The following is a 115343-nucleotide window of genomic DNA, read 5'->3' on the forward strand; positions in this document are numbered from 1 at the left end:
TAAATCTGCTACATAAGTATGTGTAAGGTTAATGCTTACATTAACATCATCTATCAATACATCATCGTTTACAGTAATCACAGATGTAGTTACATCACCTGCATCAGGTCCTACATTTTGAGTTTCGTTATTTACATATTCTGCACATGAAAGATTACTAATTGTTACAGATATTCCATCATTTGAATTATCTCTATCTCCTACTAAAGAAGTATTAGCTGCTACTTCATATTCACCTAGACTAGATAAATTTACTGGCGCCGAAAAAGTAAATGTTGTTGTTGTTGCTGAAGCTAAAGTTCCTGTAAAAGTTTCAGTTACTGCTGCTCCACCATTAATTGTGTAAGACACATCAAAATTACTTTGCTCTGTTCCTCCAAAATTTTCTAAAACTACTGTTACAGTTTCATCACCTAATCCTTCACCTGAAACAGGGGCTGTAATTTCTATTACTCCTATATCGTTTCCAAATAAATTAGTAATTACTTCTGTTGTAGAGTTGTTTGAAGAAACTGCATCGTCTGTTAAGTTTACTGTAGCTACTACAGTGTAAGATCTACCCTCTTCAGACAAATCTGCTTTTTGAGCAAATGTATATTGACTACTCTGTTCTCCTTCTATCGTTCCTGTAAAAGTTTCTGTTACTGTAGCACCTCCATCAATTGTATAAGACACTTCAAAATTAGAAACCGCTTCAGACCCAAAGTTAAATATTGTAATAGTAACATCCTCTTGGTCAGAGTGTACAGGTACATCTGCTATATCAATACTTACTGCTCCTATATCTTTAGTATCAACTGGCGCAATCTGGAATACCCCTACAACATTAGCTCTTCCTCCTGTTGCCATATATTCATTGATAAACCACATTTTTCTATCGTTATTAGGATCTACATCCATTTTTCCATAATCTCCATAACGAAGACCTGGGATATTACCATTACCAGCTGCTACAAGAGTTTCATTAACTGTCATTGTTCCTAATGGATCGTTAGCAAATCTTCCTGTATAGTATGAACTTACTACAGTATTAGTTGATCCTCCCATACCTGTATATCCCATAACTAAGTTTCCGCTAGAATCCATCATCATTCCACCCATCCAAGCATGTTTTCCTTCTGGTGCAGTATAAGTACCTTCTTGATGAATTGTCCAAGGGTCACCTGCAGCGTTTTGTCTTAATTCGTACCATCTTATTCCTGCACGTTCTCCACCACTTCCAGCATCTACATTTACTACAAAATTAAATATAGCTGAGTTGTATCCATCAAATTGTCTAAACTGAGCTTGATTCATTACTGTTGCTTGTAAAGCATCAATAGCAATACCACCATTAGGCTGATCTAAGTTTGAAAAATCTCCTCCATCAAACACACCTACAAATGGTGTAGTTGTAATTTCTTGTGGTGCAGAAATTGTAGAATTATTTGGTGTTTCAAAATCTACATTTACCGTCCATATTTTTATATGATCCTCAGAAATTCCTGAATAAGCATCATCTTGTAAGTATACAATAGAAGCATTTCCTTCTGGAGGAAAATCATAGTTACTTATGTTAAATGCCTGTGGACTGTAAAATCCACTAGTTGAAATTCCTGGTAAAGGAAAAGCTATAATTGTAGCTGAAGCTTCTCCAGCTAACATTGCTGCTCTATCCATTACAAAAATAGCACTAGAAGTTGATGCTGTTGAAGAATTTACATTTGCAGTCATGTAATATCCATCACTCCATACAGACACTTTTTGATAATCATCTATATTAGCATATGTATACACATTCCAACTAGTGTTTACTGGATCTTCTTCTGTAGAAACAGCTACTTCTACGTTTCCATTTCTATATAAATATGACATTACCCATCTTCTGGCTTGATTATCATACGATATAGTCAAATCACAACATCCTCCTGGTGTAAAAATATTATTTGGAGAAAGTTGATCTGTTAATGCATTACCCGATTTATCAAATATTCTATATCCAGTATTAAATACTACCACTACATGATCTGGTCCTACTGCCAAAGCTGGATCTGTTGGACTTGAGTTAGAAAATGCAGCATCAAATACTAATTCAGGAGTTCTTCCTGGAATAGCTCCTTGCAGATATGCATCTTTTTTTGCGAGAATATCATCTCCAGTAGATCCTTTACCTATGATCACTTTGTTTTTTGAAGATCTTCCATCTAGAATTTCTCCTTCAAAGTTTTCTGCAGGGATTAAATCTGTTCTTGATGATAATGGAGCTACTACTCGCATTGAAACTGACTCTGAGGTGTAATTTGGTCGAGCCACATCTTGAGCTTTTGCACCTACGCCCATAAGTAGCATAGTGCAAAAAGCAAAAATTGATTTTTTAAGCATGTTTTAAATTTTAAAATGATTGTGTGTGTGTTAATTCATGAACTTTAAAAATGCTACATAAAATGTTTCTTTATATACACTCTTTTAGTTCATTTCATACTCAAAAATAATAATTTTAACGAATTAATAATAAAACAGTATCATTTAACGTTTTTTATTTAACATAAAAAGTAAACAACTTCATTTATATCAAATAAATTAACATAATCACTTCTTTTTTTACAAATAATTAAAACTTATAATAGATAATGACCATATAAGTATAAAAACAAAACATTAACACCTTCTTAAACAAGACATTACTCTTTTGCTTTATTAATTATTTTTTAAGCTATTATTATTTCTTTTTTAAAGATTCTCAGCTACTTAAAAATCAACACTATTTTTTTTAAACTTTTTAAATTTTATTTTTTTTAGTGTTTTATTTAACTTAATATCTAAGTTAGTAGTACTTTTATCCATTATAATACCTTTTAATAACCTCAAAAAATAGAAATTGATGGATTCTATTATTTTTATTGATAGAAAAACTGGGGAGAAAATAAAAGAACAAACTCCAAGTTCTAAAATGTTAAGTTTTTTATACGGAACTATTTTTGGAAAAATTTCTTTACATCTTTTATTTAAACGAAAAATAGTTTCTGTTATTGGGGGGTGGTACATGAATTCAAAAGCTTCTCAAAAAAAGATTGCTCCTTTTATTTCTCAATATAAAATGGATATGAACGAATACATTTGTCCATCAAATGGTTTTCAAACTTTTAATGATTTCTTTTATAGAAAAATTAAGCCTGAGGCTAGACCTATTGCTCAAGGTATTGTTTCTCCAGCTGATGGAAAAATTGTAGCCTTTCAGTCCTTAAAAGATGTAAAATCTTTTTTTATAAAAGGCACAAAATTTACTGTTGATAGTTTTTTAAATAATAATACTCTAGCACAACGTTATAAAGATGGTGCTATGACCATTATAAGATTAGCTCCTGTTGATTATCATAGATTTCATTTTCCTGCTACAGGAACTGTTTCTGCTACTACATTAATCAATGGTCATTATTTTTCTGTTTCTCCTCTGGCACTTCGTAAAAGCTTGGATCTATTTTGTCAAAATATTAGAACATACAGTACCTTAGAAACAGAAGAACATGGTTCAATTCTTATTTCTGAAGTTGGTGCTACTATGGTAGGTAGTATTATTCAAACTTATACTGCTGATGCTAAAATCAAAAAAGGTGATGAAAAAGGATACTTTGCCTTTGGTGGATCTACTTTGGTTTTATTTTTTGAAAAAGATACTATTCAATTCAATCAAGATATTATAGCTAATACTCAAATGGGATTTGAAACTGTTATTAAAATGGGAGAACAAATCGCTATTTAATTTTATTCCTTTAATTCGTTTTTAAAACTATGACATAAATCATATAAAAATATACTAGTTGATCATAGTTTTGTGCTATAATTATATTTTTCAGTATTGTTATTAAATAGCTATTTTTTTAGCTATTTAATTGTAGTTAATATATAAAGAAGTAAGACCATATCTTATATAGTCTTACTTCTTTTATTTCAAATGATATTCATCATACCTCATCTTATTTCTATCGTTCATATTTACATTTTTAAATTCTTCTCTACTATGCATGATGATATTTTTGATGTAAATCACAATCCAATGCAACATTTTCAGCAATGGTTTTATAAAGTAGAACAACATAATTCTATAGTAGAAGTTAATACCATGACATTATCTACTATTGGTATTGACGGTTATCCCAAAAATAGAATTGTATTACTCAAACGTTTTGCTTGGGATGGTTTTACATTTTTTACAAGCTATACTAGCGAAAAAGGAATTGCCATAACTCATCATGATAAAGTAAGTCTTCATTTTGATTGGAGAAAAGCACATAAGCAAGTTATTATTCAAGGTACAACAACCAAAATAGCTTCAAACTTATCTGATGGTTATTTTGATAGTCGCCCAGAAGGAAGTAAACTTGGTGCTTGGGCTTCTAAGCAAAGTGAAACTCTCTCTTCAAAAAAAGTATTAACTTCTCGTCTAGAACACTATAATCGCCAATTTAAAAACAAATCCATTCCTCGACCAGAATATTGGGGCGGTTATTTAGTTACTCCTATGGTTATGGAATTTATAGATACATCTTCAGTTCGATCTCATCTTCATGAAAAATATAGTTTACAAAATGATTATTCATGGAAAAAGGAATCTTTTTATAATTACTAATGTTTTATATACATAAAAAGACCTTTACTTATTAATAAAGCAAAGGTCTTTTCGCTATAGAACTAACCAGTTCATCCCCAAAAATATTTATCTTAAACCATCTTAAAAATCATTAGTGATTTTATTGTGGTTGTACGTCAATACTTACAAAGTTGTATCCTCCTCTTGGATCACCTAACCAAGTAACACCTGGAGCACTATTAATTACTCCTTTACCGAATTGAACATCTTCTATACTACCTACTCTTCTAATAGTGGTATTTGAATCTGCTGGCCCCATATTTGGTCCACTTTGTCTTGGTGCTTGATACATCCCAAATCCTACTGCTTCATCTTCTTCTGTACCGGCATCAAATAAATAGGTTTGACTACTACTTGACATTCCAGAGAACGGTACACCATCTGCATCAAATAATGCTACTCCGTTATTGTTATAACTAATAAACCAATCATTAGTTTGTACTACCATTGTACCAAATCCTAATTTATATTCTTGTCCTTGTGGCACTTGAATTGTAAATGTTAAGCTTTCTCCTGGTCCTACTGGTGCTGTTTGGTCACTACCTACAACAGGTAATCCTAATCCTTCTAAATAATCGATCGCAACTTGGTTATTACCATCTTCTGCAACTTCTTCTACTCCGCTTGCTGGTCTAGCATCTTCTCCTTGAGTAAACCATGGATCCTGATTTGTATTAAAAGCATATACTAATCCTGGTGATAGTACACTAATCGCTGTAGCTAATCTTAATGGAGCTCCTTGTGAACCTGTTTCATTAAACCAGTTGTATAATTCTGTTGGCACTCCTGCTTCTCCAATTCTTTCTAAACCTACACCTCTATCAGGCTCTCCTTCTGTAAATAATGGATTATCTTGTGCGTGTAATACTACTAATCCTGGTGTAATAATTCCCATATCAGTTCTTGTAATCTTCAATATAAATTGGCTATTAGCAGCATCCCATTCTATTTCAAAACTAGCATATGAACTTACATCTAATGTTTGAATTCTCACTGTATTATCATCATCTGGATCACCAGCAGTCATACCGTCTGGTTCTGTTGCTATTGTTGAAGGATCTTCTTCTTCTGTTCCTCCATCCCATAAATAGATTTGGCTAGTAATATCTCCTGTGATAGGTTGGTTGCTACTATCAAATAAAGTAACTCCTTCTCCATTAGGGGCAAAAAACCAATCATTTGTCATTGCACTCATTGTAGCAAAACTAAGCTTAGCTCCTGGTTGTGCTTTAAAAGGTATAGAATAACTTGCTCCTGTAGTTGTTAATGGCCCTGGAGAGCTTGCTCCGTCTGGCGTATTAAATACATGAGTTGCTAAATAATTAATCTCGTTTTTAATTGTTACAACAAAAGTTGTTAAGTTATCCGTTGCTGAGTTTTCACTTCCAAAAGTTGGTGTTTCATCTTGTTCCCAATCTGAAGCACTATCTCCTTCTCCATCATAAGCGATACTATAGCTTCCTAATGCTACATTAGGTACATATTCTCCAGCTGTCCAAATTCCAGCTCCAACAGCTACGTTTTCTCTAGCACTTCCTGATGCTCCCCATTGTACAAAATCTATAATTGCATCTGAGCTACCAAAGCTATTATTAGAATATAATCCTAATCCTTCGCTATCTCCTAATTCATTCCAGTTTAACACTAAAAATTCTCCAGGAGCTAATTGTTTATTTCCGCTTTCTGGTGTAATATTCTCAATCTGAATATACTGTCCTGGACCTAAACATAACCAATATGGATCTAAGTCAACTGTTACGTTTCCTTTATTATATAATTCTATTAATTTATTTTCTCCATAGTTTACTTCATTAAATACGACAGAGCGCACTGGTGCCATTAACATATTAGCCGCTCCAAAAGTAGGAGTTGTTGTCTCTGCCCAATTTGCAGCTCCATTACCATCTCCATCAAAAATAATACTGTGATTATCACTAGTAACTTCTGGTACAAATTCTCCTGCAGTCCATAATCCTGCTGCTACTGCAACGCTTTCTCTAGGGCTTCCTGCTGCTCCGTATTGAACGAAATCTACTATAGCATCTGCATTGGTAAATTCGTTTGTAGCATATAATCCTATTCCACCTTCGGTATCCGGTAAAGACATAGGTAATACTACAAATCCTCCAGCAGGAACTGTTGTATTTCCACTAATCGGTGTTAAATCTCCTATTCTTTGATAGTTTCCTGGTCCTAAGCATAGCCAAAAATCGTTAAGATCAGCAGCTTCTTGTCCTTTGTTTAAGATCTCGATTTGATCAGTTCCTCTATATTGTACCTCATTTAATACAACATTTGCAACTTCTCCTTGATCGTCTGGTTGTACTACTGCTACCGCATCGTCATCATCGCTACAAGAAGCGAGAATTGAAAGTACTGCAAAAGCACTTAACATTGTTTTTTTCATAGTCAATTTTTTATTTTTCTTTTCAACAAATATATATTTATCCATTACTGAATCACGGTGATAAAAGTTACTTAAGACTGTTAAAAAAATGTTAACTATAAAATTAAAAAATGCTTGTAAGTACCATAAAAAAAGGGCATTTGAAAGATTCAAATGCCCTTTTATATTTCTTAAATTTTTCTATATCTGAACTTGTGTTAGTTCTATATGTCCCTTATGTTGTATTAACCAATTTGAAGATTGTAGCTTTTTAGTTATTCTTGAAATGACTTCTCTAGAGGTTCCCAAATCTGAAGCTATTTGTTTATGTGAAATTTGTATTTCTCTGGTCTTTTTTAGCTTTGCTTTTTTCTTTAAATAACCAATTAATCTATCTTCAATTTTATAACAAACAATCTGTTTTGTCGTATTTAAAAGATCTTCGTAATTACGTTGAAAATCTTTGAGCACTATACGAGTAAAAGATGGATATTTAATAAACCATTCTTTGACTTTATTAATGGGTAAACACAATACAGAGGTATCTTCTTCTGTTTTTGCTGAAAAGCGTACTGGTTCTTGATGAAATAAATGGTTGAAACTTAAAATACAGCTTTGATTTGGATAGATGTAATATAATAAAAATTCTACTTCATCTTCTTCGGCATACATTTTAATCAATCCATCTAAAATTATAGGCAAAAAACTTAAATAGCTTCCTTGTCTTACAACGTATTCTCCTTTTGGCACGTTTTTTATTTCGCCATGAGCTATAATTTCTTTTTTTAAATCAGCTTCAATAAAAGGGAAACATTGTGAAATTTGTAATTTATCAATTGTCATCTTTAGGTTAAGTTATTTTTCGTTAATTCAGTCGCTTTTTAACTGATTCCTTACTCTTTTAACCTATTTCTTAATTATTTAAATTTATTAACTCCTTGTTTTAACCATTGATAAAACTCTTTTGCATCTGGTGTATAACCTACAGGAGATGACAAATTATTTTCATTATGATCAATCATTACATAATATGGCTGTGCATTTGCTTTATATTTCTTGATCTGAAAATCACTCCATTTATTTCCTATAGTTTTTACTTTTCTTCCTGTAGTTTCAGAAATATATTGTTCTGATTCTGGTAATTCTTCTTTATAATCCACATATAAAGAAATTAAAACTACATCATTTTTTAATAGTTGTAATACCTTATCTTCTACCCATACATTTTCTTCCATTTTACGACAGTTTACACAAGCAAATCCTGTAAAATCAATTAACGCAGGTTTTCCTACTTTTTTTGCATAGGTTAATCCTTGTTGATAATCTGTAAATGCTACGATATTATGTTCTGCATATTTAGCTCCTTCTGGTAGAGCTTCTTTTGATACTGGATACGAAACACCTATTCCTTGAGGAGATTCACTATAACTTAATGGTGGTGGAAATCCACTTATTAATTTTAATGGGGCACCCCATAATCCTGGAATTAAATAAATTGTAAAAACAAATGTTACTATAGCCATAAATAATCTACCTACACTAATCTTTTCTATTGGTGAATCATGTGGTAAACGTATTTTTCCTAATAAATAAAATCCTAATATACCAAATACTGCAATCCATATTGCCAAAAACATTTCTCGTTCTAGCCAGTGTAATTGTAATACTAAATCTGCATTTGATAAGAATTTAAATGCAAATGCTAACTCTAAGAATCCCAATACTACTTTTACTGTATTTAACCATCCTCCACTTTTAGGCAACGAATTCATCCATCCTGGAAACATTGCAAAAAGCATAAATGGAATAGCTAAGGCTAAAGAAAATCCTAGCATTCCCATAATAGGGGCTATACCTCCTTTTGATGTTGCTTCTACTAGTAAAGTACCTACTATAGGTCCTGTACAACTAAAAGATACTATAGCTAACGCTAGTGCCATAAAAAAGATCCCTATAATACCTCCTCTATCTGCTTGTCTGTCTACTTTATTTGCCCAAGAATTAGGTAACATAATCTCAAATGCTCCTAAAAATGATGCTGCAAAAACAATCAATAGAACAAAGAAAATAAGATTGAATCCTACAGAAGTTGATAATTCATTTAAATATTCTGCTCCAAAAATCCTTGTTACTATTCCTCCTAGTACTACATAGATTAATATAATAAAGAATCCATATAAAAATGCATTGCGAATTCCTACTGCTCTATTTTTGCTCTGTTTTGTAAAGAAACTCACTGTCATTGGTATCATTGGGAATACACATGGTGTCAATAAAGCTGCAAATCCAGAGAAAAATGCTATAATAAATATCGTCCAGATTCCTTTTTGTTGCTCAGGAGTCTCAGTCGAATTACTTTCGGATATAATATTATCTTCCTGTACAGGGAAGTTATCTGTTTCTATTATTTTTATTTGTTCTGTTTCTTCCTTCTTTCCTTCAAAAACAGCAGCATCTACAACGCTTCCCGTCTTCTTTTCTAAATCAAAAATAAAATAAGCTACTTCACTTAAACAAACTTCTTTACAAACTTGATACTCCATTTCAACTTTAATCTGCGTTGTTTGAGCATCTGTTAATTTTACTTTTTGTTTGATTATTGCTTCGTGAACAAAATAGGTCTCATCTAATTCAAAAGTGTCATTATAACTTGTTTTTGTTTTACTTTCTATAGCTTTTCCTACTAATGTATAAAGGCTATCTTTTGCAGTAAACCCAAGAGATAATGGTATCGGAGCTATCGCATCTTCTGGATATTCATGCATAGAATACACATGCCATTCGTCTTCTATTTCTCCCTTAAAAGTTACTATATATGTTTCCTCATCTTCTTGAGTTAATGATGCACTCCATTCAACGGGATTAAATATTTGTGCATTTCCTAAAAACGATACACATAAAATTGTTATTATAGTAACATAATATTTTATTCGATCCATATGATTCGTAATATATGTTTGGTTTGGGTTGTTATTTTATATCTATTATCTGCTCTATGACCTATCACCCATATGATTTGGTCTTTATCACATAACAATTGTACATTTTCTTTGGCTATCAAGGATAATTTTTCGTCTTTAAAAAACTTACTCAATTTCTTTTTTCCTTGCATTCCAAGAGGATAAAAATAGTCACCATTATTCCATTTCCTTACACTTAATGATGATTTTAACTTATCTTTATCAATATAGATCGTATTTTTATTTTTTACATCAATCTCCTCGACCTCTTCTATTTTTAATAGCCCTCTTTCTAAGCTTACTTCTTTTTTATTAAGCTCAATTTCAAGTGCTTTTTCTTTTTTACTTTCATTACTCAGAGGCATTAGTAATAATACCGCTCTATCTTTAAGTAATCTATGGCTTGCAGAAAAAATTTGTTTCCCAGATTGGGCTTTAATCAAATTTTCTATTTCTATCCAAGAAGTAAATCCATAATCTTTAAAAACAAAATACAGGTCTCCTTCACTTATATCATATTCTTTTAAAGCTTTAAGCGAAATTGTATATACATTAGATTTTTCTTCTGCTTTTTTAAATATTTCTGCTTTAATACGAGCTAATTGTTTCTCTGTAAATGCCGCGTATTGCTGTAAATGCTGTATGGTTTTATTGAAGTTTTGAAGTGTATTCTGGTTTATTGTTTTAAACTCAGGAATTACGTTATGTCTAAGTTTATTTCGCACATACTTAGTAACACTATTACTACTATCTTCTCTCCAATGTATCTCTTTTTCTAATGCAAACTGTTCAATATCTACTCTAGAAAAAGGTAATAATGGTCTTATATATTTCTTATTAACTTGAGGTATTCCTGTAAGTCCTTCTATACCTGTTCCTCTAGATAAATTGATCAAAAATGTTTCTAGATTATCATCTGCGTGATGCGCAGTGAATACATACATATAGTTATTTTGTATAGCTAATTGTTCAAACCAATTATATCGTAATGCTCTTGCAGCCATCTGTATTGATAGCTGTTCTTCTTGAGCATATTTTTCTGTATCAAATGTAATGGAATGATACGGTATTTGATATTGTTTTGCATATGCTTTTACAAATGTTTCATCTCCATCACTTTCTTTATTTCTTAATTTAAAATTACAGTGTGCTAGTGCTATGTCTAATTTTATACTCTGGCATAAATGAGTTAACACCATACTATCTATACCTCCACTACATGCTATCAAAAGTTTTTCTTCCTTCAAAAAAGGAAGTTCTTTTGCTATATGTGTTTCAAATGCTGTTTCTAATTTAGCTTGAGGTATCTCCATTGCATCTACACTTAATCTCAAATATAAACTTTTCTAGTTTTCTAATGCTTCTCGCATTGCTTTTGCTTTTAACAAGCATTCTTCGTATTCTTTTTCGGGAATAGATTTTGCTGTTATAGCTCCTCCTACAGAAAAAGATACATATTTTTTATTTTCATTATATAAAATACTCCTTATAACCACATTAAAATCAAAATCATTATTAGGAGTAAAATACCCTATAGCGCCACTGTATATGCTTCGTTTTGTCTCTTCTACATCTTCAATAATTTCCATTGCCGAGATCTTTGGTGCTCCTGTCATACTTCCCATTGGAAATGTTGTTTTAATAATTTCTACAGGCTTCACATTCGAATCCACAGTTGAAGTTACTGTTGAAATCATTTGGTGCACTTGATCAAAAGTATAGATCTTACATAATTCTTCTACAGTTACACTACCTTTTGTTGCTGTTTTTGAAAGGTCATTTCGCACTAAGTCAACAATCATAATATTTTCTGATCTTTCTTTTGGATCTTTTTCTAACTGAAACTTTATAGCATTATCTTCTTCTATATTAGCTGCCCTTTTTGCTGTACCTTTTATAGGTTGAGATACAATCTTATTTCCTTCTTTTTTGATATAGCGTTCTGGTGATGCAGACAAAATATACAGTTCGTCTAATCGCACAAAACTTGCAAACGGTGGTCTCGATATCGCATTTAGATGTTTATATGTTGCTAATGGATTAATAGCGGAACCTTCTGCATAAAATTCCTGACAAAAATTTGCTTCATAAATATCTCCTCTATGGATATGTTCTAATACCTTATTTATTTTTTGATAATACACATCTTTTGTAAGGCTTAACTTTATCTTTATACGCTCTGTAGGTGTAAGCTTTCTAGTACAATCTATAGTTGTGATTTCTTGAAAATCTATTTCAATTTCATCTGCTACCATATTGAGATACTGAACTTCCAACTCATTCTCTTTTAAAAGAAATATTTTTTTAGGTTGAAAAAAATACAGTTCTGGAAACGCTAATCCATCTTTATTTTTTGAAACTAAAGCTTCTACATCATTTTTAAGATCATATGATAAGTATCCAAAAATCCAATCGGCAGTAGTTTCTTGATATTCGGCAAGCTTTTCAAAAGCTTGTTTTTCATCTGTTTTAATAGCTGTAAAAGCTTCAACTGCTAGAATAGCATCATAACTTGAATAATGTTGCTGATAATCATTGGAATCTAACCATACAACTTCTTCAAATTGCTGTGCCCATTGTACTAGTTGCTCTTTAAAAGCTACTGGAGTATTTATATTAAATTTTCTGGTGCTTCGCACTAATCAATCTGAATTTGATGAGAAAATGTTTCTATTACTTCTTTTAATCCCATAGCCAAAACTTCATTTTCTACATTATTATTTTCTGCAGAGAAATTCTCGTAAAATAAAGGAAAACTAAAACTTTGTAGTATTTCTCCACCAAATCTTGGTAAAACCATTTTTCCATAATCCAAAGCCATGATACCTCCTCTCTTTCCTGGAGAAGTACTCATTAATAAAATTTTCTTTCCTTTTAAAAAGTTACGATCCACTCTCGATAACCAATCTAATACATTTTTAAAAAATGCACTAAAACTTCCGTTATGCTCGTTAACAGAGATGATTAAAGCATCTACTTCTGATATTTCATGCTTTAGTCCCAATAACATCCCACTAAATCCTTTTTGTTCCTCATCTTCGCTATACATGGGGATAGGATAGTTAACTAGCTTCATCACTTTTACTTTGAACTCTTCTCTAAATTGTGATGCAACATAATTCACAAACTGGTGATTTATAGAATTGCTACTATTAGAGCCTGCAAAAGCAAGAATCTTTTTCATACAATTACACTTATAAGTTGTTTAATTTTTAATAAATCTAGGGTCTTTTCGGCGTCAAATGTAATTAAAATGGAAACAGTCACAAAATAAGGCTAACTTTGCGACTGATAAAAACTATACAAAAGTGACATTTCAAGATTTAAACTTAAGTACACCTTTATATAACGCCTTAGAAGATTTAGGTTTTAAACAACCTACTCCTATTCAAGAAAAAGCATTTCCTGTAGTCATGTCAGGGAGTGATATTGTAGGTATAGCTCAAACTGGTACAGGTAAAACCTATGCTTATATGCTACCCATATTAAGATCTCTTAAATTTTCTACACAATTAAATCCTAGAGTACTTATTCTAGTTCCTACTAGAGAATTAGTAGTTCAGGTTGTTGATGAAATCGAAAAACTAGCTACTTATATTAATGTTAGAGTCACTGGAGTATATGGTGGTACTAATATCAATACTCAAAAAAAGGCTGTTGCTCAAGGATTAGATATTATAGTGGCAACTCCTGGTCGTTTATACGATCTAGCTGTAAGTAGAGCTTTACAGCTAAAATCAATTCAGAAATTGGTAATTGACGAAGTTGATGTAATGTTGGATTTAGGTTTTAGACATCAATTGATAAATATTTTTGATATTCTTCCTCAACAACGACAAAACATTATGTTTTCGGCTACTATGACTGCTGATGTTGAGGCTATGATTACTGATACATTTAAAAATCCAAAACGTATTTCTGTTGCGGCAAGCGGAACTCCTTTAGACAATATTAAACAAGCGGGATATAAGGTTCCTAATTTTTATACTAAAGTAAATCTATTAATACATTTATTACAAGACGCCGAAGTTTATCATAAAACGTTAATATTTGTTAGTAATAAACGAATGGCAGATCGTCTTTTTGAAGCTTTAGAGCAACAATTTCCTGACGAATGTTGTGTAATTCACTCTAATAAAACACAAAATTATCGTTTGCGTAGCATTCGTCAATTTGAAGAGGGTGATAATCGTATTCTTATTGCTACCGATGTTATGGCAAGGGGACTTGATATAGATAGTGTTAGTCAAGTAATCAATATGGATACTCCTGCATATCCAGAAAATTATATGCATAGAATAGGTAGAACAGGTCGTGCAGAAAAAGAAGGTAGCACTCTTGTATTTACTACTACTAAAGAAGAAGCATTTTTAGAAAATATTGAACAACTTATGGACATGTCTATTCCTCAAATAGCTTTTCCAGAAGAGGTAGAAGTTTCTCAAGAACTCACTCCAGAAGAACGCCCAAAAATTAAGGAAATCAATAATCCTTTAAAGCGAAACAAAAACGACGAGGATGCACCTGGAGCTGCTTTTCATGAAAAAAGCAAAAAGAACCAGAAGACAAATCAAGGAGGTTCTTATCGAAGAAAAATAGAGCAGAAATATAAAAAACCTAAAACAAGAGGTGACAAACATCAAAACAACAAAAAGAAAAGACGTTAATTTTTTCTAGTCTTATGTCTAATCACTATAATTAATGCATTATAGCTATTTTTATATAGTATTTTATTTTATTTCTTAATTATTTAGTCATAAAATAGCATTCCACATAAATAAGTGTTAGTTTTGAACAATTATTAAAATAACAGATGAAAAACGGAACGGTAAAATTTTTCAACGATTCTAAAGGATTTGGTTTCATAGTCGAAGATGGAACAAGAAATGAGTATTTTGTGCACATCTCTGGTTTAATCGATGAAGTGCAACAAAACGATGCAGTAGAATTTGAATTAAAAGAAGGTAAAAAAGGATTAAATGCAGTAAACGTTAGAGTTATCTAATTTTATTGAATAATATTTTTTTATGAAAAAGCCCTATTCAAGATGAATAGGGCTTTTTACTTTTTCTATTTTCTCATTAACTTTCAGAATTAATCTTCTATTTTTGATGTTCTTTTTCTAAGTTGTTTCAATTCTATTTTACTTATGATCCATACTATTCAAAATGATTTTTTAAAAGTACAGGTAAAATCAATAGGAGCCGAACTATGTAGTATAATTAACCTTGAATCGAATCAAGAATATATATGGCAAGCTCATCCTGACATCTGGGCTAATCATGCTCCTAATTTATTTCCTATTGTAGGTGCTTTAAAAAACAATACATACCTATTTGATAATAAAGAATATTCATTACCAAAACACGGTTTTATACGATACAATTCTGATATCTCTTTATCTTCAAAGACATCTAATTCGCTATGTTTTTCGTTATTGTATTCTAATAAGACCTTAGAACAATATCCTTTTAAATTTGAATATAAAATCACGTATACACTTATAGGTAAAACATTGGCCATTAAACAAGATGTAATCAATCTAGATACACAAACATTATTATACTCTTTGGGTGGACATCCAGCATTTAATTGTCCTCTAACTCCAGAAGAAGTTTATGACGATTATTATCTAGCTTTTGAACATAACGAAACATTAGATACTATTCTATTAAGTGATGCAGGTTTATTATCAAATGATCATAAACGAGTTTTAACACAAAGTAATCAATTACCTCTACATAACGCATTGTTTAATAATGATGCCTTAATATTTGATACGCTATCGTCAAGAAAGATTGATTTGATAAGTAAAAAATCTGGTAAGGTATTATCTATGAACTTTGAAGATTTTTCGTTTTTAGGTTTATGGGCAAAACCTAATGCTCCTTATATATGTATTGAACCATGGTTAGGAATAGCTGATCATGAAGAACACAATCAAAATTTAAATGATAAAAAAGGAATTTTAACTTTACCTCCCAAAACATCATCTGCTGCAACCTATAGTATAACCATTTCTTAACCCCTATTCATGAGATCATTTCAAGATACTACCAACGATACTCCTAAAAAGAAAGTATCTCTTAAACACGCTTTTAAAACCATTATTTGGCCTAGAAAAGGACTCGTAATGATTGGCTTATTATTAATCGTGATTAGTAAAACTGCTGGTTTAGTCCTACCTATATCTTCAAAATACCTTCTGGATGATGTTGTAATCAATAAGGATTATACCATGCTTAAAAATTTATTATTTATTGTTATTGGAGCTATTAGTGTACAAGCTATTACATCCTTTTTACTAACTAAAATTTTAAGTGTACAAGCGCAATACCTTATTTCTGAACTTAGAGTCGAAGTCCAAAAAAAAGTACTCTCTTTACCCATAAGTTTCTTCGATAATAATAAAGCTGGAGGTCTAGTATCTCGTATCATGAGTGATGTTGAAGGTGTTCGCAACTTAATTGGTACTGGATTAGTACAACTTGTAGGAGGTACTGTTACTGCTATTGCATCACTTGTTCTATTATTAAGAATAAGTACATCTATGACTTTATTTGTCTTGGTCCCTGTTAGTATTTTTGCTCTTGTAGCTATGAAGGCTTTTAAATTTATTCGTCCTATTTTTAGAAATCGCGGAAAAATTAATGCTGAAGTAAAAGGTAGACTTACCGAAACTATTAACGGAATACGAGTAATTAAAGGATTTAATGCAGAATCTCAAGAAAATAGTTTATTTGAAGAAGGTGCTGATCGTTTATTTCAAAACGTCAAGAAAAGTCTAACCGCTAATGCTCTAATCATGAGCTCTTCTACCTTCTTATTAGGTTTAGCTACTGTAGGTATTATGGGAATTGGTGGTTATTATATGATAGACGAATCTCTAACTTCTGGTCAATTCCTAGAATTCACTATGCTTCTTGGTTTTATGATTGCTCCTATAGTACAAATGAGTAACATAGGAACACAACTTACAGAAGCTTTGGCAGGATTAGATCGTACTCAAGAACTTATGGCGATGACTCCAGAAAATGAGCTTGGAGATCGTACTATAGCATTAAATAATATTAAAGGTGATATCTCTTTTAACAATATCTCGTTTGCTTATGAGGACGATAAAAACGTACTCCATGGTATAAGTTTTAACGCTCCTTCTGGATCCGTTACAGCTTTAGTAGGTAGCTCTGGTTCTGGTAAATCTACCATCGCTAGTCTGGTAGCTACATTTTTGACCCCTAATCAAGGAGAAATAACTATTGATGGTGTTAATTTGGCCGAAGTAAAATTAAATAGCTACAGACAATTTTTAGGGTTGGTTTTACAAGATGAATTTTTATTTGAAGGAACTATTCGAGAAAATATTATGTTCTCAAAACCTGACGCTACAGTACAAGAGTTAGAAAATGCTATTACAGCAGCATATGTTAACGAATTTACAGATCGCTTTGAAAAAGGTTTAGACACGTTGATAGGTGAACGAGGTGTTAAACTTTCTGGAGGACAACGTCAACGTATAGCTATAGCAAGAGCTATATTAGCAAATCCTAAAGTATTAATACTTGATGAGGCAACTTCTAATCTAGATACAGAAAGTGAAGCTTTAATCCAAAAAAGTCTTAATGAACTTATTAAAGGTAGAACAACATTTGTTATTGCTCATCGCCTAAGCACCATTAAAAAAGCTGATCAAATTCTAGTAATTGAAAATGGTCATATTGTAGAACAGGGAAATCATGATTCACTCATCAAAACACAAGGTAGATATCATGATCTCTATACATATCAAGCACGAATTTAAACTTTTCGTGATCATCATAACAGCGCTATATAAAAAACATTTTTCTCATCTTTTTAACAAACAAACAAAACATTGCTCATTATTTTAGTTTTTTAATTGAATTATTCTTTAAAAAAACAAGATAAAAAGATGGATAATTGAGAATCATTCAATGGTTAAACCGTAAATTATATTTTCGTTAACGTTTTTTAAGTTTTTTTTAACATAAAATATGGTCATACCGTAAAAATCATGAGGTTAAAACAAACCGAAAATCTGTAAAAACATCTTAATATTGGAGTAGCTAAATTTTTAATTACACAATCAATACATTTTAAATTTAGAGGGCATCAATAAAGTTAAAATTAAACAGTATACTTTAATGGGGGTTATAGTTTCTGTTTACTTGATGAATTTATCTAGAAGAAAAACATTGTTTTTCTTTAACAATACTCATCAATTGGGTATTCCCAAAAATTTAACTTTTAAAAAAAAGCCTTGGAAAGCAATTTCCAAGGTTTTTTCTTTGGCGTTATTCTGTCATTAATCCTTTTTCAATACGTATTAAAACGGGTCAAAAACAAAATGGATCAAGAACAATTGTTGTGTTTTTGTATAAGTAACGAGTGATTAGCGATGAGAGATGAGTGGGATTGAATCTAAAATTTAAAAGTTTTTTTGTTGTGGAGTTTGATTAGTTAGGTAGTTTTTGGGTACTGTCACTTCGACTGTGCTAGTGAACAGACAAGCCTTGTGATAAGTATAAATCTAAAATCAAAACTCGTTAATCTACATTCGATATTCATTAAATATCAATCGGCCTATCGAAAGTATAGCGTAAAATTTGCAATGAGAGAAGCGTTAAAAACTTTGGACTGTTTGAGCGCAAACGAGTTTGTCTTAAGTTTAGCTTCCGAATAATAAATTTAGCTATGGTTTCGTAAGCCTAGACTTTTTTGATTCTTTTTTGGGCGATGCAAAAAAGAATAAGCTTAATAAAGCTAAAATGTTTTTTTTAAGTAATAAATAATAATAAATTGGTTAGTTTTGAGTGAAATTCGTTACTTCGACTCCACGATCAAATTAATCTAAAATCAACTATCGTTAATCTTAACTATATATTCGACATTCATTATTATATTTTAATTCACCCACAACTTTTGAGACTGATCCATTATATTTTCTTATTACATCGTTTACTACGAATCAAGAGCAATTGTTGTTTTTTTATAAATGAAAAGTTATTATCAAAAAGGTATAAATTGAATTGAGTCCAAAACATAAAAAAGATTCTCAACATAAACTATATAACTATAGACTACAGAAAGCTATTTTTCTGACTATCTAAAATTTCTATATTCAATGTTGGATATTCGTTATTCGACATTCTTTTATAGGTCTATCGAGAGCATAGTCTAAAATTAATTAGCTTAGGAATGAAATATAAAACCAACAAGCATAGAAAATAAAAAAGGGAATCTAAATTAGATTCCCTCTCATATATATCTTAGTAAAAAGAACTTTTATTCGTTTTCTTTACGTTTTGCTTCTCTTTTTAATTTGAAATTTTCAATCAAAGCTCCTCCAATCCAGTAAGGAATTACAAAAGTTGCTAAGAAAATCAATAACCAAAATCCTATAGTAAGGATAGTTAAGAATGCTAAAAATCCTAAATACTGATCAAATTCAAACATAATATGCGTTAATTAATATTTTTTGCCAAAGATAGCAACTCTTAACAATATCTCATAACATAATTATAATATTTTTCATTCTTTATCTATAGTTAAATTAACTGCTAAAGAATTCATAAAAAAAGTCATCTATAGCTACATAAATTCTTAAATTTGTTCTTCGAAAAAAATAAATTATCCAATTATGGAATTCAGAATAGAAAAGGACACTATGGGTGAAGTGCAAGTTCCAGCTGATAAGCTTTGGGGAGCACAAACCGAACGTTCTAGAAACAATTTTAAAATAGGCGCTCCAGCTTCTATGCCATTAGAGATTGTATATGGTTTTGCTTATTTAAAAAAGGCTGCTGCTTACACTAACTGTGAACTTGGAGCTCTTCCTATTGAAAAAAGAGATTTAATTGCTCGAGTTTGTGATGAAATCTTAGAAGGAAAGCACGATGATCAATTTCCATTAGTGATATGGCAAACAGGATCTGGTACTCAAAGTAATATGAATGTCAATGAGGTTATCGCTAACCGCGCTCATCAATTGGCAGGTAATGTAATTGGTGAAGGTGAAAAAACTTTGTTACCTAATGATGATGTAAATAAATCTCAATCATCAAATGATACTTTTCCTACAGGAATGCATATTGCTGCTTACAAAAAAATTGTAGAAGTGACTATTCCAGGAATTACACAATTGCGTAACACTCTAGATAAAAAAGCAAAAGAATTTAAAAATGTAGTTAAGATTGGTCGTACGCATTTTATGGATGCTACTCCGCTTACTATAGGTCAAGAATTATCTGGATATGTTTCTCAATTAGATCATGGATTAAAAGCTCTTGAAAATACGTTAACTCATTTAAAGGAATTAGCTTTAGGGGGAACAGCCGTAGGAACTGGTCTTAATACTCCTAAAGGATATGCAAAACGCGTATCAGAATTTATCGCTGATTTTACTGGGCTTCCTTTTATCACTGCAGAAAATAAATTTGAAGCACTTGCCGCACACGATGCTTTTGTTGAAACTCATGGTGCATTAAAAACAATCGCTGTTTCTTTAAATAAAATAGGAAACGATATTCGTATGTTAGCATCTGGACCTCGTAGTGGTATTGGTGAACTTATCATTCCTGCTAATGAACCTGGTAGTTCTATTATGCCTGGAAAAGTAAACCCAACACAATGTGAAGCACTAACAATGGTTTGTGCTCAAGTAATGGGTAACGATGTTGCTATTAACGTAGGTGGAATGCAAGGACATTTTGAATTGAACGTATTTAAACCTGTTATGGCTTCTAATCTATTAGAAAGTGCTCAATTAATAGGTGATGCTTGTGTTTCTTTTGATGTTCACTGTGCTTCTGGAATTGTACCTAACCAACAACGTATTACTGAATTATTAAATAACTCTTTAATGCTTGTTACTGCTTTAAATACAAAAATAGGATATTATAAAGCTGCTGAGATTGCAAATACTGCACATCAAAATGGTACTACACTAAAACACGAAGCAATTGCCCTTGGTTATGTTACCGAAGAAGAGTTTGACGAATGGGTTAAACCTGAAGATATGGTAGGTAGTTTAAAATAAACTATCCTCTTACTAAAAAAAACAGCGTGTTTAAAATAAACACGCTGTTTTTTTTATGGTTTCCATTTCATTAAAAACTCTATGTCATCTTCTCCTATTATCTCAAAACCATTACGCTCGTATAAATTTCTTGCTGGATTATTTTTTAATACTTTTAGTACTAACATTTTCTTTTTACTTAATGTTACTTCTTTTAAATAATCAAGCACTTTCTTTCCTATTCCTCTTAGCTGATAATCTGGTAAAATCTGAAATTGCACTAATTCAACCTCATCATCATTTTCTATGTACTTTATCATCCCTATCTTTTGGTTTTCTATTACCAAAACATAGGTATCACTAAAATACTTATCTATGCGTGCGCTATGTTCTTCTTCAGTTAAAAAAATATTTGCTGCTTCTAACAGCGATTCCATTGTTTGTTTTCTTAATTGTACAAGAAAATCTCTATCTTTTTCTTGAGCCTTATTGTAACTTATCATTATAAACTCAACTACCCCATTATTTTAACTAACAACTCTTTCAATACATCTCCTGCTGGAAGATTGGCCGCTCCTACTCCTTTACTTTTTATATCAGCCTCTCTAAGTAATGCTATAATCTGACTCACTTTTTTCATAGGATAATTTCGAGCTGCTTCAGCATAATCACTCACAAAATATGGGTTAATTTTCAAGGCTTTAGCAACACTACCTTTAGACTTATCTGCTAATCCATGGTACTGTAATACTTGAGAGAAATATGAAAATAGTAATGCTATGGTTACGACAAGAGGGTTATCTTTAGGGTTTTGTGCAAAGTAATTGATTATTCGATGTGCTTTAACAATATCTCTTACTCCTACAGCTTTACGTAACTCAAAATTATTAAAGTCTTTACTAATTCCTATATTCTTTTCAATTGCATCTGCTGTGATTTGAGAACCTTGAGGTAGAATCAGTTTTAACTTGTCTAGTTCGTTATTAATTTTCCCTAAGTCAGTTCCCAGAAACTCTACTAGCATTTGTGATGCTTTAGGTTCGATCGAGTATTGAGCACCTTTTAATACTCTTGTTATCCAATCTGCAATTTGATTTTCATATAATCGTTTGCTTTCAAAAATAACTCCGCTCTTAGCTACGGCTTTATATAGCTTTTTACGTTTATCTATTTTCTTATACTTATAACACATTACCAAAACCGTCGTAGGTTGAGGATTTTCTGCATAAGCCGTCAATTTTTCAATAGTTCTAGATAATTCTTGAGCTTCTTTAACAATCACTACTTGACGTTCTGCCATCATAGGATATCGTTTAGCATTTGATACAATATCATCTATACTTACATCACGACCATATAACACCATTTGATTGAATCCTTTTTCATCTTCACGCAAAACATTACTATCAATATAGTCTGTTATTTTATCTATGTAGTACGGTTCTTCACCCATCAAAAAATAAATAGGTTTTATATTTCCGTTTTTAATATCACTTACAATATTCTTTACTTCATCCATTCAAAAAAAATCATCAAATTTGTGGCATGCAAAATCTCAATTTTCCCGCATACAATTTTAGGTTCAAAAATAGCGAAAATAAAACTTCCATTTTTGACCCTATACGTAAAAAATTTATCATTCTTACACCAGAAGAATGGGTGAGACAGCATACTGTTAATTTTTTAATGCATGAAAAAAACTATCCTAAAAGTTTAATTAATGTAGAAAAAAAAGTGGATGTAAACGGTATGCAAAAACGTTATGATATTATCGTTTTTCATCCCGATGGACGTATTCATATCATTATTGAATGTAAAGCGCCTAAAGTTACTATATCACAAGATACTTTTGATCAAATTGCTCGATATAACCTTAGCTTGCATGCCGATTATTTAATGGTTACTAATGGGCTTTCTCATTATTATTGTCAAATGGATTTTGAACAAGAATGTTATCATTTTTTAAGAGAAATCCCTAATTATTCATCACTTTAAGTTTACTCTATTGAAAATAGCTGTTGTTATATTAAATTGGAATGGAAAAGACTTACTTAAAAAGTTTTTACCTGCTGTAGTTTCATATTCAAAAGAAGCAACTGTATATGTTGCAGATAATAATTCTACAGACGATTCTGTTGCTTTTGTAACAGTGAATTATCCAGAAATAAAAATTATTAAAAATACTATTAATGGTGGCTATGCCAAAGGTTATAATGATTCCTTAAAACATGTAGATGCCGATATATTTTGTCTATTAAATAGTGATATAGAAGTTACTCCTAATTGGCTTTCTCCTATACAAGCTACTTTTGAAAAAGATCAAACAATCGGAGCAGTTCAACCCAAAATATTAGATTACAAAAACAAGACATATTTTGAATATGCTGGTGCTGGAGGTGGTTTTATAGATCAATTGGGATATCCCTATTGTAGAGGTCGTGTTTTTGATACGCTCGAAATTGATACAGGGCAATATAATGATACTATTCCTATACAATGGGCTAGTGGCGCTTGCTTATTTGTTAGAAAAGATGTTTTTAATCAAGTAGGTAAATTTGATGAAGATTTTTTTGCTCATCAAGAAGAGATTGATCTATGCTGGCGTATAGAAAATTATGGATATCAATTGCTTTATGTAGGAACGTCTACAGTTTATCATGTAGGTGGAGCCACACTTGATGCTATGCATCCTAAAAAGACATTTTTGAATTTTAGAAATAGTTTATTCGTAATAGTTAAGAATGTTGCTAGTAAAAAATATTTAGGTTTTGTATTTTTGCGACTACTTTTAGATGGATTAGCCGCAGTTCAATTCTTAAGTAAAGGTAAGTTCAATCATATTTGGGCTATTTTAAAAGCTCACTTTAGTTTTTATAGGTATTTCTTACAAATGTTAAATAAACGAAAAAGCATACCTAAACGTAAAAGAGTGCATCAACCCAAATCAATTGTATTACAATACTTTGTATTTCAAAAAAAGAAGTATACTGAATTATTTTAGCTTTTTATGCGATTAAATTAATGTTAACGCAGTCATGATCCGTCATATTTTTAATAATTTTGAGTTATATACTATACAATCTTAGATTAAAATAAATTTTCGAAATGAAAAAAGTAATGATTATTGGGGCTTCTATAGCTATTGTATTATCTTCTTGCGTATCGCAAAAGAAATTTGCAGAGCTTGAAGCAAAACAGAAGGAAACACAAGATTTATTAAACACTGCTACTGTAAAATTAAACAGTTGCTTAGAAGAAAAAGCAGGAAACTCTGCTCGTGTACAGTCTCTAGAAGATCAAATTAAAAACTTGAAAAATACTAATGCTTCGTTACTTAATAACGTAGGAGATTTAGCTACATTATCTAAAAAGGAAGCAGAAAACTTAGAACGTTCTTTAGAGAGCATCAAGGAAAAAGATTTACAAATCAAGACCATGAATGATGCTATCAACAAAAAAGACTCTGTTACATTAGCTCTAGTAACTAGTTTAAAAGGAGCTTTAGGTAATTTAGCCGATGATGACATTCAAGTTAATGTTGAGAAAGGTGTAGTATATGTATCTATTTCTGATAAGCTTTTATTTAAGAGTGGTAGTTTTACTGTATCCAAAAAAGCTAGAGGAGTTTTAGGTAAAGTTGCAAAAGTAGTAAACGATAAACCAGATATCGAATTCTTAGTTGAAGGTCACACTGATAATGTACCAATTAAAAACAAAGTTTTATTGGATAACTGGGATCTTAGTGTAAAAAGAGCTACAGCTGTAGTACGTGTATTACAAAATGATTTTGGAGTAGATCCTAAACGTATGACTGCTGCTGGACGTAGTTATTATATACCAGTTGCAAATAACGATACAAAAGAGAATAGAGCTTCAAACAGACGTACTCGTATTGTTGTTTTACCTAAATTAGATCAATTCTATAATTTGATCGAAGAAGGAATGAAAAAAGCTAAGTAATTAGTTAATTAATAAAGTAAAAAGCCATCAAATATTAATATTTGATGGCTTTTTACTTTATTTGTCTTTTATTAAAATCTTATGAGAATCACTTTACTTTCAATAGCTGCTATTACTGCTTTATTCAGCATTTTTATGTTTAAAACAACTCAATCTTGGTTGATTATTTCTAGTGGTTCAGTTGCTTTTATTACAGGTAGTATCGCTGCTTACTTGGCAAAAAAAGAATTAAAAAGTGAAAAATCAGCACTTTTATTTGCCTTGATAGGTGTTATGATTATCCTTTATAGAGTTCTTAATTAGTTTGTTTATAAAATAGATACATCACCTTTTCCTTCTCTTATCAATACAGGTTCACTCGAAGTAAGGTCTACTATCGTAGATGGTATATTTCCTCCATATCCTCCATCAATTACAAGATCAACTTGTTTTTCCCATTTTTCAAAAATAAGTTCGGGATCAGTTGTATATTCTATTATTTCATCTTCATCATAAATTGATGTAGATACTATAGGGTTTCCTAATTCAGAAACAATACTATTACAAATTTGATTATCTGGTACACGAATCCCTACCGTTTTCTTCTTTTTAAATACTGTAGGTAAATTATTACTTCCTGGTAAAATAAAAGTATATGGTCCTGGTAAAGTCCGTTTCAATAATTTAAACGTACTATTATCTATTTGCTTTACATAGTCTGATAAATTACTAAGGTCTTTACAGATAAACGAAAAGTTAGCTTTAGCTAGTTTTATCCCTTTTATTTTTGCAATACGTTCTAATGCTCTATTATTAGTGATATCACACCCTAATCCATATACAGTATCGGTAGGGTAAATAACTAATCCTCCATTTTTAAGTATATCAACTACTTTTTGGACTTGTTTGGGGTTTGGGTTTTCTTCATAAAGTTTAATCAACTGCGCCATATCATCTAACTTAAATTTTTCTTTGCTCTTATAAAGATACGCTTTCCTTTATAGATTCCCTTTTTTTATTTTACTTTTTACTTGTTAATTTTATTTATTGCTTAGCATTTAATAACTGTGTAATGATCATATCATATCGTTTACATGATTTAATCATTAACTCCTCTACTACCTCTTCATGATATTTTAAAACATCTTTTCCGTTAATTTCATCTTTACGAAAATACGCTCTAACGATTTCATCTGTATAACTTTTATGTTTTTTATACGATTGTAATGCACAGTCCATTAATTGATCATATTGTTCTGTAATTGTAATTGTTGTTGCTATTTCTTCAATACAATTACATTGATCTTTTAATAATTGATTTTCGTTTGATTGAGCAGTTATATAAGAACTAGTACATAGTAATAATACGGTAATAATAAGAGATTTCATTCTAGGGAATTTTTAATACGCTCAATATAAGTTTATTTTTTGAATTCTTTCAGTATTCGGCTGTTTTTAAGGGTTTTTCATCTAATTGAAAAAGGGATGCATCATGATACATCCCTTTATTATCTTCTTACTTTTATTTTACACAGCAGGTGTTTCTGTAGGTTTTCTATTTAATACATCATCTTTGGTAGATAGTGCAATCTCAACAACTTCATCTATCAACTCTTGAGCTACATTTAGTTCTTGTAATGTCGATACCAAATGATTAGCAACGGCATTAAAATGTGCTTCATTTAATTTCATATGTGCATGTGCATCTCTCATGTTTTTTCCAGTATAAGCTAATGGAGCTCCAAAAGCATAAGCTAAAAAAGCTTTTTGCTTTGCTAATTGTTTTTTCATATCTGTATTAGTAAAAAAATGACTAATCGTTTCGTCTTCTAATACCTTTTTATAAAATATCTCTACTGCTGCATTTACAGCTTCCATTCCCCCTATCCTTTCAAATAACGTTTGTTTGTTGTCCATTGTCTTTTTATTAATTCTGATTTTTAATTCTTGTATGTTTTAATCTCTTTTTTAGACTTTACACAACACTCAAACTTACAAGTTATTTTATGTTTTTGTAAAAAAATAAAGCCCAAGAACTAGTTCTTGGGCTTTATCTATATCTTTTTATTAAAATCTTCTTATTCTATGATTTTAAGTTTAGCAAAACGTAATAATAGCTTTTTCAATCCACCTGAATTAAAATTAATTTCAGCTTTTTGATCTTGTCCTACTCCTTCTATTTTCACCACTTTTCCTATACCAAAACGCATATGCTCTACCATAGTTCCCGCTACTAATCCATGTTGAGGTATTGTTGCTGCTTTACTAGAAGTTGGACCAGTAGGTCTAATCTTTCTCAATTTCCTCATTTGTTCTTCTGTAGGTTTATGAGATGGTGGTGGTGTACCACTAGTTGTTGGTTTTTTAAGTCGTAATTTACTTTTGTCTATTTCACCAAAATTCTCAACTGGTCTAAATTTACGCTCCATAGGAGTCATATAATCTAGATACGCATCATCAATCTCATCTATAAAACGACTAGGTTCTGCATCAACAAGCTTTCCCCATCGATATCTTGACAAGGTATATGTAAGATATGCTTTCTTTTCTGCTCTAGTTAATGCCACATAAAATAATCGACGTTCTTCTTCTAATTCACTACGCGTATTCATACTCATTCCAGAAGGAAATAATTCTTCTTCCATTCCTACAATATACACATGAGGAAATTCTAATCCTTTGGATAAATGTATCGTCATTAACGCTACACGATCGTCATCTCCTGTATCTTGGTCTAGATCTGTTGCCAATGCTACATCTTCAAGAAACTCGGTTAACGATCCCGTTTGATCAGCTACTTCTTTTTGACCTTCAACAAAATCTCTAACCCCATTAAGAAGTTCTTCTATATTCTCAATTTTGGCAATACCTTCTGGTGTATTATCTTTTTTAAGTTCTAACACTAATCCTGTTTTTTTAGCAACCATTTCGGCTACTTCAAAGGCATTTTGTGATTCGTTTGCTATTTGAAACGTACGAATCATTGTCATGAAATTTTGTAAACGTGTTTTGGTACCTGTATTGATTTTAAGATCAATACGATCTATGTTTTCGATTACCTCAAAAATAGATCTTCCATAATGATTTGCAGCTACGATAAGTTTATTTACTGTAGTAGCACCTATACCTCTTGCAGGATAATTAATTACACGTTTTAAAGCTTCTTCATCTTTAGGATTGATAATCAATCTTAAATACGCAATGATGTCTTTAATTTCTTTACGCTGGTAAAATGATAGTCCTCCATAAATACGATATTTGATATCTCTTTTACGCAAGGCATCTTCAATCGCACGAGATTGAGAGTTTGTTCTATATAAAACCGCAAACTCTCCAGCTCCCATCTGCTCTCGCATTTGTGTTTCAAAAATAGAACTCGCTACAAACCTTCCTTCATCTGCATCTGTAATCAGTCGATTTACAACAATTTTAGGTCCATAATCATTAGCTGTCCATACAACTTTGTCTAGCTTAGTTTTATTTTTATCTATAATAGAGTTTGCTGCTTCTACTATATTACGAGTGGATCTATAATTTTGTTCCAAACGATACATCTTTACGCCATCATAATCCTTTTGAAAATTCAAGATATTATTGATATTGGCACCACGGAAAGCATAAATACTCTGTGCATCATCTCCTACTACACAAATATTCTGAAACTTATCTGATAATGCTTTTACAATTAAATATTGCGAGTGATTTGTATCCTGGTACTCATCTACTAAGATATATCTAAATCTATTTTGATATTTTGCCAGAACTTCTGGAAAACGATTTAAGAGCTCATTGGTTTTTAATAATAAATCATCAAAATCCATTGCTCCTGCTTTAAAACAACGCTCTACATAATTTTTATAAATATCACCTAATCTAGGCTTTTTTGACATTGCATCAGCCTCTACCAACTCAGGATTATTAAAATAGGCGTTAACTGTGATCAAGTTATTTTTATAAGAAGAGATTCTAGATTGTACTTGCTTGTATTTATATACATCTTTGTCTAATCCCATCTCTTTAATAATCGAAGCAATCAGTCGTTGAGAATCTTGAGTATCATAAATGGTAAAATTTGTAGGATACCCTAATTTGTCTGATTCCATTCTCAAAATCTTAGCAAAAATGGAGTGAAAAGTACCCATCCATAGATTTTTAGCTTCACTTTGACCTACAATTGTAGCAATACGTGCTTTCATTTCACGAGCTGCTTTGTTGGTAAATGTTAATGATAAGATATTAAATGGATCGACACCTTTATGCATTAAATATGCTATACGATAGGTCAATACCCTTGTTTTTCCTGATCCTGCTCCGGCTATAACAATCAAGGGTCCATCTACATGTACTGTTGGCGCATATTGCGCTTCATTTAGCTGACTTAAATACTCTTCCACTTCGCTCCTACTTTAAAGGCGAAATTTACTCAAACTATCTTTTTTTAGGAAACTTCTGCACAGTATTTTTTAAACATTTCATTGATTTCCATATTTATCTCCCTTTATTCTTTTCCCTTTTCACTCTTAAAATCTCTAATCAATTTTTTATCTATTATTTTGTACTTATATCGATAATCTCTTTTATTTTTTTCGACAACATTAACTTTTTAATAAAGTTCGTTTATATTTGAGTATCATAAAACTTTCATCAACTCAATACTTTATATGCTTAAATTATTTAAAAGACAAATTCCTGCCATTCAAAAAATTTCTTTCCCTACTTTCAATTGGGAACGAATTCAAAAAACGAAAAGCAAACAAGAATGGGTAAATCCCAAACATAATATCACCCTATCATTACATTATTTTGATTTACCTCCAGATATTCCTACTATGGATAATATTGAGGAATTAAGAACTTTTTATCGCAACTTAATTACGCCTCATAAAGCTGGAATTATCGAAGTTGATTATGTGGATACGAATCATGTTCGTTCTTTAAAAACACTCTTCAAATTTCCAAAAACGCCATCTGGAATGTCTTATATTTCCTCATTAATTATTCCGTTTAAAAACTCAAGCTATGTCATTAAATTACAAGCCACAGAAACTGGAATTACAGGAATTAGAGATTCGGCTATTGCTGATCTTCTTATGCAAAATGATGAGATTTCGATAGGAGAAGAAGGATTACAAGGATGGTTTGCAGATCCCTATTCATCTCATTATAAAGGAGGAACTTTAATGAATCGCTCTGAAGAAGCCCAATATGACACTCAGTTTCCCGAGCACCCTTTGAGTCAATGTAGAGCACTAATGCGTGAAATTCTTTCTGAATTAACTTTTGATAATGCACTTCAATCATTAACTCCCTTGGCTTTAGTGCCGTAGTATACTAAAAGACTAGTATATTTTTTAACTTTACTTTAGTTAAAATTCTAATTTTTGAGCTCTTTTCTAAAAAAACAAAAACTCTAATCTCAGTTTTTTTAGATATATTTAGAACATTAAAACCCATTTACGTGAAGCATTATTTTTACTTTTTTATAGTATTTTTCCCGTTAATAGGGCTATCTCAGTCCACATCTCAAGCAGGAAATGTTATAACTGATTATGGTAAAACCTATCCTGTTATTTCTCCCGATTTTAAAACAGATACCGCTACTCCTCTAAAAGTAGTATTTGATGTGGGTCGATCTTTTAATAATCCTCAAAAAGTAAATCCGCTTTTTAATACCGCTGCTCGATTTCTCAATATGCATGAGCAAGCTGGGGTTCCGCTAAAAAACCTTAACGTAGCATTAGTAATACATGGCAATGCTGCAAATGATTTATTAAAAGATGAAATTTACAATCAAAGACATTGCATCGATAACCCTAATACACCTCTTCTTAAAGCATTAAAAGATCATGGTGTACAAATCATATTATGTGGGCAAACAGCTGCTCACCGTAAATTAACCAAAGACAAAATTTTACCTCAAGTAGATATTGCCCTATCTGCTATGACCGCATTGATTCAATTACAGAATCAAGATTACAGGTTGATTAATTTTTAGTAGTGCTGCTACTATCGTTAATAATTTAAAAATTTAGAAGTGTGAAAAAGATTTTATTAGTAAGTTTAATTGCTATAGCCAATCTTCATGCACAGCAAATTGATCCTAAAATCAAAGCTGCTGCCGAAGCTGTAGAACAGAAAGTTATTGAATGGCGTAGAGACATTCATCAAAACCCAGAACTTTCAAATCGTGAGTTTAATACCGCAAAAAAAATTGCCAAGCACTTAAAAGGTCTCGGTCTCGAAGTTCAAGAGAATGTTGCAAAAACTGGTATTGTTGCTGTATTAAAAGGTAAAAAAGCAGGTAAAACAGTGGCTCTAAGAGCAGATATAGATGCATTACCTGTTACAGAGCGAGCAGACGTACCGTTTAAATCCACCGTTAAAACTGAGTTTCTTAACGAAAAAGTTGGAGTAAGTCATGCCTGCGGACACGATACTCATACGGCTATCTTAATGGGTGTTGCAGAGGTCTTATCAAAACATAAAGAAAAGATTAGAGGTACTGTAAAATTCATTTTTCAACCAGCAGAAGAAGGACCTCCACCAGGTGAAGAAGGTGGTGCTAAATTAATGATTAAAGAAGGTGCTTTAAAAAACCCTGATGTAGATGCCATTTTTGGTTTACACATTAACTCTGGAACTCCTATAGGAAAAATACGTTATAAACCAGGCGGTACTATGGCTGCTGTAGAACGATTTGTTATTAATGTTAAAGGAAAACAAACTCATGGTTCTGCTCCTTGGTCTGGTGTAGATCCTGTCTTAATTTCGGCCAAAATCATCGATGGTTTACAAACGATTATTAGTAGAGAATCTCAGTTGACCAAAGAAGCTGCTGTTATTACCGTAGGTAAAATCACCAGTGGTGTTCGTTTTAATATTATTCCAGAAAGCGCCGAGATGATAGGTACTGTACGTACGCTAGATCCAGGTATGAAAGCTTTAATCTTGAGACGTATGCGCGAAATGGTTCCCGCTATTGCAAAAGCCTATGGAGGAACAGCTACAATCGAGATTCAAAATAATACAGCTATTACATATAATGATCCAGCACTAGTTGCAAAAATGTTACCTACATTACAAGGCATTGCTGGAAAAGATAATGTACTATTAGCCAAAGCTACTACTGGTGGTGAGGATTTTTCTTATTTTCAAGAAGAAGTTCCTGGTTTTTACTTTTTCTTAGGTGGAAAATCACCTGATACAAAAGTTGCTCCTGCACATCATACACCAGATTTTTATATCGATGAAAGAGGGTTATTATTAGGTGTAAAAACAATGTCTCAATTGGCTATTGATTATTTAAACGCTAAATAAACTAATCATTAATTATGAATGCATTTGTAGAGTTTATAGGAAATATAGCATGGTGGGGATGGATTTTAATCGCCTTGGCTCTGGTTGCAATACGAGATATTTTATTTAATAAGCGACATACCATCAGTCATAATTTCCCAATTATCGGCCATTTGCGTTATGCTTTAGAAAGTATTGGCCCAGAAATGCGACAATATTTTGTTGCCAACAATCGCGAGGAATTGCCTTTTAATAGAATTGAAAGAGGATGGATATATGCTTCTTCAAAACAAGAAAATAATTATGAAGGCTTTGGTACGGATAGAGATATCTATATGCATCAACACATTTTTGTTAAAAACTGTTTGATGCCATTTCAAATGGATAAAAATCATCCTAATAAGATCGATAAGTCTTTTTTACCTTGTGCCAAAGTCATTGGTGCTTATAATAGACGTAAACGACCTTATCGTCCAGCTTCTGTAATTAATATTTCAGCCATGAGTTTTGGTTCACTTTCTGCCAAAGCCGTAGCTTCTCTTAATAAAGGTGCTCAACAAAGTTTTGCTTATCACAATACTGGAGAAGGTGGACTTTCTCCCTATCACAGTAATGGTAGTGATGTGATTTTCCATTTTGGTACAGGGTATTTTGGGGTTCGTGACGAAAAAGGGAATTTTTCTATGGAAAAGTTAAAAGATTTAGTTGCCAAAAATCCTTTTATAAGAGCTATTGAAATTAAGTTATCACAAGGTGCAAAACCTGGTAAAGGAGGTGTGCTACCTGGAGCTAAAATAACACCTCAAATTGCAGAAATACGCGGTGTAGAAGTAGGTAAAGATGTCTTATCACCTTCTGCCCATACAGCCTTTACCAATGTACATGAATTGTTAGAATTTATTGAAGCTATTGCAAACGAAACTGGACTCCCTGTAGGAATCAAAGCTGCTATAGGAAAAACTCAACAATGGGAATTATTAGCCGATTTAATGCTTGAAACTAAAAAAGGTCCTGATTTTATTTCTATCGATGGTGGTGAAGGTGGTACTGGTGCTGCTCCTCCTAGTTTTGCAGATCATGTTTCTTTACCTTGGGTATATGGGTTTACTGCTATATATAAAATCTTTAAACAGCGTAATATTACTGATCGCGTAGTATTTATTGGTAGTGGAAAATTAGGGTTTCCTGCCAAAGCTGCAATGGCTTTTGCTATGGGTGTTGACTGTATTAATGTTGCTAGAGAAGCTATGATGAGTATAGGATGTATTCAAGCTCAAATATGCCATACAAATAGATGTCCTAGTGGTATTGCTACACAAAGTAAATGGTTACAAAGTGGGATAAACATTCCGCTAAAGTCTGATCGTCTAGCACAGTATTTTAATACTTTTAAAAAAGAACTTGTTGAAATCACTCATGCTGCTGGATACGAACATCCTTGCCAATTTACTATGCAAGATCTAGATGTCAATGTAGATGATGGCGAATTAACACGTACTCTCGAAGAATCTTTTAAATACACAAAAGTACCTGTCCCTTTTAAAGGAGTTAAAGATTTAAAAGAGTGTGTACACTTAGGAGGAAACTATCCACAATAAATACAAAAACATTCGTTTTATATAATATCAAGTAAGAGTTTGATAAAAAATTAATTTGTCAAACTCTTATTTTTTGAAAAGATATACTATTTTCGATCCAAACTATACTTAACCTTATTTAGATTTATGGATATTACTTTAGTTCAATTATTACTTGCATTACTCCCTGCTATCTTAGTAGGAGTTATTGCTTTTTATTTCTTTAATCTTCATACCAAAAATGAAGAACAAAGACGTCGTTATTTATTGCATAGAGAAACTCAAAAACAAACCATTCCGCTTCGATTACAAGCTTATGAACGTATGGCTTTATTTTTAGAGCGTATTAATCCTGGTAAGCTTTTACTGCGTATTAGCCCTGTAGGTACAGATAAAAATAGTTATGAGTCATTATTAACAAACACTATAGAACAAGAGTTTGAACATAATTTGACTCAACAAATCTATATTTCTGACGAGTGCTGGAATGCAATTCGTTTAGCTAAAAATACCACTATAGCTATCATACGTAAAGCTGCAAAAGATGATGCTGTAACAGATGCTAATGGATTAAGAGAAGTTGTTTTAAAACAACTAGTCGAAAAATCTGCCCCTACAGATGCTGCCTTGGCTTTTGTAAAGAAAGATGTGGGAGAGCTGTTTTAAACAGTATAAAATATTGAAAAAAATACCGCTTAGTATTATATAATATTAAGCGGTATTTTATTTTTGTATCCCTAACTAACCAGAACAACTTGCATGAAAACTCAGTTTCATATTTCTATAATAGTTTCTTTTTTATTCCTATTGTTAAATAGTCATACAAGTTTTTCTCAGATTACTAAAGATTATGTTTTTATGTATCGGTTACATAAACTTGATTCTACCATTACAGAAAAGGAAATACAAAATAATTTAGATTCTCTTCATTTTTTATCTCCCAAAAAACAATCTTTATTTTATGTTGTTTTAGGAGATTATTATAGTGTAAGAAAAGATTTTTTAAAAGCCTCAAAATATTATTACCAGTTATTTGAACATTTTAACAATCAACCTTCTGATGATTATTATAATTTTACAAAAGCTAGAGCACATAATGGTTTAGCTGTTATCTATTCTAATTCTTATCAAAATAAAATAGCAATCCGTCATTATAAGAAGGCTATTCAACTACTTTCTGCTTACGAATCTAATAACGGTCGCGCTATTATAAGCATCTATAATAATCTAGCTACCATTTATTATAAAGAAAACATTAATGATAGTATTTTTTCTTTTTTAAATAAAGGGATAGCGCTAAGTAAAAAACTTAATATTACCCCTTATCAATCTTATCTTTCTTTATCTTTTTATCATAAAAATATTGATTCTGCCTTATATTATTCAAACAAGGCAAAATTATCTTATGATAAATTCAATATCCAAAGCAAAGTATCTTACTATAGAACACGTGGCGCAATTTTATTAAAAAAAAATAATTTATTTAAAGCGGATGGTTTATTAGAAATAAGCCAGTCTTTATCAGACACCTATAATTATACCGATTATCCTATTAATGTTATTAGAGGTAAAATTTTAATCTTAAAAAATCAAATCGATGAAGGTATTGCTTTGATTTCAGATCAAATTCCCTATTTAGAAAAGGAAAATAACTTTATATCACTAGAAAAAGCGTATTCTTTTTTAGAACAAACATATTTAAAGCAAAATGATTATAAAGAAGCTTTTCATATTGTTAAACAACGACAAAAAAATGATAGCCTTTTTAAACTGCATAAAAAACTAAAGCAAAAAGAAGGGTTATTAATTTACAATAATCATATCAAACATCTTGAGAAAGAAAAAAAATCAATTTCAAAAACGCTACAGTTTTATATTATAGGTCTAATCATACTGCTTTTATTTTTATCTGGTGTTATTTATTATATCTACAGAAAAAAAAGAAAACAACATAATACTTCAAAAAAGCTATTAAACCATAATCAACTATTAAAATCCAAGATAGCATCTCTTACTTCAGAAAATCAACAATCTCATCAAGAACTATTATTTAAAACTTTGTTATTAGACGAAAGGCAATCTTTCTTAAATGAATTAATAAAAACTATTAAACAAGCTATTCATACTGCTACTTCAAAAAGAGAGAAAGATCAACTTCAAAACATCCATAAACAACTTCGTTTAAATTTAAAAAATACTGTAGCTACAGAGTTTGAATTTCATTTTGAAAAAGTGCATCCTAATTTCTTTCAAAAACTACATAAGATATATCCTAATCTCACCAAAAAAGATGTTCGTTTAGCTGCTCTTATTAAATTAAATCTTGACACCAAAGAGATATCTGATATTACTAAACAGTCGATAACAGCTATTAATACTGCCAAAAGTCGCTTAAAATCCAAGCTAGAACTACAAAAAGAAGACTCTTTATATAATTACATACAAAATATTTAAAATCAACATACTACACAAAAATGTAACATTATACTAAACACTCGTTTGTTTTTGTAAGTAGCATTATTCCTATTAAAAACATTTTATATCTAGATTTAGTAATACCTGATTAGAAAATAGTTTCACACAATCTTCAATCTATTTTCTAACAACATTCTTAATTATTAACCTATAAATTGTTTTTACCCTATGACAAAGACATTAACCTTTCCCTTTCCTCTTTCTTTTAATACTGATTTAGTCAATTTTTAGAGCCCTCTAAAAATAAACACTTCTATATATTACTAATCTAAATCAATATTATGAATCCCCCATCATTTTTAAATTTATTGACGCTATTAAAAAAGAAAGGTATTGAGCGAACCTATCCTCCTAATACTGTAATTGTTTCTAAAGGAGATCACAAAAACAAAACTGCATTTATTATAGATGGCTTACTCAAAGCCTGTATCGATGAACCTAATAATACTTTATTATTATACCATCTTGATTCACAAAAACCTTCTGTAATCTCCTTTATAAATATCTATACTAAGACTCCTATAGGTGTATCTATAACTACTTTAACCAATTCTCGCCTTTTATGGATAGAAAATTCAGATCTTTTGGTTTTAGGTAATCAATCTATAGACATTAAAAAACTAATGATAAACTCTTATAATCACGTTTCTAAAAGTCTATTGTTAGTATTAAAAAATATAATTAGTGATTCTTTAGAGGCGCGTGTTCTTGAGTATTTACAAGCTAAAGTACAATTACATCAAAACTCAAATATCACAATTCCTAGGCAAGAAATAGCAGAAGATCTTAACATTTCTAGAGTTACTTTATCAAGAGCCTTAAAAAGGCTGGAAACTGAGGATAAAGTACAACGAAACATCAGGTCAATTAAACTTCTTGCTGTTTAACACTATACCCCTTAGTTTTGTTTCTCATTATAATTAACCTATAAGTTTCAATTTTCTGAATAATCGATACAAAACTATGATAAGAACAAGGTAGTATCTTAATGTTACTACCTTGTTTTTAATTCTTTCCTTATAAATTTTCTTTGTTAATAGCTATTATATTTAAACATTTATATTCCATTATAATAAGCGAATTCTTTTATATCTATAAATTTAAATAGCATTTCTAATGTTATCAGAAATCTTAGGTATCTAGACCTTCTTATTTTTTGAGCAAACAACTATTATTCAAGCCAGATAACATGGGGATTAAAACAACCACACACCTATTACTAAACAATTAAAAAACAACTATATAAACCACATATTATAGTCCTCTAATTCTTATTCTACTCTTAAAACGCTTATTTTATTTCATTAATTTTTAATTTATTGGTTTATTATATTCATATAATACGCTTGTTCTATTCTTATTTCTGTACGACATTTTTTTATATAAAAAGCCCCCTATATTTTAGGGGGCCTAGATTCAACCAAAATTCAGTAGCTTATAAAAACTCACTGATTTTTTCCTTATTCAATTACTAACTTACGTTGTAATTCTTGTCCTTCATAATTTAGTTTATACACATAGATACCACTTGATAATACATTTTCTTCTGCAATACCATTCCAATCAACTGTATGTAATACATTTCCTTTTACTGTATCTGATACAAAAGTGTATACCTTTTGTCCTAATACGTTATATAGGCTTATGTCTACATGTCCATCTTCTGGGATACTATAACTAATCTGTGTAGCATCGGTCATAGGGTTAGGAATATTTTGTTCTAAACTTAATCCTAATACACCGTTTAACACTACTTCTTCAGTTTCGCTATTAGGAGTGTAATTTAACACATAAGGTGATTTCATTACTCCTAATGATACCTCGGTATCAAAATCCTCTATATTATCCAAAGTCACTATCTTCTCTCCATCAAATAACTTGAATGTTATCTCTTCATTTGATGAGCTACCTCCTATACCGATAAAGTAGTGATATTTACCTTTTATCAACTGCGCTTGCGCCACACCTCTAAGCTCTTCTCCAGCAAATGCTGCTATCGTATACTCTTTTGAGGTATCTAATTGTACTGCATTTACTACTGCTGTCATATACATAAACCTTAAATAGTCTCCTCGATCTACTTTCCAGTTTAATTGTGCTGCTTCATCTATAGTTGATAAACTTGCTTCACTTACTTTTGAAGCTTCACTTGCTCTATCTACTAATCCACTGTAGTTTAATGTCATTGCATTTGTTACATCCATTATATATCCATGTCCTGGTAATAAATGTGTCAAAGCTCCTACCCAACCATCTTCTGCTGTATATTCTGCTCTAAGTCCTCTACGTTCTATACGATCACCTATACTTATTCTTGGTGATGATGTTAAGGAACGTAGTGCAAAAGCTGTTCGCTGTAATTCACTTGGTAAAAAGGCTATTGGTGTAAGTTCTTTATCATTTGGATCACCATCACCTTCAGCATCTCCATTTAAGTAAATATTAGTATTAACATCTGCTGGAGCTCCTGATACTATTAAGGTTATTTGATTTCTACTTGAGCGCTGTAATACATAAGATTTACGTATATCTATAGTATTTGGATAACCCTCTTGTGCTACCAATATTCCATTAGCATCTGCTATAGCTATTGGATTTAAATCATCTAGCGTCTCTGCATCTATCAGTTGATCTCCCGCAGATAATCCTTCTATAGCATCTAATGATAACGTTGTTACCATAGGGTTATCACTTACATTAAAACTGATATCAAAGTTTCTACCACTCACTACAATTCTACGGGTTAACGTACTCCCCACAGTAAAGGTTACAGGTACAGTTTGATTACCTATATCTCCTCTAAAATCAAAGTCATAGCGTTCAACAATATTCTCATACTCTGTACATTCTGAAGCATCCCAAACTCTAAAACTTAGTCTCTTTCCATTGTCACTTCTATCACCAAATACAGATAAATCTACTAATCCTCTTGAATTTACATTTGTTGATCCTCTAAACTCTCCATCTATATATGCCGCTACAATATCATTTACATCTGTAGATTGCTCTCCATCGATTATTAATCGACTCGTAAAATCTGTTGTTCCTAAGAAATCACCAGTATCAAATCCATTATCATAATCTGGCACCACACAATTGGTAGTAATCTCCAGCGTAAAGCTTTCTATTCCTATAGGTGTTCCTGTTGTAGTAGGGTTTGATGAATTATCAAATACCTCTGCATTTACCGTAGCTGTATGTATCCCTGGCGTTAAGAATGGGGCTACTACAAATTCTAAATTACGCTCGGTTGCTCTAGCAGCTAACGATAAACGATCATCTTCATCTATATTTCTAATAGTTCCTCCATTATTTTCTCTTACAGATAACCATACTGGTAAGCGTCTAAAACGATATTCTACTGGAATTCCTCCTTGACTATTATCAAAATTAATATCATCAATAATCAATTCTTGTCCCTCTGTCTGTACACGTTCTACATCATTTTGACTCCATTGTATTGTATTTAAATTAACAATAAAACTCCATGATGCTCCTTCTATATTATTATTAGTCACATCTCTTAATCCTCCATCTGCTAAAATCACTGTTAATTGAGCTCCTTCAAGATTTGCTAACGAACTCAATGGCCTAAGGTTAAGCACTGTCCCTCCTAAAGACACACTTGTTTCAAACTCTAAGTTTGTTACCATTCTACTCACATCTATAGGTGCTGCTGCATCTCCATTAACAAAGTTTAATCCTGTTGCTGTAGTTGCTCTTGCATTTCCGGTATAATCTCTAATAGCTTCTTGTATACCATCTACCTCAAGTGCGATATCATCTAATACAAAGTAGGCTATCAAGTTTACTTCATTCCCTAATAATTGTGCATCTAGATTTTGTACAATCTCTATTGGTGTTCTTGCATCATTCCATATACGGATGTCATCTATACCTCCTGTATAAGATTGCCCACTTACTATAGGCGAAATCACTATATCTTTTGTATTCACTATACTAGAGCTATATGTTCCTGATCCTACTGGATCTCCATTAAAATAGATTTGTATCACTCCTGTACCATCATATACAGCTGCTATATGTGTCCAAGCAAATGGTTGAATGGTTCTTGTAGAACGTACATTATCATTAACCTCAATATGTCCAGACGGTGTTAATGCAACTTTATAATTATTTCCTTTATCCAAGATAGGTACTGCTGTGCCTTCTGGAATAAAACTAGGATTTACCCACATCTCTACCGTAAAGGCATCTGGAGCATTAAATACTGGACGGTGTGGTATGGTTATTTCTGCATTTTGTGTTCTTAACTCTGCCGATACCAAATCTCTTGGTAATCCCCCCAATACACCTCTTAAGGCTACAGAATTTAAATTAACCGTTGCTGGATTTATAGCCGAAGAGAATGTTGCTGAGATCGTTCCCGAAGTATAAATCCCATTATTGGCTGGATTTGTACTTACTAAAACAGCCGCTGTTTTATTAATAGTTCCAGAAATAAATTCTGTTGGATTATTTCTTGCATTCGGATTATTACTCAGTGGATCACAGATAGGTACTATACGTACACTATAATCTCCATTGGCCAAATCCATCTCTGCCGTATAGGTAATAAATCCATCTGGTTGTAAATCTTCCCTTAGAGCTGCTGCATCAAGCGTTACTAATTCTATTCCTCTATTATTTCCTGCAATAGCATATTCTATCGCTACCTGAAAATCACTAGTCTCTACAAAGTCTTCTGGATCTGTACCTTCTGGAATTTCTCCTAAAATATCTAATAATCCTGGAATTCTAAATCTAAAATCTAACAGATTTTCACTTCTATTATTAATTACCCAATCTTCAATAGGTGCTGTCACTTCTATATTATCTACACAAGGTGCGCTAAAATCGGCTGTAAAAGTAATCTCTTGTACTGGTCTTATACCACTATCAAAATCATCAGGTGCATTCGCTCCTGCTCCTATTAATCGGTATTCATCTACACGATAAGATTGGTATAAAAACCCGTCTCCTCCTTGTTCGCAATCTGCATAAAAACGTAATCGTATATCTTCGTATCTTACATTTTGACCTTCGTCGGCTGGATTACGTCTCACTACCATACGTACAGGTCCATCTAGAGTTTGACGAACTCTTACTGGGGAATTCTCATCTGGTCCAAAAGAGAATGATGCTCGATTTCCTGCTACACTATTAAGATCTACTCCTCCTACTTCTACTTGAGCTCCATTAAGATTTGAAGAGTTTATCAATTGTACAAAATATATTTTAGGAGTAGCGTCATTGGCTAGCTGTGTATTACGTAAGGTTAACTCATATTCTACAAAATCATTTCCTTCATTAAAACCTACAGCATTATCTATTGCGATTTCTACTGCCTGACGTGGTTGTGTCCCTGCTTCAAACGGACACGAACTACGTCCTGCATAAACTGCAAACATAGGGGTTCCAAATTCTGGATCTGGAACAACCGCTGTAAAGAATTGATCTCCAGCATCATCATCATTAATAGTAAAACTCTCTGTTACAACATTATTAAAACTATCATTTGATGTAGTTGCTCTTGATCCTATTACCCTACCACTAACTCCATAAGATATTGTAGCACCTCCAAAATTGGTTGTATTACTTATATTAAATCCAAGTCCAGCTCCACCATTAAAGTTATCTCCATTATTGTCAGTTATACTTCTGGTAAAAGAATAACTAATGCTAATACCATCACTAAATGCAATTCCACTTTCATCCAATCTTGTAAACTGTTCCAAATCCTCAAATAGCATTCCTTCGTCTTCATCATCTACTACTCTAACATTATCAACTATATCATTAAATGTAGTTCTATTTTCTTCTACAACTCCATCATCAAGGTCAAATACTACCGCATCTCTCTTTCTTTTATTAGTATCTACATAGCTTTTCCATCTATCAATTTGTCTTTGTAGATCAGCTGGATCTATTTCTTCTGTACCGTCTTCAGTTTCATCTACACCTTTTTCTATTAATTCTTCTAAATTTGGAATGATCACATCTAAAATCTGTTGTTGTGTGATTGCAAACGGAGTTTGACTTGTTACAGATGCTACGCGGTTTGGTTCATTTGTAACCGTACAAGTAGTTAGATCTACCTTAATTTCATTTCCCATGCTTACAGCAAGTACATCTGTAGTTCCTATAAAAACATCTGCATCTTGCCCTACATAAGTATCAAAAGAAGGTGTTGTTATACTTCTACCAACAGTGAAAGTTGTTTCGTTTCCTCCTGTATTACGGTATGAAAAATTTCCTATAGCAGAGAGTTGACCTTCTATTCTTTGTGAAGTTCCTGTTGTAGTAATTTCAAAAGTAGTTCCTGCTCCTACACCTGTAAAAGTCCCTTGTGTTGTCATAGATTCAAAATTAACTCCAGCAGAACCTACTATCTCTAAATCTGTATCAACTCCTTCAGAGAATGTTTTTGTCATAGTGAATGAAGCTCCTTCATGTAATGTAGCAAAACTACTATCACCTGGTGGATCGTGTAATACATGTACTACAGTAGGATTGGTTAATGTAAAATCTGCATTACCTGCTCGTGATCCTGTGACTACAGCTTTTGTAGTAAACGTCTCAATTTCTATAGTACTAGAAGCTCCTCTTTCTGCTGTTGCTGTAAAATTACGTGAAAAACTATTTGATTCATCTTGAGTATCTTCAATAAAATTAGGGGTATTTACTTCAAACTGTAATACAGCATTTCCCATCTCGTTTGTTTCAACTGCCACACTACCCTCTAATATCTCACTGGTACCTTCTTCTTCACTAGCACCTTCTTCATCAGTACTTTCTGTCATTAGATTAATTCCTCTTATCAAATCTCCACTATAGTTAACTGTAATCCCTTCTAATGCACAACGTTCTCCATTATATTCTTCAAATACGGTAGTTACTGCTACTATCTGAGTGCTTTGCGCAAATATATAACGATCCATACAATTAGATCTTATTGTAACTTCATCTCCTAATATTCTTTGTCCTTGATCGTTTAGAGTATCACTTAACTCATAAAATTTGGTTTCTAGTTGCATATTATTACGATATGCTATGTCTTCAATAGCATTTCCATAACGTAAATCTATTGTGTTGCTCACTATAAATGGTGTTTCTGGGTTTAGTCTATTTGTTAAAGACAATTCATAAACACCTGGTATCAAACCATTTACTACAAACACTTTAAAATCATTATCAAAATTAGCGGCGCTAATATTACGAACAAACTGAGGTTCTGCTATATCAGTTCTAGTAATTGTTCCTGTCCATTCTCCTACATTATTGTCACAAGGAACTATGATATTTCCTATAAAACTATGTCTAGTTAAATTCTCAAAATTTAGCTCTGTAATCACTTCATCTACATTTAATCTATAAGCATCTCCTTCTGGATTAAAACGCTCATTTGAGGCTATATATTCAAAAAACACTCTACGCTCTAAAGGAGCATTAGCACTATCATCAAAACTTACATCTCCAAAAACTCCGAAATAATTATTATCTCTAGAACCTTCTTCTACTATCATATTTACTGCTCTAAAACTATCTTCATTATGTTCAAAAGTATATCTTAGGCTTAATGCACTCAATGGATCATCATTATTATCTTCTGCTATATTATTTCCATCTGCAATTCTTCTTAATAAAGGTTCTGAATATGCACCTATACGATATTCTAACTCATCAATATGTCCTACATAAAAATCTGTTTTTGAAGCTGATCCTTCTGCTGGATTTTCTATATGAGTTGCTCCCAAATAAGCTTTGGTATTAAAATCTAAAGCTCCTACACCTGATGGTATAGAAATCACTTCATAATCTCCATCAAAAAGTACACGTATACTATTATCGGCTTCATTAATAGCTACAGCAAAAAATTCAAAAGCATTTTCTTCTATCCCTGGTAAAGTCACTTGTCTTAATTCTCGATCATTTAAACGTACCGACAATAGTTCATTATCTATTATTTGTACTTTTAAACTTCCATGATGTAAAATCGTTTGTCTAGGCCTAACTGCTGCATTTGGATCAAGTGCTATCATTCTTCTAAAAAAACCTGTCCAAGTCAATTGATTCGTGGTATTAACAAGTGCATCTTTTAATTCTGCATATCCTTCATTTTGAAAATAGATACTCGTTTCATTTTGTCTAGTATTCTCATCTGCATTTGTATTTGTACTTTGTAATATTGTTGGGTGAATAGAGAATCTTTGCCTTCCTTGTGGGCTATCAAATCGAAACGATCCATTTGATTCTGTACCTATGGCTTCTCCTGTCTCATTATCCCTTAACACACCTCCATTCACCTGAATAGCAGTACCTTCCAAAACAGGATATACAGTCTCTACTCCTCCATTATCTACTACATATTGCACTCTACCTTGAATCTCAAAAGTCGATATATCTACAAATTGATCAATACTACTTTCCACATCTGTAAATGATAATTGCTCTCTAACTTGTTTAAATCTAGTCTCTGGGCTAAATTCATGATTAGGTAGATATGGTGTAAACGTATATCCAAAATCACTATCTGTAGCTAAACCTCCTGGTAACGTAGCAAAACTATAATTCCCGTTTTGATCTGTTACCACTCCATATGCAATTGGTGGAGTATCATTATCTTGTGTTGTAAATGTACTTGATGATCTTCCTACTAATCGTCCTCTAGTACCTATTGCTTGATTATAAATTTCACGATCTCTTGTTAAATCAAAACGATAATATGCTATTAAATTAGTATCCTCTGATCCTAAGATAAGGTCTTTATACGTAAAAACTTCTTCTGGGGTACGTGTTGTTTTCCAGATACGCAGTTCATCTAATAAATAGTTGTTACGTACCTCATGATTAAATGAGAATTGTGATATTCTATTTAATCCCACCACAAAAGGTGTTGTTGTTGTAGCATCTGCTCTTCTTGAATTCTCCAAATCTGGTGCTAATCCTCCATCTACATATAATGCTCCTCCTATAGGGCTTACCGAAAATGCATAATGATGCCAATCTGTAGGATCTCCTTTAATAGGAGTTTCTAGGTATACTGCACCACCTAAATACATTTGAACCTTATCGTTATTGATACGGATCTCTCCTGTATCTAATTTAAATACGGTATTTACAGCAGTACTACTCGTTGGTGTTTTATACCAGAACTCTATTGTAGCTACTCCTCTTGCTTCTTCAAATACCTGTACATTATTGATAAAGATTGGAGCTCCATTGTTTCTTACATCTAGTGCACTATTATTAGACTGTGCAATAGCGCCATCTTTTAATACTGCTTCTACTGTTACACCTCGTACTCCACTTTGTCCTTGGGTTACTACCCTACCGTTTACTTCTCCATTATGGAATACAAATCCTGTATCTACTCCTTCTATAGTTTCTTCAGTATTCATTCTACCTATTACGGTATATTCATAGAGACGACCAGGTACTATTCCTTCATCAAATTCTTCAAAAAACTCTGATACTCCTGTTCTCGCTATCTCTTCTGGAGTGATCTCTATATCGCTTACTACGCTAGATTCAGCACCTCCTCCAAGTTCTCTTCTTCTAATCTCATACGAAGTTACTCCAGCTACATGAGGCCAACGCAAACGTATACTATGCTTGCTATCTGTTCTAAAATCTGCACCATTTCCATTACTTGCTTCTAGTAAAATACGGTCAAGACTAAAAATAGGATGATCTGCCATAGCATTAATATGAGCTATTCGTGTTCCTCCTTGATCTCTTCTTATTTTGGTACGTATACTTGAATAGGCTAATGATGGAACCGTTTCTATAGGATTCTCTATCGTATTTAATGCATTATACCATCTCGCTTCTTTAAGTTGTGGGAAATTTGCAACAACAATATCTTCGTCTGCCTCTACATAAGCAATTACTAACCCTAAACGATTAAAATCTCTAAGTGTAAGATTACTAGCATTAAATAATGTACGGAATCTATTATCTTCTAATTGATCCCTAGTTCTAGCACGGTTCCATGCTCTATATTCTGCTAAGAACAAATGATCTTCACGTCCTGTAGTAACATATAAATCTTCTGCCGATACCGTAAAGTTTTGTAATGAAGCTCTACGAACCCCATTAATATAAATACTAAATCGATTCCCAGTTTCAAATACTAACCCAAAGTGATACCACTGATCATTTTCTAATACGGCATCACCAGATAAATTAATCTCTGGGATTACAGCATTTCCATTGGTTATACTTATGGTTTCAGGTGTTACTTCTATTCTAAACTCGTTACTACCGTCTAATAAGTTTGTAAGTTCAAAATTCCCGAAAGATCTTCCATCTTCTCTATCCAGTCTTACCCAAAATTCTAAGGTTCCTTCTCCTGCTCGACCGGCATTAATAAGATTTGTTCGTAAACGTGTTTGGGTATCATAATACGATTTATACCCTCCATCGGCTAATAACTGTGCCACATAAGGTCGTGTAGCAGTATCTTGTGCTATGGTTAAAAAACTAAAGCATAGCATCCACAACAATACAAATTGTTTTATTCTTTTCATATGCTTTATAGTTTAAAATGTATTTTTAATTCGTTGCATTATGAAATTATTTTGTTCATAATTGTTATCAGACCCTATTACAAGAGAAGCTCCGTCATCATCTTTAACATTAAATATATATCGTCCAAAATCTCCTTCATGGGGAATTTCATCACTAGCATGCTGTATTGATACGATAACTGAATCCTCTGCTATTCCTGGAAGGAATATACTTTCATCTTGTGCAAATAAAATTCTCCATCTAAAATTCCTGTTATCCTGAATATTATTACTTTTTTCAAAATAAACATCTTCTACACTAAAATCATTACCTTCTCTTCTTAAGAAATAATCAGGTTTTTTAGCAGAAGCAATCAATACTTCCCCAAAACTATCTTCTACAGGTATAATAATGAATGCATCACTATATTTACTATTAACATTTTCATCATTACCAATTACTCTACGTAAATCAGCTTTATTATTTTCAAGATTATGATACAATCTATTTGTTAAAAAAATTTCTCCCTCTGCTCTATAATCTCTATTACTTACAAACCTATATAGATAGGTATCGTTTTCTTGTGCTACTACACTAGTACAGCCTAGTAATAATAACACCACAAATTGATATATTTTTTTCATATTTTTTATTTTTATTCTCCTTAATTATTGACAATAATCATCCTGCCCTTTGTTTATTATTTCTTAAACAATGAGAAGGTATACCTATATAATTGTCTTATCTTAAGGAATATTGGCGTTTGATATGTTATTGTTTTCGATACAATTTTATGTCGTTTCGCTTTATAAAATCACTCAAACTGACAACTCAAACATTTTTGTTGCTTCTTTATTTATTGATTGTTGCTTCTAGCGCTTCAATCTTTTTCATTAATTGTTCAATCTTTTCTTCTTGATTGATGGTATGCAATGTCAACTCTTCAACCTTTTCTACCAGGATGGTATTGATTTGTCCTACATTCATTCCTTCAGCTACCACTTGTGCTTCTGTAGGCATATTAGGCAAGTGTTTATTTGCTTTAATATATTGTGCAATTTCTTTAAGTGGCATTAAATCATAATCTTTTGCAAATACATAATCTGGAAAAGATGTTACATTTAATCGTACTTGATCTGTTGTAATCACTCCATCTTGCATACGTATCATTTCATCTCCGCTTTGATTTAAAAATGAAATTCTATCATCTCCAGTATCGTTATTATCTGGTTGAAATCTTAATGCTCCATTAGAACTAATCAATCCTCCATCACTTCCAGAACGACGTAAAAACAATTCTCCATCTTGAACTTTTGCTATTATATCATTTGATGAATTTCTAAACTCTATAGCATCATCTCCTGTATTATCTACATCTGGATGTAAGATTATTTCTCCATGACTTTGAAATTGTCCTCCATCAACTCTAATATTACCCTGATTAACATGGATTTTTTGTACTGGATTATTTATTCCTAAACCTATATTTCTATCAAAATAAGCGTTATCATCAAAATTAGCCGGTCTTTCTACAATTAGTCCATTATCATAAGACATACGAGCAATCGTTCTATCATCTCCATTTCTACCTACTCTAAAACGTATAGGTTCATCACTACTACTATTATCAGAATTTGAATAAATTTCCAAGCCTCTAATACTACGTAACTGTGCATAATCAGTGTTCGCCATTCCTCTTATCTGAAGTCCTTTTCGATTAAACTCTGCCATGTAACGACCGTCTCCTACACTACTTTGTTGACCTACGACAAATCGAATCGCTTCGCCACTTCTATCATTATTATTATCTGCTCTAATAACAACTCCTCTAGTTGAATTTATATTATATCGCCATTCTGCTGTCCCTTGATTCGTTACACTTGCTGATCCAGATTGAGCTTGTAATCCAAACCCACCTAGACCTAACATTAAACACGTTAATACTGTGATTTGTTTCTTTTTCATTGTATTTATTTTTTAAAATTTAATTATTCAAAAGTCCTACAATGTCGTTTTATAAGCAATAAAGCATATCACCTTGTGATAGTTATCACAAAGTGATATGCTTTATTGCTTTTGTATACCTTATTAAATTACAAGAATTTTAAAAAAGTCATATTCTAAACAGAAACTAATGCTATCTTATTTTCTTATGTTTTTTTATCCAGCTAAATCAATATGTTTTATTTTATTTTCCTGTGTTTTACGATCTTTTTCTTGAGCATATTGATAGCCTTGTTGCCACCATGCTGTCATTAATTTTTTATCAAAAATCAAGGAGTTTTCGGTTAATTTTGATGGAGTATAGTATAGGTTTAAAGAAACTTCTTTATTAATAGCAGCAAGTTTACCCTCTATCACATCGTGTTTTTCGACTTGATCGAGCATAAAGCCAAACAGGTTTACCATTAAAGAAAATGGGTTTTTACCTAATACCTTATTATGTTCCATATTTTCTGATTCTAAGATGATCGCATCTACTTCTGTTGCTCCTCTTTTAATCGCCTCTCTGATAGGAACTATACATCCAAAACCGCCATCTGCGTATTCACATTCATTTTTTGTCACCATACTCATAAATGGTACATAATTACAGGAGATCCATATCCAATCGCAAAAATCCTCATAACCAAAATCATTTATGGATTTGTATTCGGTTCTGCTTTTGGTCAAATTTGACACTGTAACGACAACATCTTTTACTCGTTCTTTGGCCAAATTAAATTCGGCTTCGCTAAAGTTTTTACGAATAGCTCTACGCAAATTTTTACTTTCTCCAAAAGTACGTTTGTGTTTAATAAACTGCCATACTGTATTAAAAAAGTTAATGGATACAAATTCTCGATCTCCTTTTTTACGCAATACAAAGGGATTGACACTAAAGATCGTACTTTGTTTTACATTGGTATAGATATCATACACCTTAGGGATATTACCTAATGCCAGATATGGGATCAATAAACTCCCTGTAGAGGTTCCTAAAAAGAGATCGTATTTATGTTTTTTTTCCTCGATGAGGTATTGTGCAACGCCTCCTGCAAAAGCGCCTTTACTTCCTCCTCCTGATATTACTAATGCTCGCATATAGTGTGATTAAATTCGATTTGAGTTATTTTTTTGTTTGGCAAATTGGTATCCACTTTTCCACCAGATTTTCATTTTTTCTTTATCAAAGACTAGTGAATTTGTGGTTAATACTGTTGGGGTATAATATAAATCTAGGCTTATATCTAGGTTTTTGGCTTTGTATTTCCCTATTCGTATATTCTGGGTTTCGATTTGATCCATCATAAAATTTACCATATTGGTAATTAATGAAAATGGATTTTTGGTAGGCATTCTATTGATATATGTAACCTCTGTTTCTAATACGATAACATCTATAGCTGTTGCTCCTCTTTTTATAGCTTCTTCTATAGGTACCATATCTCCTAATCCGCCATCTACATAATCGCAATTATTCTTTTGTACCAAACTCATAAATGGAGGATAGTTACAGGATATCCATACCCAATCGCAAAATTCATCATAATCAAAATCGTGTATCGATTTGTACTCTACCGTATTGGTCGATAGATTTGTTACAGTAACAACGACTTCTTTATGGCTAGCTTTGAGGGTTTCGAGATAATGGGGTGGTATTGATTTACGTATTAACTTTCTTAAGTTTCTACTATCTCCAAAGGTTTTCTTTCCTGTAAAGAGATTTTTTAAAACATTGAAATGATTTATCGTTACATCTTTATGCCCGTGTTTCTCTTTAATATTAAACGGACAGTTTTTAAATATTGAGGATTGATTAACCGAAGTATATATTTCTTTTATTTCGGCTACTTTGCCCAAAGCCAAATGAGATATTAATAAACTCCCTGTAGAAGTTCCTATATAGATATCATATTCTCGTTTTAAATCTTCTATCAAATGTTGAGCAACACCTCCTGCAAAGGCTCCTTTACTTCCTCCTCCAGAAATGACTAATGCTCTCTTCATAGATTTATGTTATCTCAATTTAACTTCTTTTTTAAATAGGCACTTTCTTCTTTATTCAATGTTTTAGAAAGGGCTATAAATTCTTTTTTATAGGTTTGGTTTTGTATTAATCGATCTATCATTGCTCTACAGCTTTTTCTAAATCGCCAATTGTGATGTTGTGTGCCTATTGCTAAGCTTTTAAGCGACACCTCTGTAAAAGCTTCTAAATTCTCTAAATATTCAAAAGCATTACGCCTAGTATTAAATCCATATCGCTCTGTTGTGTACGATGTTAATTCTTGGAACCATTCTTTTTGTTTTTCTTCATCATATCCAGAGGTATTGAGTGCCAATACTAACCATAAGATACGAACATTTTTATCATTAAATCCTATAATGGTCTTAGTTTCTTCTAGATATTGCACTCTTTTTTGAGGAAAATTTGCCCATAAGTGATATAGTGCTGGTTCTATAGCCGCATAGGATTCACTTTTTAATATATTTTCATAATCACTTTGCAATGCCTTCGGAATTTTATTCATTGTTGCTGCTATACTTTGTAAGACAAAAGTATTTCCGCTTTCAAATGCTTTTTGATAAAGTGCCAACGCTTCTTTTGAGGTATCTCCTGCTAATTGATTAATCACTTCTTGTCCCAAATAATCATTGACTGGAAAACGCAATGCATTTGCCAAGGTTTTCCATTTACCTATGAGTGGTTGCGTACGTTCTTGAGCCAGTGTTAGATATTGTTTAATAAATGCTGATTTTTCTAATATTTTTAAAGCTTCTGCCGAAGGGAATGCTACTTGTTTAAGCCACTTCTCTTGATATATACTGAGATCTAGCTTACTATGCTTTGCTACTATTTTTATAAAATCTGCTGTTGTCACATTTTGATAGCGATAAGTAGTAAGATATTCTTGTATGCTCTTTTTAAAGGTTGCGCTCCCTACTTTTTCTTCTAAAGCAACTAATGCCCATGCTCCTCGTTGATAAAAGGTAAGCGAACTTGCTTTTGGGTCTAATAAAGAGGTGGCTTTTCCTTTTTGACTAAGTGCGGTTAACTGCTCTGCGCTTTCGTATAATTTGTAATAAAAATAATCCTCACCAAAAATTTCTCGTTCTGCTACTAATGCATAATAGGTAGCAAAGCCTTCTTGTAACCAATGGTGTGTTCCACTTGTTTCTGTTACTAAATCTCCAAACCATTGATGTGCCAACTCATGTGCATTGACATTGATATAATTACGGTCTTTAAAACCTATTTCGTCAACCATAAATGCATCAGAAAAAATAGTTGTTCCTGTATTTTCCATTCCTGCATATAAAAAGTCTTTTACAGGAACTTGTTTATAGTTTTGCCACGGATAACGTACGCCTATTTCTTGTTCCAAAAAATCAAACATGCTTGTACTATGTCTATAAGTAGGTGCTACTTTATCTTTATCTTCTGGATAATAATACCATGTTAAAGGTGTCCCGTTTTTTGATACAGCTGTTTCCTTAGCATATTTACCTATAGCTACAGCCACTAGATAACTACTCATAGGATGTTGCATATCGTATTGCCAGCTTACCAACTCATTTTCCTTTTCTTCTGTAGTGATCAATTTACCATTTGCGATCACCTCATATCCTTTGGCATAGGTTATTGTAAGATCAAACGTTAACTTTTCATTCATATCATCAAAGCTTGGTAACCAATTTGAAGTATCCTTACCTTGTCCTTGAGTCCATATTTGATCATTTCCTTGCTCATCCTTTACAAAATACATTGCTTTTTTAGGACTTGTACTATAGGTTATTGCAATGGTGTATTCTTCTCCTTTTTTAAATGTTTTTTTGATCCAAATCTTCTGTTTATCATAATCAAAAGTCTGTAGTTGATCATTTACTAAAACTTTTTCAATTTGCATTTGCTTGGCATCAATAAAAATAGCTTCTGTTGACGCTAATATGTTTACACTAAAACTTATAGTCCCTGCTACTTGTTTTGCACTTGCATCTATATGAATATTGGCTTGGGCTGTTTTAAAATCTACTGTAGGTTGTTGTTTTTCTTTAGCTATAGCTATCCATAGCGAATTCAACAATAGTAAAACGAAAAGGAACTTTGTTTTCAAGTGTATTTTATTTTATGTCTATGTTCTGTTTATATAAACGGAATTATTTAGCTTTTGTGACTATATATTCCAAAAATCAATTTGATCTTCTTCTAATTCTTGTAATGCTGTATTATTTACTTCCATACGATACATAACCATCTCGGTAATACGATTAGTAGCAAATTGAGAGTTATTACCATTAGAATATAGTATACCAAATCCATTTGTTGCAGTACATCTTCCATTGGTATAATTACCTGTACGTAATACTGTCCCATTACGTCTAATTGTTTGTACTACATTTGCTCTAATAAAAGAAAATTGTTGCCATTGATTATCTGGGTTACCTATATTTCTCACACCATTATCACAGCACACTCCAGAATCAAAATACACATTACTATTACTCCAGTTAAGATGGGCTGTCCATCTATTACTACTAGCACCTGGTCTTCTGGTACCAAAAGTAAATTGACTTCTTCTAGTTGAATATGCAACCATTATTACTGATCCATTAACTCCTGCATTAGTCAACGTTTGTATACTGGTATTTACATCTAATCGATCATTTGATCCATCACCAAAAAAATAAGGTCTTGTTGCATCTGGAATAAAACGTGGTTGAAAATTACGGGTATTTTGTACGGCATTTCGTCCTAATCCACTTTGGTCATACCAAGTCACCACAAAAACATTTGAACCACCTCTCCAAGCATTTATAGCTGCTATATCTACTATATCATTATCTCCCCAACCAAAATCTCGTTCGGCATTATCACTAGATCTTCTTAAACGAATTAAAGGTCCATTATAATCTGATTCTAAAACTCGCATCGAAAAGGCAAAACTAATATTGGTAAGTTCTTCGTCCAGAATATGTGACGGTCTCCTCGTAGGAAAATTATTCCATTGAGCTATTTGCGCACTTGCCATTACCTCTAGTAGTAGGCACACTAGCAACGTAATTCTTATTTTCATAATTAGTTACGTTTTAAATCTCCTGTAAGATGAAATGTATTATTTCCTGTACACATCAATCCTACACCTGCATTTACACCTGCTGTTCTAAATCTAGATAAACGGTTGCTTACTGTTACTCCTCCTGCTCCAGTGATCGTTACTTTACCAGATCCTACTTGGTAAATACTCACATTATATCCTACTTCTAATCCCGCAGGAACTGTAAGTGTCATATCACTTGAACTATTAAATCGTAACACATTACCATTATCTGCAGCAGTTAAGGTATAATTTCCTGTTTTGGTTTCTACCAAAGGAGCTAATACTAATGGTCTCCATCTGGTTCCATCATATTCATAAATACGTGCTGCATCACTATTAAATACCATTGCTCCGCTGGTTAAAGTAGCTGTACTAATTGCATTAATTTCTGCAGTTGTTCCTATCGGAATGTTCATTAAAGCATTAGCATCAAGTTGTGCCATTACAGGCATAGCACATATAAACATTAAAACATGTAAAACTTTCTTCATATAATTTGGGGATTATATCATTTCTGAATTGTCTGTTACAAATATAAGTTTCTTTATCAAATAATATTAATCTCTAATAATCAACACTTAAAAACTCTTCTATTTTTTATCTTATTAGTATTTTATCAGTTTGTTTTGAAGTTTTCTTTCTCCATTTTATCTTCGCTATTATGAAGCCTAATATTTTACAAACTCCCATAGATTATCTCAAAGGTGTAGGTTCCTCTCGTGCTGACTTATTACGAAAGGAATTAGGCATTCATACCTATCAAGATCTTATCAATTTATTTCCTAATCGGTATATTGATAAAACTCAATATTATAAGATCAATCAATTGCAACGCAATGGTTCTGAGGTTCAAATCTTAGGTAAAATTGTACATCTTAAAACTGTTGAACAAAAAAGAGGTAAGCGTTTAGTAGCTAAATTTATCGATGATACTGGCGAAATGGAGTTAGTATGGTTTCGTGGTCATAAATGGATTAAAGAAAGTATTAAGCTCAATACACCTTATGTTATTTTTGGTAAAACCAAATATTACAACGGTTTTAATATGCCTCATCCAGAAATGGAATTGTATGAGGATCATAAAAAAAAGCTTAGCACTGCTATGCAACCAGTTTATCCTTCTACTGAAAAACTAGCTAATAAAGGGATTACGAATAGGGTTATCAATAAAATAATGCAACAGCTTTTTATTGAAACTCAAGCCCGTTTTTATGATACGCTTTCTGAAGATATTTTAAAAGAATTAAAACTTATCCCTAAAAACGAAGCTTTATTTAATATTCATTTCCCTAAAAGTCAAGAATTACTCTCCAAAGCACAGTTTAGGCTTAAGTTTGAAGAATTATTCTATATACAGTTACAGCTGATTTCGAAAAAGATAGTTAGAAAACATAAGATCAAAGGTTTTCCTTTTCCTGATGTTGGTCATTATTTTACTACTTTTTATAAAAATCATCTGCCATTTGATCTTACCAATGCTCAAAAACGGGTAATTAAAGAAATTCGTAACGATATTGGTGGTAGTGCGCAAATGAATCGCTTACTGCAAGGTGATGTAGGTTCTGGTAAAACTATTGTTGCTTTAATGACTATGCTATTGGCTATAGATAATGGATTTCAGGCCTGTCTTGTAGCTCCTACAGCTATTCTTGCTGCTCAACATTTTACTGGAATCCAAGAATTAGTTACAGATCTTGGGCTTAATGTTAAACTCTTGATGGGTAGTACTACTGCCAAAGAGCGTAAACAATTACATCAAGAATTAGAAGAAGGTACTTTACATATTCTAGTTGGAACGCATGCTTTGTTTGAGGATAAAGTCAAATTCAAAAACTTAGGATTAGCTATTATTGATGAACAACATCGTTTTGGCGTTGAGCAACGTTCTAAACTATGGCATAAAAATACTTATCCTCCTCATATCTTGGTTATGACGGCTACACCTATTCCTCGTACACTCGCTATGAGTTTATATGGGGATTTAGATATTTCTGTTATAGACGAACTTCCGCCAGGTCGTAAACCTATTAAAACTGTTCATCGTTATGATAGTAATCGTCTTAAAGTTTTCAAGTTTATTAAAGACGAAATTTTAAAAGGTCGTCAAGCTTATATCGTTTACCCCTTGATCCAGGAATCTCAAACACTGGATTATAAAGATCTTATGGATGGGTATGAAAGTATTTGTCGCGATTTCCCTAATTATGAGATTTCTATAGTTCATGGACAGATGAAAGCTGCTGATAAGGATTATGAGATGGATCGCTTTGTTAAAGGAGAAACTCAGATTATGGTTGCTACTACAGTTATCGAAGTGGGAGTAAATGTTCCTAATGCGAGTGTAATGATCATAGAAAGTGCAGAGCGTTTTGGTTTATCTCAATTACATCAGTTAAGAGGTCGTGTAGGTCGTGGTGCAGAACAGAGTTACTGTATTTTAATGACAAGTCATAAGTTATCTCACGATAGCATTACTAGATTAGAAACTATGACTCGGACTAACGACGGATTTGAAATTGCCGAAGTTGACTTAAAACTTAGAGGTCCTGGAGATCTTATGGGTACACAACAAAGCGGTGTTTTAAATCTTAAGATTGCGGATATTGTAAAAGATAATGATATCTTAAAAATGGCACGACATTATGCTACTAAAGTTTTAAAAGAAGATCCAGGTTTAAAAATGGATAAACACAAAGTTATCCTATATACTTACCGTCAAATGGCTAAGCATAAAAATATCTGGAATTATATAAGTTAATTATAGGATATAAAAAAAGACACTCATGTAAGCATCAAAGTGTCTTTTTTGTTAGTTTTGAATACCGTTCTTATTCTTATTTTCCGAAAGAAATAGATTGGAAATACTTTACATTAATCGGTTCTTCATTGTGATATCCAGGTCTCCATCTTTCCATAGATTTAATGATTCTCACTGCTTCTTCATCTAATAATGGATGTACCTTTCTAGCAACCACAACATCTTTAACATAACCATCTGCACCTACATAAAACTGCACTATTACTTTACCTGTAATTTTTTTACTCTGTGCTGCTTTAGGGTATTTAAATTTTTTAAGTACGTGTTTTTTTATACCTGCTTTTCCTTTAGGGTATGCTGGGTAAGCATCTGGTGTAAATGAGATCATATTATCATCATAAACATCTCCTGCTACTTCTTCATACTTTTTCTCTTCTGGAAAGTCTTTTATTAAGAAAAAATTCTGGGCATTAAGGCTTGTTGTAATTACTAATGCAAAAATTAATAGTAAAAATTTATTCATTAGGCTAGTATTAATTGGGGATTTAACATAAAAAAAACAATGTTCAATGATACAAATTCTATCAATTATGAACAAACATAAAACATATAAAAATGTACTTTTTCAGTTGTTTAACCATAAAATCCTACAAATGGTCGAATCCTACTACATATTAACAGTCAAACACTTACACTCTTTTTTATTTTTAATCCTAAAAAAAGCGTTATCAAATGATAACGCTTTTTTTACATTTTGTTAATTATTTCTTTACAAATCTTTTTGTGTAGATTTGATTTTCTTGCTGTATTACAAGCATATACATTCCTGTATTAAGTGCAGACAAGTTTATCTCTTTTGACTTTACAATTCCTTTTTTAACGATCTGTCCTAATTGATTTACCACCTGGTATGTTGTATTATCAAAAGCTTTTAAGCTAATGATTATATTATCTTCAACTGGATTAGGATATGCATTAAAAGTAACCGCATTATTAGATGTATCTAAGACTTCGCTTTCGCTAGCGTTTTTATTTGTTGTTGCTATACAAAAGTTCTTTGTTCTTTCTGATGTAAAAGAGCTTCCTGATGTTATAGTTTGTCCTGTAGTTGTATTTCTTAATACATACGATCCGTTACCATAAGTACAGCAGATTCCATCTCCATAGCGATCTTTAATTACAAAAGTATAACATCCTGCTGCTAACGTTTTGCTAACTGTAACTGTACTTCCTTTTTGAGAAGAACTATAATTTCCTCCAGAAAACACTACTTGGTTATTAGCATTTTTAATTTCCCAACTTGTTTCTTCTGGATAATTATCAAAGGTTATACTAAAGCTTATGTCTTCATTAGTTGGTAATGGTGATGTTGTACCTCCATCGATAGTATGACTTCCTAAACCATTAAATGTATTTGATGCAAATGAATCCCACTCTGAAGTAGTATAAGTTGTATTTGGCCCATTAACAGATGATTTACGTCTTAATGTAGTATTTTGTGCAAAACTTGAGCTTCCTCCATTAAAAGTACCTATAACATCCACTAGGACATTGTTTTTAAATAGTCCAACTGGATCATTACCATTAAATGTAAGTGCTCCTGTAGATGTCGTCAAATCTGCCTCTGCTTTTGCAGTACTACTTGCACTACTATTAGCGATTACATATACGTCACCATTGGCTAGAGTTCCGCTTAACGTTAATGTACTATTCCAGCTTCCTGATCCATTAGATTGTTTCTTGATACTATAAGCAGATAAGTTAACACTACTACCTGTAAAGTTAGCTATCTCTAATACTTTGTTATTAGAAGATCCTTCAACATATTCTGAGAAAAATAAACTCGCTACTGATCCATTATCAGAATCATCATCATTAGTAGCAATTGTAGCTGCTTGACTTGCTGCAGATGTATTTCCTGCTGCATCTTTTGCTTTAACTGCAAAAGTGTATGTAGTTCCTGCTGTTAAACCTGTAACTGTATATGACGTAGCAGTTGTAGTATGAATTAAACTACCGTTTCTTAAAATTTCGTATCCTGTTACTCCTACATTATCTGTTGAAGCATTCCAGTTCAATTGTGCTGTAGATGTTGTTGCTCCAGAAGCTATAAGGTTTGCTGGTACAGATGGACTTTGAGTATCTGTAGGAATCGTAGTTCCTCCAAAACGATCTTCGGCTTGTGGTCCACCCCATATTGTTGTAGCAAAAGCAGGATTATCGATAAATGGGTTTCTATTTCCTTGTACTTGAGCTATTGCATTGTTACGTTGATCTTCAAATGGAGAAACAGGATCTTCTGCATTCCACTCTAAGAATAACTGAATCATATTAGCGTCTGATGCTACAGGAGTTCCTACACCTACATTAGTAGGTAAACAACGATTTCCGTATCTTAAATATACATACATCATCATTCTAGCTACATCTCCTTTATATTCATCACCAGGATACCAATGTCCTTGAGATGTTACTTTTGAATCACCACTTCCATCTGCAAATTTTCTACTACTACGAGTAGAGTTCCATTGTGTATCTGCAGCTCTAATATGGTGAGCATCTGCTCCAGGTCCAGTTGTTCCTAAATTAGGATTTCCTAAAGATTTAGGATAAACATGTTCTCTATTCCAATCTGTAGAACCACCTCCATTAGCATCAACGCTACGAGTTCTATCATTTTTTGTTATATTATCTGTATCATTATATCCATAAATTAAGATTACCTTGGAAGCATCATTAGGATCTAAATCTGCTTCTTTTAAAGCATTCCATACTCCAGGAGTGTATGAAATAAGTGATACGTGAGTATTTGTGATTTTTGTTGTTAAAGCAGATTTTAAAGACTGCCCAGACTGATTTAAGTTAACATCATTATAGTACGTAGGGATCTGTGCATATCCTATTACTGATATTAACAATAAAATAAAGGGTAAAAGTTTTTTCATGTGTTTGTTAAGTTTGTGTTTTTCTAAAAAAATACGCGCAAAAGTATATTTTGCTTTTATCTTTCTACTGTTTCTAATATTATCAAATTGTTACCAATCTGAACACAAGTATACAATATTATTTTATTCTCCAACTAATTAACAAACAAAACATTACCTGCTCATTATTTTAAAATTAAATAAAAATTATCTTCTTAAAAATAGCCTAAGACCGTATAAATACTACTGTTCAGCCACTTTTTTGAAATGTTAAAAATTACTTAAACAAACTGTTAATAACTTTATTTTTAAGTAAATTGAAAGTTCGTCTACTTCTATCCAAAAAGAAATATTCTAATATTTTTTTATTCATAAACTCCCGATTTATCCATTTTTTATATTGTAAACAGCAAAGAAGATGTCAATTTTATAATTAAACCATAATTATTATGAGGCTTTAACTCATTGATTTTAAACAACATTACCGTAATTTTATATCTCTAATCTTAAATAAATTATATATCATGAAAAAAATCTTAAACTTAAAGGGGATTAAAACATTAAACAGAGATGAACAACAACAAATTAAAGGAGCTTGGGGACGAGTTTCTTGTTGCCCTACAGGTAGAGGATGCCTTATAGCATTTGGTAATGAAACTTTTTGTGAGCCAGGATATTGTGATAGCAGAAGAGGAACTTGTATCTTTTATTAATATCTAGTTATTCAATAATAAGAAGATCATAAACTTTTACATAGTTATAGAGAGAATCATTTAGGTTCTCTCTTTTTTTATTTTTTCACCTCATATAGTTTACGTTTTATACATAACTTATTTTTAACAAGATATAGTACTTTTAATTTTCATTAAATACACTATAAATCATGAAAAAAATCTTAAACTTAAAGGGAATTAAAACGTTAAACAGAGACGAACAACAACAAATTAAAGGAGCTTGGGGACGAGTTTCTTGTTGTCCTTCTGGAAGAGGTTGTTTATTAGGTTATTATAACGGTGAACCTTTTTGTGAACCAGGTTATTGTGATAGAAGAAGAGGAACTTGTATCATCTACTAATACGAAACTTTCTTTTTAAAAGACATATATACGGAATCAAGTTTGATTCCGTATATTTTACACACTTTTCTTCACCTATATTTTACAGTAAAAATTATATGTTTTTTACGTAATTCATTTTCAATAAGATATGGTAACTTTAATTCTCATTTAAATATTCACATATCATGAAAAAAATCTTAAACTTAAAGGGTATCAAGACATTAAACAAAGTAGAGCAACGAGAAATCAAAGGTGCTTGGACTCAACATACTTATTGTAAAGGAACTAATCAATGTTGTTTCCGTTTACCTAATGGAAATGAATTTTGTGATGCTGGATATTGTATGGCTTATGGTAGATGTGTATGGGCATAAATATGTCTCAACATATTTCTTATAACACTAATCAATATCTAAACTTCATAAAACATATTAATCATGAAAAATATCTTGAATTTTAAAGGTATCAAAACGTTAAGTAAAAGCGAGCAAAAGCAAATTAATGGTGCTGCTGTACAACGTCCGTGGTGCGGTGGTCCTAAACGTTGTTGTATAAATACTGCTTCAGGAGTATTTTGCGACTACGGTTATTGCTATGGTAATCGCTGTGAATGGGCATAGTCTCTTTATTTATTATAATTTTTCAATCGCTTAAAATCCCTTATGGTTTTAAGCGATTTTTCTTTAATACAACTTCTTAATTTCCCGTATTTTTTTGATGTCTTATACGCATACCAAATTCAAAAGACTATAGTAAGTTTAAGGTTTAAAAAATCACAACATCATGAAAACTATCTTAAATTTAAAAGGGGTTAAAACCTTAACCAAAAAAGAACAACAAGAAATTTCTGGAGCCAACGCTTCAAACCGCCCATGGTGCGGTGGTCGTAACCTTTGTTGTATGTACATAGGTCCTCGTCTTTTTTGTGACTCTGGAAGGTGTCAACCTAACGGAAGAGATTGCGCTTTTAATTAACTGTGTAAAAGCAAAAAGAGCGTTAATAACGCTCTTTTTTTATTTTATAATAACTCAAAAGATTGCTTAGCAATCTCTAATTCTTCATTAGTAGGAATCACCATAATCTTAATTTTACTTGATTCTTTATGAATACTTCTTGCTTTCTTTGCTCGAATATTATTTTCTTCTTCATTAAGCGCTATCCCAAAATATTCCATGTCTTGGCAAACAAGTTTTCTCATCATAGATGAATTCTCACCAATTCCTGCTGTAAAAACTATAGCATCAAGACCATTCATTACAGCTACATACGCTCCAATAAACTTTTTGATACGATAGGCACTCATTTCTAAAGCTAATTTACAAGCTTTATCTCCTGCTGCAGCTTTGGCTTCAATATCTCTTAAATCACTATATCCAGTAAGTCCTAACATTCCGCTTTCTTTTTGAAGCATTGTATTTACGTCTTCTAAAGTATATCCTTTATTATTTACCAAATAAAATACTATTGCTGGATCTATATCACCAGATCGTGTTCCCATGATCAATCCGTTCATAGGTGCGAATCCTAAGGTATGATCTATACTTTCTCCATTTTTTACTGCCGTCATACTACATCCATTTCCTAAGTGAATTGTAATAATATTTGAGGTAGTTTTTTCTAATAGCTTTTGGGCTTCTTGTACTACATATTTATGGCTTGTACCATGAAAACCATATAATCTAATATCATGTTCGTCTAACAATGCATTAGGAATTGCATATTTATATGCCTTCTCTGGTATTGTCTGGTGATATGCTGTATCAAAAACAGCTATTTGTTTAGCTTCTGGAAAAATAGTTTCTGCTACTTCGATTCCTTCTAGATTTGCAGGGTTATGTAAAGGCGCTAAAGAAAATAACTCCTTAATTTTAGCTTTTACAGCTGTTGTAATTAATGTTGTAGTAGCAAACTCACTTCCACCATGTACAACTCTATGCCCTACTGCTTCAATTTCTGAAACATCTTTAATCACTCCTACTTCGTTATCCATAAGATATTGAGCAATTAGTTTTAACCCTACAGTATGATCTTTAATCTGGGTTTCGTTCTCTATTTCTTGCGTAGTTGTTGTATATGTTATTTTTGCATTTTTAAGTCCAATTCGTTCTACCAATCCTGAACAAATTACTTTAGCTTCAGGCATCAAAAACAATTGAAATTTAATTGATGAGCTTCCTGAATTTAATACTAATATTTGCATATTTTTCTAGTTTCTAGCTTTTATAATCCTTTTGCTTGAATCGCTGTAATAATTACTGTATTGTATACATCATCTACTGTACATCCTCTACTTAAATCATTTACAGGTTTATTTAATCCTTGTAACATTGGTCCTATGGCTAAAGCTCCTGTTTCTCTTTGTACAGCTTTGTAGGTATTATTTCCTGTATTCAAATCTGGAAAAATCAATACACTTGCTTGTCCTGCTACTTCAGAGTCTGGTAATTTACTTTTTCCTACCTTCATATCTACAGCAGCATCATATTGAATTGGTCCTTCTATCTTAAGATCTGGACGTTTTTCTTTTACTATCATAGTAGCTTCTCTCACCTTTTCTACATCTATTCCTTTTCCTGAACTTCCTGATGAATATGATAACATCGCTATTTTAGGTTCTATCCCAAATGCTTGTGCAGATTCTGCAGATGATATCGCTATCTCTGCTAATTGTGCTGCATTAGGATTAGGATTAATAGCACAATCTCCAAAAACAGAAACTCTATCGTCTAAACACATAAAAAATACCGAAGAAACAACTTGAACATCTGGTTTTGTCTTTATGAATTGTAATGCTGGTCGTATTGTATGTTGTGTTGTGTGTATTGCTCCAGAAACCATTCCATCTGCATGTCCTTTGTAGATCATCATTGTCCCAAAATACGATACGTCTGCCATCATATCTCTAGCGATATCCATATTTACATTTTTGTGCTTACGCAATTCATAAAACGTTTGCACATAATCATCATAATGTTCTGAATCTACTGGAGAAATAATATTTACTTTGCCGTAATCAAAAGGAATATCTAATTCGGTTATTTTATTTTGAATCTTCTTTTTATCTCCTAATAAAGTGATTTCAACCACATCAAGTGCTAATAACCTTGAGGTTGCTCTAAGAATACGTTCGTCTAATCCTTCTGGTAAAACGATATGTTTTTTATGTTGTAATGCTCTTTTCAATAAATTATATTGGAACATACTTGGGGTTATACTATCAGAAGTAAATGTAATCAACTTATCTGCTAATCGATCTACGTCTACATATTTCTCAAATGTACTGATCGAAGTGTTGATTTTCTGCGTGTTTTCTGCATAAATTTTCGACTTGATCGACCCTATTTTATTAGTTATAGAAAACGTACCGTTAGGCACAGATATAATAGGAACTACAGGAGTAACTCCTTCTATAAGTTTTAATATAGGTTCTTCTGGTATGATTCCTCCAGTAAGAATAATTCCAGAAATTTTAGGATAGTTTGCTGAGTTGTTTGCTTGTAAAGCTCCCAAGATAATATCTGCTCTATCTCCTGGGGTAATAACTAAGCTATTTTCTTTAAGATGTGTCAAGTAATTGCGTAATTGCATCGCTCCTACTCCATAACTTCCTGCTTGATTATTTAGGTATTCTTTTCCGAATAAAACTTTTCCGTCTAACTCTTTTACTATTTCCTTAATTGTAGGGTTTATTAAGCTATTGATTTGTGGTATTACTACTATTTCAATCTCATCATTGGTAAACTCTTTTGGCAAGGTAGTAGTAAGTGTCACCTCTTTTTCGTGAGTAACTTTATTGGCTACAATAGCTATTACGTCAACATCTTTTGCATGGAAAGAATCATAGGCTAATTTAAGATTCCCTATGAGTTCTGCATTACTCTTTTCGTAAGCACTTGAAACTATTATCGCTGGAATTCCAAGATTTTTTGCTATTAGCACATTAATATCAAATTCAATAATACTTCCTTCATCAGAAAAATCAGTTCCTTCTACCAGAATAAAATCAAACTTTTCTTCTAGTTTTTTATATTTCTCAATGATACCATCAATAATATCTCCTGATTTCCCTTTGTTGTATTTTTTTAGTACTTGACTACGAGTAAATGCATAGGTTTTCTTAACATTAATATCCAATTCAAAATGCGAGATTACTGTATTGATATGATTATCTATTTCTCCTTCTTCTAAATCGTCAATTATAGGTCTAAAATATCCTACTTTGGGAGTTTTACCTAATAACATTCTCATTAAACCTAAAACCACAATGGATTTACCACTATTGGGTTCAATAGTAGCTACATATACCGCCTTACTCATAGTTGTATTCCTTATTTTTTATAGCTGCAAAGATACGGTAATATGTGCTAGAGAAAACTGCCATTTATCACATTTCACTATTTCATAATTTAAGCCTATGTTCTTTTCATTTACACTATTTTTTCAAGCAAAATTTTATCGTTTTATAATTTATCTTCTTATTTAATTAATGTTAAATACGTTTTTTTTAAGTGTACTTATACGTTTTTATCATCATTTATGTATGTTTTTTCCATATTTCCAGCATTAACTTATTAACCATAAAAAGTATATGTTAAAACCTCATTACAATCTATTTGATTATTCTATAGATTTGCTCACAGAGATATAAATTATATCATCAAGGGTATAAACTCTGAGTGCCTTTTTTATTAATGTTCAGAGCTATTAATTTTTATCAAAGCGTATAATTTTATTACAAGTTTTAGTAGTTTTTTAAAGTAAACCTTCCCCTTCCTCAAATCTGTTTTTTCATAAACTTTTTACTTTAAATCTTAGCTAAAAAACTCCCCACTAATAACCAAAACGTAAACTTTATTATATATCAAATATAGTCTGTATGGTTGATCCATTCTAGAAGTGACCTTTCTATACAGTACTGTATACTTATGGTAATTACTTAGATGTGTCACAAAAGAAATTAATTATCATTAAATTTTTAAATCATGTTAAAGAACATTAAGCAATTCAACGGAGCTAAAGCTATTACTAAATCACAACAAAAAACCATTAAAGGAGGTGGTAGTTCTGGATCTTCTGGAGAAAATGGAGAAGGTCAACCATGTGGTTATATCATATATACACCTCAAGGACCTGAATGGAAAGGATGTAAACCAAACTATTATTGTGTTGATAATGCTTGTAAACGTGTTAATCCAGGACCTCAATAATTTAAAAAATAATGTATCATTTCTAAAACTATTAATTCATTAATTTTTAAATCATGTTAAAGAACATTAAGCAATTCAACGGAGCTAAAGCTATTACTAAATCACAACAAAAAACTATCAAAGGAGGAGGTAGTTCTGGATCTACTGGGGAAAATGGTAATCCTCCTCAATGTGGTTATATAATAAATACTTCACAAGGACCTGTGAGAAAAGAATGTGGGCCTAATTATTATTGTGTTCATGGTCGATGTAAATACATCTATCCTGGTCTAGATTAATACAATTTAAAGATGATGTGTCATTTTATAAACTATTTATTAATTCATTAATTATTAATCATGTTAAAGAACATCAAACAATTCAACGGAGCTAAAGCTATTACTAAATCACAACAAAAAACTATCAAAGGAGGTGGTAGCTCTGGATCTACTGGAGAAAATGGTATTCCACCTCAGTGTGGTTATGTTATATACACTCCACAAGGACCTGTAAGAAGAGAGTGTGGGCCAAATTATCGTTGTGTTCGTGGTTTATGCCAACGTATTTACCAAGGACCACAGTAAACTATTAAATTACCATGATGTGTCATTTTGTAAACTATTTATTAATTCATTAATTATTAATCATGTTAAAAAACATCAAACAGATTAAGGGTATTCAAGTTATCGAAAAAACAACACAAAGAGCAATTAATGGAGGTGGGCCTTCATATTCTTGTAGCTATAGCTCAGTACAATGTCCTCCTGGATGGTATTGTGCTTATCCATATTGTAAAAAAATCCCTGTAGGGCCAAGATAATATTATCAAAAGTAGAGAGCATAGCTCTCTACTTCTTATATCTGAATTGCCGTTGTTTTTTTTACTTCATCAATCATAAATGTACTATGAGTACTCCCTATATGTTCTAATGTGGTAAGTTTGGTCACCATAAATTCACGATAGGCTTTCATATCTGTTACATACACTTTTAATATGTAATCATAATCTCCGCTCACATGATAACATTCTTGTACCTCATCTAGTTTCACTACCTGTCGTTCAAACTTAGATAAATAATCTTTTGTATGTTGCGTTAGTTTTATATGACAAAAAACAACAAACGATTTTTGTACTTTTTCTTTATCTACGAGTGCTACATATTTTTCGATCACTCCCTCTCTTTCCATTTTTTTTATCCGTTCGTATATCGCCGTAACTGATAAACTGAGCTTATTGGAAATCTCTTTGGTAGTTTTTTTGCTATCGCCTTGTAGTATATGTAGTATTTTTTTATCTATTTCATCTATCTGCATGCTTTAAAATTTTCTAAATACCTATTCGTTTTTCTTATATAACCATAAAAATTACTAAATATTACATATTAATTAGTTTTATATTCTTGTTTTTAACATTTCTATTGACAAAAAAACATAATCCTTGTAATTTTATTAGCAAATCAATTCTTATAAATACTTAATCTTATGGCATTTGACCCAGCTAACGAAATTCAAGACTTACAATATTTTGGTGAATTTGGCGGTGTAAACCCTTCTATATCGGATTCATCAACCTATACTTTTTTATCTGCAAAAACAATGTTTGATACCTTTGAAGGTAATACAGATGGTTGTTACCTTTATTCTAGACATTCTACTCCTTCTAATCTATATCTGGGTGAAGCACTTGCTGCTATGGAAGGAACAGAAACTGCAAATGTTGCTGCTAGTGGTATGGGTGCTATCACACCTGTTTTATTACAGTTGTGTAAAGCTGGAGATCATATCGTATCGAGCAGAACTATTTATGGTGGTACTTATGCTTTCTTAAAAAACTTTGCTCCAGGATTTAATATTACTACAAGTTTTGTAGATATTACTAAACTTGACATTGTTGAAGCTGCAATAACTGATCAAACTAGAGTATTGTATTGCGAAACGGTAAGTAATCCATTATTAGAGGTTGCCGATATCGAGGCACTTGCTGATCTTGCTAAAAAATACAATCTAAAACTTGTTGTAGATAATACATTTTCTCCCCTATCTATTTCTCCTGTAAAATTAGGTGCAGATGTAGTAGTACACAGCCTTACAAAATTTATTAACGGAAGTAGTGATACTGTAGGTGGTGTCGTTTGTGGTACTCAAGAATTTATTGATGCTTTACGCAATGTAAATGATGGTGCTAGTATGTTATTAGGCCCTGCTATGGATAGCCTTAGAGCTTCGTCTGTTCTAAAAAACTTACGCACACTTCATATTCGTATGAAACAACATAGCCATAATGCTATGTACCTTGCAAAAAAGTTTGAGGCAGATGGACTTAAAACAGTTTACCCTGGTTTACCTTCTCATCCTAGTCATGAAGTATTTACAAAAATGATGAATACTGAATATGGTTATGGAGGTATGCTAACTATTGATGTAGGTTCTCTTGAAAAAGCTAACGAGTTAATGGAATTAATGCAAGAGCGTAATCTAGGATATTTAGCTGTAAGTTTAGGATTCTATAAAACGTTATTTAGTGCTCCAGGAACCTCTACTTCTTCAGAAATCCCTATAGAAGAACAACAAGAAATGGGACTTACTGATGGTTTAATTCGTTTCTCTATTGGTCTAGATAATGATATCGAACGTACTTATCAATCTATGCGAAATTGTATGGTTTATTTAGGTATACTTGAAGCTATTGAAGAAACTGTTTAATTTTCATTCTATATAAATTTAAAAAGTCAACTTTAATTATTTAAAAGTTGACTTTTTTGGTTTCAGTTTAGTTGGTTTATTCTTTTAACACTTTACTCAATAAGTAGTAATTTTGTTAAAAATCTTACGTTTTTTACTATTATTTTTATTTCTATACTAAAAATTGAAATAAATTAGGTTTATCATTTAAATAATCCCCATAGAAATTATAAGTTTTCATCCGATCCATTAAAGGCTCTAAGTCTTTTTGATTTTTTAATTCTATACCTACTACTGCTGGTCCATTTTCTCTACTGGATTTCTTAGAATATTCAAAATGAGTTATATCATCATTAGGCCCTAATACTTCGCCTACAAATTGTTTTAATGCTCCTGCTCTTTGAGGGAATCTAACAATAAAGTAATGCTTTAAATTAGCATATAATAACGCTCGTTCTTTAATCTCTGCTGTACGTGTAATGTCATTATTACTCCCACTTACAATACATACCACATTTTTCCCTTTGACCTCTTCTTTATATAATTCTAAAGCTGCCAAAGTCAACGCTCCTGCTGGTTCTACAACTATAGCATCTCTATTGTATAAATCCAAAATAGTCTGACATACTAATCCTTCTGGCACAGTAATCATATCTGTAAGATTGTCTTTACACACCGAAAAGTTATAATCGCCTACTTTTTGTACAGCAGCCCCATCAATAAACTTATCTATATTCTTTATTTCTGTAGTGCATTTATTAGCAATTGCAGTTTTCATTGACGGTGCTCCTTGTGGTTCAACCCCTATGATCTTTGTTTCTGGAGATAGTGTTTTTAACGCACCACATATTCCTGAAGCTAAACCTCCTCCTCCTACAGGAACAAATACATAATCTATAGTTTGTGAGGTTTGTTTTATTAATTCTAGACCAATGGTTCCTTGTCCTTCGATTATTTTAGGATCATCAAAAGGATGTACAAACGTTCTTCCTTCGGCTTCACATACATTTTTTGCAGCTTTTGAAGCATCATCAAACGTATCTCCTGTCAAAACAATCTCTACATATGCTCCTCCAAACATTTTTGTTTGCTCTATTTTCTGTTTTGGAGTCACAGTCGGCATATAAATTGTCCCCTTAATTTTCAACTCGTGACAAGCAAAGGCCACTCCTTGAGCATGATTACCTGCACTTGCACATACTACTCCTTTTTCTCGTTCGGGAATAGTTAACGAACTAATTTTATTATATGCTCCTCTAATTTTATAAGAACGTACACGTTGCAAATCTTCTCTTTTTAACATAATGTCTGCCTCATATCTTCTTGAATATCGAATATTTTCTTGCAAAGGCGTTTCCATTACTACTTCGCTAATTCTAGATGCTGCAGTTTCTATCTGTGTTAATTCAGGAAAATATGTATTTGCTTCTGTCATGCTATCTATTTTCATTTGTCCTTTTTAAATTACATTCTAGTCTCCCTAAACTCATCGAAGCAATACCCCAAAACTCCGACAAGTTTAGTTTGACATCAGGAATTCTTATGCTAATACTGGTTTCATTGCAGTCATCGACGTTCTCAATCTCGTTCCTACTGCTTCTATTGGGTGATTACGTAAGGCTGCATTTACTGCAATAAGTTTACTATTATCTACCGTGTTATCTTTTTCTTGATCAAAAGCTTTTCCGATTACATCTGTAGCAACTGTCTTCATAAAATCGGTTAATAAAGGTTTACACGCATGATCAAATAAATAACATCCATACTCTGCTGTATCAGAAATTACACGATTCATTTCGTATAATTTCTTACGTGCTATTGTATTAGCTATTAAAGGTGTCTCGTGTAAAGATTCATAATAGGCTGATTCTGCTATGATACCAGATTCTGTCATTGATTCAAAAGCTAACTCTACTCCTGCTCTTACAAAAGCAACCATTAATACTCCTTTATCATAATACTCCTGTTCTGTGATTTCTATAGCTGTTACTGGTGTTTGTTCAAAAGCAGTTTCTCCTGTAGCAGCTCTCCAAGACAATAAATCTTTATCATCATTTGTCCAATCTTTCATCATTGTTTCAGAAAATTTTCCTGTCATAATATCATCCATATGTTTCCTAAACAACGGACGCATGATTTCTTTTAATTCTTCAGATAATTCAAATGCCTTAATCTTTGATGGATTTGACAAACGGTCCATCATATGAGTAATTCCTCCATATTTTAATCCTTCAGTAATCGTTTCCCATCCGTACTGAATTAATTTTGATGCATATTCTGGTGCAATTCCCTCGGCTACCATTTTATCAAAACATAAAATAGATCCTGTTTGCAACAACCCACATAAGATGGTTTGCTCCCCCATAAGATCAGATTTCACCTCTGCAACAAAAGAAGATTCAAGAACTCCAGCTCTATGTCCTCCTGTTCCTACTGCATAGGCTTTGGCTTGAGCCAAACCGTGCTGTTGTGGATCATTTTCTGGATGAACGGCTATTAATGTAGGTACTCCAAAGCCTCTTTTATACTCTTCTCTCACCTCTGTCCCTGGACACTTTGGCGCGACCATAATCACCGTTAAATCTTCTCTAATTTGCATTCCTTCTTCTACAATATTAAAACCATGCGAATAGGATAGTGTCGCTCCTTTTTTCATTAATGGCATCACAGTTTTTACAACATTAGTGTGTTGCTTATCTGGTGTAAGATTAATGACTACATCTGCATTAGGAATTAATTCTTCATAAGTTCCTACTGTAAATCCATTTGCTGTTGCATTTTGATACGAAGCTCTTTTTTCTGCTATTGCTTGTGGTCTTAACGCATAAGCTATATCCAATCCAGAATCTCTCATATTGAGTCCTTGATTCAATCCTTGCGCTCCACATCCTACTATTACAATACTTTTTCCTTTTAAGACTGTTACACCTTCATCAAACTCTGATGCTTCCATAAATCTACATTTACCCAATTGGTCTAACTGATCTCTTAATGAAAGGGTATTAAAATAATTTGCCATTAGTGTTAATTTTGATATTTCTTAAGTTTAATTTCTATTGATTTTATGTTGTTTTTATTCGGTATAAGCAAAGTTTTCAAGCATACGCGAAATTTGCATTCTATTTTTGGTTACCGAAATTCTTCCTGAACGTACAAACTGCATTAATCCATATGGTTTTAAGGCTTCATGTAAAACCTCTAATTCTCTCCTTCTTCCTGTTTTCTCAATTACAAAAAACTCAGGAGTAACAGTTACTATATGTGCATTGTGTTCTTTAATGACATTCTGAATCTTTCTTTCTTCAAACAACAATTTTGAAGCTATTTTAAACAATGCTGTTTCTTGATAAATCGTCTCGTCATCTTTATGATAATACACTTTTATCACTTCGATTTGTTTTTCGATTTGTCTAGCAATCTTCTTTACTTGTTCTTGAGTTACTTGTACTACAATCGTAAAACGATATACATCTTTTATCTCTGACTCTGACGTAGTAAGGCTCTCAAGGTTAATATGTCTTTTTAGAAATATTGCCGAGATACGGTTTAATAATCCTATATTATTTTCTGTATATACGGATATGGTATAATGCTCTTTTTCCATCTTTTTCATTTTTAACTCAATCTTACATCAGATACCGAAGCTCCTGTAGGTATCATCGGGAATACGTTATTTTCTTTTTCTACACATACTTCTAAGAAATATGGCTCTGGTGATTGTATCATTTCTTTTACAGCTTTCGCCAAATTTTCTCGCTTGGTTACTCTATTGGCTTTAAGATGATATCCTTTTGCTATTGTTATAAAATCAGGGTTTACCATCTCTGTTGAAGCATATCGCTTATCAAAAAACAATTGTTGCCACTGTCTTACCATTCCTAGAAACTCATTATTAAGTACCACTATTTTTACTGGAATTTGTGTTTGAAAAATAGTTCCTAATTCTTGTATCGTCATTTGATATCCTCCATCACCTATAATGGCTACTACCTCGCGATCTGGAGCTCCCATTTTTGCTCCTATTGCAGCTGGTAAAGCAAATCCCATAGTTCCTAATCCGCCAGAGGTTATATTACTTTTACTTTTGGTAAACTCGGCATATCTACAAGCCATCATTTGATGTTGTCCAACATCTGATACAATCACTGCGTCTCCTTGAGTTTCTTGATTGATATACTTAAGTACTTCTCCCATAGACAAGCCTTCTTTTTGAGGGTATAATTCATTTTTGATGACTTTCTCAAATTCTACAGTATCAAGTTCTTTAAATTCTTTTAACCAATTTTCATATTGATCTTGCTGAATAAATGGTAAAATATCATTTAAAGTTTCTTTTACATCTCCTAAAACTGCTACCTCTGTTTTTACATTCTTATCTATCTCTGCAGGATCTATTTCAAAGTGAATCACTTTTGCTTGTTTTGCATAAGTTTCAAGATTTCCTGTAACTCGATCATCAAAACGCATCCCTATAGCAATCAAAACATCACATTCATTCGTTAATTTATTAGGCGCATAATTTCCGTGCATTCCTACCATACCTACATTAAGTGGATGTTTTGTAGGTAATGCAGAAAGCCCAAGGATAGTCCACGCAGCTGGAATTCCAGCTTTTTCGATAAAAGCTTTAAACTCTTCTTCTGCCTCACCTAGAATTACACCTTGCCCAAAAACTATTAATGGTTTTTTTGCTTCATTAATTAATGCTGCAGCTTTGATTAAACTCTCTGGATCTGTTTTTGGTACTGGAGTATAACTACGTACTCCTTTACACTTTGTGTATTTAAAATCCAATTCGCCAAACTGCGCGTCTTTTGTAATATCTACCAATACAGGACCTGGTCTTCCAGATCTTGCGATATAAAATGCTTTGGCAATAGCTTCTGGAATATCCTCTGCTTTTGTCACTTGACAATTCCATTTGGTAACAGGCATAGAGATTCCCACAATATCAGTTTCCTGAAAAGCATCTGATCCTAACAAATGTGAACCTACTTGTCCTGTAATACAAACCAAGGGAGTCGAATCAATCTGTGCATCTGCAATTCCTGTGACCAGATTTGTTGCTCCTGGTCCAGAGGTCGCCAATGTGACTCCTACTTTACCACTTGTACGAGCAAATCCTTGAGCAGCGTGAATTGCTCCTTGTTCATGTCTTGCTAAGACATGATGAATCTGATCTTGAAATTTGTACAACTCGTCATATACTGGCATAATAGCTCCACCTGGATATCCATATACCAAATCTGCTCCTTCTGCCAGTAAACACTTAATCACCGCTTCTGCTCCTGTGATACGTTGTGTTACTTCTTTTTTCTCTTGTGGTTTTACTTGCGTTTGTACTTCCATACGCTATTGTTTTTATTCAGTTACTACTGAATTCAATTAGTCTCTTTCTTTTTTTAAAATTCGTCTGTCACACATCCTTTTGAAGCAGAGGACACTGTGTTTGCATATTTATACAATACGCCTTTATTTACCTTTAATGGTGGGCTTACCCAACTTGCTTTTCTTCTATGTAATTCTTCTTCAGTAATGTCCATTGTAATGCTATTTTCTTCGGCATCAATAATGATATGATCTCCATCTTTTACAAAAGCAATCATTCCTCCTTCTTGTGCTTCTGGTGTAATATGTCCTACTACAAAACCGTGAGTCCCTCCAGAAAATCTTCCATCTGTTATCAAAGCAACATCTTTACCTAATCCAGCTCCCATAATAGCTGCTGTAGGTTTTAACATTTCTGGCATACCTGGTCCTCCTTTAGGTCCTTCGTATCTTATTACTACTACATCTCCTTTTTTTACTAATCCATTCTTTATTCCATCATTTGCAGCGTATTCACCTTCAAAAACTTTGGCTTGACCTTCAAACTTTAAACCTTCTTTTCCTGTAATTTTGGCTACACAACCTTCGGCAGCTAGATTACCAAACATAATGCGTAGATGCCCTGTCGCTTTTATAGGCTTATCTATAGGTTTTATAATGTCTTGATTAACGGTTAAGTCAGGTACCTCGGCTAAATTTTCTGTCAATGTCTTTCCTGTTACTGTTAAGCAATCTCCATGTAACAATCCTTCTTGTAATAAATATTTCATCACAGCTGGGATTCCTCCTACTTTGTGAACATCTTCCATCAAATATTTTCCGCTAGGTTTTAAATCTGCCAAGAACGGAGTTTCGTCACTTATGCGTTGAAAATCTTCTAAAGTAAATGTCACATCTGCTGCTCTAGCTATTGCTAAAAAGTGCAATACAGCATTTGTAGATCCTCCTAAAACAGTTACCAACCTAATCGCATTTTCTAATGCTTTACGTGTAACGATATCCTTGGGCTTGATATCTTTTTCTAATAACAACCTCATTGCTTTTCCAGCCGCAACACTTTCTTCTTCTTTATGTGTACTTATTGCTGGATTTGAGGCATTATATGGTAATGACATTCCTAGAGCTTCTATTGCCGAAGCCATCGTATTTGCCGTATACATTCCGCCACAAGCTCCAGCTCCTGGGCATGCTTTTTCGATTACATTTTGATATTCTTCTTCGTTTATAGTTCCTGCTACTTTTTCTCCCCATGCCTCAAATGCTGATACTACGTCTAGTTTTTTTCCTTCATGACATCCCGAAGCAATCGTTCCTCCATATACCAAAATAGCTGGTCTATTTAATCGTAACATCGCCATCAATGCTCCTGGCATATTCTTATCACATCCTACTACTGTTACCATACCGTCATAAGACATCGCTTGCACTACAGTCTCCATAGAATCTGCTATAACATCTCTTGACGGTAATGAATATCGCATTCCTGGAGTTCCCATTGATATCCCATCACTTACTCCTATCGTATTAAAAATCAACCCTACTACATCTGCTTCTTCTGTCCCTTTTTTTACTAGTTTGGCAAGATCATTTAAATGCATATTACATGGATTTCCTTCGTATCCTGTACTTGCTATACCAACCAATGGTTTTTGCAAATCTTCTTTACTTAATCCTATAGCGTGCAACATTGCTTGTGCTGCTGGTTGGGTATCATCCTGGGTAACTTGTCTACTGTATTTATTTAATTTCATCTCGATTATAGCGATCTATTATACTATTCTTACTTTTTATCTATTTTCTTTGAAAATCTTCTAAAACCTGATCTTTTACACTAACAAATGTATTTTGATTTCTTCCTTTTGTTTTAAGATTCTCAATAACTCTACAACATCCAACACTTTAAAAACAAAAATAAAACACTGTTTACCAATACATTAAAAACATTTCTTTTACAATAAGTAGGTTTATTATATTGTTCTAAACTCCTTTATGGATCAAAAAAAATCCCTTTGCGGCTACAAAGGGATTTTCTTATTTCATTTATATAAAAAACGCCCTTTATCCTGATGAAATAATCACCACGATGCTAATAATGACGTTAATAATTACGATGTTGTTTTTCATTTTTTGGTCAAAAAAAAATCCCTTTACGATTACGTAAAGGGATTATATTATATATTTTTTCTATAAATACTACAGTCCCTTTATCGAGAAGAAATAATCTCCTCAATGCTAATGACAATTATAGTATGTACAGTGTTGTTTTTCATATCTGGTAACAAATGTAAACGTTTTTTTTTGTGTTTTCCAAATGTTTTTAACAATTAAACTTTAAATAATTTATATTTCATACAGTAAATTACCGCTCCAACCCTAGTCTTTACCTGAAGTTTCTTAAATACTGTCTCCCTGTAATTTTCTATTGTTTTAGGGCTTAAGTTTAATTCTTTTGCGATATCCTTATATGTTTTTTCTGTACAAGCTTGTTTTAAGAATATCAATTCTTTTTGTGTAAGTTTTTGTGCTAATTGTGCTTCTGTATTCTCAATTTTATCTGCATCTCTAAGCGCATCTCTTACCTCTGACGAGTAATAGAATCCTTGCTCTGTTACCATTTTTAAGGCAAACTCAAAATTATCTGGATGTATGTCTTTAAGTAAGTATCCTCTAGCTCCTGTATGGATCATTTTTAAAATTGTCGCTTCATCATCTTCCATCGTCAATGCCAATACTTTTTGATCTGGTCGGTGTTTGTTAAGCCATTCCATAGTCTGAATACCATTCATTACTGGCATTTTAACATCCAAAAGGATCAAATCTGGTTTGCGTCGTTTATGTAAAAAATATTGTGTAAGCTCTTTACCATTTTTAAGAATTGCTAATACTTCATATTCTTCATACTTGTTGATTAGACCTTGCAATGATTGTGCAAACAGTAGATGATCATCTACAATGACTATCGTTTTTTTCTTCATCTTAAAAGGTTTGTTTTCTTATGTTTTGATTTTATAATTGTCTAGTGAAACGGGTATACTAGTGTTAATTCGACTCCTTTACCAGAACTTGATTTAAAATCAATTTCTGCTTCTACAAGAGAGGCTCTACTACGCATATTGATCAACCCAGAATTGGCTTGTACATAATCCATTTCGTATCCTTTTCCGTCATCTTTTGCTATGATTGTCAATGATTCTGGAGTGTATTGTAACGAGACTAACATATTAGATGCTTCTGCATGTTTAATCGTATTTGAGAAAAACTCCTGGACTATACGATATAAGATGATCTCGTCTTTAGGGTCTATATGGATGATATCCCCTTCTATAATTAACTTGGTGTCTAAGAAATTTAATTTCTCAAAACGTGCTAATTCTACTTCTATAGACTTAACTATTCCTACATTTTGAACTACTTCACGATTTAATGTCTTAGATAAATTTCTAATCTCTTGTAAACTACTTCCTACCAACTCTCTTACTTCTGCTAGTGACTCAGCAGAATTTTTATCAATAGAAGTCCCCATTATATTAATCTGCATCACAGCAGTAGATAATAATTGTCCAATATTATCGTGCAATTCCCAACTTACGTTTTTTAAAGTTTGTTCTTGAATCTCGATTTTAGATTTTAACAATTCGTCTTCAAAACGTTGTTCTGCACGTAATTTTTCTAATAACAATTTATTCTTTCTTTTATGAAAAGCGATCACAAATATGATCCCAAAAGTCACAAAGAATAAAATGATGATGATAAAATATATAATTAATAAGATTTGTTCTTTTGCAAGCATACTATAAAACCTAAAATAAAACTTCCATACATAATACAGTTGACTAAAGTAATGATTATTCTATAAGCGGTGAAAAACATTTTATCACGAGCTATATCAAAATTTTCTAATAAAATAAATAATGGTGGGGTTATCGTATAAAAAAAGAAAGTCCCTATCATGATATATGATATAGGTGTTTTTATATTCTCTTTATTATATTTTATATTTTCATATCCATAAAACATAATATTAATAATTATACATAGAGCTGTAATAAGATATAATTGACTTGAAAATTTTTTAAATAAATCTTCTATCCATAAAAAATTAATTAGGCTTATAATTCCTAAAAAATATTTCATAACAATATTAATCTTTATTCTATTAGTCCCCTTTAAATTTGTTTTAATAAAATACGTTAAAAAAATGCCAGTCAAGACAATAAAGATGTTATATATCCATATGCTATTTGCAAAAAAACTATCTTTAAACTTATTAAGTTTAGGAGTATTATAAATAATAATAATAATAATAATAATAGGAATTAACGCATATGTTTCTACTACTACCACACTCCATAAATAATATGAAAAAAACTTTATGTTTTCATTTTTTTTATTTTTCACAATATATCTTGTAGCAAATATTGCTGCAAATAACTGGAAAATACGAGTAAGGTAAATAAAGAGAAATGTCAATTATCTTTTTTTATTTTATCAATAATATCCTCTTCTCTAGCACATACAATAAATCCTATTGAATATAGGATATATAATATCATAATTGCACTATTTAATATAATTTTCCTAACAGTAACAAAATCTGGACTCTTATCAACATTATAATATTGACCATAAATAAATAATGGTGTAACAACTAAATGAAATATCATAGATCCAACTGCTATATAAAAAGGTAATGTTCTATAAAAAGCTAATACCTTATCGCTTTGTATCGTTTCAAATAAATATATAATTGCTCCAATAAATATCAAAATTGTCCCTAAAATATAAGTATAAGAAGAAACAGCCGTAAAATATATATCTGTTAAAATTAAATTTAAAATTGATGTAAAAACATAAATAATTAATATTACTTTCATTATTCTTTTAAAAATTTGCGAACTGTAGTTTCTAATGAAATAATATAAATAAAAGGAAAAATTAAAAATAAAAAATATATTAAATAGCCAATGATTCCGTTGCAAAAATGTTCCTTTTAAATATGGAAACAAATCAAAATAATATATAAGACTTGGTATGGTACCAAATAATTCAATAAAAAAGGTTAACCATAAAAAATAAACAAAATACCGAGAAAGTTTATCTTCTCGGTTTTTTATTATATAATAGCTTCCACTTGATGCTGCTAAAATTTCAAAAAATAAATATGAAAATAAAAATATCATATTAATAATCTGCTGGTGGGTTTCCACTTGACCCTCCGTTTAAAGGTTGAATATTATAATTATTAGGTTCAGATCCACCATCTTTTCCTAAACTTCTAACTTTAGATCCTGTAGGTGTCAAAAATAAGGTAGACATTCCTTTACCATGTGAACATTTTTGTTGAGGATATGCTCCCATATACATCCTAATTCCAGGATTTTTAATTCCTTGTTTAGTCGATTCCTCTTTTACATAGGCTAAATATTCTTCCAATTCTTCTACACTCCACCAGAATTCTCTGGCATCTTCGTGTCCTAGACATTTGTGTAAATGATGTGCTCTATGGTCACACCATTGTTGCTGCAATTCTTTTGCTTCTTCTACACTAATACATTTTTCGGGTCGTTTTCCACTCATATCTTAATTATTTAGGGTTGCTTGCTTGTTAAATATATCTAAAAATATATTGTTTAAAAAGGAGAAATCATCTTACGTATACTACTAAGGGTAATTGTAGTAGCTCTATAGACTAATAGACAAGTATTTTGCTTAAAGTGTTAAATTTATACTAAAAAACACATTAGGGGAATTTTCCCCATACTCTTCACAGGATTATACCCCTTTGTTTTCTTTATAGTATCGCTCTATAATTTCTTTATGACTCTTTATAGCTTTCTTTGTCCATTCAAACCTTATGCTTGCTTTTTCTTCTTCAGATAGTTGCCAATTAACCTGTGATGCTCTTAACTTGGTTGTAAGGTGTTGTAATATAATTGCTGCAGATACCGATATATTTAAACTTTCTGTAAAACCTACCATAGGTATTTTTAAACTACCATCTGCTTCTTTTAAAACAGCATCGCTTAACCCCTCAGTTTCTCTTCCAAAAAATAAAGCTGTAGGTTTACTTATATCAAAGTTCTCAAGCATTACTGCATCATTATGCGGTGTAGTTGCTATGATTTGATATCCTTGTGTTTTTAAATCTGTTATACAACTAGTGATTTTATTATGTCGATGTACATCTACCCATTTTTGAGCTCCCATTGCAATCTCTCTATCAATTCTTTTGGCATTGATTTCTTCGACTACATGTACATCTTGAATCCCAAAAACATCACAACTACGAATCACAGCGCTTGTATTATGTAATTGATACACATCTTCTGTTACAACCGTAATATGTTTTGTACGTTGTGCTAACACTTTACTATACAAAGACAAGCGCCTAGGTGTTAAAAATGATTCTAAATATTGTACAAGTTCTAAGTCTGTTTGCATTATTCCCCCTTTATACTTGTTGCAAGCTACTAAATTCTTTTTTAAACTTAAAAAGTGTAGTATACCAACCGACACTACACTTTTTAAATTTATCTCTACTCGATGAGTATTATTTTATACAAAGCCTCTTTTTCTTGCTTCTTCAAGTAATTGTTGATCATCTCCTTTACTTATTGCAAAAAGTTCTTTGATATGGTTTTTTCTCTTTTCGATAGCACTTAATGATAAACTTACATAATCTGGTAAGTTTTTGGTTTTAACACCTCGTGATAAGTGATATAAAATCTTTAAGTTCTTTTCGTCTAATGAGAAATTGTTATTCATCATTTTTCGAAAGTGATTATTTACTGTAGCACTATAATATGGAGTACCAGACATAATAGTATTAAATGCTAGTAATAATTCTACAGAGGTAAGATCACTCTTAATCAAGAATCCAGATGGGTTAATATTTCTAAAAATATTATGAATTCTGTGATCCTCTCTATGCATAGTGAGGATAATAATCTTAGCCTTAGGTAATAATTTTTTTGCTGTTTTTGCTAAATCTTCTCCAGATGTGATTTTACCATCTGATGAAGGAGGTAGTTTGATGTCAATAAACAGCAAGTGATATGGTGTAGTGTTTGATGCTTTTACGATTTTTGCATAGGCATCATCACAATTTGAAGCCACATCAATACTAATGTTGTAGTCCCTTTGATTCTCTCCCAACAAGGTATTTTTATACCCCTCAATAATCATAGGGTGATCATCAATCATAAGCACTTTTAATCTTTTCTTCATTTTAATTGGTTTTGATTCTTATTGATTAGACAGGCACACTAATAGATACTTTGGTTCCAGCCTCTATGTTGCTCAAAAATTCTACTCTTCCGTTCATTTGTTGAACTCTGGAAGTGATATTCTTAATTCCAATTCCCTTTTTTACCTTATTACTTTTAAATCCAATTCCGTCGTCAATGATGGTTAATATAATATTTTCATCATTTTGTACAAAATTTACTTTTATACTATCTGCTTTTGCGTGTTTAAATATGTTTTGTAATGATTCTTGTATGATACGAAAAAGATTTACTTTTTTATTATCTGGTATTTCTTCCCAATCGATATCGATATCTGATCTAAAACTATAATCCAGTTTATGAATAGTACATTGTTCTGTAATAAAATCTTTAATCACATCGATAAAAGCAACATCTGTAAGCAATGTATCTGTTCCTAGATCATGAGAGATCAATCGTATTTCTTTTTCTATAGCTTTGAGTTCTGCAATATATTTATGTCTGATTTCTGAAAAACCATCACCTTGTCGTTGTTGATTTAATCCATCAAGGCTTAATCGCACTCCAAACAATCGTCCTAAAACACCATCATGTAATTCTTCAGACATTCGTTTTTGCTCCATTTGTCTTCCTTCTTCAAGTTTTGTCTGTTGTGATAACATCAATCGATAAATCTCTTCATTGGATTCTTGCTGACTCTTAGCAAATTCTAACTCTTTATTACTCTGTTTTTGTTTAAAGATAATATATATAAACAAAAATACAGCACTAATTGCCAAGATTGAAATCCCTAAAATCTCATTCTTTCTACTTATAATTTTGTTTTCATCTTCTATACGATCTGTTTCAAACCGAATACGAGCAAATTTATCTCTACTTACACGTTCTTGTTGTTGTATTTCATTACTTAGATCAATATATTCTTGTGCATATACTAACCCTTCTTGACTAGGAGAAACTTGAGACAGTACTAACAAAGACTCTAATACATCAGCTTTTTGATTTAGTTGTGAAGCTTTTTCTTTAGCTTCTTGTGCGTATATATATGATTTTTCTAGATTTCCTCTTTTTTGATAATATTCTGCTAGATGTATATTGCTAGTGATGATACCATCATCATCTTTTTCCTGTTTTCGAATCATTAAAGGTTTTAAAAATGAAGCCTCTAACCCTGTTGAATCATTATACAGAAATCTTATATAAGCCTTATTATCTAATACTCTAGCATAAAACTTAGGGTATTTTGTAGCTAAACTATCATAAGTCAATGCTTTATTATAATATTCTATAGCTGCGTTATATTTTTGCTGTTCTTTTAATACATTACCTATATTATTATGTAATAAAGCTAGTTGATATTTACCTTTTTCACTTTTATCAATGTATTCTTTAGATTTTTGATAATAATCAATCGCTATATCATATCGTTCTAATGCTCTTTGTGATATTCCTAATACATTATAACATAAACGTAAATAGCGTTTGTTACTGACATTTTCAAAACACTTTAATGCCTTTATAATATTACTTTCACTCCCTACATAATCTTTAAATTCTCGTTGGATCTGTCCCATTTGCATTAATACTCGGCCATGTTTTAATGAGTTAGGATCAACTTTATTAAAAATCTTTTCAGCTTTAGAAAAATAAAAATAAGCACTATCACTTTGATTCACTTTATTATGATAATAACCTACATTACCAAATCCTTTAGCAATGCTTAAGGAATCTCTTAATTGTTTGCTAATCTTGATCCCCTTTTCTACAACTTCTTTATATTTTTTAAATTCATTAAGATCAAAATATAGTCTAGCTATATCCTCTAGTTTCTCTTGTTTATAATCATCATTTTTGGATTCATTTATCAAGACCATCGCTTGATTAATAATATATTTTTTTTCTTTATTTGATATATTTTCTTCTTTGGCTTTATTAATATATTCATTAATTTTTTGTTGCTCATTAGTACTTTTTGACTCATTATTATTTCCTGAACAGGAAATCAAGTTTGTAGAAATAATAATTAAGAAGAAAATCCCTATTTTTTTCATATTTTAATAAGAGTAGAAATCATTAACTATGTCTTAAAATAAATATACAAAAAAAGCTCTTAATAATTTAAGAGCTTTTTTTATTATTATTTTTTTATACCTATAAAGGTTTATCATCTTCTTCTATTTCATCATCTGTCATCTGTTCTTCAACTTGGATTTCTTCATCAACTCCTAAATCATCTTGTACAGATGTGGATTCACAAGCAATAAATAAAGTGCTTAAAAATAATATAGCAAAAGTAAGGCGTATAGTTGTTACAATAGTTTTCATAATAATTTGGTTTTTAGCATATTCTAGTTTTCAATAGTTTTCTATAAAGGGTAAACTATTGGGTTGCGATTTGTTTAAGATATTATATGATATATTGCGCAATACGATTACATAACTTTTACAAATATGGATCCCTATCAAAAGTTATCTAGATCAGTTGTAATATCCTAATTACTAGTTTTATAGTTTATTTTACATTTCAAATGTACTTCAATTCTGTCATAAAAAACAGGATCAAATGAGGACATTAGTCGTTTAACGTCAAATAATAGTAGATGAACGGATTATACGAGTAATTAGCTTACTTTTACGATTTTACGGAGATTTAGGTCAGATTTCCCCCATTTTATTAACCAAAAAAAAAGACATACGTCTCCCGTAGTCATTCTTATTGTAATTATATATTAAAGGATGAGGAGGATGTTGAGTTTAAGGGATACAATTAGGGGTAGGTCAAAAAATGAATGAACAATTGCTATATAATTAAATATATCTATTTACGTTTTGCGTAAAAATACAAAAAAAACCTCATAAAATTATTTTTTTACAAGGTTTTTGCTATTCTTATTTGTATAGAGGCCAATTTATTACAACTGAATCATGCTGTTTTGTGCTAGATTATCCCGTATCTCTTCTACCTTAGTTTTATAGGATCTAGAGAAAGGTATCATCTCTTTACTATTCTTTATAGCACACTTGGCTTTGCCAAAATGAATTCTTGATACATAATTAGTATTGATGATATAACTATTGTGTATTCTCACAAAATGTTTGGGCAATGTATTTTGAAACTGTTTTAATGTCTTATAAGCTTCTACTGTATTACCATTATTCATTACAAAATCTGTAGTATTATTATCGGCTTTAAGATACAACACATCATCAATGTTAATAAATCTATAATCTCCATAGGATTTAAAACACAATGTTCTATCCTGTGAACTATTATTACGGTTTTCATAACGCATTAAAGCTTTACGTACTGCTGTTTTCTTTGATGGCTTAGTAATATAATCTAATACTTGATTACGAATTCCTTCTATAGCGTATTTTTCTGTTTCGGTCACCACAATAAACTCTGGTAACTCATTGGTATATTTTTTTAATTCGTCTATAATAAAGTAACTACAGATAGGACTTAATGTTCCTGGTACTTCTGGTTCTAAAAAAACCAAAGCTGGTTTACGTTCTAGAATAAGGTTTACAGCCTCTTCTTGATTTTTTGCAATTCCTGTACAGATATAATCTATATGTTCTTCTAATGCAATTTGAATTGATTCTACTGCTTTACGGTCTGTATCTACAATAATATATGGGTATCTCATAGCGCTATCTTTTACAATTGGTATTTCTCTTGAGATCTATGTAAAAAAACACCTAAAGATCTCGATAGCAATATATAGCATTTACTACCTTAGTTGGTTACGGTAAAACCGCAATATATTTAAGTATTTACTTTAGTTTCAAGCCATTAAAAAAAACAAACATTCATACCCATAAAAAACTCATTTACAACAAGATAAAATACGATTATGGTTTTTTACCCTTTCTTTTATGGTATTTTCTTTAACATTCTTTTAAACAATTATTTAACAGCTGTTTTTTGGATGAACTCATCGACGCTATATATTCATTTTTATTTATATACATATGCATTTTTGTTTATTAAAAAAGTCCTGTAATTTTTGTTAAATAAATATCTCCTTTCTTTTAAAAAGTGTACTTTAACTCTTTAAATTTTTCAATATTATGAAACGAATTGTAGTGCTTACTGGTGCAGGTATTAGTGCAGAGAGTGGTATCAATACTTTTAGGGATGCAGATGGATTGTGGGAAGGACACGATATTATGGAGGTTGCTTCTCCTGTAGGTTGGCATAAAAACCCTGAATTGGTTCTTGATTTTTACAATCAAAGAAGACGTCAATTACATACTGTATTACCTAACAAAGCTCATAAAGCTCTTGTTGAACTTGAATCTCAATATAACGTAACTATTATTACTCAAAACGTAGATGATCTTCATGAACGTGCGGGTAGTAATCATGTCGTTCATTTACATGGTGAATTGTTAAAGGTAAGAAGTCAACGTAATCCTGATGCTATTCTCAACTGGAAAAACGATTTAGTTTTAGGTGATTTATGTGATGCAAAAGAACAGCTTAGACCACATATTGTTTGGTTTGGTGAAGAGGTTCCTATGCTTGATAAAGCTATTGCTATCACTCAAGAGGCAGATATTCTTATTATCATAGGTACCTCTATGCAAGTATATCCTGCTGCTAGTCTTAAAGAATACGCTCCCGCTCATACGCCTATTTATTTTATTGATCCTAAACCTGCTTTAAATTCTAACGATAAACTTACTGTTATTGCAGAAAAAGCTACTATAGGAGTTTCTCAATTGGTAGATCAATTGCTTAAACGCTGATTTTATGGAATCAACATTATTAGATATTCTTAATTATACAGATCATAGCCGAGAGAAAAGAAGTCAAGGTGCCCAACTAGTCGCTAGAACTCCCAAACTTATTAAAGAACTACTCGATATCATAGCTCAAATTGATACAGATGTTTCTTGTAAAGCAGCTTGGGTACTAGAATATACTATTAAGCAAGATCTTACTTTATTGATTCCTTATCTCGATGATTTTATAACTATTTTACCCAGAGTTTATAAAGATGCTGCAGTGCGCCCTATGGCTAAGCTATGCGAACTCATTGCTATCGATTTTTATAAAACCAAATCTATTGCTTATCAAAAAGTATTAAAACTACAGCATAGAACAGCCATTACAGAAATAGGATTTGACTGGATGATCACAGATCAAAAAGTAGCGGTAAAAGCTTATACCATGACAGCTCTTTATTGGTTAGGTACCGAGTTTGATTGGGTTCACCCAGAACTTAAAAACATACTCGAATCCAACTATAGCACTGGTAGTGCTGCTTATCAAGCTAGAGCTAGACAAGTTTTAAAAAAATTGAATAGATAACATTAAGAAAACATTAAATCCTAATAGAAAATTTACTTTTGACGTTTTTAAAATTTACATCAGATGTCTTTATCTCCTTTACAAGCCATTTCTCCTATCGATGGTCGTTATGCCAGTAAAACACAAAGTTTAAGTACTTATTTTAGCGAAGAAGCTTTAATCAAATATCGAGTTCTCGTAGAAGTTGAATATTTTATTGCTTTATGTAATTTACCATTACCTCAATTAGAAAACATAGATACTGCTGTTTTTGAACAACTACGTGCTATTTATACTTCTTTTTCTACCACAGATGCTCAAGCAATAAAGGATATTGAGAACGTCACAAATCACGATGTAAAAGCTGTTGAATATTTTATAAAAGAAAAATTTGATAATTTAGGTTTATCACAATACAAAGAATTTATCCATTTTGGGTTAACCTCTCAAGATATTAATAATACTGCAATACCTTTAAGTATTAAAGAAGCTATACAAGAGGTTTATACTCCTATGTTTACTGATTTACTAGATAAATTAAAAAGTTTAGTTACAGAATGGGATGCTATACCTATGCTTGCTCGTACTCATGGGCAACCTGCTTCTCCTACTCGATTAGGAAAAGAGTTTCAGGTTTTTGTTACACGTCTTGAAGCACAGTTTGCTTTGTTAAAAGAGACCCCTAATGCTGCAAAATTTGGTGGTGCTACAGGTAATTTTAATGCTCATAAAGTAGCTTATCCTAATACGGATTGGAAAGCTTTTGGAGCTCATTTTGTTCAAGATATATTAGGTTTACACCATTCTTTTCCTACTACTCAAATTGAACATTATGATTATATGGCTGCTCAATTTGATGCTCTTAAAAGAATTAACACCATCATATTAGATCTTGATCGTGATATCTGGACTTATATCTCTATGGATTACTTTAAACAAAAAATCAAGAAAGGCGAAGTAGGATCTTCTGCTATGCCACATAAAGTTAATCCTATTGATTTTGAAAATAGTGAAGGAAATATAGGTATTGCTAATGCTATTTTTGAACATCTTTCATCTAAATTACCTGTAAGTAGATTACAACGTGATTTAACAGATAGTACTGTACTAAGAAATGTGGGTGTTCCTTTTGGACATACTTTGATTGCTTTTCAAGCAACCCTTAAAGGATTGAATAAATTATTGCTTAACGAAAGTAAATTTGCCGAAGATTTAGAAAAAAACTGGGCTGTTGCTGCTGAAGCGATTCAAACTATTTTAAGAAGAGAAGGATATCCTAATCCATATGAAACATTAAAAGGTTTAACTCGTACTAATGCTGTTATCAATCAAGAATCTATTCGTGATTTTATAGAAACACTAGACGTATCTGAAAACATCAAAAACGAATTAAAACAAATAAAACCAGACAATTACACCGGAATATAAGCAATACTAAGGTTATGTAATCTCACATAATTTTTGTAACTTCTATTCTTGTGAATAGCAAGCAAAGTATCATATTAAGTGGATTTGTTTGTCTGGGGTTTATTTTAAGCGGGATTTTAGGAATATTAGATTATTTCGTTATAAAATTAATTCTAGGAGGAGCCTTTATGTTTATGCTCTTTAATCTATTTTATTACCATTTAAAAAAAGATAAAAATAAAGGGGAAAACAATTAGTTTTCCCCTTTAACTCTTTTATACACTTATGCTTATTTAAATAGCTTTCCTATTTTGGCAAACTGAGATATGTCTACATTAGATTTATCAATTGATTCTGCTAGTTTAATCATTTTTTCAGGCTTCATATCTTTTCCTGTCATTCTCACTAATCCTAAACCTTTATCTGGTGATTTTGCAAAAACGATTAATTCATCTATAGTATCATCGTCTCCAGTATACTTTAATACTACTTTTCCCATTTTGGTATTAAATTGCATTAAAGTTTGATAATTTTCATCTTTTAAGATTTCTGTGATTGCCTTTTGTTCTTTTTCATAAGTTTTTTTATTCGTCTCAGAAATTGGCAATCCTATAAAATTAATTTTCTTGATAGAAGATAAAGTTTTTTGTCCTTCTTGATCCAAGTTAGCCTTTTGCTTATCTAATAAGCTCATAGGCACATCTATTGCTATAAATTCACTATTATCTTGTTGTGCTACAAAGTATTCTTGTAAACTAGGTTTACTATTACAACTCATCAGTAACGCTAAACACAACAGTGTCATTATTCTATATATTGTTTTCATAAATTATTTTCTTGATTGGGTTTGGTTTAATTTTTCTTTACATTCTTCAATTCTTCTCCTCCAGGTACATTAAGATCATTTGCTAATCTTGATACCTGTTTAAGATCTATATCTCCCGTGATTGTAAGTACTACTGTTTCATGTTCTGTATCATCTATACCGTTTAAGAACATAAATAATTCACTTACATGATCATCGTCTCTACCAGGCTTTGAAAAAAACTTGATATTCTTTCCATCACTATTTACTCTCATCAACTCGTCTAATGATGATGTATTTAAGTATTTCTTTACATCTGCCTGCATTTTCTTACCTATATCATCATTCCCTGTTGCTAATACTTTAATATTTTTAATATTCTTTACTAAGTTTAAATATTCTTGAGTTTCTGCATCATCACTATTAAAATCAATCTTACTCAACAATTTAAACATTTTACTAGTGATTACCACAGAAGATACGCCATTCATATCTTCGTATTTATCAAATGCACTTTGTGCGTTAGACAAAAATGGAACTAGTATTATTGCTAAAATTAATGTGATCTTTTTCATGTCTTTAACTATTTTCTCTTTGTTTTATTTAATAAGTTTTTTTGTAGTGTTACCAAATTCTCCCAGGTACACTAAATCATTTTTACCCTTATTCATATATTTTGAAACCATGTCTAGGGCTTTCTTGGTTTCTTGTAAAGCATATTGCGCTTCTCTTTTTTGTTCTTCTTCTGTTTTAAATCCATCTGAAAGAACAGGGAATTGTTGGTAAAAAATCCCCATAGCTACAATAATTGATGCCGCTACACCAACCCACTTATACATTTTAAAAGGTTTTGAGGTTTTGGTAGGAACAAAATCGATAGGTGCTTTACGGGTGCTCTCTTTAGCAAAATATTGAAACATAGATTTGTACTGCTCCAGATGAGGCGCCACTTGTTCTCTGGTAAAATAAACCTTTAACTCTTGTTCTTCAGATAGGGTCGTTTCTCCTTCAAAGTACTTTTCTAACAATTTTTCTACATTAGACAACTCCATAATTATGCTTTTTTATTAATTGTTCTCTTATTATTTTTCTTCCTCTTGACAAGGCTACACGTACTGCTGTTTCTTTCATATTAAGCATTTTAGCTATTTCTGAATTATCATATTGCTCAATATCACGCAACTGTACTATTAATCGTTGTTGTTCTGGTAAAGTATCCATAATCTTACCTACCCAACTCATGCTATCTTTAGCTTCTATATCTCGCTGTAAAGAGGTATTTTCATCTTGATAATTATTATGTACAATTTTAAGATTACTTGCTTGTTTTGATTTTAATTTATCAAAACAGTAATTCTTAGTCATTGTCATAGCAAAAGCTTCTACATTTTTATATTCAGTTATTTTGGTTTTATTTCGCCATAACTTTAATAAAATTTCTTGTGTAGCATCTTCTGCTTCTTCATTACTTACCAGCAAGCGTTTGGCTAACCTAAAGAGCTTATCTTTAAATCCATTGGTTAATGTTATAAACGCTGTTTCTTTCATCTTTGATTGGTTGTTATAAGCTTTTTTGCTTTATATAAGGGAGACGATACACCTTAAACTTTGTTACAAACTTTTTTCAAAATTATAATAAACTCCTTACATTTAGTGTTTATTATATAGTTTATTGTGGTTGCTATCATATGATTTTTAGGGCTTTCTGCCTATTTTCTAGTCATATTAGCTTTCTTTATAAAAATTGAGAAAAAGAATGAAATTCCTTAAAAAAATTACCTTACTACTTGTTGTTACACTTTCTATAAGTAGTTGTTTTAAAGACAATGATGATGTTATTTCCCTTATTAATTTTAATGACCCTAATGATTTAGAAATAGAAGATTTTGTATGGAAAGCTATGAATGCTTTCTATTTATACAAACCAGATAATCCTGATCTAGCAAATGATCGCTTTGCTACTCAAGGAGAATATGAAGAGTATTTACGTACTTTTGAAAATGCAGATGATCTTTTCTTTAATGGTTTAGTAACTAGCTTTGATCGCTTTAGTTTTAGAACACTTGATTATAGAGAACTAGAAAATTCTTTTGCTGGTATTAGTAAGAGCAATGGAATGGAATTTGGCTTAGTAAGATTATCAGAAAATTCAAGTCAAGTATTTGGTTATGTACGTTATGTTATTCCTAATTCTCCTGCTGCTGCCGCAGGTTTGCAACGTGGGGTAATTTTTAACCGTATAGATGATGTAGAACTCACTGATACTAATTTTAGAGAGCTTATTGCTCCAGATACTTATACTATAGGACTAGCTACATTAAGTAATGCTACTTTAACCCCTTTAAACGATACAGTTTCTCTAACAAAAGTAGAATTAACAGAAAATCCTGTTCATATTGCAAAAACATTAACTGTAAATAGTCAAAAAATAGGTTATGTTCTTTATAATTCTTTTGTAGGTAATTTTGACGAACAGCTTAATAATGCTTTTGGACAATTAAGAGCCGATGGAGTTACAGATCTTATTTTGGATTTGAGATATAATGGTGGTGGTTCTGTTGAATCTGCTATTGATTTAGCAAGCATGATTACAGGTCAATTTAATGGTCAACTATTTTCTACGGAACAATGGAATCCTGATATCCAAGCTATTTTAGAAGAAAACAACCCTGATAGATTAACAAATTATTTCAATAATACTATTCGCACAGGAGCTGCTATTAACAGCTTAAATTTAGGTCGTATTTTTATTATCACTTCTTCGCGTAGTGCTTCTGCTAGTGAATTGGTAATAAGTGGTCTTGATCCTTATATTAATGTAATGACCATAGGAGATACTACAACTGGTAAGTTCCAAGCTTCTATTACCTTATATGATTCTAGTGATTTTGGTAGACAAGGTGTTAATCCCAGACATTTTTATGCCTTACAACCTCTAGTATTAACTAGTGCCAATGCAGATGGTGTTACAGGCTTTATAGATGGGTTAACTCCTGATGTTGAAATTAGAGAAGATTTTGAAAACCTAGGAATATTAGGTGAAGAAACTGAACCACTTCTTGCTGCTGCAATTGATCAAATTGTCTCTCGTAGATCAAATGTTATCTATAATACTCAAAAAAGAGAACAACTGGGAGATGCAAAAATGAATAATCTACTAGATCAAGAAATGTATAAAGAATATGACTTTTCTATTAATCGTAAAGATTTTTAGTCAATTCTTATCGATATAAAAAAAGCTCCTTAGTTCTAAGGAGCTTTTTTCTTATAAACTTAACACTTAAAAATTCAGTTCTAACCCTATTTTAACATTACGTCCTCTAGTATTAAACCCAAAAATTTCTTGATAATCTTCATTAGTGATATTATTTACTCCTCCAAATAATACCAGATGTTTACCAACTTTATGATTGATATAAAAATCTAAAACACCAAAAGCATCTAATTCTACAGGCGTAGGTGCAAAAGTTACTGGATCCACATTAGAAAAATCAGTATCTGTTCTTTTGGTATTATATTGATAACTAAGCGACGTAAATGTCTTTTCTCCAAAAGCATATCCTAATGATGCATTAATCTTATGTTCTGGAATACGGATATTGTCTGTTAGTTTATCAATATTTGTATACGTATAATTTGCATTTACAGATAATTTATCTCCAAAAAATTTAGTGCCTACTTCTACCTCAATCCCATCAACTTCTACCTCATCATTTGCATTTATATTACTAAAAGTAGTTGAATCAAAAATAATCATATCATCGATTGCTCTATTAAAATATACTACACTAACTCTAGCTTTCTTTTGGTGAGATAATTCAATTCCTCCTTCTATTGTTGTGCTTGATTCAGGATCTAAATCAGGATTCCCTGAAGCAAAAGCGGTATCGTATAATTGAAATAATGACGGAGTAATATAAGCAGTACTATATGAAGCTAATCCTTTGATATAATTATTCCCGAAACTATATGTATACGATGGATTAAAATTATAAACTACTTGCTCTCCATAAGCACTGTGTATATTTAATCGTGCTCCTGCATTAATATTTAATCCAAAATCTGAAGTATACACCACGTTTAAATATGGATCTACTATATCAAAATCTGCATCATCTGAGTTAATCGTTTCTCTTAAAGAATCTTCGCCAAAAGGAATGTTTTGTAAACTAAAATCACTATTTGATCCATTTACCCCTATAACTGTATGTAATACATCATTAAAGTTATATGTATTATACAGATCAAATGTATGTATTTTACTATCATATACTGTAGGAAAATCAGAATCGATTTCTCTATCTAGTACGGCATAACTGTTTATAAAATTAATACTTCCTTTTTCATTAGCATAGGTATATTTCCAATTACTACCTATACGCAACTGTCTACTTTCGCTACGATTCTCTCCATCGATTAACCCTCCATTATCAAAATCGGCTCTATATTTATCTAGGTTTCCTAATACCTGTACTTTAAAACGATTAGAAAATGTATAACCTATTTTTGCCAATACATTATATTTTGAAAAAGGGTCACTTTTTGCTCCTTCAGCTTCTACAGCAGAAAGTCCGTCTGTATACTGGTTACCAAAACTTGCTTGATAATCAAACCGTCCTAATGTACCATGAATAGCAGCATAGTTAAAAAACTCTCTAGCATCATAATCTTGATCTTCTTGAGATTGATTTGTACCTATACTCGTAGAAAAATTTGCAGCTATAGCTGATTTCCCTGCATTCTTGGTTGTAATATTAATTACTGCTGCACTAGCTCCAGACCCATATAAGGTACTAGAAGCTCCTTTTAAAATTTCTATTTCTTTGATTTGGTTTACCGCCAATAATCGTAAATCAAAATCTCCTGCAGATGACGATGGGTCACTAACTGTAATTCCGTCAATACGAATGACTACTTGACGGTTACGACTTCCTCTTACATAATATCCTAAGTTCTGCCCAGCATTACTATCACTTCCGTTAATTTCGATACCTGCAACACGATTCAAGATCATCGCTGCCGACTGTCCTTGGCTACGTTCTAATTCTTGACTAGTGATTTTAGTAATCACTTTACCACTTTCTGTTCTTTTTAGTTTAATCTTAGCATCAGAGATAACCACCTCTTCTAATTCATTTACTTTTTCTTCTACTGTGCTTTCTTGTGCAAAAAGTACAGAAGACCCCAACAGCCAAATTGCTGCCCCATAAAAAATCTTTTTGTTCATCTTTAAGATTTATTGCATTAATAAATACCTCAGGAAAAAAGTATGCAGTCTCGCATACTCAAACTTTTATCCCGAAAGTTTGAAATATTGAACAATGGCAGGTCTCCTGGCTTGCGTCTTATCTATTCCCTTCCCGTTAAAAAAACAAACAGTGGGTTTGAGTTATAGATAACCATTCTTATAGAACTTAGCTTACAGTTGCGGGAACAGCTCAGGTTTCACACCTGATTCCCTTTTAATTTATCTTTACAGAATTGTAGCGATAAAACCATAATTCGGCGCAAAAGTAGTACTAAAAAAAGGATTTCCCCAAATTCAAATTGATATTCAGTCCTAATTCAGTTTAAATTTCTCTTTTCAGAATTTACTTTAATTGAACTAGTTCAATTTTTCTATGAATACTCCAATTTATTTTTGCTCAAATTTTTAGACTTATTATCATAATACATTTATACTTATATTTAATATATCCTAATAGCTATTAAATAGCTATAAAACTATTTTAATTAATGACGAAGAAATTATATTACATCATGGATGTTCATTGTGGATGGTGCTATGGAAATAGTGAAAACATTAGCACTCTAGAATTAACATTTCAAGACCGTATTGATATTGAAATATTAGTTGGAGGGATGTGGTTACCTCCTAATGCACCTATAGGTGGTTCTCAACTTTATGATTTTATCAAAACACATGCCCCTAGAATGGAAGCAACTACAGGAGCTCAAGTTACTCCTTTATTTTATTCGCTTACTCAGGATTCTTCATACACTTTTAGTAGTCTTGAACCTAGCTGCGCTATTACACTAATCAAAGAAATAAATCCATCAAAGGCTTTGTCATTTTCTAGTGCTCTTCAAAAAGCCATATTTAAAGACGGAAAACGACTTGACCAATTAGAAGCTTATATACCTATACTCAAACGTTTAAATTTAGATCTTGACTTTTTTAAAGCACATTGGCTTTCTAATACTAATATAACTAATACTACAACTGAGTTTAATCTTTCTAATAATTTGGTCTCTGGATTCCCTACACTTCTTATAGATATAGATGGTCAAAAAAAGGTTTTAGCTTCTGGTTATTTTAATCTTACTGAAATGACACAAACAATACAAATTTTAATATAACTTTTAAAAATTCGTAATTATGAAAAAAAATATTGATTTAGGTATTCTTATACTACGTTTAACTTTAGGTATATTAATGCTGTTTCACGGGATAGCTAAACTTTCTTCTGGAGTATCTTTCATAGAAAGTACACTAGAAGCTTCAGGTCTTCCTTCTTTTATAGCTTATGGTGTTTATTTTGGCGAAGTTATCGCTCCCGTTCTACTCATTATTGGATATAGAACTCGAATAGCAGCTCTTTTACTATCTTTTACCATGCTCTTTGCTATGTTAATGGTACACTCTGCAGAAATCTTCACACTTTCTCCACACGGTGGTTGGGCTGTTGAGCTATTAGGACTTTTCTTATTTGGTGGCATTGCTTTATTCTATACTGGAGGTGGTAAATATGCATTTTCAAAAACAAATACTTGGGATTAATCTCATTAAATAAGTTTTCTATACGATTAGAAAACTCTTAATCATATAATGATAACTAGTCTTATTAAGATTGGTTATCATTTCTCTTTTCTATAATATTCTTATTACTGATTTTTTCTCAGTGGATAAAGTATATCTACTTCTTCACTTTTTTTATATTTTTGGATCACCAATTCTAATCAAGAATATGATATATTATATCACGGGAGGAGAACGTTCTGGAAAAAGCAATTATGCTCAAAATTTGGCTTTACAACTTTCAGATACTCCTTTTTATCTCGCTACTTCTCGTATATGGGACGACAATCATAAAGAGCGTATTCAACGTCATATTAATGATAGAGATGATCGATGGACTACAATTGAAGAAGAAAAATTCTTAGATAAAAGTATTCCTAATGATGCTGTGATCGTTGTTGATTGTGTTACACTATGGTTAACTAATTTTTTTGTAGATACTCAAAATGATGTGCAAGAATCTTTGGCTCAAGCCAAAACTGTTTTTGATAAAATGCGTAAACTAAATACTACGCTTATTATCATTTCTAACGAAATCGGTATGGGAGGTCATGCTACAACAGAAATTGGTAGAAAATTCACTCAACTTCAAGGTTGGATGAATCAATATATAGCACAACATGCTGATAAAGCTGTATTAATGGTATCTGGAATTCCGGTACCTATTAAATAAAAATTATCTTTTTATGAATTTTACTATTGATACTATACATAGAGATACTCCTTTATACAAAGAGTTAACACATAAAATTGATACAAAAACCAAGCCCATAGGAGCATTAGGTACTTTAGAGGAAATTGCTTTACAAATAGGTTTAATTCAACAAACTACAACACCTAAAATCAATAAACCTTCTTTAGTTGTTTTTGCTGGAGATCATGGTATTGCTCAAAAAGGAGAAGTTAATCCTTATCCTCAAGAAGTGACTACACAAATGGTTTACAACTTTATACAAGGTGGTGCAGCAATTAATACTTTTTGTAATCTTAATGCTATCACACTTAATATTGTAGATGCTGGAGTAAATCATGATTTTGAATCCATTCCTCAATTAATTAATGCTAAAGTAGCCAAAGGAACTCATAATTATCAAGAACAAGCTGCCATGTCATTAGAGCAATGCAAGGTTGCTATTAACAAAGGTGCCGAAATATGTCTACAGCACTATACTCAAGGTTGTAATACTATTGGTTTTGGAGAGATGGGTATAGGAAATACATCTGCAGCTGCACTATTGATGGCAGCGTTTACTGGCACTTCTATAGAAGATTGTGTTGGTGCTGGTACAGGTTTAGTTCCTAAAGCTATACAGAAAAAACAACAAATACTTTCTGAAGTATATCATCAATACACTCTCGAAACTCCTCTTGAGAAACTTGCCACTTTTGGTGGTTTTGAGATCGCTATGATTACAGGGGCAATGCTAAAAGCAGCCGAATTAAGAATGACTATTCTTGTTGATGGTTTTATCGTCACAGCTGCTCTTCTAGCAGCTCATGCTATAAGTCCACAAATCTTAGACTACTGTGTTTTTGCACACTCTTCGGGTGAACAAGGACATCAAAAAATGCTTAATTTCTTAAATCGAAAGCCTTTATTAAATTTAGGATTACGTTTAGGTGAAGGAACTGGAGCTGCCTTAGCATTTCCTTTATTGCAAGCTTCGGTAAGTTTTTTAAACGAGATGGCTAGTTTTGAACAAGCTGGTGTTTCAGAAAAAGCATAATTTGTGAAAAAAGAACTCTATATATTCTTCACTGCTCTTAGTTTTTTTACTAGGATACCTGTTCCTAAATGGGCTGTTCATCATCCTGATTACCTTAAGTTAAGTACACGTTATTTTCCTTTAATAGGTATTTTGGTGGGTAGTATAGGCGCTGGAGTATATTATGGAGCTACATTCTTTCTCCCTAACGAAATTGCAATTTTACTAAGTATCATAAGTACTATTTATACAACAGGAGCTTTTCATGAAGATGGTTTTGCTGATGTTTGTGATGGGTTTGGTGGAGGTTGGGCCAAAGACAAAATTCTTCTCATTATGAAGGATTCAAGATTAGGCACTTATGGTACTATAGGTTTAATTGCTATTCTAGCGATCAAATACAGTGCTTTAACTCATCTTAATCCTCTTATTTTACCGTGGATTATCATTGCAGGTCATAGCAGTAGTCGCTTTATTGCTACGACTCTAATTTATACACATCCTTATGTAAGAGATACCAATGATGCAAAAGCCAAACCTACTGCAACTTCAATGTCATCACAATCATTATTTATCAGTATGTGCTTTGGTTTACTACCATTTTTAGTATTTGACAATTATTGGATATTTTTAACTTTAATTCCGATGTATCTCTCAAAAATGTTTTTGGCAGCAAAATTCAAAAAATGGATTGGTGGCCAAACAGGAGATTGTGCTGGTGCTGTACAACAATTAAGCGAAGTTGTTTTCTATTTAAGTTTACTTATACTATTATCATGGATATCTATCTAATTAGACATACTACTCCCGACATAGAAAAAGGAATTTGCTATGGACAATCTGATATAGGTGTTACGGCTGATTTTAAACATGAGATTGCTATCCTTAAATCACATTTACCATTATCTACTATTGACAAAGTATATAGTAGTCCGTTAAAACGATGTACACTTCTTGCTCAGGATTTAAAAACACCTGTCATTCAAGATAACAGATTAAAAGAACTTAATTTTGGTTCATGGGAATTACAAGCTTGGGATTCCATTCCTAAATCAGAATTAGATCCATGGATGAAAAATTTTGTAACATATCCAGTTCCTAATGGTGAATCCTATATCTCACTACATAAACGCGTTATGGAGTTCTTTAACGAACTTAAATCTAGCACTGCAAAAAACATTATTGTAGTATCACACGCTGGTCCTATCAGAGCTTTACTTGCAAGTTTACAACAGATCGACTTAAAAGATTCTTTTTCTATTCCTGTTGCTTATGGGCAAATCTCTAAAATCTCAATAGATCAACAACAATTAGATATTATATCACCTTTTACATCACAAAATAAGCACTAATGATTACGAAAAGATTTTATATAAAAACACTATATATAGCTTATTTAAGTATATTTTTCACATTTATTTCTTGCAAAAAACAAAGTTCTTCAGCTACTACAACTTCAGATAAAGTTAGTATTACTGAACAATTAGATTATGCAAAAGGGTTTAATATTCAGTATTATGATAACTATACGCAAATCACAGTCACTAATCCGTGGCCTAATGCACAACGTGCTTTTACATACATCTTATATCCTAAAGCAAAAGCTAAGCCTAAACTTAAGCTGCAAAAAGATGTTATTTACATTCCTACTCCTATCGAAAAAACCATTATAACGTCTACAACAGATATTCCTGTACTAGAATATTTAAAAATAGAGGATCGGTTAATCGGTTTTCCTAATACTGCTTATATCTCATCAGAAAAGGTACTGAATTTGGTTGCTAATGGACAAATAAAAGATATTGGAGATGATCGTAACTTAAATACCGAAATTGTTTTAGATCTAGCTCCAGAATTAATTATTGGTTTTTCGACTGCAGGTGAAACAAAATCTTTTGACATTATACAAAAGGCTGGAATTCCTGTTATCTATAATGGATCTTGGACAGAATTACATCCCTTAGGTCGTGTAGAATGGATTAAGTTTATCGCTGCTTTTTTTGATAAAAAAGAAGAAGCTTCTCAAATCTTTACTACGATAAAACAAGAATATCTTAAAGCTACGGCTCTTGCCAAAAATGCAAAAAGTCAACCAACTTTATTATCTGGTAATTTATTTAAAGACATCTGGTATGTTCCTGGGGGAAATAGTTATGCAGCTACATTTTATAAAGATGCAAATACACATTATCTCTGGGCAGATAACACTGATATAGGAAGTTTAGCGTTAAGCTTTGAAGAAGTATTAGACAAAGCTCAAAATGCACAATTCTGGATAGATTCTGGGTATTTTAAATCATTAAATGATATGCAACAAAGCAATACCAAATATGAGTTATTTGATGCATATCTAAATAAAAATGTATATTCCCCCATATTAAAAGTAGGTCCTTCTGGCGGATTGCTCTATTATGAATTAGGAGCTATGCGACCTGATTTAATCCTTAAGGATATTATCAAAATAGTTCATCCTGAAGTTTTACCAGAATATACCTCCTACTTTTTTAAACGATTAAAATAGTTTGGACAGCTTTAAGTCATATCGCATTACTTTTTTAGCTATAGGATTATTATTCCTATTTTGCTTTTTCGCTAATATTAGCCTAGGTTCTGTAAATATTCCGCTTAAAGCAATTTTTAATAGTCTTATCGATGCTCCTGTTTCAAAATTATCATGGAAACACATTGTAATTTCTTATCGTTTACCCAAAGCTTTAACAGCTATACTTGTAGGTAGTGGACTAGGCATTTCTGGTCTCTTAATGCAAACTCTTTTTAGAAATCCATTAGCTGGTCCTTTTGTCTTAGGAATTAGTTCTGGAGCCAGTCTTGGCGTCGCCTTACTTGTTCTTACTTCGGTTGCAACTAGTAGTTTTACTTTAGGCCTATTAGCATCAAAATGGGGATTAGTCATTGCTGCTAGTATTGGTAGTTTGGTTGTACTTTTTACCGTTACATTAGTGGCATCAAAAGTTAAAGACACTATGGCTATTTTGATCATTGGTCTTATGTTTGGTAGTATAAGTTCTGGTATGGTGAGCGTTTTATCTTATTTCGCTCCAGCAGAGCAATTACAACAATACATTTTTTGGGGATTTGGTAGTCTAGGAAATCTTTCATGGGAAGAACTCTCCATTTTTACCATCCCATTTATCTTAGGGATAGGCATTGCTATTTACTGTATAAAAGCGTTAAACACTTTTTTATTAGGTGAAAATTATGCTTCTAGTTTAGGTGTTGATATTAAACGTAGTCGTTTCCTTATTATCATTGCAACTAGCTTACTAGCCGGAAGCATCACTGCTTTTACTGGGCCTATTGCTTTTATAGGTTTAGCCGTTCCTCATATTACACGATTAATATTTCATACCTCAAATCATAAATTTTTATTGTTAGCTGTAGCTTTATTAGGAAGCATTCTTATGCTTATTTGTGATAGTATTGCACAATTACCTAATAGTGAGTATACTTTACCTATTAATGCTATTACATCGCTTATAGGTGCTCCTATTGTTATTTGGTTACTAATACGAAAAAGAAAGTTATTGTTTTGAATTCATCTATGACACATACTGTTCTAAGCTGTAAAAACCTTTCTATTGGATATACCCAAAAGAAATGGAAAACAGTAATTGCTTCTCATCTTGATATGCAATTACATGCAGGGGAATTCGTAGCACTTGTCGGTCGCAATGGAGTAGGGAAATCTACTTTATTACGAACTTTATCAAACGTACAACCCGCGCTAGATGGTCAAATTCTTTTGGAGGATACAGAATTGAAGACTTATACTCCTTCTCATCTAGCTACAAAACTAAGTCTGGTTTTAACTGATGCTATTCCATCAAAAAACTTAACAGTTCAAGAACTGATTGTATTAGGAAGACAGCCTTACACTAATTGGATTGGTACATTAATGCAAGAAGATCTTCAACAAATTAAAAATGCAATTGCACTTACGCAAATAGAAGATTTGGTCTATAAAAAATGTTATGAGTTAAGTGATGGACAATTACAAAAAGTACTTATTGCTCGCGCTATTGCTCAAGATACTCCTTTAATAATATTAGATGAACCTACGACACATCTAGATCTTTATCACAAAGCATATATATTTAACTTATTACGTCGTTTAGCACATCAAACTCAAAAAACAATCTTATGCTCTACACATGAAATTGATTTTGCAATACAACTTTGTGATCAAATGATCATTATGAATACAGGTACTATAGAAACTGGGACGCCTCAAGAGCATATTAAAAATCAAAGTTTTAATACACTTTTCCCAAAAGATCTTATTCAATTTGACAATATATCAGGTAGATTTAAAATCAAATCATGAATCTTTGATTACTTTTGATCTTATAAATAATTCAATTAATAAAACTCTCATTAAATGAAAAAGCTTAACGAAATAGAAATTGCACAACAATTGCAAACACTTGATGAATGGGAATACAATGACAATGCTATTCACACTACTATAGAGTTTAAAGATTTTAAAGATACTTTTTCTGTAATGACTCGTATAGCATTTGAAGCTGAACTTCAAGGGCATCATCCAGATTGGTCTAATGTTTATAATAAACTTCAAATAAGCTTACAGACACATGATGCAGGAGGAGTAACCGAAAAGGATTTTAAACTTGCAAGAACAATAGATCAAATAATTTTGGGAGAAGTCTAAAAAACTCACAAAAAGTATTTGTAAAAAAATGCATTCTATATTATGTTTGCATTAAGTAATTAAATATAAATTATGGGAAGAGCTTTTGAATTTAGAAAGGCGCGCAAAATGAAGCGTTGGGCTGCAATGGCCAAAACTTTTACACGTATTGGTAAAGATATCGTAATGGCGGTAAAAGAAGGAGGTCCTGATCCAGATTCCAACTCTAGATTAAGAGCGGTGATTCAAAATGCAAAAGCCGCAAACATGCCTAAAGATAATATCGAACGTGCTATCAAGCGTGCTTCAGATAAAGATCAAGGAGAATATAAAGAAGTACTTTTTGAAGGGTATGCGCCTCATGGTATTGCTATTTTAGTAGAAACAGCAACAGATAACAACAATAGAACTGTAGCTAATATCCGTTCTTATTTTAATAAGTGTAATGGAAACTTAGGAACTTCTGGTTCTGTTGAATTTATGTTTGACCACACTTGTAACTTTAGAATTAATGCTGAAGGTATCGACCCTGAAGAATTAGAATTAGAATTTATCGATTATGGTGCAGAAGAAATCTTTGAAGATGAAGATGGAATCTTAATCTATGCTCCTTTTGGTAGTTTTGGTACTATCCAAAAAGAATTAGAAAGTCGTAATATCGAAATTTTATCTTCTGGATTTGAACGTATCCCTCAAGTAACAAAAAAACTTAATGAAGAGCAAATGGCAGATGTAGAGAAACTTCTTGAAAAAATCGAAGAAGACGATGATGTACAAAACGTATATCACTCTATGGAAGCTACTGCTGAATAAATTATATAAATTTTTAAAGGGTTTATTTTAACAATAAACCCTTTCTATATTAAACATTCATCATCAACATATTACATTTCATCATCAATCATTTCTTATCTTAAATAATCACTATCCACATTATTTTACATTCGTAAATATCATATAATGGTACAGTAATTGAACTTGCCGTTTTATCAATATTAATTTCAATCAAATTTTATTATGAAGAAAATTACATTTTTCGCATTATTTATGGTTTTAGGCCTAGTTAGTATGAACGCTCAAGAAGACATCCGCTTTGGTGTTACAGCAGGATATGCTAATGCTACAGCTAAACTTAAAGCTGGAAACATTGATGAATCTGAGGGTTCTTCTGGATTCTTTTTAGGTGCTTTGGCTGAATTTAAATTAAATGAAAAGTTTAGTATCGAACCTAAACTTACATTTACACAAATCAGTGAAGATGGAAACAAAACAGATTTTCTACAACTTCCTGTAATGGCAAAATTCTACCCTGTAAGTGATTCTGGATTCAACCTACAAGCTGGTCCTCAAATCACATATACATTAGAAGACATATCAGATGATTTTACAAAGTTTAATATCGCTTTAGGAGCAGGTGTAGGTTACGAGTTCTTAGACAACTTCTTTGTTGATGCTAGATATCATCTACAATTAAATAATTACTATACAGGTTCTGGTAGTGATGATATTAAAAGTAGAGTAAACTTCCTTAATATCGGAATTGGTTATAAATTCTAATATTTTTTTCAAAACATAACACAAAACGGTGAATTTTGTACAAAAATTCACCGTTTTCATTTTGCATATATTATCCATTTTTAGTATTTATTTAACATCTTTCACGGTAGGGTTAACTTTTATCTTCTCGTTTTATAATAAACTAGATATCAAAATCATAACTATATAGTTCATGATTATCATATAATTTATTGAGTACGCCCTCTCATTTTTTTACATTATGATGCAATGTAAAATCTAGATTATTTTATTCCTTAAAAGGTTTCTAATTCCTTTTTGGTATGGCAATATTCATCATCACTACTATGTCATTATCAATTTCCTATCAAATTAGAAACCTTTTTGTTAGTTCTTTACACCTCTAACGACCTAAATATTAAGGATTACAAAATTCATCAATATGCGATTTATCTTCTTATTTTTTCTGTTATTTTGTACTACTCTAGTTGAGGCTCAACAAATGAATAATCAACGTTTATATGAGTTAATTAAAAAAAATGCTGATACTATTGATGGTCTAGAAGGTCGATGGCAATTTATCTATAAAAAAATGCCTATGCTTTGTGTCACTGATCAAAAGAACAATCGCATGCGTATCATTACTCCTATTACAACTTCAGATAAGCTTGATAAGGACTTGTTATTAGATACTTTAACCGCTAACTTCCATTCAGCATTAGATGTTAAATATGCTATATCAGATAGTATTTTATGGTCTATATATGTTCATCCTCTTAAAGAATTAACACCTCAAGAAGTTGAAAGCGCCATAGTACAAGTGTACTCAGCTGCGGCAACTTTTGGTACTACTTTTTCAAGTACAAAGTTACTTTTTGGAGGAAATCGTTTGGAAGAAGAAAATACGACTCCTTCGTTCAAAGAAGACAATCAAATTCAGAAATTCTAATTAATCATTTTCTTCAGGAATAAAACTATATTCAGGTATTTTCCCTACTGCACCTCTGAAAAAATCATGTATTTTTTCAAAATCTTTTTGCATATCATCTGTAGGATATAAAGGTTCTCCCACTTTTGCTATTTTTTTGTCAAAGTCAAAACGCAATAAAACAATAGGTACATTAGCTTCTTTTGCAATATAATAGAACCCTGTTTTAAGTTCTTTTACTCTTTTACGAGTACCTTCTGGAGCCAATGCCAATCGCATTTCGTCACGCTTTTTAAATTCATTAGCAATAGCTTCAACTTTATTTTGACCGCCAGTTCTATCTAACGCAATTCCACCTACTTTTCTAAAATACCATCCAAAAGGACTGTCAAACAGTTCCTTTTTACCTAAAAAATTTATCTGAAGTCTTATTATTTTCCTAATCAGCAATCCCATATAAAAGTCATGCCAACTGGTATGTGGTACTACTGCTATAACAAACTTTTTAAGTTCTGTAGAAAATTCTCCTTCTAACTTCCAACCTAATACCTTATAAAAAATAAATACAGATAAACTTCTCATCATACTTCTACAGTTTTTTTATGTTAAGGATTTTTAATGCTCCTTATATATTCTTAATCAATTATAGAAAAAAAATCTTAATTCTCTATAATACGTTTTGCTTTCTCTAAATCTTCTGGAGTATCAATTCCTACTCCTTCGTGAGGTGTTTCTACCATTTTAATATGCTTTCCATATTCTAAATAACGAATACACTCTATTTTTTCTGAAGCTTCTAGAGAACGCATAGGTAGCTCATAAAAATCTAATATAGCTTGTTTTCTAAAAGCATATATCCCTTTGTGTTTATAATAGGTATGTGTAATCTCTTTATCTCTAGGATAAGGTATTGGCGATCTTGAAAAATATAACGCGTAATTATCTTTGTCTACAATCACTTTAACATGATTAGGGTTAGTAACATCTTCCCATTCTGACAAAGGTGTCATTAAACTTGCTAAATCAATTTTTGCAGCATCTTTTTCTTTAAAAACAGCTAATACTTTGGTCAGACTTTCTTTGTCTATAAAAGGTTCGTCTCCTTGTACATTTACTACTATGTCAACATCCATATCAGCAACTGCTTCTGCAATACGATCACTACCACATTCATGCTCTTTTTTACTCATGATTGCTTGTCCTCCATTTGAAGTAATTTCGTTAAAAATAACTTCACTATCAGTCACTACATAAACAGCATCAAACAACTCTGTCTCTGCTGCAGCTTCATAAGTTCTTAATATCACTGTTTTCCCTCCTAAATATTGCATTAGCTTTCCAGGAAATCTAGACGCTGCATAGCGAGCAGGAATCATTGCTATAGTTTTCAATGTATCTTTTTTCAAGTGTTTTTTAATTTTTTAGCAAGTTCAAAAATAACTTTTTTTGATAACAATCAAATTTTCTTCTTAAATAGTTTTTTATACAGTTTTCTTATTCCCAAAAACAGTGCTATCACTATAATAATAGCTAAAATAGGTGCTACAATTGCCAAAATAGAAACCACTGTTGCTGTACCTGTTTCTACTGTAGAAACAATAGGGTTTGCTATACCTCCTGTCGTTGCCGAAGAGGTTAAGCGAGATGCCCCCATAGTACTTTTTATAGTAGCAGCAGTTCCTCCTCCTGCTATAATAGCCAAAGCCCAAGTCATAACTGGATCCATATCTGCCATGATTGACACCATTACAGCAGTACCTGCTATACCTGCTAGCGGTATTGCTATACTGTCTAATAAATTATCAAACCACGGAATGTAATATGCAGCAATTTCGGCGATTGTCGCTATCGTAAGTACAATAATTGTTGTTCCATTACTTACCCATTCCCAATCTGCATTAAGGGGTATGATTCCTAAATACCCTGCTATACTAGCTATTAATAAAGGCAAAAAAACTCTAAATCCTACTGAAGCTGCTAATCCAATCCCTATACAGACACTCCATACTATTTCTTGCATACGTTTTTAGTTTTCGATGAAAAATTCGTCTTTAAAACCAATAAGATACAATTTATTTTTTGCTCGAGTCACCGCCGTATATAGCCATCTTAAATAATCTTTTGTGATACCATCTGGTAAATATGGTTGTTCTATAAAAATAGTATCCCACTGTCCCCCTTGAGATTTATGGCAGGTAATTGCATAAGAAAACTTAACTTGTAATGCATTAAAATACTTATTGTTTTTAACCCCCAGAAACTTTTTATATTTAGAAGATTCTTCTTCATAATCTTTTAAGACTTCTTGATATAATTTATTAGAGTCTTCATAAGATAACGAAGGGGATTCTGCATCAATTGTATCTAATAATAATACTGTTTCAAATGGTTTTTGATTAGGGTAATCAACCATCATAATCTTTACTTCGGCAAACCTAAATCCGTAAAGTTCTTTAATCGCATAAATTTCAAGTACTTTGATAATATCTCCATTAGCTATAAAACCCGCCTCACTTTTATTATCTAACCAAAAATAATTATTCTTTACAACCATCAAAAAATCACCTGCCGATAATTGATCTTCTTGAAACAAAATTCGCGATCTAATCTGCTTATTATAAGCATTTGCTCTTTTATTAGATCTCACGATAATTGCTGTTTCTTCATGCCCTAATGTAGTATAGGCATCATTAATTGCATCCATAATTTCGTGTCCATCGACTAAACGAATTATATCTGTAAATCCTTTTAAATTAAATTGAAAAGATTCATAAAAGCCTTCGTTAAGGAGTTCTCTTAATGCTGTTGCATTCATTAAAATCCCACTTCCTTCTGCTTGTCTTACAACCTCATTTAATTCTATTTGAGTAACTTCTTTATTAAATCCTAAGGATAACGTATCTGCTTCTAGAGCTGGACTTACTTCAAGTTTTACTGGTGGTAACTGTGCTGTATCACCTATAAACAATATTTTACATTTTTGTCCAGAATAGGCATACATCATCAAATCATCTAATAAAGAGCCATTATCAAAAAGTTTGCTTTCGCTAGGAGCATCAGAAATCATAGAAGCTTCATCTATAATAAAAATAGTATTCTTACTTTTATTAGGCTTTAGCTGAAAAGCGACTCCTCCACTTCCATTTTTTTTAGGATAATAAATATTGCGATGAATGGTTTGTGCTTGTCTACCAGAATAATTACTAATAACTTTTGCAGCCCTACCAGTAGGCGCTAATAATACACCACTCTTTTTGGCTTTCCACAAATTTTTAACCAGCGTACCTATAAGGGTTGTTTTTCCCGTACCTGCATATCCTTTTAATAAAAAAAGGCTGTCTTTTGTATCAGAAATAACGAATTCTGCTAGCTTTTGTAATACAATGTCTTGTTTTAGAGTGGGAGTATGCGGAAAATCATCTTTCAACAATTTATAGAATTCCGTTTCCTTCATTGATTTAGTGTAGTTATTAATAAAAGTGCAAAGATACTAATGATTTTTTCCTTATTAACTTTTACGATTAAAAAAAAATTGTAGATTTGTGCAATACACTAATGTTTAAAAAGCTAAATTATAATAATGAGAATAGTTATTCAATTAGTACTGTGGGTAGTCATCGCATTTTTAGGGTACCAAGTATATAACTCAATCAATGGTCCTGTAGAATTTAATAAAGTAAAAAAGGCACGTTATGCTCAAGCCATTGAAAGCTTAAAAGATATTAGAAAAGCACAATTAGCACATAAAACTGTAACTGGTAAGTTTGAAAAAGACTTTAATAAACTTGTTACGTTTATTGATACTGCAAAGTTTACACTTACTCAGCGTAGAGATTCTAGTTTTATCCGTTATAACAAAGTTTTACGTATTGATGAGCCTAGAGATACTGTTGTTATCGATACATTAGGGTATGCATCAATTAAGGATTCTATCTTTAAAGGAACTACTCGTTATAAAACTATGATGAATGTACCTGTAGAAGGAACTAATGATACATTTAAAATGGATGCAGGTTTTGTTAACAAAAACGACTTAAACATTCCTGTTTTTGAAGTTAAAGTTTCTAAAGATGTATTATTACACGATCAAGACAAAGATTTACTTGCTCAAGAAAAAGAAGTTGTTTCTGTAGATGGAGTTAACGGACCTTTCTTAAAAGTAGGATCTATGTCTGAAGTAAACACCAATGGAAACTGGCCTAAGTCTTATGGATCAAACGATCAATAATAGTATAAAGCATATTTCATATACATTGTCCATTCAAATTAATTTGAATGGACTTTCTTTTTGTATTGCAAATTCTGAGCATAAAGTCATTGCTTTAGAGACTATTATTTTTGGTACACAACTCAACCCAGAACAAGTACTTGATAAAATTAAATACCTCTTTAAAAGCAATGTTTTTTTACAACGGAACATAACAAAAGTTAATGTTGTTTATAATAATGACTTATATACTTTGGTTCCAAAAGCACTCTTTGACGAAAAGCTATTGAGTGACTATCTCAAATTTAATATTAAGGTACTTGACAACGATTATATCGCTTATGATGTGATCAATAGTCACGACGTTGTTAATGTTTATGTTCCTTACGTAAACATCAATAATTTCTTTTTTGAGAATTTTGGTACGTTTACTTATAAACATGCTACTACTGTTTTAACAGAAAACTTACTCATAGCAGAAAAAAATAGTATTACAGATAGTGTTTATGCTCATATTACTCATAATAGCTTTGACCTGATTATTATCAAGCAAGGTAAATTGCAATTATGTAATACTTATTATATAGAAACAGCCGAAGACTTTTTGTATTATGTTATGTTTGCTGCAGAACAACTCAAATTGAATCCTGAAACTTTTTCTTTAATTTTTATAGGAGCTATTGATAAACAGCATCCTTATTATAAAATAGCGTATACGTATATAAGAAATATATCTTTTGGTACGCGTAATAACCATTTTGAAATTGCAGAAACTTTAAAAAACATTTCTGACTATCAAGATTTCACTTTATTAAGTAACTTTTAATTGATTTATGCGAATTATTTCTGGACAATATAAAGGAAAACGATTACAAGCTCCTAAAAAGCTTCCTGTAAGACCTACAACAGATATGGCAAAAGAAGCCTTGTTTAATATTCTTAACAATGAATATACTTTTTCTAGAATTTCAGTTTTGGACCTTTTTGCAGGCACAGGTAACATTAGCTATGAATTTGCTTCAAGAGGTACACAACAGATCACTGCTATTGATGCACATTATGCTTGTGTAGGTTTTATTAAAAGCACTGCTAAAGCATTAGATTTTAATATTGAAACGATCAAAAGTGATGTATTTAGTTATCTAGAAAAAGTAAAACGTAGTACAGATATTATTTTTGCTGATCCTCCTTATGATTTTGAAAAGGAGCAATTTGCAAAAATTCCAGCATTGGTTTTTGAAAACGACTTATTAAATGAAAATGGTGTTTTAATTGTAGAACATTCAAAATATACTAAACTAGATGATCTTCCTTATTTTTCTCATGCACGAAAGTATGGAGGTTCTGTTTTTAGCTTCTTTGAAGCTATAGAAAATACAGAAGCCGAACAATAATGTTCGGCTTTTGTGTTTTTATTTTTAATCTAATTTCTACTTAGATATCATCTCAACACCATTAATTTGACGTAACGCTTCTCCTATACTAAAAGTAACGGCATTTGCTAAATTATAACTACGTACTTTCCCTGAAGTAGGAATGGTTAAATAATTTTCAAACTCTTTAAGTACCTCATCAGATAATCCTACTGATTCTCTACCAAATACCAACCAGTCTTCGTCTTGATACTCCACTTCTAGGTAAGAAGTTTTTCCATGACTACTAAATAAAAATACTCGAGATCGATCTTCTACTTTTGTGATCCAGTCTGCTACATTCTCGTATTCGTACCACTCTAGATGTTGCCAATAATCCAGCCCAGATCTTTTTACTTGCTTATCTGTTATTTCAAATCCCAAAGGATGAATCAAATGTAATCTACAATTTGTCCCTACACATAATCGCCCTATGTTCCCTGTATTATTAGGTATCTCTGGATGTACTAATACGATGTTAAGCATACATTTCGTTTTTAAGTTCTTGCTTAATGTCTTGAAGTGTTTTTGTAGTATTAATCAAATCTGTAATTACTATTTCGCGTAATTCCTCTATATCATAATCATAATACTTTGCCCACTTATAATCTTCAAGAAGGTTTTTAATTTGTTTGATGATTTTTCGAGTAGCCTCTGCCGTGCGAATTACTGCAACCCCATCATATGCTTCATCTTCTTTATGCATATAATCCACTTTCTTTTTTTCAAAATCAACGTGAATATAATAAGAATCAGACGTATCACTTACATATTCTTTAAAATCTGTCCACTCTGCAAATCCTAATCTCAAATCATCAATCTCTGCTGGTAAATCAGAATCTAATCGCCATTTACATCTAGCTGCTCTTCCCCAATGATTTGCCAATCTGTAAACACCCTTTGTTGTATAATAATAAGTACTGCCCGACTCACTTCTATAGTTAGGCTTACGCTTTCTTATCTTATATAATTCAGCTCCTTTAAAAACACAATATGTTTGATTAAAGAAATTATTTTTATTGTATTTCTTTTTCTTTTTTTGTTCTTCCAATCCCCTATTTTTTTTGCAAAAATAACTCCATTTCTTTCCTTTTTCTAATACCTCATCCTAAAAAATATTAACAAAACGTTAGCAAATTCAATATCAACAACATAGCCTCTTGTTGTTTTTTAAGCTATTTAGGAGTATTTTTACTTTCTCAAATTTAATCCCTATCTACTGTGAAAGATCTTACTCTAATTATAGGAAGCATTTTTGGTTTTCTAGCAGTAATTCTCGGCGCTTTTGGTGCCCATTACTTAAAAAAAATGTTTATCGAAGAACTTCAAAAAAGCTTTGAAACAGGGGTAAAATATCAAATGTACCATGCTATATTATTAGTTTTATTAGGGTTTAATCTTGATTTTACTACTACGCTACATACTAGCGCAATTATTTTTTTTATAGTAGGTGTAGTTTTATTTTCTGGTAGTATTTATGGTTTATGTATCAGTAGTGCAAAAGGTAATAAGCTCAAGTTTTTAGGTCCTATAACACCTCTAGGTGGTTTATGCTTACTTATAGGTTGGGGATTATTGATATATACATTCATTTAAAAGTGATACTATGCGTGTTTTAATTCTGTTTTTATTGTTAGTATCTCTTAAAGGTTATACGCAACTTGTTCAAATAGTCGATAAAGATCAGAAACAGCCTGTTTCTTATGCTACGATCTCTTTTGGGAATGGGAATGGTATTTTTGCAGATAGTCAAGGTAAGTTCTTTTTTCTAAAAAAATTATATGCAGATATTGACACTTTATATATTTCATCAATTGGGTATCAAGATTTAAAAATTGCTACAAAACAATTGCCTAAACAACTTTTCCTTACTCCAGAAGTATCATCACTTAAAGAAGTTTACATCACTGCAAAAAAGAAAGGAAAATACACGATAAAAAAAATAGATGCAAAAGCACATAATGACTATTTCAAATCCTGGTTACCTACTGTAGAATCCGAAATTGCTGTATATTTTCCTTATCAAGAAGAAAAGTCTTCTAAAATAGCTTCAATTTTCTTTCCTATTAAAAAAGAAGAAAGTCGTACTCATAAAGGCAAAAATGCTTCCTTTTCTACTTTATTTAAATTACAATTTTATCAAAATGATCACGGTCAACCTGGACAGCGTTTATTTTATGATAACATCTTTTTTACAGTAACTCACAAAGACAAATCTATTTTTGAATTAGATATAAGTGATCATGAAGTTTTTATTCCTAAAGAAGGTATTTTTATAGCGATTCAAGTGTTAGGATACACCGATAAAAAAGGCGAATTACAAAAATCTCCTAAATATCATATCGTAAAAACAAAAAGAGGGAATGTAAAAATCTCCACGACTTTTAGACCTTTATTACCTTTCACCAATAAGTTTGAGAATGATCGCACTTTTGTAAGAAGGATTTTCTACAAAAACCGAACTTGGCAGAAATTTGATAGCACCTATAGTAAGACCAACAATCTTGTATTGAGTAAATACAATAATTACGGTATGGGGGTCAAATTACATCTTTATAAAGATTAGATTCACTAATCTAATAAAGATCTTTTATTATTAAATTGAACTGCTGCATCAGAAAATTGTAGGTTGTCATCATCACTTTCTGCAAATACTACAGCATCTGTAATATTCATAAAGTAATGTTGCCTCCCTAACGCCTCTATAAACCCTGATCGTTTTAAAAAATCTCGTACAGGTCCTATAGTTCCAGTTATCAGTAATTGGATATTAATCCCTTGTAAATACACATTCATATCTTCTAATACATGTAATGCTGTACTATCAATATCATGAACATTTGTCGTGTGTAAAATCAAGTATTTAGGCGGTTTTTCTCTCTTAGAAATATACTTTAATACCGTTTCTTTAAAATACGCTATATTTCCAAAATACAATTGGTTATCAAAACGAATAATTAAATAGCATGTAGATTGCTTCGCTTCAGGAAAACGATTGATATTTCTATAATATTTAGTGTTAGGTATGTTTACCAACTCTGCTATATGAGGTCTCGAACTATAATATTGTAAAAAGATAAAAGATAATATCATTCCTATAAAAATCCCTTTCTCTACTCCAAAAATCAAAGTACCCATAAAAGTTATCATCATTACCATAAAATCTCGTCTCCTTAATTTCAAAAGATACTTAGCTTCTTTTACATTTATCAAATTAAATACAGATACTAATATTATAGCGGCCAATACTGCCTTGGGAATATAGTAGAAATACGAAGTAAAAAACAATAATGATAACATAACCATTATGGCTGTTATAATTGTAGCAACCGTTGTTTTCCCCCCAGATGCATCATTAATTGCTGATCTACTATAGCTTCCAGACGAAGGAACTGATTGAAAAAATGCCCCCAATACTTTTGATATTCCTAAAGCAAATAGTTCTTGATTTGGTTTCACTTCATGATCCCTGTTTTTCATTTCTATAGATTTGGCGATACCTATACTTCCTATATATCCAATAAAAGTTACTGTTAAAATTGAAGGAATTAAAGCTTCTAATGCATCCCAACTCATTTCAGGAATATAAAACGAAGGTAAACCTCCGGGAACATTTTCTATAATCGCTACTCCTTGTGTATTTAAATTAAAAACTTTGGTAAGTATAGTAGCCAGTATTAATACTACCAAAGCACCTGGAAATGATTTTTTCCACTTTTTTAATCCTATCATTATCAAGATAGATCCTATACAAAGTACAGCTGTTATCCAATGAATTTGATCTATATGAGTAAACACATATAACACTTCTTCGTAGGTGTAATCAAACTGAGGAATGGCTAACCCAAAAGCTGATTTTAATTGTGATATTATGATAATAATTGCAGCAGCAGAAATAAATCCTGAAATCACGGGTTGCGAAATCAAATTGACAAGGAATCCCAACTGTAAAAAGCTGAGTATAATTTGAAAAACACCAATAAGTAATCCTAGATAAACAACTAACGCTATATATTCTTCAGAAAAGGGAACTGCTAATTTACTGACGCCACTCATGACTAATATTGCAGTAACGGCAACAGGTCCAATACTTAATTGTCTCGATGTACCAAAAATAGCATATAAAACAAGCGGAATTAAACAACTATACAAACCATAAATGGGTGATACTCCCATTAATAAGGCATAGGCTATAGCTTGCGGAATTAAAATCACACTAACTACGATTCCTGCTATAGTATCAGATTTTAACTTAGATAAAGTATAATCTGATAATCCTTCTAATAGAGGGACTATTTTAGCTATTGTTTTTATAATCTATTCTTTTATGTTTTCGTACATAAAACTACAATTCTTTACCGAATAATTAGCATTGCATAATTGATGTTTTTTATAGTTCGATTTAAAATCTTTAGTATACTCTTATCTATCATAAAAAGCATTTAGATTTTTTTTCATTTTAACTACCCTAAAAAATCAATTAAACAGTTTTTAAAACAAAACAAACCCACTATTAAAGTTTTATTTTCTAAAACACACAACAAATATAGTTTTTAAAAAAGCTAAACTATACATTTGCGCAAAATTGAAAAACAAATGAAACTACACCATACCGAACAAGATCAACTTAAAGAGTTATATGCAACAATAGAACATACTACTCAAAATTTTTTAGGATATCCTGTTTCCAAAGATTTTGACTATTCAGAGTTAATGCCTTTTTTAAAATTCCCACTTAATAATCTAGGTGATCCTTTTGGAGAATCTACTTATCGTGTGGATTCTCGCGCTATGGAACGTGAAGTAGTTAACTTTTTTGCTAAACTTTTTAGAGCAAAAGAAGATCAAAGTTGGGGGTATGTTACTAATGGTGGTTCTGAAGGTAATTTATATGGCCTTTATGTTGCTCGAGAATTGTATCCTAAAGCTATTGTTTATTTTTCTGAAGCAACACATTATAGTATCCAAAAAAACATCACTTTATTAAACGTTGATCACATCATCATTAAATCACAAGAAAATGGTGAAATCGACTATCAAGATCTCAAAGAAGCGATAAGCTATAATCGTCATAGACCTGCTGTTGTAGTTGCCAATATTGGTACTACTATGACCGAAGCCAAAGATAATACTCGTACTATTAAATCTTTACTAGAAGAAATGGCTATAGAAAAACATTATATCCATGCAGATGCTGCACTTGCTGGTGGCTTTGCTCCTTTTATAAAGCCTAGGCCTGTTTTTGATTTTGAAGATGGTATTGATAGTATTTCTGTAAGCGGACACAAGTTTATAGGATCTCCTATGCCATCTGGAGTTGTTATTGTTAAAAAAGATAATCGTGATCGTATTGCAAGACGTATTGCTTATATAGGTAGTTCTGATGCTACAATCACAGGATCTCGTAATGGACATAGTCCTTTATTTTTGTGGTATGCCATAAAAAAACTAGGTATAGAAGGTTTCCAAAAACGTACCGATCATAGTCTAGCTGTAGCTTCTTATACAGAAAAACGCTTAAACGAATTAGGTATTAAAGCTTGGC

At 31.8% G+C, this 115343-nt stretch carries 105 protein-coding genes and 1 riboswitch (2 of these 106 only partly in view); of the genes, 52 read left to right on the forward strand and 53 right to left on the reverse strand.

From position 1 onward, the window contains the following. Positions 1-2361 carry the 5' portion of a proprotein convertase P-domain-containing protein gene (locus tag ACYEKI_RS03675; protein WP_459209809.1) on the reverse strand. 564 nt of this gene lie to the left of the window's left edge, so 2361 of the gene's 2925 nt are visible here — the first part of the coding sequence; its start codon is at positions 2359-2361; its stop codon lies beyond the left edge, outside the window. 499 nt (positions 2362-2860) lie between these two features. On the opposite strand from ACYEKI_RS03675, the gene ACYEKI_RS03680 reads away from it, so the two are divergent. Next, positions 2861-3739, forward strand: coding sequence for a phosphatidylserine decarboxylase (locus tag ACYEKI_RS03680; RefSeq protein ID WP_459209810.1), 879 nt, complete (start codon positions 2861-2863; stop codon positions 3737-3739). 258 nt (positions 3740-3997) lie between these two features. Beyond that, the gene (gene pdxH / locus ACYEKI_RS03685) at positions 3998-4606 is read left to right on the forward strand and encodes a pyridoxamine 5'-phosphate oxidase (protein WP_459209811.1); all 609 of its coding nucleotides are present in this window, start codon (positions 3998-4000) and stop codon (positions 4604-4606) included. Positions 4607-4727: 121 nt separating this feature from the next. Here the strand turns inward: pdxH and ACYEKI_RS03690 are convergent, their stop codons facing one another. The 6 genes from ACYEKI_RS03690 to ACYEKI_RS03715 form a co-directional block, all read right to left on the reverse strand. Then, the gene (locus ACYEKI_RS03690) at positions 4728-7034 is read right to left on the reverse strand and encodes a spondin domain-containing protein (RefSeq protein ID WP_459209812.1); all 2307 of its coding nucleotides are present in this window, start codon (positions 7032-7034) and stop codon (positions 4728-4730) included. A gap of 180 nt (positions 7035-7214) precedes the next feature. Further along, positions 7215-7856 (reverse strand): Crp/Fnr family transcriptional regulator, encoded by a 642-nt coding sequence (locus ACYEKI_RS03695; protein ID WP_459209813.1) that lies wholly within the window; start codon positions 7854-7856, stop codon positions 7215-7217. Positions 7857-7930: 74 nt separating this feature from the next. Continuing rightward, positions 7931-9952 (reverse strand): protein-disulfide reductase DsbD family protein, encoded by a 2022-nt coding sequence (locus tag ACYEKI_RS03700; protein ID WP_459209814.1) that lies wholly within the window; start codon positions 9950-9952, stop codon positions 7931-7933. Continuing rightward, positions 9940-11307: a tRNA lysidine(34) synthetase TilS gene (tilS, locus tag ACYEKI_RS03705; RefSeq protein WP_459209815.1), complete on the reverse strand. Its 1368-nt coding sequence runs from the start codon at positions 11305-11307 to the stop codon at positions 9940-9942. Before tilS ends, ACYEKI_RS03700 begins: the two co-directional genes overlap by 13 nt. Positions 11308-11319: 12 nt before the next feature. Continuing rightward, positions 11320-12612 carry an aminodeoxychorismate synthase component I gene (gene pabB / locus ACYEKI_RS03710; RefSeq protein WP_459209816.1) on the reverse strand — a complete coding sequence of 431 codons (1293 nt, stop codon included), beginning with the start codon at positions 12610-12612 and terminating at the stop codon, positions 11320-11322. After that, the gene (locus ACYEKI_RS03715) at positions 12612-13157 is read right to left on the reverse strand and encodes an NADPH-dependent FMN reductase (protein WP_459209817.1); all 546 of its coding nucleotides are present in this window, start codon (positions 13155-13157) and stop codon (positions 12612-12614) included. Before ACYEKI_RS03715 ends, pabB begins: the two co-directional genes overlap by 1 nt. A gap of 124 nt (positions 13158-13281) precedes the next feature. On the opposite strand from ACYEKI_RS03715, the gene ACYEKI_RS03720 reads away from it, so the two are divergent. The 4 genes from ACYEKI_RS03720 to ACYEKI_RS03735 all read left to right on the forward strand — a co-directional run bounded on the left by ACYEKI_RS03720 (position 13282) and on the right by ACYEKI_RS03735 (position 17774). Next, positions 13282-14640 carry a DEAD/DEAH box helicase gene (locus ACYEKI_RS03720; RefSeq protein ID WP_459209818.1) on the forward strand — a complete coding sequence of 453 codons (1359 nt, stop codon included), beginning with the start codon at positions 13282-13284 and terminating at the stop codon, positions 14638-14640. A 146-nt stretch (positions 14641-14786) separates the two neighbouring features. Next, the gene (locus ACYEKI_RS03725) at positions 14787-14978 is read left to right on the forward strand and encodes a cold-shock protein (RefSeq protein WP_459209819.1); all 192 of its coding nucleotides are present in this window, start codon (positions 14787-14789) and stop codon (positions 14976-14978) included. A gap of 144 nt (positions 14979-15122) precedes the next feature. Then, positions 15123-15998 (forward strand): aldose 1-epimerase family protein, encoded by an 876-nt coding sequence (locus ACYEKI_RS03730; protein WP_459209820.1) that lies wholly within the window; start codon positions 15123-15125, stop codon positions 15996-15998. Positions 15999-16007: 9 nt separating this feature from the next. Next, a complete protein-coding gene (locus tag ACYEKI_RS03735; RefSeq protein ID WP_459209821.1) occupies positions 16008-17774 on the forward strand; it encodes an ABC transporter ATP-binding protein in 1767 nt (588 codons plus the stop codon). Positions 17775-19276: 1502 nt separating this feature from the next. Here ACYEKI_RS03735 and ACYEKI_RS03740 read toward each other — a convergent pair. After that, positions 19277-19447, reverse strand: coding sequence for a hypothetical protein (locus tag ACYEKI_RS03740; protein WP_459209822.1), 171 nt, complete (start codon positions 19445-19447; stop codon positions 19277-19279). Between the two features lie 184 nt (positions 19448-19631). Here ACYEKI_RS03740 and fumC point away from each other — a divergent pair, with 184 nt between their 5' ends. Further along, positions 19632-21029, forward strand: a complete 1398-nt coding sequence (fumC, locus tag ACYEKI_RS03745) for a class II fumarate hydratase (protein WP_459209823.1) — start codon at positions 19632-19634, stop codon at positions 21027-21029. A 53-nt stretch (positions 21030-21082) separates the two neighbouring features. Here fumC and ACYEKI_RS03750 read toward each other — a convergent pair whose 3' ends face one another. Both ACYEKI_RS03750 and holA read right to left on the reverse strand, forming a co-directional pair. Further along, the gene (locus ACYEKI_RS03750; RefSeq protein ID WP_459209824.1) at positions 21083-21445 is read right to left on the reverse strand and encodes a GNAT family N-acetyltransferase; all 363 of its coding nucleotides are present in this window, start codon (positions 21443-21445) and stop codon (positions 21083-21085) included. A 77-nt stretch (positions 21446-21522) separates the two neighbouring features. Continuing rightward, positions 21523-22527 carry a DNA polymerase III subunit delta gene (gene holA, locus ACYEKI_RS03755; protein WP_459209825.1) on the reverse strand — a complete coding sequence of 335 codons (1005 nt, stop codon included), beginning with the start codon at positions 22525-22527 and terminating at the stop codon, positions 21523-21525. Between the two features lie 26 nt (positions 22528-22553). Between holA and ACYEKI_RS03760 the strand changes: the two genes are divergently transcribed. From ACYEKI_RS03760 to ACYEKI_RS03775, 4 genes are all read left to right on the forward strand, one after another. Then, positions 22554-23003, forward strand: coding sequence for a type I restriction enzyme HsdR N-terminal domain-containing protein (locus ACYEKI_RS03760; protein ID WP_459209826.1), 450 nt, complete (start codon positions 22554-22556; stop codon positions 23001-23003). Positions 23004-23013: 10 nt separating this feature from the next. Continuing rightward, entirely contained in the window at positions 23014-24009 is a 996-nt protein-coding gene (locus tag ACYEKI_RS03765; protein WP_459209827.1) for a glycosyltransferase family 2 protein, read from the forward strand. Positions 24010-24113: 104 nt separating this feature from the next. After that, positions 24114-24968, forward strand: coding sequence for an OmpA/MotB family protein (locus ACYEKI_RS03770; RefSeq protein ID WP_459209828.1), 855 nt, complete (start codon positions 24114-24116; stop codon positions 24966-24968). Positions 24969-25049: 81 nt separating this feature from the next. Continuing rightward, positions 25050-25271: a hypothetical protein gene (locus ACYEKI_RS03775; RefSeq protein ID WP_459209829.1), complete on the forward strand. Its 222-nt coding sequence runs from the start codon at positions 25050-25052 to the stop codon at positions 25269-25271. Positions 25272-25276: 5 nt separating this feature from the next. On the opposite strand, the gene ACYEKI_RS03780 is transcribed toward ACYEKI_RS03775, so the two are convergent. From ACYEKI_RS03780 to ACYEKI_RS03795, 4 genes are all read right to left on the reverse strand, one after another. Beyond that, positions 25277-25897: an L-threonylcarbamoyladenylate synthase gene (locus tag ACYEKI_RS03780; protein ID WP_459209830.1), complete on the reverse strand. Its 621-nt coding sequence runs from the start codon at positions 25895-25897 to the stop codon at positions 25277-25279. A 94-nt stretch (positions 25898-25991) separates the two neighbouring features. Then, positions 25992-26336 (reverse strand): hypothetical protein, encoded by a 345-nt coding sequence (locus ACYEKI_RS03785; protein ID WP_459209831.1) that lies wholly within the window; start codon positions 26334-26336, stop codon positions 25992-25994. A 138-nt stretch (positions 26337-26474) separates the two neighbouring features. Then, the gene (locus ACYEKI_RS03790) at positions 26475-26864 is read right to left on the reverse strand and encodes a group I truncated hemoglobin (RefSeq protein ID WP_459209832.1); all 390 of its coding nucleotides are present in this window, start codon (positions 26862-26864) and stop codon (positions 26475-26477) included. A 161-nt stretch (positions 26865-27025) separates the two neighbouring features. After that, complete coding sequence (locus ACYEKI_RS03795; protein WP_459209833.1) at positions 27026-29341, reverse strand: ATP-dependent helicase; 2316 nt, start codon at positions 29339-29341, stop codon at positions 27026-27028. A gap of 267 nt (positions 29342-29608) precedes the next feature. Here ACYEKI_RS03795 and ACYEKI_RS03800 point away from each other — a divergent pair, with 267 nt between their 5' ends. The 7 genes from ACYEKI_RS03800 (at position 29609) to ACYEKI_RS03830 (ending at position 37182) form a co-directional block, all read left to right on the forward strand. Continuing rightward, on the forward strand, positions 29609-30274 hold the full coding sequence (locus tag ACYEKI_RS03800; RefSeq protein ID WP_459209834.1) for a hypothetical protein: 666 nt from the start codon (positions 29609-29611) through the stop codon (positions 30272-30274). A gap of 131 nt (positions 30275-30405) precedes the next feature. Then, positions 30406-30942 carry a DsrE family protein gene (locus ACYEKI_RS03805; RefSeq protein WP_459209835.1) on the forward strand — a complete coding sequence of 179 codons (537 nt, stop codon included), beginning with the start codon at positions 30406-30408 and terminating at the stop codon, positions 30940-30942. A gap of 74 nt (positions 30943-31016) precedes the next feature. Beyond that, on the forward strand, positions 31017-32264 hold the full coding sequence (locus tag ACYEKI_RS03810) for an amidohydrolase (protein WP_459209986.1): 1248 nt from the start codon (positions 31017-31019) through the stop codon (positions 32262-32264). A gap of 14 nt (positions 32265-32278) precedes the next feature. After that, positions 32279-33841, forward strand: coding sequence for an FMN-binding glutamate synthase family protein (locus tag ACYEKI_RS03815; protein ID WP_459209836.1), 1563 nt, complete (start codon positions 32279-32281; stop codon positions 33839-33841). Positions 33842-33967: 126 nt separating this feature from the next. Then, positions 33968-34486 carry a DUF7935 family protein gene (locus ACYEKI_RS03820; protein WP_459209837.1) on the forward strand — a complete coding sequence of 173 codons (519 nt, stop codon included), beginning with the start codon at positions 33968-33970 and terminating at the stop codon, positions 34484-34486. Positions 34487-34579: 93 nt separating this feature from the next. Beyond that, positions 34580-36274: a helix-turn-helix transcriptional regulator gene (locus tag ACYEKI_RS03825; RefSeq protein WP_459209838.1), complete on the forward strand. Its 1695-nt coding sequence runs from the start codon at positions 34580-34582 to the stop codon at positions 36272-36274. A 302-nt stretch (positions 36275-36576) separates the two neighbouring features. Continuing rightward, entirely contained in the window at positions 36577-37182 is a 606-nt protein-coding gene (locus ACYEKI_RS03830; protein ID WP_459209839.1) for a Crp/Fnr family transcriptional regulator, read from the forward strand. A gap of 573 nt (positions 37183-37755) precedes the next feature. Here ACYEKI_RS03830 and ACYEKI_RS03835 read toward each other — a convergent pair. The 8 genes from ACYEKI_RS03835 to ACYEKI_RS03870 all read right to left on the reverse strand — a co-directional run bounded on the left by ACYEKI_RS03835 (position 37756) and on the right by ACYEKI_RS03870 (position 54380). Next, a complete protein-coding gene (locus ACYEKI_RS03835) occupies positions 37756-46827 on the reverse strand; it encodes a LamG-like jellyroll fold domain-containing protein (protein ID WP_459209840.1) in 9072 nt (3023 codons plus the stop codon). A 12-nt stretch (positions 46828-46839) separates the two neighbouring features. Next, positions 46840-47451 (reverse strand): hypothetical protein, encoded by a 612-nt coding sequence (locus tag ACYEKI_RS03840; RefSeq protein WP_459209841.1) that lies wholly within the window; start codon positions 47449-47451, stop codon positions 46840-46842. A 208-nt stretch (positions 47452-47659) separates the two neighbouring features. After that, positions 47660-48772, reverse strand: coding sequence for a hypothetical protein (locus ACYEKI_RS03845; protein ID WP_459209842.1), 1113 nt, complete (start codon positions 48770-48772; stop codon positions 47660-47662). A gap of 195 nt (positions 48773-48967) precedes the next feature. Then, complete coding sequence (locus tag ACYEKI_RS03850) at positions 48968-49891, reverse strand: patatin-like phospholipase family protein (protein ID WP_459209843.1); 924 nt, start codon at positions 49889-49891, stop codon at positions 48968-48970. A gap of 9 nt (positions 49892-49900) precedes the next feature. Further along, positions 49901-50797, reverse strand: coding sequence for a patatin-like phospholipase family protein (locus ACYEKI_RS03855; protein ID WP_459209844.1), 897 nt, complete (start codon positions 50795-50797; stop codon positions 49901-49903). Positions 50798-50811: 14 nt separating this feature from the next. Further along, positions 50812-52905: a M1 family metallopeptidase gene (locus ACYEKI_RS03860; RefSeq protein ID WP_459209845.1), complete on the reverse strand. Its 2094-nt coding sequence runs from the start codon at positions 52903-52905 to the stop codon at positions 50812-50814. 60 nt (positions 52906-52965) lie between these two features. Then, positions 52966-53865 (reverse strand): hypothetical protein, encoded by a 900-nt coding sequence (locus ACYEKI_RS03865; protein ID WP_459209846.1) that lies wholly within the window; start codon positions 53863-53865, stop codon positions 52966-52968. A 2-nt stretch (positions 53866-53867) separates the two neighbouring features. Next, positions 53868-54380: a hypothetical protein gene (locus ACYEKI_RS03870; protein ID WP_459209847.1), complete on the reverse strand. Its 513-nt coding sequence runs from the start codon at positions 54378-54380 to the stop codon at positions 53868-53870. Positions 54381-54550: 170 nt separating this feature from the next. Between ACYEKI_RS03870 and recG the strand changes: the two genes are divergently transcribed. Continuing rightward, complete coding sequence (recG, locus tag ACYEKI_RS03875; RefSeq protein WP_459209848.1) at positions 54551-56647, forward strand: ATP-dependent DNA helicase RecG; 2097 nt, start codon at positions 54551-54553, stop codon at positions 56645-56647. A 76-nt stretch (positions 56648-56723) separates the two neighbouring features. Here recG and ACYEKI_RS03880 read toward each other — a convergent pair whose 3' ends face one another. Then, positions 56724-57170 carry an energy transducer TonB gene (locus ACYEKI_RS03880; protein WP_459209849.1) on the reverse strand — a complete coding sequence of 149 codons (447 nt, stop codon included), beginning with the start codon at positions 57168-57170 and terminating at the stop codon, positions 56724-56726. A 238-nt stretch (positions 57171-57408) separates the two neighbouring features. Further along, positions 57409-59592, reverse strand: coding sequence for an endonuclease (locus tag ACYEKI_RS03885; RefSeq protein ID WP_459209850.1), 2184 nt, complete (start codon positions 59590-59592; stop codon positions 57409-57411). 503 nt (positions 59593-60095) lie between these two features. On the opposite strand from ACYEKI_RS03885, the gene ACYEKI_RS03890 reads away from it, so the two are divergent. The 5 genes from ACYEKI_RS03890 (at position 60096) to ACYEKI_RS03910 (ending at position 61603) form a co-directional block, all read left to right on the forward strand. Next, positions 60096-60284 (forward strand): hypothetical protein, encoded by a 189-nt coding sequence (locus ACYEKI_RS03890; RefSeq protein ID WP_459209851.1) that lies wholly within the window; start codon positions 60096-60098, stop codon positions 60282-60284. A 170-nt stretch (positions 60285-60454) separates the two neighbouring features. Continuing rightward, the gene (locus ACYEKI_RS03895) at positions 60455-60646 is read left to right on the forward strand and encodes a hypothetical protein (protein WP_459209852.1); all 192 of its coding nucleotides are present in this window, start codon (positions 60455-60457) and stop codon (positions 60644-60646) included. Positions 60647-60813: 167 nt separating this feature from the next. Then, positions 60814-61002, forward strand: coding sequence for a hypothetical protein (locus tag ACYEKI_RS03900; protein WP_459209853.1), 189 nt, complete (start codon positions 60814-60816; stop codon positions 61000-61002). 63 nt (positions 61003-61065) lie between these two features. Next, positions 61066-61248: a hypothetical protein gene (locus tag ACYEKI_RS03905; RefSeq protein WP_459209854.1), complete on the forward strand. Its 183-nt coding sequence runs from the start codon at positions 61066-61068 to the stop codon at positions 61246-61248. 163 nt (positions 61249-61411) lie between these two features. Next, positions 61412-61603, forward strand: a complete 192-nt coding sequence (locus tag ACYEKI_RS03910; RefSeq protein WP_459209855.1) for a hypothetical protein — start codon at positions 61412-61414, stop codon at positions 61601-61603. 44 nt (positions 61604-61647) lie between these two features. Here ACYEKI_RS03910 and ACYEKI_RS03915 read toward each other — a convergent pair whose 3' ends face one another. Both ACYEKI_RS03915 and pta read right to left on the reverse strand, forming a co-directional pair. Next, positions 61648-62829 (reverse strand): acetate/propionate family kinase, encoded by a 1182-nt coding sequence (locus tag ACYEKI_RS03915; protein WP_459209856.1) that lies wholly within the window; start codon positions 62827-62829, stop codon positions 61648-61650. 20 nt (positions 62830-62849) lie between these two features. After that, positions 62850-64946, reverse strand: coding sequence for a phosphate acetyltransferase (gene pta, locus ACYEKI_RS03920; protein ID WP_459209857.1), 2097 nt, complete (start codon positions 64944-64946; stop codon positions 62850-62852). 665 nt (positions 64947-65611) lie between these two features. Here pta and ACYEKI_RS03925 point away from each other — a divergent pair. The 4 genes from ACYEKI_RS03925 (at position 65612) to ACYEKI_RS03940 (ending at position 66635) form a co-directional block, all read left to right on the forward strand. Further along, a complete protein-coding gene (locus tag ACYEKI_RS03925; RefSeq protein ID WP_459209858.1) occupies positions 65612-65836 on the forward strand; it encodes a hypothetical protein in 225 nt (74 codons plus the stop codon). Between the two features lie 53 nt (positions 65837-65889). Continuing rightward, positions 65890-66114 carry a hypothetical protein gene (locus ACYEKI_RS03930; RefSeq protein WP_459209859.1) on the forward strand — a complete coding sequence of 75 codons (225 nt, stop codon included), beginning with the start codon at positions 65890-65892 and terminating at the stop codon, positions 66112-66114. Positions 66115-66174: 60 nt separating this feature from the next. Next, positions 66175-66399: a hypothetical protein gene (locus ACYEKI_RS03935; RefSeq protein ID WP_459209860.1), complete on the forward strand. Its 225-nt coding sequence runs from the start codon at positions 66175-66177 to the stop codon at positions 66397-66399. Between the two features lie 62 nt (positions 66400-66461). Continuing rightward, complete coding sequence (locus ACYEKI_RS03940; protein WP_459209861.1) at positions 66462-66635, forward strand: hypothetical protein; 174 nt, start codon at positions 66462-66464, stop codon at positions 66633-66635. A 35-nt stretch (positions 66636-66670) separates the two neighbouring features. Here ACYEKI_RS03940 and ACYEKI_RS03945 read toward each other — a convergent pair whose 3' ends face one another. Further along, the gene (locus tag ACYEKI_RS03945; protein WP_459209862.1) at positions 66671-67129 is read right to left on the reverse strand and encodes an Lrp/AsnC family transcriptional regulator; all 459 of its coding nucleotides are present in this window, start codon (positions 67127-67129) and stop codon (positions 66671-66673) included. Positions 67130-67297: 168 nt separating this feature from the next. Here ACYEKI_RS03945 and ACYEKI_RS03950 point away from each other — a divergent pair, with 168 nt between their 5' ends. Further along, positions 67298-68518, forward strand: a complete 1221-nt coding sequence (locus ACYEKI_RS03950) for an aminotransferase class I/II-fold pyridoxal phosphate-dependent enzyme (protein ID WP_459209863.1) — start codon at positions 67298-67300, stop codon at positions 68516-68518. Between the two features lie 151 nt (positions 68519-68669). On the opposite strand, the gene ilvA is transcribed toward ACYEKI_RS03950, so the two are convergent. The 14 genes from ilvA to ACYEKI_RS04020 all read right to left on the reverse strand — a co-directional run bounded on the left by ilvA (position 68670) and on the right by ACYEKI_RS04020 (position 84701). Then, positions 68670-69947 carry a threonine ammonia-lyase IlvA gene (gene ilvA / locus ACYEKI_RS03955; protein WP_459209864.1) on the reverse strand — a complete coding sequence of 426 codons (1278 nt, stop codon included), beginning with the start codon at positions 69945-69947 and terminating at the stop codon, positions 68670-68672. A gap of 90 nt (positions 69948-70037) precedes the next feature. Continuing rightward, positions 70038-71516 (reverse strand): ketol-acid reductoisomerase, encoded by a 1479-nt coding sequence (gene ilvC / locus ACYEKI_RS03960; protein WP_459209865.1) that lies wholly within the window; start codon positions 71514-71516, stop codon positions 70038-70040. A 54-nt stretch (positions 71517-71570) separates the two neighbouring features. Further along, on the reverse strand, positions 71571-72101 hold the full coding sequence (ilvN, locus tag ACYEKI_RS03965; RefSeq protein WP_459209866.1) for an acetolactate synthase small subunit: 531 nt from the start codon (positions 72099-72101) through the stop codon (positions 71571-71573). Between the two features lie 11 nt (positions 72102-72112). Next, positions 72113-73846 (reverse strand): biosynthetic-type acetolactate synthase large subunit, encoded by a 1734-nt coding sequence (gene ilvB / locus ACYEKI_RS03970; RefSeq protein ID WP_459209867.1) that lies wholly within the window; start codon positions 73844-73846, stop codon positions 72113-72115. Between the two features lie 53 nt (positions 73847-73899). Beyond that, positions 73900-75576, reverse strand: a complete 1677-nt coding sequence (ilvD, locus tag ACYEKI_RS03975) for a dihydroxy-acid dehydratase (RefSeq protein WP_459209868.1) — start codon at positions 75574-75576, stop codon at positions 73900-73902. Positions 75577-76149: 573 nt separating this feature from the next. Further along, positions 76150-76800 carry a response regulator gene (locus ACYEKI_RS03980; RefSeq protein ID WP_459209869.1) on the reverse strand — a complete coding sequence of 217 codons (651 nt, stop codon included), beginning with the start codon at positions 76798-76800 and terminating at the stop codon, positions 76150-76152. Between the two features lie 41 nt (positions 76801-76841). Further along, positions 76842-77615, reverse strand: coding sequence for a sensor histidine kinase (locus ACYEKI_RS03985; RefSeq protein ID WP_459209870.1), 774 nt, complete (start codon positions 77613-77615; stop codon positions 76842-76844). A 676-nt stretch (positions 77616-78291) separates the two neighbouring features. Next, on the reverse strand, positions 78292-79032 hold the full coding sequence (locus ACYEKI_RS03990; RefSeq protein WP_459209871.1) for a hypothetical protein: 741 nt from the start codon (positions 79030-79032) through the stop codon (positions 78292-78294). Beyond that, a complete protein-coding gene (locus tag ACYEKI_RS03995) occupies positions 79007-79402 on the reverse strand; it encodes a hypothetical protein (protein WP_459209872.1) in 396 nt (131 codons plus the stop codon). Before ACYEKI_RS03995 ends, ACYEKI_RS03990 begins: the two co-directional genes overlap by 26 nt. A 195-nt stretch (positions 79403-79597) precedes the next feature. Beyond that, a complete protein-coding gene (locus ACYEKI_RS04000; protein ID WP_459209873.1) occupies positions 79598-80266 on the reverse strand; it encodes a TrmH family RNA methyltransferase in 669 nt (222 codons plus the stop codon). A gap of 114 nt (positions 80267-80380) precedes the next feature. Continuing rightward, positions 80381-81052: a response regulator gene (locus ACYEKI_RS04005; protein WP_459209874.1), complete on the reverse strand. Its 672-nt coding sequence runs from the start codon at positions 81050-81052 to the stop codon at positions 80381-80383. Positions 81053-81077: 25 nt separating this feature from the next. Beyond that, positions 81078-83102, reverse strand: a complete 2025-nt coding sequence (locus tag ACYEKI_RS04010) for a tetratricopeptide repeat-containing sensor histidine kinase (protein WP_459209875.1) — start codon at positions 83100-83102, stop codon at positions 81078-81080. Between the two features lie 100 nt (positions 83103-83202). Continuing rightward, the gene (locus ACYEKI_RS04015) at positions 83203-83376 is read right to left on the reverse strand and encodes a hypothetical protein (protein ID WP_459209876.1); all 174 of its coding nucleotides are present in this window, start codon (positions 83374-83376) and stop codon (positions 83203-83205) included. 587 nt (positions 83377-83963) lie between these two features. After that, on the reverse strand, positions 83964-84701 hold the full coding sequence (locus tag ACYEKI_RS04020) for a LytR/AlgR family response regulator transcription factor (RefSeq protein WP_459209877.1): 738 nt from the start codon (positions 84699-84701) through the stop codon (positions 83964-83966). A gap of 424 nt (positions 84702-85125) precedes the next feature. Between ACYEKI_RS04020 and ACYEKI_RS04025 the strand changes: the two genes are divergently transcribed. The 3 genes from ACYEKI_RS04025 to purB all read left to right on the forward strand — a co-directional run bounded on the left by ACYEKI_RS04025 (position 85126) and on the right by purB (position 87778). Next, a complete protein-coding gene (locus tag ACYEKI_RS04025) occupies positions 85126-85806 on the forward strand; it encodes an SIR2 family NAD-dependent protein deacylase (protein WP_459209878.1) in 681 nt (226 codons plus the stop codon). A 4-nt stretch (positions 85807-85810) separates the two neighbouring features. Continuing rightward, a complete protein-coding gene (locus ACYEKI_RS04030) occupies positions 85811-86371 on the forward strand; it encodes an adenylosuccinate lyase (RefSeq protein ID WP_459209879.1) in 561 nt (186 codons plus the stop codon). Positions 86372-86434: 63 nt separating this feature from the next. Continuing rightward, positions 86435-87778, forward strand: coding sequence for an adenylosuccinate lyase (purB, locus tag ACYEKI_RS04035; protein ID WP_459209880.1), 1344 nt, complete (start codon positions 86435-86437; stop codon positions 87776-87778). Between the two features lie 268 nt (positions 87779-88046). Here purB and ACYEKI_RS04040 read toward each other — a convergent pair whose 3' ends face one another. The 4 genes from ACYEKI_RS04040 to ACYEKI_RS04055 are packed head-to-tail and all read right to left on the reverse strand — an operon-like array spanning position 88047 to position 90110. Then, complete coding sequence (locus tag ACYEKI_RS04040; protein ID WP_459209881.1) at positions 88047-88583, reverse strand: DUF4252 domain-containing protein; 537 nt, start codon at positions 88581-88583, stop codon at positions 88047-88049. A gap of 26 nt (positions 88584-88609) precedes the next feature. Further along, entirely contained in the window at positions 88610-89137 is a 528-nt protein-coding gene (locus ACYEKI_RS04045) for a DUF4252 domain-containing protein (RefSeq protein ID WP_459209882.1), read from the reverse strand. Between the two features lie 24 nt (positions 89138-89161). Then, a complete protein-coding gene (locus tag ACYEKI_RS04050) occupies positions 89162-89614 on the reverse strand; it encodes a hypothetical protein (protein WP_459209883.1) in 453 nt (150 codons plus the stop codon). Next, on the reverse strand, positions 89601-90110 hold the full coding sequence (locus tag ACYEKI_RS04055; protein WP_459209884.1) for an RNA polymerase sigma factor: 510 nt from the start codon (positions 90108-90110) through the stop codon (positions 89601-89603). The genes ACYEKI_RS04050 and ACYEKI_RS04055 overlap by 14 nt, the downstream gene beginning before the upstream one ends. A gap of 208 nt (positions 90111-90318) precedes the next feature. Here ACYEKI_RS04055 and ACYEKI_RS04060 point away from each other — a divergent pair, with 208 nt between their 5' ends. Continuing rightward, positions 90319-91776, forward strand: coding sequence for a S41 family peptidase (locus tag ACYEKI_RS04060; RefSeq protein ID WP_459209885.1), 1458 nt, complete (start codon positions 90319-90321; stop codon positions 91774-91776). A 66-nt stretch (positions 91777-91842) separates the two neighbouring features. Here the strand turns inward: ACYEKI_RS04060 and ACYEKI_RS04065 are convergent, their stop codons facing one another. Further along, the gene (locus tag ACYEKI_RS04065) at positions 91843-93789 is read right to left on the reverse strand and encodes a TonB-dependent receptor plug domain-containing protein (RefSeq protein ID WP_459209886.1); all 1947 of its coding nucleotides are present in this window, start codon (positions 93787-93789) and stop codon (positions 91843-91845) included. A gap of 79 nt (positions 93790-93868) precedes the next feature. Next, positions 93869-94077, reverse strand: a riboswitch (cobalamin riboswitch). Positions 94078-94298: 221 nt separating this feature from the next. Between ACYEKI_RS04065 and ACYEKI_RS04070 the strand changes: the two genes are divergently transcribed. The 13 genes from ACYEKI_RS04070 (at position 94299) to ACYEKI_RS04130 (ending at position 104200) form a co-directional block, all read left to right on the forward strand. Then, positions 94299-94922, forward strand: a complete 624-nt coding sequence (locus tag ACYEKI_RS04070; protein WP_459209887.1) for a DsbA family protein — start codon at positions 94299-94301, stop codon at positions 94920-94922. 19 nt (positions 94923-94941) lie between these two features. Further along, complete coding sequence (locus tag ACYEKI_RS04075; protein ID WP_459209888.1) at positions 94942-95343, forward strand: DoxX family protein; 402 nt, start codon at positions 94942-94944, stop codon at positions 95341-95343. 187 nt (positions 95344-95530) lie between these two features. After that, entirely contained in the window at positions 95531-96034 is a 504-nt protein-coding gene (locus ACYEKI_RS04080) for a bifunctional adenosylcobinamide kinase/adenosylcobinamide-phosphate guanylyltransferase (RefSeq protein ID WP_459209889.1), read from the forward strand. A gap of 13 nt (positions 96035-96047) precedes the next feature. Further along, a complete protein-coding gene (gene cobT / locus ACYEKI_RS04085; RefSeq protein WP_459209890.1) occupies positions 96048-97088 on the forward strand; it encodes a nicotinate-nucleotide--dimethylbenzimidazole phosphoribosyltransferase in 1041 nt (346 codons plus the stop codon). Between the two features lie 3 nt (positions 97089-97091). After that, the gene (locus ACYEKI_RS04090; RefSeq protein WP_459209891.1) at positions 97092-97859 is read left to right on the forward strand and encodes an adenosylcobinamide-GDP ribazoletransferase; all 768 of its coding nucleotides are present in this window, start codon (positions 97092-97094) and stop codon (positions 97857-97859) included. Next, complete coding sequence (cobC, locus tag ACYEKI_RS04095; protein ID WP_459209892.1) at positions 97844-98419, forward strand: alpha-ribazole phosphatase; 576 nt, start codon at positions 97844-97846, stop codon at positions 98417-98419. Before ACYEKI_RS04090 ends, cobC begins: the two co-directional genes overlap by 16 nt. Beyond that, on the forward strand, positions 98419-99588 hold the full coding sequence (locus ACYEKI_RS04100; RefSeq protein WP_459209893.1) for an ABC transporter substrate-binding protein: 1170 nt from the start codon (positions 98419-98421) through the stop codon (positions 99586-99588). Before cobC ends, ACYEKI_RS04100 begins: the two co-directional genes overlap by 1 nt. 1 nt (position 99589) lies before the next feature. Further along, complete coding sequence (locus ACYEKI_RS04105; protein ID WP_459209894.1) at positions 99590-100621, forward strand: FecCD family ABC transporter permease; 1032 nt, start codon at positions 99590-99592, stop codon at positions 100619-100621. Beyond that, positions 100618-101412 carry an ABC transporter ATP-binding protein gene (locus ACYEKI_RS04110; protein WP_459209895.1) on the forward strand — a complete coding sequence of 265 codons (795 nt, stop codon included), beginning with the start codon at positions 100618-100620 and terminating at the stop codon, positions 101410-101412. The genes ACYEKI_RS04105 and ACYEKI_RS04110 overlap by 4 nt, the downstream gene beginning before the upstream one ends. Before the next feature lie 54 nt (positions 101413-101466). Continuing rightward, positions 101467-101757, forward strand: a complete 291-nt coding sequence (locus tag ACYEKI_RS04115; RefSeq protein WP_459209896.1) for a 4a-hydroxytetrahydrobiopterin dehydratase — start codon at positions 101467-101469, stop codon at positions 101755-101757. A 72-nt stretch (positions 101758-101829) separates the two neighbouring features. Then, positions 101830-102549 carry a YebC/PmpR family DNA-binding transcriptional regulator gene (locus ACYEKI_RS04120; protein ID WP_459209897.1) on the forward strand — a complete coding sequence of 240 codons (720 nt, stop codon included), beginning with the start codon at positions 101830-101832 and terminating at the stop codon, positions 102547-102549. A gap of 204 nt (positions 102550-102753) precedes the next feature. Beyond that, positions 102754-103293, forward strand: a complete 540-nt coding sequence (locus ACYEKI_RS04125; RefSeq protein ID WP_459209898.1) for a porin family protein — start codon at positions 102754-102756, stop codon at positions 103291-103293. A 400-nt stretch (positions 103294-103693) separates the two neighbouring features. Further along, complete coding sequence (locus tag ACYEKI_RS04130; protein ID WP_459209899.1) at positions 103694-104200, forward strand: hypothetical protein; 507 nt, start codon at positions 103694-103696, stop codon at positions 104198-104200. On the opposite strand, the gene ACYEKI_RS04135 is transcribed toward ACYEKI_RS04130, so the two are convergent. From ACYEKI_RS04135 to ACYEKI_RS04150, 4 genes are all read right to left on the reverse strand, one after another. Then, positions 104201-104764 carry a 1-acyl-sn-glycerol-3-phosphate acyltransferase gene (locus ACYEKI_RS04135; protein WP_459209900.1) on the reverse strand — a complete coding sequence of 188 codons (564 nt, stop codon included), beginning with the start codon at positions 104762-104764 and terminating at the stop codon, positions 104201-104203. It abuts the gene before it with no gap. Positions 104765-104838: 74 nt separating this feature from the next. Next, positions 104839-105555, reverse strand: a complete 717-nt coding sequence (gene kdsB, locus ACYEKI_RS04140) for a 3-deoxy-manno-octulosonate cytidylyltransferase (protein WP_459209987.1) — start codon at positions 105553-105555, stop codon at positions 104839-104841. 80 nt (positions 105556-105635) lie between these two features. Continuing rightward, the gene (locus ACYEKI_RS04145) at positions 105636-106199 is read right to left on the reverse strand and encodes a DUF4126 domain-containing protein (protein WP_459209901.1); all 564 of its coding nucleotides are present in this window, start codon (positions 106197-106199) and stop codon (positions 105636-105638) included. Positions 106200-106205: 6 nt separating this feature from the next. Next, a complete protein-coding gene (locus ACYEKI_RS04150) occupies positions 106206-107633 on the reverse strand; it encodes an ATP-dependent DNA helicase (protein WP_459209902.1) in 1428 nt (475 codons plus the stop codon). Positions 107634-107759: 126 nt separating this feature from the next. Between ACYEKI_RS04150 and ACYEKI_RS04155 the strand changes: the two genes are divergently transcribed. Genes ACYEKI_RS04155 through ACYEKI_RS04165 form a run of 3 tightly spaced genes read left to right on the forward strand, consistent with a single transcriptional unit; the run spans position 107760 to position 109780 of the window. Then, positions 107760-108407: a hypothetical protein gene (locus ACYEKI_RS04155; protein WP_459209903.1), complete on the forward strand. Its 648-nt coding sequence runs from the start codon at positions 107760-107762 to the stop codon at positions 108405-108407. Further along, positions 108367-109212 carry a DUF3822 family protein gene (locus tag ACYEKI_RS04160; RefSeq protein ID WP_459209904.1) on the forward strand — a complete coding sequence of 282 codons (846 nt, stop codon included), beginning with the start codon at positions 108367-108369 and terminating at the stop codon, positions 109210-109212. The genes ACYEKI_RS04155 and ACYEKI_RS04160 overlap by 41 nt, the downstream gene beginning before the upstream one ends. 7 nt (positions 109213-109219) lie before the next feature. Next, positions 109220-109780 carry an RsmD family RNA methyltransferase gene (locus ACYEKI_RS04165; protein ID WP_459209905.1) on the forward strand — a complete coding sequence of 187 codons (561 nt, stop codon included), beginning with the start codon at positions 109220-109222 and terminating at the stop codon, positions 109778-109780. A gap of 36 nt (positions 109781-109816) precedes the next feature. On the opposite strand, the gene ACYEKI_RS04170 is transcribed toward ACYEKI_RS04165, so the two are convergent. Further along, positions 109817-110284, reverse strand: a complete 468-nt coding sequence (locus tag ACYEKI_RS04170; protein WP_459209906.1) for a tRNA (cytidine(34)-2'-O)-methyltransferase — start codon at positions 110282-110284, stop codon at positions 109817-109819. Then, the gene (locus ACYEKI_RS04175) at positions 110277-110849 is read right to left on the reverse strand and encodes a hypothetical protein (RefSeq protein WP_459209907.1); all 573 of its coding nucleotides are present in this window, start codon (positions 110847-110849) and stop codon (positions 110277-110279) included. The genes ACYEKI_RS04170 and ACYEKI_RS04175 overlap by 8 nt, the downstream gene beginning before the upstream one ends. 170 nt (positions 110850-111019) lie before the next feature. Here ACYEKI_RS04175 and ACYEKI_RS04180 point away from each other — a divergent pair, with 170 nt between their 5' ends. Further along, on the forward strand, positions 111020-111394 hold the full coding sequence (locus ACYEKI_RS04180; protein WP_459209908.1) for a DUF423 domain-containing protein: 375 nt from the start codon (positions 111020-111022) through the stop codon (positions 111392-111394). A 10-nt stretch (positions 111395-111404) separates the two neighbouring features. Continuing rightward, positions 111405-112364 carry a peptidase associated/transthyretin-like domain-containing protein gene (locus ACYEKI_RS04185; protein ID WP_459209909.1) on the forward strand — a complete coding sequence of 320 codons (960 nt, stop codon included), beginning with the start codon at positions 111405-111407 and terminating at the stop codon, positions 112362-112364. A gap of 5 nt (positions 112365-112369) precedes the next feature. Here the strand turns inward: ACYEKI_RS04185 and ACYEKI_RS04190 are convergent, their stop codons facing one another. Beyond that, complete coding sequence (locus ACYEKI_RS04190) at positions 112370-114115, reverse strand: SulP family inorganic anion transporter (protein WP_459209988.1); 1746 nt, start codon at positions 114113-114115, stop codon at positions 112370-112372. A 279-nt stretch (positions 114116-114394) separates the two neighbouring features. Here ACYEKI_RS04190 and ACYEKI_RS04195 point away from each other — a divergent pair, with 279 nt between their 5' ends. Next, on the forward strand, positions 114395-115343 hold the 5' portion of the coding sequence (locus tag ACYEKI_RS04195) for a histidine decarboxylase (protein ID WP_459209910.1). Its footprint extends 176 nt past the window's final position; only the first 949 of its 1125 coding nucleotides appear in the window; the start codon lies at positions 114395-114397; its stop codon lies off the right edge, out of view.

The sequence above is a fragment of the Aquimarina rhabdastrellae genome (assembly GCA_947387485.1).
In the GTDB taxonomy this organism is placed as follows: domain Bacteria; phylum Bacteroidota; class Bacteroidia; order Flavobacteriales; family Flavobacteriaceae; genus Aquimarina.

Bases quoted from the DNA above. Each gene is read 5' to 3' on its own strand.
- ACYEKI_RS04185 (WP_459209909.1), top strand. From the start codon at position 111,405: ATGCGTGTTTTAATTCTGTTTTTATTGTTAGTATCTCTTAAAGGTTAT.
- ACYEKI_RS04125 (WP_459209898.1), top strand. From the start codon at position 102,754: ATGAAGAAAATTACATTTTTCGCATTATTTATGGTTTTAGGCCTAGTT.
- holA (WP_459209825.1), bottom strand. From the start codon at position 22,527: ATGGATGAAGTAAAGAATATTGTAAGTGATATTAAAAACGGAAATATA.
- ACYEKI_RS04015 (WP_459209876.1), bottom strand. From the start codon at position 83,376: ATGAAAACTATTGTAACAACTATACGCCTTACTTTTGCTATATTATTT.
- ACYEKI_RS03740 (WP_459209822.1), bottom strand. From the start codon at position 19,447: ATGTTTGAATTTGATCAGTATTTAGGATTTTTAGCATTCTTAACTATC.
- ACYEKI_RS04160 (WP_459209904.1), top strand. From the start codon at position 108,367: ATGGAAACTGGCCTAAGTCTTATGGATCAAACGATCAATAATAGTATA.
- ACYEKI_RS04050 (WP_459209883.1), bottom strand. From the start codon at position 89,614: ATGGAGTTGTCTAATGTAGAAAAATTGTTAGAAAAGTACTTTGAAGGA.
- ACYEKI_RS04100 (WP_459209893.1), top strand. From the start codon at position 98,419: ATGATTACGAAAAGATTTTATATAAAAACACTATATATAGCTTATTTA.
- ACYEKI_RS04145 (WP_459209901.1), bottom strand. From the start codon at position 106,199: ATGCAAGAAATAGTATGGAGTGTCTGTATAGGGATTGGATTAGCAGCT.
- ACYEKI_RS04010 (WP_459209875.1), bottom strand. From the start codon at position 83,102: ATGAAAAAAATAGGGATTTTCTTCTTAATTATTATTTCTACAAACTTG.
- ACYEKI_RS03800 (WP_459209834.1), top strand. From the start codon at position 29,609: ATGCTTAAATTATTTAAAAGACAAATTCCTGCCATTCAAAAAATTTCT.
- kdsB (WP_459209987.1), bottom strand. From the start codon at position 105,555: ATGATTCCTGCTCGCTATGCAGCGTCTAGATTTCCTGGAAAGCTAATG.
- ACYEKI_RS03830 (WP_459209839.1), top strand. From the start codon at position 36,577: ATGAATCCCCCATCATTTTTAAATTTATTGACGCTATTAAAAAAGAAA.
- ACYEKI_RS03915 (WP_459209856.1), bottom strand. From the start codon at position 62,829: ATGCAAATATTAGTATTAAATTCAGGAAGCTCATCAATTAAATTTCAA.
- ilvD (WP_459209868.1), bottom strand. From the start codon at position 75,576: ATGAAATTAAATAAATACAGTAGACAAGTTACCCAGGATGATACCCAA.
- ACYEKI_RS03905 (WP_459209854.1), top strand. From the start codon at position 61,066: ATGAAAAATATCTTGAATTTTAAAGGTATCAAAACGTTAAGTAAAAGC.
- ACYEKI_RS03700 (WP_459209814.1), bottom strand. From the start codon at position 9,952: ATGGATCGAATAAAATATTATGTTACTATAATAACAATTTTATGTGTA.
- ACYEKI_RS03935 (WP_459209860.1), top strand. From the start codon at position 66,175: ATGTTAAAGAACATCAAACAATTCAACGGAGCTAAAGCTATTACTAAA.
- ACYEKI_RS03985 (WP_459209870.1), bottom strand. From the start codon at position 77,615: ATGCTTGCAAAAGAACAAATCTTATTAATTATATATTTTATCATCATC.
- ilvA (WP_459209864.1), bottom strand. From the start codon at position 69,947: ATGAAAATAGATAGCATGACAGAAGCAAATACATATTTTCCTGAATTA.
- ACYEKI_RS04045 (WP_459209882.1), bottom strand. From the start codon at position 89,137: ATGAAAAAGATCACATTAATTTTAGCAATAATACTAGTTCCATTTTTG.
- ACYEKI_RS03950 (WP_459209863.1), top strand. From the start codon at position 67,298: ATGGCATTTGACCCAGCTAACGAAATTCAAGACTTACAATATTTTGGT.
- pta (WP_459209857.1), bottom strand. From the start codon at position 64,946: ATGAGTAAGGCGGTATATGTAGCTACTATTGAACCCAATAGTGGTAAA.
- ACYEKI_RS03855 (WP_459209844.1), bottom strand. From the start codon at position 50,797: ATGAAGAGAGCATTAGTCATTTCTGGAGGAGGAAGTAAAGGAGCCTTT.
- ACYEKI_RS03735 (WP_459209821.1), top strand. From the start codon at position 16,008: ATGAGATCATTTCAAGATACTACCAACGATACTCCTAAAAAGAAAGTA.
- ACYEKI_RS04020 (WP_459209877.1), bottom strand. From the start codon at position 84,701: ATGAGATACCCATATATTATTGTAGATACAGACCGTAAAGCAGTAGAA.
- ACYEKI_RS03775 (WP_459209829.1), top strand. From the start codon at position 25,050: ATGAGAATCACTTTACTTTCAATAGCTGCTATTACTGCTTTATTCAGC.
- ACYEKI_RS04025 (WP_459209878.1), top strand. From the start codon at position 85,126: ATGAAACGAATTGTAGTGCTTACTGGTGCAGGTATTAGTGCAGAGAGT.
- ACYEKI_RS04030 (WP_459209879.1), top strand. From the start codon at position 85,811: ATGGAATCAACATTATTAGATATTCTTAATTATACAGATCATAGCCGA.
- ACYEKI_RS03760 (WP_459209826.1), top strand. From the start codon at position 22,554: ATGCAAAATCTCAATTTTCCCGCATACAATTTTAGGTTCAAAAATAGC.
- ACYEKI_RS04040 (WP_459209881.1), bottom strand. From the start codon at position 88,583: ATGAAAACAATATATAGAATAATGACACTGTTGTGTTTAGCGTTACTG.
- ilvC (WP_459209865.1), bottom strand. From the start codon at position 71,516: ATGGCAAATTATTTTAATACCCTTTCATTAAGAGATCAGTTAGACCAA.
- fumC (WP_459209823.1), top strand. From the start codon at position 19,632: ATGGAATTCAGAATAGAAAAGGACACTATGGGTGAAGTGCAAGTTCCA.
- ACYEKI_RS03770 (WP_459209828.1), top strand. From the start codon at position 24,114: ATGAAAAAAGTAATGATTATTGGGGCTTCTATAGCTATTGTATTATCT.
- ACYEKI_RS03715 (WP_459209817.1), bottom strand. From the start codon at position 13,157: ATGAAAAAGATTCTTGCTTTTGCAGGCTCTAATAGTAGCAATTCTATA.
- ACYEKI_RS04135 (WP_459209900.1), bottom strand. From the start codon at position 104,764: ATGATGAGAAGTTTATCTGTATTTATTTTTTATAAGGTATTAGGTTGG.
- ACYEKI_RS03995 (WP_459209872.1), bottom strand. From the start codon at position 79,402: ATGAGTGGAAAACGACCCGAAAAATGTATTAGTGTAGAAGAAGCAAAA.
- ACYEKI_RS03895 (WP_459209852.1), top strand. From the start codon at position 60,455: ATGAAAAAAATCTTAAACTTAAAGGGAATTAAAACGTTAAACAGAGAC.
- ACYEKI_RS04150 (WP_459209902.1), bottom strand. From the start codon at position 107,633: ATGAAGGAAACGGAATTCTATAAATTGTTGAAAGATGATTTTCCGCAT.
- ACYEKI_RS04055 (WP_459209884.1), bottom strand. From the start codon at position 90,110: ATGAAAGAAACAGCGTTTATAACATTAACCAATGGATTTAAAGATAAG.
- ACYEKI_RS03940 (WP_459209861.1), top strand. From the start codon at position 66,462: ATGTTAAAAAACATCAAACAGATTAAGGGTATTCAAGTTATCGAAAAA.
- ACYEKI_RS04005 (WP_459209874.1), bottom strand. From the start codon at position 81,052: ATGAAGAAAAGATTAAAAGTGCTTATGATTGATGATCACCCTATGATT.
- ACYEKI_RS03780 (WP_459209830.1), bottom strand. From the start codon at position 25,897: ATGGCGCAGTTGATTAAACTTTATGAAGAAAACCCAAACCCCAAACAA.
- ACYEKI_RS03695 (WP_459209813.1), bottom strand. From the start codon at position 7,856: ATGACAATTGATAAATTACAAATTTCACAATGTTTCCCTTTTATTGAA.
- ACYEKI_RS03925 (WP_459209858.1), top strand. From the start codon at position 65,612: ATGTTAAAGAACATTAAGCAATTCAACGGAGCTAAAGCTATTACTAAA.
- ACYEKI_RS04000 (WP_459209873.1), bottom strand. From the start codon at position 80,266: ATGCAAACAGACTTAGAACTTGTACAATATTTAGAATCATTTTTAACA.
- ACYEKI_RS03900 (WP_459209853.1), top strand. From the start codon at position 60,814: ATGAAAAAAATCTTAAACTTAAAGGGTATCAAGACATTAAACAAAGTA.
- ACYEKI_RS04155 (WP_459209903.1), top strand. From the start codon at position 107,760: ATGAGAATAGTTATTCAATTAGTACTGTGGGTAGTCATCGCATTTTTA.
- ACYEKI_RS03825 (WP_459209838.1), top strand. From the start codon at position 34,580: ATGAAAACTCAGTTTCATATTTCTATAATAGTTTCTTTTTTATTCCTA.
- ACYEKI_RS04130 (WP_459209899.1), top strand. From the start codon at position 103,694: ATGCGATTTATCTTCTTATTTTTTCTGTTATTTTGTACTACTCTAGTT.
- ACYEKI_RS03880 (WP_459209849.1), bottom strand. From the start codon at position 57,170: ATGAATAAATTTTTACTATTAATTTTTGCATTAGTAATTACAACAAGC.
- ACYEKI_RS03890 (WP_459209851.1), top strand. From the start codon at position 60,096: ATGAAAAAAATCTTAAACTTAAAGGGGATTAAAACATTAAACAGAGAT.
- ACYEKI_RS03725 (WP_459209819.1), top strand. From the start codon at position 14,787: ATGAAAAACGGAACGGTAAAATTTTTCAACGATTCTAAAGGATTTGGT.
- cobT (WP_459209890.1), top strand. From the start codon at position 96,048: ATGAATTTTACTATTGATACTATACATAGAGATACTCCTTTATACAAA.
- ACYEKI_RS03930 (WP_459209859.1), top strand. From the start codon at position 65,890: ATGTTAAAGAACATTAAGCAATTCAACGGAGCTAAAGCTATTACTAAA.
- ACYEKI_RS03815 (WP_459209836.1), top strand. From the start codon at position 32,279: ATGAATGCATTTGTAGAGTTTATAGGAAATATAGCATGGTGGGGATGG.
- purB (WP_459209880.1), top strand. From the start codon at position 86,435: ATGTCTTTATCTCCTTTACAAGCCATTTCTCCTATCGATGGTCGTTAT.
- ACYEKI_RS04165 (WP_459209905.1), top strand. From the start codon at position 109,220: ATGCGAATTATTTCTGGACAATATAAAGGAAAACGATTACAAGCTCCT.
- ACYEKI_RS04060 (WP_459209885.1), top strand. From the start codon at position 90,319: ATGAAATTCCTTAAAAAAATTACCTTACTACTTGTTGTTACACTTTCT.
- ACYEKI_RS04070 (WP_459209887.1), top strand. From the start codon at position 94,299: ATGACGAAGAAATTATATTACATCATGGATGTTCATTGTGGATGGTGC.
- ACYEKI_RS04075 (WP_459209888.1), top strand. From the start codon at position 94,942: ATGAAAAAAAATATTGATTTAGGTATTCTTATACTACGTTTAACTTTA.
- ACYEKI_RS03845 (WP_459209842.1), bottom strand. From the start codon at position 48,772: ATGAAAAAGAAACAAATCACAGTATTAACGTGTTTAATGTTAGGTCTA.
- ACYEKI_RS03750 (WP_459209824.1), bottom strand. From the start codon at position 21,445: ATGGAATCGCTGTTAGAAGCAGCAAATATTTTTTTAACTGAAGAAGAA.
- ACYEKI_RS03865 (WP_459209846.1), bottom strand. From the start codon at position 53,865: ATGAAAATAAGAATTACGTTGCTAGTGTGCCTACTACTAGAGGTAATG.
- recG (WP_459209848.1), top strand. From the start codon at position 54,551: ATGAAGCCTAATATTTTACAAACTCCCATAGATTATCTCAAAGGTGTA.
- ilvN (WP_459209866.1), bottom strand. From the start codon at position 72,101: ATGGAAAAAGAGCATTATACCATATCCGTATATACAGAAAATAATATA.
- ACYEKI_RS03885 (WP_459209850.1), bottom strand. From the start codon at position 59,592: ATGAAAAAACTTTTACCCTTTATTTTATTGTTAATATCAGTAATAGGA.
- ACYEKI_RS03850 (WP_459209843.1), bottom strand. From the start codon at position 49,891: ATGCGAGCATTAGTAATATCAGGAGGAGGAAGTAAAGGCGCTTTTGCA.
- ACYEKI_RS03945 (WP_459209862.1), bottom strand. From the start codon at position 67,129: ATGCAGATAGATGAAATAGATAAAAAAATACTACATATACTACAAGGC.
- ACYEKI_RS04080 (WP_459209889.1), top strand. From the start codon at position 95,531: ATGATATATTATATCACGGGAGGAGAACGTTCTGGAAAAAGCAATTAT.
- cobC (WP_459209892.1), top strand. From the start codon at position 97,844: ATGGATATCTATCTAATTAGACATACTACTCCCGACATAGAAAAAGGA.
- ACYEKI_RS03840 (WP_459209841.1), bottom strand. From the start codon at position 47,451: ATGAAAAAAATATATCAATTTGTGGTGTTATTATTACTAGGCTGTACT.
- ACYEKI_RS04170 (WP_459209906.1), bottom strand. From the start codon at position 110,284: ATGCTTAACATCGTATTAGTACATCCAGAGATACCTAATAATACAGGG.
- ACYEKI_RS03980 (WP_459209869.1), bottom strand. From the start codon at position 76,800: ATGAAGAAAAAAACGATAGTCATTGTAGATGATCATCTACTGTTTGCA.
- ACYEKI_RS03680 (WP_459209810.1), top strand. From the start codon at position 2,861: ATGGATTCTATTATTTTTATTGATAGAAAAACTGGGGAGAAAATAAAA.
- ilvB (WP_459209867.1), bottom strand. From the start codon at position 73,846: ATGGAAGTACAAACGCAAGTAAAACCACAAGAGAAAAAAGAAGTAACA.
- ACYEKI_RS03690 (WP_459209812.1), bottom strand. From the start codon at position 7,034: ATGAAAAAAACAATGTTAAGTGCTTTTGCAGTACTTTCAATTCTCGCT.
- ACYEKI_RS03910 (WP_459209855.1), top strand. From the start codon at position 61,412: ATGAAAACTATCTTAAATTTAAAAGGGGTTAAAACCTTAACCAAAAAA.
- ACYEKI_RS03790 (WP_459209832.1), bottom strand. From the start codon at position 26,864: ATGGACAACAAACAAACGTTATTTGAAAGGATAGGGGGAATGGAAGCT.
- ACYEKI_RS04120 (WP_459209897.1), top strand. From the start codon at position 101,830: ATGGGAAGAGCTTTTGAATTTAGAAAGGCGCGCAAAATGAAGCGTTGG.
- ACYEKI_RS03870 (WP_459209847.1), bottom strand. From the start codon at position 54,380: ATGAAGAAAGTTTTACATGTTTTAATGTTTATATGTGCTATGCCTGTA.
- ACYEKI_RS03785 (WP_459209831.1), bottom strand. From the start codon at position 26,336: ATGAAATCTCTTATTATTACCGTATTATTACTATGTACTAGTTCTTAT.
- ACYEKI_RS03835 (WP_459209840.1), bottom strand. From the start codon at position 46,827: ATGAAAAGAATAAAACAATTTGTATTGTTGTGGATGCTATGCTTTAGT.
- pdxH (WP_459209811.1), top strand. From the start codon at position 3,998: ATGCATGATGATATTTTTGATGTAAATCACAATCCAATGCAACATTTT.
- ACYEKI_RS04065 (WP_459209886.1), bottom strand. From the start codon at position 93,789: ATGAACAAAAAGATTTTTTATGGGGCAGCAATTTGGCTGTTGGGGTCT.
- ACYEKI_RS03820 (WP_459209837.1), top strand. From the start codon at position 33,968: ATGGATATTACTTTAGTTCAATTATTACTTGCATTACTCCCTGCTATC.
- ACYEKI_RS03730 (WP_459209820.1), top strand. From the start codon at position 15,123: ATGATCCATACTATTCAAAATGATTTTTTAAAAGTACAGGTAAAATCA.
- ACYEKI_RS04115 (WP_459209896.1), top strand. From the start codon at position 101,467: ATGAAAAAGCTTAACGAAATAGAAATTGCACAACAATTGCAAACACTT.